The organism is Aggregatibacter segnis ATCC 33393 (assembly GCF_000185305.1).
Taxonomy (GTDB): Bacteria; Pseudomonadota; Gammaproteobacteria; order Enterobacterales; family Pasteurellaceae; genus Aggregatibacter; species Aggregatibacter segnis.
In genome coordinates, this window is the sequence record NZ_GL622200.1 from 1,478,587 (window position 1) to 1,593,929 (window position 115,343).

Annotated in this window: 113 protein-coding genes, 2 tRNA genes, 3 pseudogenes and 1 riboswitch (1 of these 119 running past the window's edge); of the genes and pseudogenes, 54 read left to right on the plus strand and 64 right to left on the minus strand. The window is 42.6% G+C overall.

The features are described 5' to 3' along the window. Positions 1-87: 87 nt before the first annotated feature. Positions 88-1,047 carry a 23S rRNA pseudouridine(955/2504/2580) synthase RluC gene (gene rluC / locus HMPREF9064_RS02545; protein ID WP_032998194.1) on the minus strand — a complete coding sequence of 320 codons (960 nt, stop codon included), beginning with the start codon at positions 1,045-1,047 and terminating at the stop codon, positions 88-90. Between the two features lie 333 nt (positions 1,048-1,380). Here rluC and HMPREF9064_RS09925 point away from each other — a divergent pair, with 333 nt between their 5' ends. The 3 genes from HMPREF9064_RS09925 (at position 1,381) to HMPREF9064_RS02535 (ending at position 4,554) form a co-directional block, all read left to right on the plus strand. Further along, positions 1,381-1,533 (plus strand): hypothetical protein, encoded by a 153-nt coding sequence (locus HMPREF9064_RS09925; protein ID WP_006719091.1) that lies wholly within the window; start codon positions 1,381-1,383, stop codon positions 1,531-1,533. Continuing rightward, on the plus strand, positions 1,514-4,372 hold the full coding sequence (gene rne, locus HMPREF9064_RS02540; protein ID WP_032997952.1) for a ribonuclease E: 2,859 nt from the start codon (positions 1,514-1,516) through the stop codon (positions 4,370-4,372). The genes HMPREF9064_RS09925 and rne overlap by 20 nt, the downstream gene beginning before the upstream one ends. 92 nt (positions 4,373-4,464) lie before the next feature. Beyond that, positions 4,465-4,554 (plus strand) — tRNA-Ser (locus tag HMPREF9064_RS02535). Positions 4,555-4,698: 144 nt separating this feature from the next. Here the strand turns inward: HMPREF9064_RS02535 and mfd are convergent. From mfd to gshAB, 6 genes are all read right to left on the minus strand, one after another. After that, a complete protein-coding gene (gene mfd, locus HMPREF9064_RS02530) occupies positions 4,699-8,148 on the minus strand; it encodes a transcription-repair coupling factor (protein ID WP_006719093.1) in 3,450 nt (1,149 codons plus the stop codon). Between the two features lie 123 nt (positions 8,149-8,271). Beyond that, on the minus strand, positions 8,272-8,448 hold the full coding sequence (locus HMPREF9064_RS09995) for a DUF5363 domain-containing protein (RefSeq protein ID WP_006719095.1): 177 nt from the start codon (positions 8,446-8,448) through the stop codon (positions 8,272-8,274). Positions 8,449-8,499: 51 nt separating this feature from the next. Next, entirely contained in the window at positions 8,500-10,437 is a 1,938-nt protein-coding gene (locus tag HMPREF9064_RS02525) for a tRNA(Met) cytidine acetyltransferase TmcA (RefSeq protein ID WP_006719097.1), read from the minus strand. After that, entirely contained in the window at positions 10,434-10,898 is a 465-nt protein-coding gene (gene ybeY / locus HMPREF9064_RS02520) for an rRNA maturation RNase YbeY (protein ID WP_006719099.1), read from the minus strand. Before ybeY ends, HMPREF9064_RS02525 begins: the two co-directional genes overlap by 4 nt. A gap of 55 nt (positions 10,899-10,953) precedes the next feature. Continuing rightward, complete coding sequence (locus HMPREF9064_RS02515) at positions 10,954-12,057, minus strand: PhoH family protein (protein ID WP_006719101.1); 1,104 nt, start codon at positions 12,055-12,057, stop codon at positions 10,954-10,956. A 177-nt stretch (positions 12,058-12,234) separates the two neighbouring features. After that, on the minus strand, positions 12,235-14,511 hold the full coding sequence (gene gshAB, locus HMPREF9064_RS02510) for a bifunctional glutamate--cysteine ligase GshA/glutathione synthetase GshB (protein ID WP_006719106.1): 2,277 nt from the start codon (positions 14,509-14,511) through the stop codon (positions 12,235-12,237). 238 nt (positions 14,512-14,749) lie between these two features. Between gshAB and HMPREF9064_RS02505 the strand changes: the two genes are divergently transcribed. The 3 genes from HMPREF9064_RS02505 (at position 14,750) to clpX (ending at position 18,424) form a co-directional block, all read left to right on the plus strand. Beyond that, on the plus strand, positions 14,750-16,357 hold the full coding sequence (locus HMPREF9064_RS02505; protein ID WP_006719107.1) for a phosphoethanolamine transferase: 1,608 nt from the start codon (positions 14,750-14,752) through the stop codon (positions 16,355-16,357). Between the two features lie 225 nt (positions 16,358-16,582). After that, complete coding sequence (gene clpP / locus HMPREF9064_RS02500; protein WP_006719109.1) at positions 16,583-17,164, plus strand: ATP-dependent Clp endopeptidase proteolytic subunit ClpP; 582 nt, start codon at positions 16,583-16,585, stop codon at positions 17,162-17,164. Between the two features lie 9 nt (positions 17,165-17,173). Further along, positions 17,174-18,424 (plus strand): ATP-dependent protease ATP-binding subunit ClpX, encoded by a 1,251-nt coding sequence (gene clpX, locus HMPREF9064_RS02495; protein ID WP_006719110.1) that lies wholly within the window; start codon positions 17,174-17,176, stop codon positions 18,422-18,424. Positions 18,425-18,467: 43 nt separating this feature from the next. Here clpX and HMPREF9064_RS02490 read toward each other — a convergent pair whose 3' ends face one another. Continuing rightward, the gene (locus HMPREF9064_RS02490) at positions 18,468-20,627 is read right to left on the minus strand and encodes a heavy metal translocating P-type ATPase (RefSeq protein ID WP_032997954.1); all 2,160 of its coding nucleotides are present in this window, start codon (positions 20,625-20,627) and stop codon (positions 18,468-18,470) included. Between the two features lie 231 nt (positions 20,628-20,858). Continuing rightward, on the minus strand, positions 20,859-21,071 hold the full coding sequence (locus tag HMPREF9064_RS02485) for a heavy-metal-associated domain-containing protein (RefSeq protein ID WP_032997956.1): 213 nt from the start codon (positions 21,069-21,071) through the stop codon (positions 20,859-20,861). 90 nt (positions 21,072-21,161) lie between these two features. On the opposite strand from HMPREF9064_RS02485, the gene HMPREF9064_RS02480 reads away from it, so the two are divergent. Next, positions 21,162-21,548 carry a MerR family transcriptional regulator gene (locus HMPREF9064_RS02480; protein ID WP_006719116.1) on the plus strand — a complete coding sequence of 129 codons (387 nt, stop codon included), beginning with the start codon at positions 21,162-21,164 and terminating at the stop codon, positions 21,546-21,548. Between the two features lie 71 nt (positions 21,549-21,619). Here HMPREF9064_RS02480 and tsaA read toward each other — a convergent pair whose 3' ends face one another. Next, entirely contained in the window at positions 21,620-22,357 is a 738-nt protein-coding gene (gene tsaA, locus HMPREF9064_RS02475; protein ID WP_006719117.1) for a tRNA (N6-threonylcarbamoyladenosine(37)-N6)-methyltransferase TrmO, read from the minus strand. 110 nt (positions 22,358-22,467) lie between these two features. On the opposite strand from tsaA, the gene HMPREF9064_RS02470 reads away from it, so the two are divergent. The 3 genes from HMPREF9064_RS02470 (at position 22,468) to HMPREF9064_RS02460 (ending at position 25,507) form a co-directional block, all read left to right on the plus strand. Then, positions 22,468-23,373, plus strand: a complete 906-nt coding sequence (locus HMPREF9064_RS02470; protein WP_006719119.1) for a 1,4-dihydroxy-2-naphthoate polyprenyltransferase — start codon at positions 22,468-22,470, stop codon at positions 23,371-23,373. Between the two features lie 50 nt (positions 23,374-23,423). After that, complete coding sequence (gene rraA, locus HMPREF9064_RS02465; RefSeq protein ID WP_006719122.1) at positions 23,424-23,924, plus strand: ribonuclease E activity regulator RraA; 501 nt, start codon at positions 23,424-23,426, stop codon at positions 23,922-23,924. A 191-nt stretch (positions 23,925-24,115) separates the two neighbouring features. Then, positions 24,116-25,507 carry a DASS family sodium-coupled anion symporter gene (locus HMPREF9064_RS02460; RefSeq protein WP_006719124.1) on the plus strand — a complete coding sequence of 464 codons (1,392 nt, stop codon included), beginning with the start codon at positions 24,116-24,118 and terminating at the stop codon, positions 25,505-25,507. A gap of 65 nt (positions 25,508-25,572) precedes the next feature. Here the strand turns inward: HMPREF9064_RS02460 and yjgA are convergent, their stop codons facing one another. Continuing rightward, on the minus strand, positions 25,573-26,106 hold the full coding sequence (yjgA, locus tag HMPREF9064_RS02455) for a ribosome biogenesis factor YjgA (RefSeq protein ID WP_032997958.1): 534 nt from the start codon (positions 26,104-26,106) through the stop codon (positions 25,573-25,575). Positions 26,107-26,222: 116 nt separating this feature from the next. Between yjgA and pmbA the strand changes: the two genes are divergently transcribed. Then, positions 26,223-27,584 (plus strand): metalloprotease PmbA, encoded by a 1,362-nt coding sequence (gene pmbA, locus HMPREF9064_RS02450; RefSeq protein ID WP_006719126.1) that lies wholly within the window; start codon positions 26,223-26,225, stop codon positions 27,582-27,584. A gap of 230 nt (positions 27,585-27,814) precedes the next feature. Continuing rightward, on the plus strand, positions 27,815-28,354 hold the full coding sequence (gene hpt, locus HMPREF9064_RS02445) for a hypoxanthine phosphoribosyltransferase (protein ID WP_006719127.1): 540 nt from the start codon (positions 27,815-27,817) through the stop codon (positions 28,352-28,354). 75 nt (positions 28,355-28,429) lie between these two features. On the opposite strand, the gene HMPREF9064_RS02440 is transcribed toward hpt, so the two are convergent. The 3 genes from HMPREF9064_RS02440 to pnp all read right to left on the minus strand — a co-directional run bounded on the left by HMPREF9064_RS02440 (position 28,430) and on the right by pnp (position 33,465). After that, on the minus strand, positions 28,430-30,232 hold the full coding sequence (locus HMPREF9064_RS02440) for a DEAD/DEAH box helicase (RefSeq protein ID WP_006719128.1): 1,803 nt from the start codon (positions 30,230-30,232) through the stop codon (positions 28,430-28,432). A 108-nt stretch (positions 30,233-30,340) separates the two neighbouring features. After that, on the minus strand, positions 30,341-31,246 hold the full coding sequence (nlpI, locus tag HMPREF9064_RS02435) for a lipoprotein NlpI (RefSeq protein ID WP_006719129.1): 906 nt from the start codon (positions 31,244-31,246) through the stop codon (positions 30,341-30,343). A gap of 89 nt (positions 31,247-31,335) precedes the next feature. Further along, on the minus strand, positions 31,336-33,465 hold the full coding sequence (pnp, locus tag HMPREF9064_RS02430; RefSeq protein ID WP_032997960.1) for a polyribonucleotide nucleotidyltransferase: 2,130 nt from the start codon (positions 33,463-33,465) through the stop codon (positions 31,336-31,338). Between the two features lie 271 nt (positions 33,466-33,736). Between pnp and nanQ the strand changes: the two genes are divergently transcribed. Next, positions 33,737-34,207, plus strand: a complete 471-nt coding sequence (gene nanQ, locus HMPREF9064_RS02425) for an N-acetylneuraminate anomerase (protein ID WP_006719132.1) — start codon at positions 33,737-33,739, stop codon at positions 34,205-34,207. Positions 34,208-34,303: 96 nt separating this feature from the next. Here nanQ and HMPREF9064_RS02420 read toward each other — a convergent pair whose 3' ends face one another. The 3 genes from HMPREF9064_RS02420 to ampD all read right to left on the minus strand — a co-directional run bounded on the left by HMPREF9064_RS02420 (position 34,304) and on the right by ampD (position 36,949). Beyond that, positions 34,304-35,098, minus strand: a complete 795-nt coding sequence (locus tag HMPREF9064_RS02420) for a formate/nitrite transporter family protein (protein WP_006719133.1) — start codon at positions 35,096-35,098, stop codon at positions 34,304-34,306. A gap of 163 nt (positions 35,099-35,261) precedes the next feature. Beyond that, a complete protein-coding gene (locus HMPREF9064_RS02415; RefSeq protein WP_006719135.1) occupies positions 35,262-35,807 on the minus strand; it encodes a carboxymuconolactone decarboxylase family protein in 546 nt (181 codons plus the stop codon). Between the two features lie 587 nt (positions 35,808-36,394). Next, a complete protein-coding gene (gene ampD / locus HMPREF9064_RS02410) occupies positions 36,395-36,949 on the minus strand; it encodes a 1,6-anhydro-N-acetylmuramyl-L-alanine amidase AmpD (protein ID WP_006719137.1) in 555 nt (184 codons plus the stop codon). 126 nt (positions 36,950-37,075) lie between these two features. Between ampD and HMPREF9064_RS02405 the strand changes: the two genes are divergently transcribed. From HMPREF9064_RS02405 to HMPREF9064_RS02355, 11 genes are all read left to right on the plus strand, one after another. Then, positions 37,076-37,528 (plus strand): pilin, encoded by a 453-nt coding sequence (locus HMPREF9064_RS02405; RefSeq protein ID WP_006719138.1) that lies wholly within the window; start codon positions 37,076-37,078, stop codon positions 37,526-37,528. 28 nt (positions 37,529-37,556) lie between these two features. Continuing rightward, positions 37,557-38,966: a GspE/PulE family protein gene (locus HMPREF9064_RS02400; protein WP_006719140.1), complete on the plus strand. Its 1,410-nt coding sequence runs from the start codon at positions 37,557-37,559 to the stop codon at positions 38,964-38,966. After that, a complete protein-coding gene (locus HMPREF9064_RS02395) occupies positions 38,959-40,182 on the plus strand; it encodes a type II secretion system F family protein (protein ID WP_006719142.1) in 1,224 nt (407 codons plus the stop codon). The genes HMPREF9064_RS02400 and HMPREF9064_RS02395 overlap by 8 nt, the downstream gene beginning before the upstream one ends. Then, a complete protein-coding gene (locus HMPREF9064_RS02390; protein WP_006719144.1) occupies positions 40,179-40,871 on the plus strand; it encodes a prepilin peptidase in 693 nt (230 codons plus the stop codon). Before HMPREF9064_RS02395 ends, HMPREF9064_RS02390 begins: the two co-directional genes overlap by 4 nt. A gap of 49 nt (positions 40,872-40,920) precedes the next feature. After that, positions 40,921-41,544 (plus strand): dephospho-CoA kinase, encoded by a 624-nt coding sequence (gene coaE, locus HMPREF9064_RS02385; protein WP_006719146.1) that lies wholly within the window; start codon positions 40,921-40,923, stop codon positions 41,542-41,544. Then, complete coding sequence (gene yacG / locus HMPREF9064_RS02380; protein ID WP_006719148.1) at positions 41,534-41,749, plus strand: DNA gyrase inhibitor YacG; 216 nt, start codon at positions 41,534-41,536, stop codon at positions 41,747-41,749. Before coaE ends, yacG begins: the two co-directional genes overlap by 11 nt. Then, entirely contained in the window at positions 41,746-42,018 is a 273-nt protein-coding gene (locus HMPREF9064_RS02375; protein ID WP_006719149.1) for a GNAT family N-acetyltransferase, read from the plus strand. The genes yacG and HMPREF9064_RS02375 overlap by 4 nt, the downstream gene beginning before the upstream one ends. Before the next feature lie 141 nt (positions 42,019-42,159). After that, a riboswitch (glycine riboswitch) is annotated at positions 42,160-42,290 on the plus strand. A gap of 106 nt (positions 42,291-42,396) precedes the next feature. Further along, entirely contained in the window at positions 42,397-43,773 is a 1,377-nt protein-coding gene (locus HMPREF9064_RS02370) for an alanine/glycine:cation symporter family protein (protein ID WP_006719150.1), read from the plus strand. A 233-nt stretch (positions 43,774-44,006) separates the two neighbouring features. Further along, entirely contained in the window at positions 44,007-44,330 is a 324-nt protein-coding gene (gene raiA, locus HMPREF9064_RS02365; RefSeq protein WP_006719151.1) for a ribosome-associated translation inhibitor RaiA, read from the plus strand. Between the two features lie 80 nt (positions 44,331-44,410). Next, positions 44,411-45,136, plus strand: a complete 726-nt coding sequence (locus HMPREF9064_RS02360) for a hypothetical protein (RefSeq protein ID WP_006719152.1) — start codon at positions 44,411-44,413, stop codon at positions 45,134-45,136. A gap of 161 nt (positions 45,137-45,297) precedes the next feature. Continuing rightward, positions 45,298-45,861: a DUF5358 domain-containing protein gene (locus HMPREF9064_RS02355; RefSeq protein WP_032998196.1), complete on the plus strand. Its 564-nt coding sequence runs from the start codon at positions 45,298-45,300 to the stop codon at positions 45,859-45,861. A gap of 83 nt (positions 45,862-45,944) precedes the next feature. Here the strand turns inward: HMPREF9064_RS02355 and mnmE are convergent, their stop codons facing one another. The 5 genes from mnmE to rpmH all read right to left on the minus strand — a co-directional run bounded on the left by mnmE (position 45,945) and on the right by rpmH (position 49,860). Beyond that, positions 45,945-47,300, minus strand: a complete 1,356-nt coding sequence (gene mnmE / locus HMPREF9064_RS02350) for a tRNA uridine-5-carboxymethylaminomethyl(34) synthesis GTPase MnmE (protein ID WP_006719154.1) — start codon at positions 47,298-47,300, stop codon at positions 45,945-45,947. Positions 47,301-47,498: 198 nt separating this feature from the next. Beyond that, positions 47,499-49,127: a membrane protein insertase YidC gene (gene yidC / locus HMPREF9064_RS02345; RefSeq protein ID WP_006719155.1), complete on the minus strand. Its 1,629-nt coding sequence runs from the start codon at positions 49,125-49,127 to the stop codon at positions 47,499-47,501. Further along, positions 49,127-49,390 carry a membrane protein insertion efficiency factor YidD gene (gene yidD, locus HMPREF9064_RS09825; RefSeq protein WP_006719157.1) on the minus strand — a complete coding sequence of 88 codons (264 nt, stop codon included), beginning with the start codon at positions 49,388-49,390 and terminating at the stop codon, positions 49,127-49,129. Before yidD ends, yidC begins: the two co-directional genes overlap by 1 nt. Beyond that, positions 49,345-49,713, minus strand: a complete 369-nt coding sequence (rnpA, locus tag HMPREF9064_RS02340) for a ribonuclease P protein component (RefSeq protein ID WP_032997962.1) — start codon at positions 49,711-49,713, stop codon at positions 49,345-49,347. Before rnpA ends, yidD begins: the two co-directional genes overlap by 46 nt. Before the next feature lie 12 nt (positions 49,714-49,725). Next, positions 49,726-49,860: a 50S ribosomal protein L34 gene (gene rpmH, locus HMPREF9064_RS02335; RefSeq protein ID WP_005539760.1), complete on the minus strand. Its 135-nt coding sequence runs from the start codon at positions 49,858-49,860 to the stop codon at positions 49,726-49,728. 422 nt (positions 49,861-50,282) lie between these two features. On the opposite strand from rpmH, the gene dnaA reads away from it, so the two are divergent. Genes dnaA through recF form a run of 3 tightly spaced genes read left to right on the plus strand, consistent with a single transcriptional unit; the run spans position 50,283 to position 53,835 of the window. Continuing rightward, positions 50,283-51,644, plus strand: a complete 1,362-nt coding sequence (gene dnaA, locus HMPREF9064_RS02330; RefSeq protein ID WP_006719175.1) for a chromosomal replication initiator protein DnaA — start codon at positions 50,283-50,285, stop codon at positions 51,642-51,644. A gap of 10 nt (positions 51,645-51,654) precedes the next feature. Continuing rightward, positions 51,655-52,755, plus strand: a complete 1,101-nt coding sequence (dnaN, locus tag HMPREF9064_RS02325; RefSeq protein ID WP_006719176.1) for a DNA polymerase III subunit beta — start codon at positions 51,655-51,657, stop codon at positions 52,753-52,755. A gap of 3 nt (positions 52,756-52,758) precedes the next feature. After that, on the plus strand, positions 52,759-53,835 hold the full coding sequence (recF, locus tag HMPREF9064_RS02320) for a DNA replication/repair protein RecF (RefSeq protein ID WP_006719177.1): 1,077 nt from the start codon (positions 52,759-52,761) through the stop codon (positions 53,833-53,835). Between the two features lie 45 nt (positions 53,836-53,880). Here recF and HMPREF9064_RS02315 read toward each other — a convergent pair whose 3' ends face one another. Next, entirely contained in the window at positions 53,881-54,636 is a 756-nt protein-coding gene (locus tag HMPREF9064_RS02315) for a class I SAM-dependent methyltransferase (protein WP_006719178.1), read from the minus strand. 178 nt (positions 54,637-54,814) lie between these two features. On the opposite strand from HMPREF9064_RS02315, the gene sodC reads away from it, so the two are divergent. Continuing rightward, the gene (gene sodC, locus HMPREF9064_RS02310; protein WP_006719179.1) at positions 54,815-55,384 is read left to right on the plus strand and encodes a superoxide dismutase family protein; all 570 of its coding nucleotides are present in this window, start codon (positions 54,815-54,817) and stop codon (positions 55,382-55,384) included. A gap of 165 nt (positions 55,385-55,549) precedes the next feature. Next, the gene (gene psiE, locus HMPREF9064_RS02305) at positions 55,550-55,969 is read left to right on the plus strand and encodes a phosphate-starvation-inducible protein PsiE (protein ID WP_006719180.1); all 420 of its coding nucleotides are present in this window, start codon (positions 55,550-55,552) and stop codon (positions 55,967-55,969) included. A gap of 83 nt (positions 55,970-56,052) precedes the next feature. On the opposite strand, the gene era is transcribed toward psiE, so the two are convergent. The 5 genes from era to HMPREF9064_RS09700 are packed head-to-tail and all read right to left on the minus strand — an operon-like array spanning position 56,053 to position 60,717. Continuing rightward, positions 56,053-56,958: a GTPase Era gene (gene era, locus HMPREF9064_RS02300; protein ID WP_006719181.1), complete on the minus strand. Its 906-nt coding sequence runs from the start codon at positions 56,956-56,958 to the stop codon at positions 56,053-56,055. Further along, positions 56,955-57,635 (minus strand): ribonuclease III, encoded by a 681-nt coding sequence (rnc, locus tag HMPREF9064_RS02295; RefSeq protein WP_006719182.1) that lies wholly within the window; start codon positions 57,633-57,635, stop codon positions 56,955-56,957. Before rnc ends, era begins: the two co-directional genes overlap by 4 nt. Position 57,636: 1 nt before the next feature. Beyond that, entirely contained in the window at positions 57,637-58,659 is a 1,023-nt protein-coding gene (gene lepB / locus HMPREF9064_RS02290; RefSeq protein ID WP_006719184.1) for a signal peptidase I, read from the minus strand. A gap of 10 nt (positions 58,660-58,669) precedes the next feature. Then, positions 58,670-60,466: a translation elongation factor 4 gene (gene lepA / locus HMPREF9064_RS02285; protein WP_006719185.1), complete on the minus strand. Its 1,797-nt coding sequence runs from the start codon at positions 60,464-60,466 to the stop codon at positions 58,670-58,672. Positions 60,467-60,486: 20 nt separating this feature from the next. Beyond that, positions 60,487-60,717, minus strand: a complete 231-nt coding sequence (locus tag HMPREF9064_RS09700; RefSeq protein WP_006719186.1) for a hypothetical protein — start codon at positions 60,715-60,717, stop codon at positions 60,487-60,489. A 244-nt stretch (positions 60,718-60,961) separates the two neighbouring features. Here HMPREF9064_RS09700 and HMPREF9064_RS09930 point away from each other — a divergent pair, with 244 nt between their 5' ends. Together HMPREF9064_RS09930 and HMPREF9064_RS02280 are read left to right on the plus strand one after the other, a co-directional pair. After that, positions 60,962-61,150 carry a zinc-binding dehydrogenase gene (locus tag HMPREF9064_RS09930; protein ID WP_255345154.1) on the plus strand — a complete coding sequence of 63 codons (189 nt, stop codon included), beginning with the start codon at positions 60,962-60,964 and terminating at the stop codon, positions 61,148-61,150. Between the two features lie 11 nt (positions 61,151-61,161). Then, entirely contained in the window at positions 61,162-62,202 is a 1,041-nt protein-coding gene (locus HMPREF9064_RS02280; RefSeq protein ID WP_006719187.1) for an LLM class flavin-dependent oxidoreductase, read from the plus strand. 31 nt (positions 62,203-62,233) lie between these two features. Here the strand turns inward: HMPREF9064_RS02280 and HMPREF9064_RS02275 are convergent, their stop codons facing one another. Continuing rightward, positions 62,234-63,136, minus strand: coding sequence for a LysR family transcriptional regulator (locus HMPREF9064_RS02275; RefSeq protein ID WP_050540572.1), 903 nt, complete (start codon positions 63,134-63,136; stop codon positions 62,234-62,236). A gap of 127 nt (positions 63,137-63,263) precedes the next feature. Between HMPREF9064_RS02275 and hchA the strand changes: the two genes are divergently transcribed. Beyond that, a complete protein-coding gene (gene hchA, locus HMPREF9064_RS02270) occupies positions 63,264-64,127 on the plus strand; it encodes a glyoxalase III HchA (protein WP_006719189.1) in 864 nt (287 codons plus the stop codon). A gap of 172 nt (positions 64,128-64,299) precedes the next feature. Here hchA and HMPREF9064_RS02265 read toward each other — a convergent pair whose 3' ends face one another. Both HMPREF9064_RS02265 and grcA read right to left on the minus strand, forming a co-directional pair. After that, a complete protein-coding gene (locus tag HMPREF9064_RS02265; RefSeq protein WP_006719190.1) occupies positions 64,300-64,521 on the minus strand; it encodes a putative quinol monooxygenase in 222 nt (73 codons plus the stop codon). A gap of 446 nt (positions 64,522-64,967) precedes the next feature. Next, positions 64,968-65,351, minus strand: coding sequence for an autonomous glycyl radical cofactor GrcA (gene grcA / locus HMPREF9064_RS02260; RefSeq protein ID WP_006719191.1), 384 nt, complete (start codon positions 65,349-65,351; stop codon positions 64,968-64,970). A gap of 297 nt (positions 65,352-65,648) precedes the next feature. On the opposite strand from grcA, the gene ung reads away from it, so the two are divergent. The 5 genes from ung (at position 65,649) to pfkA (ending at position 69,639) form a co-directional block, all read left to right on the plus strand. Further along, on the plus strand, positions 65,649-66,317 hold the full coding sequence (gene ung, locus HMPREF9064_RS02255; RefSeq protein WP_032997965.1) for a uracil-DNA glycosylase: 669 nt from the start codon (positions 65,649-65,651) through the stop codon (positions 66,315-66,317). A 31-nt stretch (positions 66,318-66,348) separates the two neighbouring features. Beyond that, on the plus strand, positions 66,349-67,125 hold the full coding sequence (gene yaaA, locus HMPREF9064_RS02250) for a peroxide stress protein YaaA (RefSeq protein WP_006719194.1): 777 nt from the start codon (positions 66,349-66,351) through the stop codon (positions 67,123-67,125). Positions 67,126-67,130: 5 nt separating this feature from the next. Next, positions 67,131-67,691: a hypothetical protein gene (locus HMPREF9064_RS02245; RefSeq protein ID WP_032998197.1), complete on the plus strand. Its 561-nt coding sequence runs from the start codon at positions 67,131-67,133 to the stop codon at positions 67,689-67,691. After that, the gene (locus tag HMPREF9064_RS02240; protein WP_006719196.1) at positions 67,691-68,611 is read left to right on the plus strand and encodes a cation diffusion facilitator family transporter; all 921 of its coding nucleotides are present in this window, start codon (positions 67,691-67,693) and stop codon (positions 68,609-68,611) included. Before HMPREF9064_RS02245 ends, HMPREF9064_RS02240 begins: the two co-directional genes overlap by 1 nt. Positions 68,612-68,673: 62 nt before the next feature. Next, positions 68,674-69,639 carry a 6-phosphofructokinase gene (gene pfkA, locus HMPREF9064_RS02235; RefSeq protein ID WP_006719197.1) on the plus strand — a complete coding sequence of 322 codons (966 nt, stop codon included), beginning with the start codon at positions 68,674-68,676 and terminating at the stop codon, positions 69,637-69,639. 77 nt (positions 69,640-69,716) lie between these two features. On the opposite strand, the gene HMPREF9064_RS02230 is transcribed toward pfkA, so the two are convergent. From HMPREF9064_RS02230 to hinT, 5 genes are all read right to left on the minus strand, one after another. After that, positions 69,717-72,731: a TonB-dependent siderophore receptor gene (locus HMPREF9064_RS02230; RefSeq protein WP_006719198.1), complete on the minus strand. Its 3,015-nt coding sequence runs from the start codon at positions 72,729-72,731 to the stop codon at positions 69,717-69,719. A 229-nt stretch (positions 72,732-72,960) separates the two neighbouring features. After that, positions 72,961-74,136, minus strand: a complete 1,176-nt coding sequence (gene rlmC, locus HMPREF9064_RS02225) for a 23S rRNA (uracil(747)-C(5))-methyltransferase RlmC (RefSeq protein WP_006719200.1) — start codon at positions 74,134-74,136, stop codon at positions 72,961-72,963. 1 nt (position 74,137) lies between these two features. Then, the gene (nagZ, locus tag HMPREF9064_RS02220) at positions 74,138-75,184 is read right to left on the minus strand and encodes a beta-N-acetylhexosaminidase (RefSeq protein ID WP_006719201.1); all 1,047 of its coding nucleotides are present in this window, start codon (positions 75,182-75,184) and stop codon (positions 74,138-74,140) included. 1 nt (position 75,185) lies between these two features. Continuing rightward, on the minus strand, positions 75,186-75,539 hold the full coding sequence (locus HMPREF9064_RS02215) for a YcfL family protein (RefSeq protein WP_006719203.1): 354 nt from the start codon (positions 75,537-75,539) through the stop codon (positions 75,186-75,188). Then, a complete protein-coding gene (gene hinT / locus HMPREF9064_RS02210) occupies positions 75,539-75,889 on the minus strand; it encodes a purine nucleoside phosphoramidase (protein WP_032997967.1) in 351 nt (116 codons plus the stop codon). The genes HMPREF9064_RS02215 and hinT overlap by 1 nt, the downstream gene beginning before the upstream one ends. A gap of 309 nt (positions 75,890-76,198) precedes the next feature. Here hinT and focA point away from each other — a divergent pair, with 309 nt between their 5' ends. From focA to HMPREF9064_RS02190, 4 genes are all read left to right on the plus strand, one after another. Beyond that, entirely contained in the window at positions 76,199-77,050 is an 852-nt protein-coding gene (gene focA / locus HMPREF9064_RS02205) for a formate transporter FocA (protein WP_006719205.1), read from the plus strand. Between the two features lie 86 nt (positions 77,051-77,136). Next, the gene (pflB, locus tag HMPREF9064_RS02200; RefSeq protein WP_006719206.1) at positions 77,137-79,449 is read left to right on the plus strand and encodes a formate C-acetyltransferase; all 2,313 of its coding nucleotides are present in this window, start codon (positions 77,137-77,139) and stop codon (positions 79,447-79,449) included. A gap of 163 nt (positions 79,450-79,612) precedes the next feature. Next, positions 79,613-80,353: a pyruvate formate lyase 1-activating protein gene (gene pflA / locus HMPREF9064_RS02195; protein ID WP_006719207.1), complete on the plus strand. Its 741-nt coding sequence runs from the start codon at positions 79,613-79,615 to the stop codon at positions 80,351-80,353. 142 nt (positions 80,354-80,495) lie between these two features. Further along, a complete protein-coding gene (locus tag HMPREF9064_RS02190) occupies positions 80,496-81,359 on the plus strand; it encodes a DMT family transporter (protein WP_006719208.1) in 864 nt (287 codons plus the stop codon). A 151-nt stretch (positions 81,360-81,510) separates the two neighbouring features. Here the strand turns inward: HMPREF9064_RS02190 and HMPREF9064_RS02185 are convergent, their stop codons facing one another. The 5 genes from HMPREF9064_RS02185 to HMPREF9064_RS02175 all read right to left on the minus strand — a co-directional run bounded on the left by HMPREF9064_RS02185 (position 81,511) and on the right by HMPREF9064_RS02175 (position 86,113). Continuing rightward, entirely contained in the window at positions 81,511-82,950 is a 1,440-nt protein-coding gene (locus tag HMPREF9064_RS02185) for a surface lipoprotein assembly modifier (RefSeq protein WP_006719209.1), read from the minus strand. A gap of 70 nt (positions 82,951-83,020) precedes the next feature. Beyond that, positions 83,021-83,611 (minus strand): Slam-dependent surface lipoprotein, encoded by a 591-nt coding sequence (locus HMPREF9064_RS09635; RefSeq protein WP_006719210.1) that lies wholly within the window; start codon positions 83,609-83,611, stop codon positions 83,021-83,023. Positions 83,612-83,651: 40 nt separating this feature from the next. Beyond that, the gene (locus HMPREF9064_RS09935) at positions 83,652-83,840 is read right to left on the minus strand and encodes a hypothetical protein (protein ID WP_006719211.1); all 189 of its coding nucleotides are present in this window, start codon (positions 83,838-83,840) and stop codon (positions 83,652-83,654) included. Between the two features lie 107 nt (positions 83,841-83,947). Beyond that, complete coding sequence (locus HMPREF9064_RS02180; protein WP_006719212.1) at positions 83,948-85,360, minus strand: multicopper oxidase domain-containing protein; 1,413 nt, start codon at positions 85,358-85,360, stop codon at positions 83,948-83,950. Beyond that, the gene (locus HMPREF9064_RS02175; RefSeq protein ID WP_032997968.1) at positions 85,361-86,113 is read right to left on the minus strand and encodes a 1-acylglycerol-3-phosphate O-acyltransferase; all 753 of its coding nucleotides are present in this window, start codon (positions 86,111-86,113) and stop codon (positions 85,361-85,363) included. Between the two features lie 108 nt (positions 86,114-86,221). Between HMPREF9064_RS02175 and lpxH the strand changes: the two genes are divergently transcribed. Together lpxH and HMPREF9064_RS02165 are read left to right on the plus strand one after the other, a co-directional pair. After that, complete coding sequence (gene lpxH / locus HMPREF9064_RS02170; protein WP_006719215.1) at positions 86,222-86,953, plus strand: UDP-2,3-diacylglucosamine diphosphatase; 732 nt, start codon at positions 86,222-86,224, stop codon at positions 86,951-86,953. After that, positions 86,946-87,452, plus strand: a complete 507-nt coding sequence (locus HMPREF9064_RS02165; RefSeq protein ID WP_006719216.1) for a DUF2301 domain-containing membrane protein — start codon at positions 86,946-86,948, stop codon at positions 87,450-87,452. Before lpxH ends, HMPREF9064_RS02165 begins: the two co-directional genes overlap by 8 nt. A gap of 58 nt (positions 87,453-87,510) precedes the next feature. On the opposite strand, the gene efp is transcribed toward HMPREF9064_RS02165, so the two are convergent. Next, positions 87,511-88,077, minus strand: a complete 567-nt coding sequence (gene efp, locus HMPREF9064_RS02160) for an elongation factor P (RefSeq protein ID WP_005544066.1) — start codon at positions 88,075-88,077, stop codon at positions 87,511-87,513. A 31-nt stretch (positions 88,078-88,108) separates the two neighbouring features. On the opposite strand from efp, the gene epmB reads away from it, so the two are divergent. From epmB to HMPREF9064_RS02140, 4 genes are all read left to right on the plus strand, one after another. Beyond that, on the plus strand, positions 88,109-89,128 hold the full coding sequence (epmB, locus tag HMPREF9064_RS02155; protein ID WP_006719219.1) for an EF-P beta-lysylation protein EpmB: 1,020 nt from the start codon (positions 88,109-88,111) through the stop codon (positions 89,126-89,128). Between the two features lie 169 nt (positions 89,129-89,297). Further along, positions 89,298-90,506: an opacity-associated protein OapA gene (gene oapA / locus HMPREF9064_RS02150; protein ID WP_032997970.1), complete on the plus strand. Its 1,209-nt coding sequence runs from the start codon at positions 89,298-89,300 to the stop codon at positions 90,504-90,506. 61 nt (positions 90,507-90,567) lie between these two features. Then, positions 90,568-90,945, plus strand: coding sequence for an MliC family protein (locus HMPREF9064_RS02145; protein WP_006719221.1), 378 nt, complete (start codon positions 90,568-90,570; stop codon positions 90,943-90,945). 107 nt (positions 90,946-91,052) lie between these two features. Then, positions 91,053-91,634, plus strand: coding sequence for a uracil-DNA glycosylase family protein (locus tag HMPREF9064_RS02140; RefSeq protein WP_006719222.1), 582 nt, complete (start codon positions 91,053-91,055; stop codon positions 91,632-91,634). A 75-nt stretch (positions 91,635-91,709) separates the two neighbouring features. Here HMPREF9064_RS02140 and cysK read toward each other — a convergent pair whose 3' ends face one another. Together cysK and cysZ are read right to left on the minus strand one after the other, a co-directional pair. After that, a complete protein-coding gene (gene cysK, locus HMPREF9064_RS02135) occupies positions 91,710-92,657 on the minus strand; it encodes a cysteine synthase A (protein WP_006719223.1) in 948 nt (315 codons plus the stop codon). A 98-nt stretch (positions 92,658-92,755) separates the two neighbouring features. Next, positions 92,756-93,580: a sulfate transporter CysZ gene (gene cysZ / locus HMPREF9064_RS02130; protein WP_032997972.1), complete on the minus strand. Its 825-nt coding sequence runs from the start codon at positions 93,578-93,580 to the stop codon at positions 92,756-92,758. A 140-nt stretch (positions 93,581-93,720) separates the two neighbouring features. Between cysZ and zipA the strand changes: the two genes are divergently transcribed. Together zipA and ligA are read left to right on the plus strand one after the other, a co-directional pair. Then, positions 93,721-94,749 carry a cell division protein ZipA gene (gene zipA / locus HMPREF9064_RS02125; protein ID WP_032997975.1) on the plus strand — a complete coding sequence of 343 codons (1,029 nt, stop codon included), beginning with the start codon at positions 93,721-93,723 and terminating at the stop codon, positions 94,747-94,749. Positions 94,750-94,852: 103 nt separating this feature from the next. Continuing rightward, positions 94,853-96,868 carry an NAD-dependent DNA ligase LigA gene (gene ligA / locus HMPREF9064_RS02120; protein WP_006719227.1) on the plus strand — a complete coding sequence of 672 codons (2,016 nt, stop codon included), beginning with the start codon at positions 94,853-94,855 and terminating at the stop codon, positions 96,866-96,868. Positions 96,869-96,938: 70 nt separating this feature from the next. Here the strand turns inward: ligA and HMPREF9064_RS02115 are convergent, their stop codons facing one another. The 3 genes from HMPREF9064_RS02115 to tsaD all read right to left on the minus strand — a co-directional run bounded on the left by HMPREF9064_RS02115 (position 96,939) and on the right by tsaD (position 98,849). Then, on the minus strand, positions 96,939-97,517 hold the full coding sequence (locus tag HMPREF9064_RS02115) for a thymidine kinase (protein ID WP_006719228.1): 579 nt from the start codon (positions 97,515-97,517) through the stop codon (positions 96,939-96,941). Next, complete coding sequence (locus tag HMPREF9064_RS02110) at positions 97,517-97,750, minus strand: hypothetical protein (protein ID WP_006719229.1); 234 nt, start codon at positions 97,748-97,750, stop codon at positions 97,517-97,519. The genes HMPREF9064_RS02115 and HMPREF9064_RS02110 overlap by 1 nt, the downstream gene beginning before the upstream one ends. A 70-nt stretch (positions 97,751-97,820) precedes the next feature. After that, a complete protein-coding gene (gene tsaD / locus HMPREF9064_RS02105; protein ID WP_006719230.1) occupies positions 97,821-98,849 on the minus strand; it encodes a tRNA (adenosine(37)-N6)-threonylcarbamoyltransferase complex transferase subunit TsaD in 1,029 nt (342 codons plus the stop codon). 224 nt (positions 98,850-99,073) lie between these two features. Here tsaD and rpsU point away from each other — a divergent pair, with 224 nt between their 5' ends. The 5 genes from rpsU to HMPREF9064_RS02080 all read left to right on the plus strand — a co-directional run bounded on the left by rpsU (position 99,074) and on the right by HMPREF9064_RS02080 (position 104,710). Continuing rightward, complete coding sequence (rpsU, locus tag HMPREF9064_RS02100) at positions 99,074-99,289, plus strand: 30S ribosomal protein S21 (RefSeq protein WP_005701713.1); 216 nt, start codon at positions 99,074-99,076, stop codon at positions 99,287-99,289. Positions 99,290-99,410: 121 nt separating this feature from the next. Beyond that, positions 99,411-101,171: a DNA primase gene (dnaG, locus tag HMPREF9064_RS02095; RefSeq protein ID WP_006719232.1), complete on the plus strand. Its 1,761-nt coding sequence runs from the start codon at positions 99,411-99,413 to the stop codon at positions 101,169-101,171. Positions 101,172-101,246: 75 nt separating this feature from the next. Beyond that, a complete protein-coding gene (gene rpoD, locus HMPREF9064_RS02090) occupies positions 101,247-103,112 on the plus strand; it encodes an RNA polymerase sigma factor RpoD (protein ID WP_006719233.1) in 1,866 nt (621 codons plus the stop codon). Positions 103,113-103,238: 126 nt separating this feature from the next. Next, positions 103,239-103,315: transfer RNA gene (locus HMPREF9064_RS02085), tRNA-Ile, on the plus strand. A gap of 198 nt (positions 103,316-103,513) precedes the next feature. Then, on the plus strand, positions 103,514-104,710 hold the full coding sequence (locus HMPREF9064_RS02080) for a tyrosine-type recombinase/integrase (RefSeq protein WP_006719234.1): 1,197 nt from the start codon (positions 103,514-103,516) through the stop codon (positions 104,708-104,710). A 164-nt stretch (positions 104,711-104,874) separates the two neighbouring features. Here the strand turns inward: HMPREF9064_RS02080 and HMPREF9064_RS10115 are convergent. The 17 genes and pseudogenes from HMPREF9064_RS10115 to HMPREF9064_RS01990 all read right to left on the minus strand — a co-directional run. Then, positions 104,875-106,661: pseudogene (locus tag HMPREF9064_RS10115) on the minus strand (DNA primase family protein). After that, a complete protein-coding gene (locus HMPREF9064_RS02070; protein WP_006719237.1) occupies positions 106,645-107,088 on the minus strand; it encodes a hypothetical protein in 444 nt (147 codons plus the stop codon). Before HMPREF9064_RS02070 ends, HMPREF9064_RS10115 begins: the two are co-directional and overlap by 17 nt. Beyond that, on the minus strand, positions 107,088-107,312 hold the full coding sequence (locus tag HMPREF9064_RS02065; RefSeq protein WP_006719238.1) for a hypothetical protein: 225 nt from the start codon (positions 107,310-107,312) through the stop codon (positions 107,088-107,090). The genes HMPREF9064_RS02070 and HMPREF9064_RS02065 overlap by 1 nt, the downstream gene beginning before the upstream one ends. Further along, positions 107,305-107,637: pseudogene (locus tag HMPREF9064_RS02060) on the minus strand (hypothetical protein); the annotation flags it as partial. The gene HMPREF9064_RS02065 and the pseudogene HMPREF9064_RS02060, both read right to left, overlap by 8 nt. Before the next feature lie 4 nt (positions 107,638-107,641). Beyond that, on the minus strand, positions 107,642-107,833 hold the full coding sequence (locus HMPREF9064_RS02055) for a hypothetical protein (RefSeq protein WP_006719240.1): 192 nt from the start codon (positions 107,831-107,833) through the stop codon (positions 107,642-107,644). Positions 107,834-107,848: 15 nt separating this feature from the next. Then, complete coding sequence (locus tag HMPREF9064_RS02050) at positions 107,849-108,031, minus strand: hypothetical protein (protein WP_006719242.1); 183 nt, start codon at positions 108,029-108,031, stop codon at positions 107,849-107,851. After that, complete coding sequence (locus HMPREF9064_RS02045) at positions 108,024-108,623, minus strand: host cell division inhibitor Icd-like protein (RefSeq protein ID WP_006719243.1); 600 nt, start codon at positions 108,621-108,623, stop codon at positions 108,024-108,026. Before HMPREF9064_RS02045 ends, HMPREF9064_RS02050 begins: the two co-directional genes overlap by 8 nt. A gap of 198 nt (positions 108,624-108,821) precedes the next feature. Continuing rightward, a complete protein-coding gene (locus HMPREF9064_RS02040; RefSeq protein ID WP_005633836.1) occupies positions 108,822-109,133 on the minus strand; it encodes a hypothetical protein in 312 nt (103 codons plus the stop codon). 11 nt (positions 109,134-109,144) lie between these two features. Continuing rightward, positions 109,145-109,348 (minus strand): helix-turn-helix transcriptional regulator, encoded by a 204-nt coding sequence (locus HMPREF9064_RS02035; RefSeq protein WP_006719245.1) that lies wholly within the window; start codon positions 109,346-109,348, stop codon positions 109,145-109,147. Between the two features lie 144 nt (positions 109,349-109,492). Then, positions 109,493-110,449 carry a hypothetical protein gene (locus HMPREF9064_RS02030; protein ID WP_006719246.1) on the minus strand — a complete coding sequence of 319 codons (957 nt, stop codon included), beginning with the start codon at positions 110,447-110,449 and terminating at the stop codon, positions 109,493-109,495. Between the two features lie 144 nt (positions 110,450-110,593). Further along, positions 110,594-111,154, minus strand: a complete 561-nt coding sequence (locus tag HMPREF9064_RS02025; RefSeq protein WP_006719247.1) for a hypothetical protein — start codon at positions 111,152-111,154, stop codon at positions 110,594-110,596. 546 nt (positions 111,155-111,700) lie between these two features. Beyond that, positions 111,701-113,369 (minus strand): annotated as a pseudogene (locus tag HMPREF9064_RS09640) (terminase large subunit). Positions 113,370-113,376: 7 nt separating this feature from the next. Further along, positions 113,377-113,745: a phage terminase small subunit P27 family gene (locus HMPREF9064_RS02010; RefSeq protein ID WP_005633848.1), complete on the minus strand. Its 369-nt coding sequence runs from the start codon at positions 113,743-113,745 to the stop codon at positions 113,377-113,379. A gap of 220 nt (positions 113,746-113,965) precedes the next feature. Further along, on the minus strand, positions 113,966-114,322 hold the full coding sequence (locus HMPREF9064_RS09830; protein WP_006719250.1) for an HNH endonuclease signature motif containing protein: 357 nt from the start codon (positions 114,320-114,322) through the stop codon (positions 113,966-113,968). 14 nt (positions 114,323-114,336) lie between these two features. Then, positions 114,337-114,651 carry a head-tail connector protein gene (locus tag HMPREF9064_RS02000; protein ID WP_006719251.1) on the minus strand — a complete coding sequence of 105 codons (315 nt, stop codon included), beginning with the start codon at positions 114,649-114,651 and terminating at the stop codon, positions 114,337-114,339. Next, entirely contained in the window at positions 114,638-114,982 is a 345-nt protein-coding gene (locus tag HMPREF9064_RS01995) for a phage head closure protein (RefSeq protein WP_006719252.1), read from the minus strand. Before HMPREF9064_RS01995 ends, HMPREF9064_RS02000 begins: the two co-directional genes overlap by 14 nt. After that, positions 114,966-115,343 carry the end of a phage portal protein gene (locus tag HMPREF9064_RS01990; RefSeq protein ID WP_006719253.1) on the minus strand. 855 nt of this gene lie beyond the right edge of the window, so the window shows 378 of its 1,233 coding nt (coding positions 856-1,233); its start codon lies off the right edge, out of view — the gene reads right to left on this strand; the stop codon is at positions 114,966-114,968. The genes HMPREF9064_RS01995 and HMPREF9064_RS01990 overlap by 17 nt, the downstream gene beginning before the upstream one ends.

Genomic DNA, 115,343 nt, shown 5'->3' on the forward strand with positions numbered 1-115,343 from the left:
CTTTTGCTTGGCGTTTTTGTTTTCTGTCGTACAAAGTGCGGTCGTTTTTTTCAGTATTTTCAAAATACACGGAAAATCCACCGTACTTTACTTCATCTCACGCAACCGTTTTAAGATCCCTTTCATTTTCTCATCCAACTGTGCCGTTAAACGTAAGGTTTCACCACTGTGCGGATGTTCAAAACGAATAGAATAAGCATGCAAGAATAAACGATTCAAACCCAATTCTGCCATTTGTTGATCGAATACTTTGTCGCCATATTTGCTATCTAAAGCAATAGGATGTCCGGCATATTGCGTATGCACGCGGATTTGATGGGTTCGCCCCGTGACTGGCGAAGCTTTCACCAACGTAGCATTTACGTAACGCTCTTCCACAGAAAAACGGGTTTCTGACGGTTTACCTTGTTCACTGACTTTCACAATGCGCTCGCCGCTCGACAACTCATTTTTCAACAGCGGTGCCTGCACCACTTTACAGTGTGATTGCCACTGCCCACGCACAAGCGCTAAATACTCTTTTTGAATCGTTTTTTCACGCAACTGTTCATGCAAATGACGCAATGCAGAGCGCTTTTTCGCTACCAATAAAATCCCCGAAGTATCGCGATCCAAACGATGAACCAATTCCAAGAAACGCGCCTCCGGACGAAGTGCGCGTAATGCCTCAATCACCCCAAAATCAAGTCCACTGCCCCCATGTACGGCAATGCCGGAAGGCTTATTAAGCACCAATAAGTAATTGTCTTCAAAAATAATGTGTTGTTCTAGTTGGGCAACTTTGGTGAGTTTATGAGAAACGGTTTCCTGTGCTTTTTCTGCCACACGCACCGGCGGAATTCGCACCACATCCTCGGCTTGTAATTTATACTCCGGCTTACTTCTGCCTTTATTCACCCGCACTTCGCCTTTGCGTACAATACGATAAATCAGACTTTTAGGCACGCCTTTTAAGCGCGCAAGGAGAAAATTATCCAATCGCTGACCGGCTTCATCATCGCTTATAGTGAGAAATTGCACGTTCGGGTTAACTATTTTTTCATTCATCTTGTGTTTATTACGATCTTTTACATAAAAATTGACGCGCATCATAGCATATTGCGTTATGAGTTTGAATGTCGCAAAGAATCTTCTCATAAGGGCGAAACGCCTTGCTAAAAATCCCTATTCAAGCGATAATAACGCGCCTTTTTGAGTGATAAAAAAGGCTTTAAAATAAACAGGTTATCATTGATAGAATACAATGCAGCATTCGGCATAAGACGTTGTTATTGCAATGATTTTTAACCATCAATATGAGCGACAGCTTGCAAGCCATTTTTTAACCGGTTTTGTTTTTATTCACATATCAAGATGATATGAGTGTGAATAAGGTTGCCAATGCACCCAGCAGATGACAGTCGGGAAGACGGACATTCTGCGACAGACACGAGGTCGGCGACTAAGCAAAGTGCGGTCATTTTTGATGACGTATTTTTAGGGCATAAACCCCTTTCGATAAAAGAGAAAACGAATGAAAAGAATGTTAATTAACGCAACTCAAAAAGAAGAGTTGCGCGTTGCGTTAGTCGATGGACAACGCTTATTCGACCTGGACATTGAAAGTCCTGGTCACGAACAGAAAAAAGCCAATATTTACAAAGGAAAAATCACTCGCGTTGAGCCGAGTTTAGAAGCCGCTTTTGTGGATTATGGCGCAGAACGTCACGGTTTTTTACCGTTAAAAGAAATTGCACGTGAATATTTCCCGGCGGATTATGTCTATCAAGGTCGCCCAAATATTCGTGATATTATTTCTGAAGGACAAGAAGTTATTGTTCAAGTGAACAAAGAAGAGCGCGGCAATAAAGGTGCTGCGTTGACAACCTTTGTTTCCTTAGCGGGAAGTTATTTGGTGATCATGCCAAACAACCCCCGTGCGGGGGGCATTTCTCGTCGCATTGAGGGTGATGAGCGTTTGGAATTAAAAGATGCCTTGAGTTCTTTGGATGTGCCTGAAGGTGTCGGTTTAATCGTGCGTACCGCCGGTGTAGGTAAATCACCGGAAGAATTGCAATGGGACTTAAAAGTGCTATTGCACCATTGGGAGGCGATCAAACAAGCCTCAGAAAGCCGCCCTGCGCCGTTCTTAATTCACCAAGAAAGTGATGTTATCGTGCGTGCGATTCGCGACTATTTGCGTCGTGATATCGGCGAAATTCTGATTGATAGCCCGAAAGTCTATGAAAAAGCGAAAGCACACATCAAATTAGTGCGTCCGGATTTCATTAATCGAGTGAAATTGTATCAAGGCGAAGTTCCGCTGTTCAGTCATTATCAAATCGAATCCCAAATTGAATCCGCTTTCCAACGTGAAGTGCGTTTACCTTCCGGTGGCTCTATCGTCATTGACGCCACTGAAGCCTTAACCGCCATTGATATTAACTCCGCACGTTCTACCCGTGGTGGCGATATCGAAGAAACCGCATTAAACACTAACCTTGAAGCCGCAGATGAAATTGCGCGTCAACTTCGTTTACGCGACTTGGGTGGTTTGATCGTTATCGACTTCATCGACATGACACCGGTTCGCCATCAACGTGAAGTGGAAAACCGCATTCGCGATGCCGTACGTCAAGATCGCGCGCGTATTCAAATTAGTCGTATTTCCCGCTTCGGTTTGTTGGAAATGTCACGCCAACGTTTGAGTCCGTCATTAGGTGAATCCTCTCATCACGTCTGCCCGCGTTGCCAAGGGACCGGTAAAATCCGTGATAACGAATCACTTTCACTGTCTATCTTGCGTTTATTGGAAGAAGAAGCATTAAAAGAAAATACCAAACAGGTTCACACCATCGTTCCGGTACAAATCGCTTCTTACTTATTAAACGAAAAACGTAAAGCCATTCATAGCATCGAAAAACGCCATGATGTCGATATTATCGTGGTACCAAACGAAGCGATGGAAACCCCGAATTTCAGCGTGTTCCGTGTTCGTGATGGCGAAGAAGTGAATGAGTTAAGCTACAATTTAGCAAAATTACATCAAGATCAAGATGAAACCTTTGCCGCTGAGGAATCGTTGGTTTCTCGTAATATTGAAGCGACACCGGCAGAAACACCGGCGGTGGAAAGTGCGGCGGTTTCTTTGGCCATTACAATGCCTGCACCGGAGCCGGTTGAACGTAAAGTGCCGAAAGCACCTTCTTTGTTAAGCCGTTTATTCGCCGCGTTAAAAGGTTTATTTGCTTCTGAGCCAAAACAGGAAGAGAAAAATAAAAAATCTCGTTCGAATAACAGAAACGGTAATAACCGTAATCGCCGCAATCAAGATCGTCGCAACAATCGTCGTGTTCGTAACGAAAACGTGGAAAACATTATTGAAGAACAAAGTGCGGATAAATCTGAAGTGAGAAATCGTCACCAAGATCGCAACGCTAAACGTAATCGTAAACCTGAGGTGATTGAAGAAATCATTAAACCTGAATCTTCTACCCCGGTTACCGAAGAAAAGGCTGAACCTGCACAACGTCGTCAACGTCGCGACTTACGCAAAAAAGTCCGTGTTTATGAGGAAACAAATGAGCTTCCGGTTTCTCAAACAGAAAACATTTCCTTTGCTGAAAATACACATGTTGTGCGCGATGCCGAAGAAGCTGTTACGTCAGCAGAAGTAGTTGAAATGCCAAACGAAACTGAACGCAGTCGTGATAATTCCCGTCAACGTCGTTTACCACGCCATTTACGCGTGAATAATCAACGCCGTCGTCGCAACCAACAGGAAAAATCACCAATGCCATTATTTGCTGCGGTCGCTTCTCCTGAGTTAGCCAGCGGTAAAGTTTGGATCGATATGATGCAAGTAAATCAACCAAAAGAAACACCGTTCTTATCTGTTGATGAATTGCTTGAACAACAAAATCAATCAACTGCAGAAACCGAGAAAAGCATTACGGTTCCGGCATTAGATATGATTGTTGAGAAATCAAAAAATGAAGTTCAGCCGTTAACTGAATTTATTACCCAACCGGCAAATGAGTCTGTTGAGAAAAAAATTCAGGCGTCTTTAGAACGTTTAAACAATAACGTGACGTCAGAACCAACTGCGGCAATCGCAGAACAGCTTGAACCGAAAGCCGAGCATGATGTGAAATTTATGGCCGAAATTGACCGCACTTATGTGTTCAATGGCCGTGTTGGAACTTTCTCTGCGGTAGCTCATACTAAAGCGGAAGCGACATTAGCGAAATCCTCGGATGAGCCAATCACAATATATCCGGTGCAAGAATGGCAAGAATCCCGCTATTATTTCTACGGGAAAGGCGCTGCAGGACATCATACGGCAATCAGCCATGTCTACGCAGAACCAACAAAAGCCGAGTCTGAAAACTAGTCGTTTGAAAATAAAGCAGTTAAATAGAATCTTTTATTTAACTGCTTGACTTGATATAGCAAAGTCCGTATTATTCACCTCGCTCAAAACACGGAGGAATGGTCGAGTGGTTGAAGGCACCGGTCTTGAAAACCGGCGAGGGTTTACGCCCTCCTAGGGTTCGAATCCCTATTCCTCCGCCATATTCAGAAAAGGCGCTAAGTGAAAACTTAGCGCCTTTTTACATGTCTTTTACTTAGCATTTATCTCGCGTTAGATTTACTTCTTAAATTGGCAAAACTCAACCTTCGCTTTGCCAATAATAAGAACTCATCGAGATGAATTTATCACCCTTCTTTCTTAATTAATTCTTTGACCAAATCCGTCACAAATTCTAACCGCACTTTGTAATCCGTTAAATCTTTGGTAAAGCGAAATTTATGTGGGCCGTCAAAACGATAAACCGCTGGATTGCTTTGAATTAGCTGTAAAAAGATCATCGGGTCTAAATCAGCACTTGGGGCAAATTCGATGAATCCGCCTTGCGCGTAGGCATCCAAGCGAATGACATTGAGCGGTTTTAAATCCAGTCGTAATTGGGCAATTTGTAACATATTCCGCGTGGCTTGTGGCAAGGTTCCGAAACGGTCGATAAGCTCCACTTTTAATTCATCCAATGCTTCGGTGTTTTCCGCACCGGCAATGCGTTTATAAAAAGACAAACGCATATTCACATCGCCCAAATAATCTTCCGGCAATAGCGATGGCATCCGTAAATCAATCTCAGTTTGTTGTTGCGTCAGTTCGTCCAATGACGGCTCGCGCCCTTCTTTTAAGGCTTTCACCGCACGTTCCAATAATTCCATGTAAAGAGAAAAACCGATACTTTCAATTTGTCCGCTCTGCTCGTTGCCTAGCAATTCCCCTGCGCCGCGAATTTCTAAATCGTGGGTGGCTAAAATAAAGCCGGCACCGAGGTTATCTAGGCTTTCCAGGGCTTCCAAGCGTTTTTTCGCATCCTTCGTCATCAGTTTTGGTGGCGGTGTGAGCAAATAAGCATAGGCTTGATGGTGAGAACGCCCAACCCGTCCGCGCAACTGATGCAACTGTGCCAGACCGAAATTGTCGGCACGCTCGATAATAATGGTATTGGCCGTCGGCACATCGATACCGGTTTCAATAATCGTAGAACACACCAACACGTTATAACGTTGATGATAAAAATCCGACATCACGCGTTCCAATTCACGTTCGCGCATTTGCCCATGTCCCACAATCACGCGCGCTTCCGGTACAAGTGCGGTCAGTTTTTCTGCTGTATTTTCAATGCTCGCTACATCGTTATGCAAATAATACACCTGCCCACCACGCAAAATTTCACGCAAAATGGCTTCACGAATCACCAACTCATCCGTTTGACGCACAAACGTTTTAATGGTTAAACGGCGTGCCGGTGGCGTAGAAATAATGGAAAGATCGCGAATGCCATTCATCGCCATATTTAACGTACGTGGAATCGGTGTTGCGGTCAGGGTGAGAATATCAATGTTCGCGCGCAGCTGTTTCATTTTTTCTTTTTGGCGCACGCCAAAACGGTGTTCTTCGTCAATAATCAACAAACCCAGATCATGGAATTGCACATCACCTTGAATAATTTTATGGGTGCCAATCAGAATATCCACTTTACCGTCGGCTAAATCCTGAATCACCTGTTTCTGCTCTTTCGCCGTTTTAAAGCGGGACAACATTTCCACGTTCACCGGCAAATTGGCGAAGCGGTCTTTGAAATTATCGAAATGTTGTTGCGCCAACAAGGTGGTCGGCACCAACACTGCAACCTGTTTGTGGTTCATCACCGCTAAAAAGGCGGCACGCATCGCCACTTCCGTTTTACCAAAACCCACATCTCCACATACCAAACGGTCCATGGCTTTCGGCAATGTCATGTCGGAAATCACAGCATTAATTGCCATAAGTTGGTCATGGGTTTCTTCAAATGGGAACGTGGCGGTGAATTGTTGGAATTCCTCACGATCATATTGGAACGCAAAGCCTTTTTGCGCTTCACGTTGCGCATACACATCCAATAACTCTGCTGCCACATCACGAATTTTCTCCGCCGCTTTACTGCGCGCTCTGCCCCAGGCTTCGGAGCCTAACTTGTGCAACGGCGCGGTCTCATCGGCACCGCCCACATAACGGCTGATTAAATGTAACGATGCCACCGGCACATACAATTTTGAGTCGTTGGCATAATTGAGCAACAAATATTCCGCTTTAATGCCACCGTTTTCTAAACTCACTAAACCGCCGTAGCGCCCCACGCCATGATCCAAATGCACGACCGGCTGACCGATTTGCAATTCGGCAAGGTTACGAATCAAGGTATCAGGGTTCACCGTGCGGGATTTATCCCACTGCCGTTGTTGCACGCGTTCGCCAAGCAATTCCGCTTCACAAATAATGGCAAGCGGCACATCCTGCTCAATAATAAAACCATGCTCCAACGGGCTAACCATTAAAGCAAATTTTTCTTCTGTCGCTTGTGCCAAGCTATGAATCTGTTTTGGTTTCAGTTTTAGCGGAGAAAGCAGGCTTAACAAGGTTTCACGGCGACCTTCCGTTTCCACCATAAATAAAATATTGCCTTTAAAATGCTCAATAAATTGGCGTAACTGATGTAACGGTTCTTTTTGTTGCGATTGAATGGTCAGTGGCGGTAAGGGCGTAATGGCCAAATTTTTCTGCCGTGCGGACGACCGCACTTTTTCCGTTTTTAACGCAATGGCAGGGTAATTTTTTAACTGACGATTCACTTCGTCAATGCGCAACCAAAGTTTATCGGGCGACAATAACGGACGCATCGGATCGACGCGGCGGCTCTCAAAACGCTGTTCTGCATCCGCGTAAAAACGTTCGCCCTGCGTTTGATTCTGCTCACCGGTAATAAACAACGTATTCGCCGGGAAATAATCAAATAAGGTCGCCATTTTTTCAAAGAATAAAGGCTGCCAATATTCAATCCCTGCCGCCAACGTGCCTTTGCTGATTTGTTGATAAATATGTTCCGGATCCCGTCGAATTTCACCAAACGCTGCGCGGAATTGGCTACGAAAAAATTCAATACCTTGGTTATCGGTTGGAAATTCGTGCGCTGGTAATAAATTGATTTGATCGATTTCCTGCAACGTGCGTTGTGTATCCACGTCAAAAATGCGAATGGAATCAATTTCATCATCAAAGAAATCTAAGCGAAAAGGCACCGCACTTCCCATTGGGAAAAGATCCAACAAGGCACCACGCACTGCATATTCACCATGCTCCAACACTTGCTCCACCGCGCGATAACCCGATTTTTCCAATTGCAAACGAAGTGTTTCAATGACAAAACGGTCTCCTTTGTTAATCAGTAACACCCGATGTTGTAAATAAGAGGGCGGGCAAACGCGTTGCATTAAGGTGGCAATCGGCAAAATGAAAATGCCTTGTTTGCGTTGTTGTAAGTGAAATAAAGCACTCAAGCGTGCTGAAATAATATCTTGATGAGGCGAAAAACTGTCGTAAGGCAAGGTTTCCCAATCGGGAAAAAAGGTGACATTAAGTGGGCTCAGTTGCGCTAATTCTTTTTCTAAACGCACCGCACTTCGGGTGTCGTTCGTCACCACGACGGTTAGCCCATTAAACTGCGCCGCAATTTCACTCACGGCAAGGCTATCCGCGCCGGGCAGAATATTGGCTAAAATTTTATGATCTTGTGCTTGGGTTGGAATTTCGATGTGAAAAAATGGAGTTTGCATAAAACGACAATATATTAAAAAAATTGTCGCTAGTTTAGCTCAAACAGGAGGGATTTCCAATAAAAGTCTGTATAAAAAAACAGTGTCATGCTTAGGGGAATTCCTCCCCCAGGCATGCAAATCTTAGTGAGCGCTTTCCTCTTTCTGTTCTTTTTTGTCTTTCGGTTCGGCATCTTCGTCAAACTTCACCACCGGCACGCAGCCACGGCAAGTGCCTTGATCGATACCGGCTTCTTTACAGAAATCAGAATAGGCTTCCCACGCGCGTTTCACCCAACTTTTTTTACCTTCTTCGCTCATTTTTGTCTCCTTGGTTTTGCGTTTTTCTTTTAAATTGTTAAGAGATTGTTATCATAAAAGGACGGCATTTTTTTGCAACCATTTCTTCACTTCCAAGCGACAATTTTCTAACCACGTTTTTTTATTTGGTCTTTTTTCCGGCTGTTTGCAATAATCCGCGAACAACGGGAAAGGCAATTCGCCTGCCGATTTCATTAAACGCCGAATGGACGGCAAGGCAGAAGATAACGGCAGGAAAAAATCGGCAAAATCGGTTAATAATTGCCAATCTGAGCTATCCAGCGTCCAATCTATTTCTGTTCGAGCAAACTGTGTCGCCAACGGATGTAAAGAAAGAGGCAAATTGCGTTGAAACTGTTTTTCCGCCCGTTGCACGAATACTCGCCCTTTCTCACTCAAGGGACACAACCCCACCACCGAATAACAGCCGCTGCTGGCTTCTTTGCTTTCGCTAAAATGCACCAAAACAAAACCGCACTTTTGCCAGAATGCGAGCAGTTCCGGCGTGTAACCAAAACTGACGGAAAGAAAATCCACTGCGCCCTGTTGTTTTATCTGTTGTTGTTTCACCTGCGCAATTAAACGTTGTCCAAGCCCCTGTTGTTGCCAGTTGGGTTGCACGGTGATACGGGAAATGCGCAGAGAGCGCAATTCACACGCCTCTTCCCACCCGGCTTGGAAACACAGCATTTGCGCCACTAAATTGCCACGCGGGCGACGTTCTCCACGTCGAATTTGGCGAATTAACGTGTTGTCCGCCAACCCGCCTTCCGGCACCGCCCATACGCAACCAAGCAAGGAATCCTGTACTTGCGCGAGGTAAAATTGCTGCTGTGGTGCATCCAATAAACGGCGTAAATCCAAAGGCGAGGTTCGATAATGCGCCAAGGTCAGTAAGCCGTAAACAGATTCAATTTGATCATGAGGAATTCGTTCACAATGAGAAATTTGGATCTGCTCCGCAAGCACAGAATCATAAGGCGGTTGTGGCAGACGATCTTCGCAATCGCACAGCAACAGGTCGTCAATAAACGCTTCCAGTTTGTCATCTGCCTGCCAACGTAACGGCGTAAACAGTTCCAAATGACGCAAAGTGCGGTCGGTTTTCGCCATGAATTTTAATAAGAAGCCTCTGCCCGTGCCTTCGTAGCTGTGAATGGTGGTCGTCAACACAACACGTTTAAAAGCCTTAGTTAGACGAAATAAGATGTCTAGCGGAATCATCGCTGCTTCGTCCACAAACAACCAATGATCGGCAAATTGCTGTGGCGTTTCGCTGAGGTTTTGACTGAGTTCATCTGGCGGCATAAAGATGATTTCCGCCCCGGCAAATTCATTGAAAATATTGACCGCACTTTTATTCGGTGCAGTGAGAATCACCGGCTGGTTTTGTGCCACTTGCTGTTTGGCAAAGAGCCCCGCCAACGCCGATTTTCCGCGCCCACGTTTTGCCGTGATGATCAGGATCTCCTCATCGGCTTCCGCCATTTGTTGCAATAAACGGGCTTGTTCTAAGGTTGGCTGACAATGTGTTGAACGATCTTTTTGAGGCGTCGGCAAGGCAAGCGTTAACGGCGTATTTTGATAAATAGGAAAACCGTATTTTGCGATTTTTTCCCGTAAAAAGGCGATAAAGTGCGGTGTGTTTATGGCATGTTTTTCGCCCGACCAACGCAGGCTGTCGCTGTCGGGTTGATTAGCTAAATGCGACCAATAATTTAACAAAAATAATAGCAGGCCGCCGTCCTGCAACGTACCTGCCGCAATGGCGAGGGCATCCAAGTGAATGCCTTGTCGTGCGTCGTAAATGATGGCAGGCAATTCACTGCCGAGCAGATTTTTCGTTTTATTAAAAGGGAAATAGGATGGGGTGGCAAAGTGCGGCGAAACATCGCCAATCCAGACCGCACTTTTAAGTAAAAGGTTGTGATTTAATTGGTAGGCAAGAAAATCATCCTCGCCCACTAAAATGAGGAGTTCTCGGCTCATTTCTCGCTCAAATACGGATCTGCAAAGCCCAGCCCCGTCATGATTTGGGCTTCCAGGCTTTCCATTTCTTCCGCTTCATCATCTTCAATGTGATCATAACCAAGCAAATGCAAACTGCCGTGCACCACCATGTGCGCCCAATGCGCCATGACGGGTTTGTCTTGTTCCTGCGCTTCACGCTCTACCACTTGGCGGCAAATCACCAAATCGCCGAGTAACGGCAGTTCCACTTCATCAGGGCATTCAAAAGGGAAAGACAACACATTGGTCGGGCGATCTTTGCCGCGATAATTCAGATTTAATTCATGGCTTTCCGCTTCATCCACAATGCGCACCGTCATTTCCACTTCGTCACTCTGCGGTTGTACCGCGGCTGTCGCCCATTGTTCGATTTGTTCTGCGGTTGGCAAGCCGCTTTCTTGTTCACAAGCAATTTGTAAATCAATGATCATCTTACCCATGTTGCTCTCCTAAATTCATTGTCATTTCTGGCCGCACTTTTTCTTCTCTCTCAGTTTATTCTTCGCGCTCGGCTTTTTCTTGGCGCTCCGTTTTTTCTTCACGTTCTGCTTTACGTTGCTCCGCCAATTCGCGGCGACGGATTTCTTCCTGCGCATCCCAAGCGTCATACGCTTGCACCACTTTCGCCACCACCGGATGGCGCACAATGTCTTTGCTGTCGAAGTAATTAAAACTTAATTCTTCCACGCCGGACAACACTTCAATGGCATGTCGCAAACCGGATTTTTGTGAACGAGGCAAGTCGATTTGCGTAATGTCGCCGGTAATCACCGCTTTCGAATTAAAGCCAATACGGGTCAAAAACATTTTCATTTGTTCCACGGTGGTATTTTGACTTTCGTCCAAAATAATAAAACTGTCGTTTAAAGTTCGGCCGCGCATATATGCCAACGGCGCAATCTCAATGACATTGCGCTCCATGAGTTTTTGCACGCGCTCAAAACCTAGCATTTCAAACAATGCATCATAGAGCGGTCGCAAATACGGCTCGATTTTTTGCCCTAAATCACCCGGTAAGAAACCCAGTTTTTCACCGGCTTCCACCGCAGGGCGGGTCAATAATATGCGACGAATTTCCTGCCGTTCTAAGGCTTCTACCGCGGCGGCGACCGCTAAAAAGGTTTTTCCCGTCCCGGCAGGCCCAACACCGAAACTGATGTCATAACGCAAAATATTGTGCAAATACTGAATTTGATTTGGCCCGCGCGGTTTAATTAAGCCTCGTTTGGTTTTAATCGTTGTGCTGTACACCTTGCTTTCGGAACGGGTTGGTTCGGCATCTTGTTCTAAAATACGGCTTTCCACCAACGCGATGTGCACATCTTCCAAATCTAACTCTTTTATCTGCCCACGGACCGGCGCGGTTTGCGCATATAAATCGCGAATTAAATCCACCGCACTTTGCAGAATATGCTGAACATGCGCCGATGGATTTTCCTCTTGCGGTTGTAATGTAAAAGTAAAACCTCGGCGGGCAATGGAAAGATTGAAATATTTTTCGACTAAAGAAAGGTGTTCGTCCCCTGCGCCACACAACGAACGCAAACGCTCGTTATCCTGCGGTTCCAACGTGAAGGTTTGAGTAACTTGTTCGGTCAAAATTCAGCCTCAATAAATGCACAAAAAGTGAGGTACAATATAGCATAAATTGCATTGAAACGTGTGTCTTTTGCCATAACCGAAAGTATCAAATGTGGCAAAAAACGGTTGTAAAACTAACCGCACTTCAAGCAAACAAAAAGGCGAATCCTCAGATTCGCCTTTTACGCTATAGGGCTATGATTTCAGCTCCGGGAAGAGCATGTTCAGTACGTTTTGTGTCACCCGACGGGATTGTCCTGCGTACGGGAAGATGTGCATCATCATCATTGGATTAAAGTTGGCTTCAATGACGCCCCAAGATTGCAGGTGCGGCTCAGCCGGTTTTGTTAAATCGGGAATAATTAAATCCACACCACACACCGCAGCGCCCATGGCTTTGGTGATACCAACCGCCAAGGCTTTGTAGCTTGGATGCATTTGGTCGGTCATATCAATGGAATCGCCACCGGTACTGATGTTGGAATTGGCACGTAACTGCACCAGCTGATCTTTCGTCGGCACGCTGTCCACGGTTAAGCCCTGCTCTTTTAACTGTAACTGTTCGATGTCGCCTAACGCAATTTTCTTCAATGGCGTACGGCTGCCATCGCCACGCAACGGATGATCATTTTTCTGTGCCACTAATTCCGCCACCGTATGCACGCCGTCGCCAATCACATTCGCCGGCACGCGTAACAACACAGCAAGCGTTTCATCACCTAGTACGAAGAAACGGTATTCCGTACCGGTGAGGTAATCTTCTACCATCACTTCTTTGTCTTCACGGAAAGCAATTTCAATGGCTTTGGCAAAATCTTCACGATCATGCACGCCCTGTTGGAAAATGCTGATACCCAAACCGTAATTGGTGGATTTCGGTTTAATCACCACGGCGCGCCCTGCAAATAAAGCGTAATTGTCCACGGCTTGTTCTACGCTGGTAAATTCCACACTTTGCGGCACATTAAAGCCAGCTTTCGCCAAGACTTTTTTGGTCACCACTTTATTTTCCATAATGAGCGGTGAAATGTAGCTGTCATGGGAAGTCATGTTGCCGTTTTTGACATATTCCAAGTGGTCGCCGAATTGCAGGCTTAAAAACTGATCGCGCTCGTCTAAAATCTCCATTTTTAAGCCTTTTTGAATGGCATCAAACATCAGCGCTTGGGTGGAAAGCTCCATGTTGTCGAAAGCTGACAACGCATAAAAACGTTCAAAGGCTTGTTTTTTGTAACGAATCGCCAGTTCTGCGCCCAGTTTTTGATAACCGCCATGTGCTTCGATGGCATTGACTAAGCGCGCACCAAGCGTTTGGCTTGGATCAGCAAACTGTGCCAGTTTCTCTTTGACGATCTCGCCCATCTCTGCGTCGGCGTGAATTTCCGCCAACATCGTCAATAATTGCTGTAAAACACGCTCCCCTTCCGCTTGGAAAGCCGTTGCCGAGAGCGGATTTTCCCATGCCACTTGGGCTAATTTTTCTTTACCTAATTCCACCGCACTTGCTAAGGATTCTTCATCTAGCCACGCCATCAACAAAATAAAATAATGCACAAATTTGGCATCATTTAAGGCGATACCATAAGCCTCAAACGGGTTTAAGTCGAACAGGCGGAATTCCAAATATTGAATGCCGTTTTGTAGCAATTCACGCGCCTGTTTCGCGCCACGCAAACGCACGTTGGAATAAAATTCTTTTTCGGCAATAAGCTGTCCGCTACTCACCGCATGTTCCAAGGTTGTCACATAATCGTTCAAGCTGTCATAAGACACTTTCACACTTGGGTCATTCACATAACCATATTGGCCAGAACGTAAACTACGGACATATTGCCCCGCTTTCAATGGCGTACCGTGGCGAAAATAATTGGCGTCAACCGTTGGCGTGGCCGCTAATAAATAGACGAGGATCCATTGATAACGCAAGAAATTTCGGGCAATTTTCAAATATAAATCGTTCTGAAAATCCACCGCACTTTGGTAGTCATTTTGTCGTGCAAACAGCTGTTGAATGAACGCCGGCTCAAGCTGGAAGTTGTAGTGAATACCACTCACCATTTGCTTGCTTTTACCGTAAGATTTCACTAAATGCTCGCGGTACGCCACATCGACCGGATTATCCAGTTGTGCCACTTTAATTTGATCCTCCGGTGGCAAGCCGGCCGGCATACTCAACGGAAAGACATATTCATCTTCCGGTAAAGAGCGTAACACCACTTCGTGAATGGCAGATAACCAACGCAACGTATCTTCAATTTTTTTATTAGGTGGGGTGATTAACTCAAGCTGACTTTCCGCAAAATCCGTTTGGATATAAGGATGATAAGAACGATTACCAAAGCATTTTGGGTGCTCCGTCACCACAACCGCCCCGTCCGCATGCACGCGTTGGCTTTCTTTTTCAATGCCAAATGACCCTTGCTGGAACAACAACTCCAAGTGATTTTCTTTTATAACCTGCTGAATATTCATAAAATTTCCTTTATTTGCGTAACGCCCAATTCTCTCGAGCCTTACTGCATCAATACCTTTTCAAAAATCGCCACATTATTAAAATTAATCCCCTTAAATGCAAATAAAAAAATCGCATCCCCCATAAGGAATGGTTATAACTTAATGTATTGAAACGAAAATACTTCATTTTAGGAAATAAAGGTTCTAAAATTTCCACCCTTAGAAAAGCACATGAAAAACACCTGAGGCACATAAAATGAGTCAATTCAAAAAACACAATCTCATCAATAATGACATCACTTTTGCGTTGTTATTATTGATTTTTTCCTTTCTTTCCCACATTGCTTTGGGCATTTTGGATAATTATCGGACTAATCTGGTGAGCATTTTTGCATTAGGTTTGCTGCTTTTCACCTTACGGAAACACAGCAAGATCTTATTTTTAATTGGCTTTCTTTTTATTTTCGCCCTCTCTCTCGGCTATCTTCCTTCCGGCTTATTATATGGTCCGGTGTCGATTGGGGTAATTGCCTCGGTTTATGAAACCAATTTCAGTGAAACTATCGGTTTTTTTAAAGCGATTCCGCTCTCTATTTATATTTTTACCTTTTTCTATCTTCTTTTATTTATCGTTATCTTATTGATTCAACGACATAAAACCTCAAATAAATCTCAGAAGAAAATCTATGCTACCGTTTACCTTGCTCTTCTCGCCTTTTCACTTTATAAGCCCATTGCAAAAGAAGTAAAAAATACGGATCCCGAGAAAGAATTCAAGCTCTCCGAATTTTTTAAAGCCTCAAAATTTTATCCGGTGAGTTTTCTTTCCAACGCTATCAAAGTGAATAACACCTATTTAACGCAACGGGCATTATTAAATGATGCCTTGACCAAAACACCGGAGTGGCAAATCCTTTCCGTGGAGCCAAAATATCAAAACTATGTCTTAGTGATCGGCGAAAGTATGCGACGGGATTACACCTCTTTATACGGCTACCCACAAAAAACCACGCCGTTTTTAGAACAAGTGAACGGCTTAATTTTCAATTTATATGTGGCTGCTGGCCCAAATACGCAACCGTCTTTACAGCGCACGCTGTATCGTTCCATTAATAACAATGAAGAAACGGTTTACACCGATAACATTATTTCACTCGCCAAACTTGCCCATTACAAAACTTATTGGTTGTCTAACCAAGGCAAAGTGGGCGAATGGGACACCATGGCATCACGTATCGGCATTCAAGCAGATGAATCGTTCTTTACCAAAAAAGGCGGGTATGATTCGGACAATATCTCGGACACGGCATTATTGGAGCCATTAAAACAACTTTTGGCGAAAGATAAAGATCAAACCAAATTAATCGTTTTACATTTAATTGGTTCGCACGCGACCTTTTGCGCCCATTTAAATGGCGAAGAACCGAAATTCCATTTAATTAGCCGAGAAATGTCTTGTTATTTAGATACGTTAAAACAAACGGACAGTTTATTGTCTGAAGTGAATCAAATTCTAAAAGACCAAGGACAAAGCTATTCCGTCATTTATTTCTCAGATCATGGCTTGGCGCATTTAGGCGCAGGAAAAAATCTGTCTATGCTAAATAACAAAGAATACAAACAAAGTTACGAAGTGCCGTTTATTCGTTTTTCCAGTGACGATACCAAAAGAACCCTCGTTAAAAACCCGCAAAGCGCCTTTAATTTTATTCACGGTTTTGCCCAATGGTTAGGCATTAAAGAAAGTCATTTAAGCCAAGAAGATTTTTTCAACCCGAAACCGCAAACAATCAAAGTCTTTAACTGGCGAGCCTTGGTGGACTATCAGTCGTTAAAAGAGGATCCGGCAAAACAAGAACCGTAATAACAGGTTCCAACGCCTAAAAGTGCGGTCATTTTTTCAAACGAATGACCGCATTTTTATTTTTGCCAGAATAGTCATTCAGCAAACCCAATTTTTCAGGTAAAATAGCCGCCGTTTTTTATGAAAGAATTTTGTTCTTGCGGCGCCATTGGCTCGTCCAATATCAAAAAACTCCGTTTTTTCTGACCGCACTTTTCACCCTATCCTGACTAAATTGAGGAACATATGAGTGTAATTCCTATGGTCGTTGACCAAACTTCCCGTGGCGAACGCGCCTATGACATTTATTCTCGCTTACTGAAAGATCGCGTGATTTTCCTAAGCGGTGAAGTGGAAGACAACATGGCCAATCTGATTGTGGCACAATTGCTTTTCCTAGAATCAGAAGATCCCGATAAAGACATCAATTTATATATCAATTCACCGGGCGGTTCCGTGACTGCCGGTATGGCAATTTACGACACCATGCAATTCATCAAGCCCGATGTGCGCACCTTGTGCGTTGGACAAGCCTGTTCCATGGGTGCCTTTTTATTAGCCGGTGGCGCACCGGGCAAACGTGGTGCCTTGCCACATGCTCGCGTGATGATCCACCAACCCTTAGGCGGTTTCCGCGGACAAGCATCGGATATTCAAATTCATGCGCAAGAAATCTTGAAAATCAAAGGTACGTTAAACGAACGCCTGGCATTCCACACCGGACAACCCATTGAAACCATCGAGAAAGACACTGATCGCGACAACTTTATGTCTGCAGAAGAAGCCAAAAACTACGGCTTAATCGATGAAGTGTTTACCAAACGTTAAGAGATAAACATGGCAAAAGATAAAGAATTACATTGTTCTTTCTGTGGCAAAGAACAAGACGAAGTCAATAAACTCATCGCTGGCACCTCCGGTTACATTTGTAATGAATGTATCGAATTGTGTCACGATATGTTGCTCAATGAAGAGCATGGCGAAGAAGCCGAAAGCGAAGAGGCAGAAGCGCAAAAAGAACAGGAATTACCCACACCGCACAAAATCCGCGCCCATTTAGACGATTATGTTATCGGCCAAGATTACGCGAAAAAAGTGTTGGCAGTGGCGGTGTATAACCACTACAAACGCCTGCGTACCAAACATCAAACCAATGATGTGGAATTAGGTAAAAGTAACATTTTGCTTATCGGCCCGACCGGTAGCGGTAAAACCCTGTTGGCAGAGACCATGGCGCGTATGTTAAACGTGCCTTTCGCCATGGCGGATGCCACCACCTTGACGGAAGCCGGTTACGTGGGCGAAGACGTAGAAAACGTGTTACAAAAATTACTACAAAACTGTGATTACGACATCGAACGTGCGGAACAAGGCATTATTTATATAGATGAAATCGACAAAATCACCCGCAAATCGGAGAATCCATCCATCACCCGCGATGTTTCCGGCGAGGGCGTACAACAAGCCTTGTTAAAACTCATTGAAGGCACGGTTGCGTCCATTCCACCACAAGGCGGGCGCAAGCACCCACAACAGGAAATGTTGCGTATCGATACCTCCAAAATTCTGTTTATTTGCGGCGGTGCTTTTGCCGGCTTAGATAAAGTCATTGAAAAACGCACCAGCGTTGCCACTGCGATTGGTTTCGGCGCCGAAATCAAGAGCGAAAAAGACAAAGCTACATTAACGGATTTGTTCAAACAGGTAGAACCGGACGATTTAATGAAATACGGCTTAATCCCGGAATTTATCGGACGTCTGCCAGTGGTTGCGCCGTTAAGCGAATTAGATGAAGAAGCCCTCGTGCGCATTCTGACCGAACCGAAAAACGCCTTGTGTAAACAATATCAAGCGTTATTTGGGTTAGAAGACGTGGAACTGGAATTTACCAAAGACGCCTTAATCGCCATGGCGAAAAAAGCCCTCGCCCGTAAAACCGGTGCCCGCGGCTTACGCTCCATCATCGAAGGCGTCTTGCTCGACACCATGTACGACTTACCTTCTTTAGAAGGGTTAGAAAAAGTGGTGGTCAACGAAAGCGTCATCAACGACAACCAATCTCCAGAATTGATTTATTCCAACAAATAAAAAAAAGTGCGGTTAATTTTAACCGCACTTTTCTTTGCCACGACTATTCAATTTTTACTTTCTTTAAGCGTAACGCATTGCTTAACACAGAAATCGAACTCATCGCCATCGCCGCCCCGGCAACCACCGGGCTGAGCAACCCCAAGGCGGCTAGCGGAATGCCTAACACATTATAAATAAACGCAAAAAACAAATTTTGTTTAATGTTTTTCAAGGTCGCGCGGGAAATCAATAAAGCATCCACCAACTGATTGACCGAATGCTGCATTAGGGTTGCCGACGCACTGTGTTGCGCCACATCCGCGCCATCGTGCATGGCGAAACTCACATTCGCCGCAGCCAATGCCGGCGCGTCATTCACCCCATCCCCCACCATGGCGACCACGTTGCCATTTTCTTGTAGAAGTTTAACCGCACTTGCTTTATCGCGTGGCGACATATTGCCCTGCGCATGTTGAATCCCAAGCTGATCGGCAATGTATTGCACCACGTTCGGATTATCGCCACTCATGATATACACATCGATATTATGCGCCTGCAAACGCTGAATTGCCTTTTGACTGTCCGCCTTTAAGGCGTCTGCTAAGGCAAATGCGGCGATAGGTTGGTCATTTACAGCGACCGCCACAATGCTGGCGATCTGCCACACCGGATCAAGATTGGTTGGTAACGTCAAACCGCAATAGGCAGGTTTCCCCACTTTCACTGTGCCGATATGTTCAATCTCCCCTTGAATCCCCTGCCCCACATCTACCTGAATATGTTGTACCGCAGGCAACGCCACATTTTTTGCCATCGCGGCTTGCACAAGGGCTTTTGCCAACGGATGCGTCGCGTTCTGTTCAATAGCGGCCGCCAACGCATAAATTTCATCTTCAGAATAGACCGCACCTTGCGCCTGCCAAAAAGCAACCACTTGCGGTTTGCCTTCTGTGAGCGTGCCGGTTTTATCCAACACCACCGCGTTCACATGGGCGGATTCTTCCATGGCGGCGGCATCTTTAAACCAAATGCCCTGTTTCACGGCTTTGCCCATGCCCACCATGATCGCCGCAGGCGTTGCTAAGCCCAAGGCACAAGGGCAGGCAATCACCAATACCGCAACCCCATGAATCAACGCCGTGACAACATCTTGTTGAAGCCACCAAGTAAGTAAAAACGTCAGCAAGGAAATGCCTATTACCGTTGGCACAAACACTGCCGCCACTTTGTCGGCAAAACGGGCAATGGGTGCTTTGCTACCTTGCGCTTCAGAAAGGGCATTCATCATATCGCCGAGCAACGTTTGGCTACCAAGCTGTTGCGAGCGATAAACCAAACTGCCGTCCGTCACCATCGCCCCTGCCAACACTTGGCTTCCCAATTTCTTCATTTCCGGCACGGATTCACCGGTTAAATGGCTTTCATCACACCAACCCGCCCCCTCTTCCACCACGCCATCGGCGGCAATGCGTTCGCCTTGGTTGGCGCGTAACCGTTCGCCCACTTGGATTTGATTTAACGGCACGGTTTGCCATTCGCCGTAGCGTTGCACGTGCACTTGTTTTGGTGTCAGCTGCAATAATAAACCTAGGCTATTTAGGCTGTGCTTTTTGGTACGATCTTCTAAGAATTTTCCCAAACTCACAAACCCCAACACCATGACGGAGGCTTCAAAATAAATATTCGCCGAGCCGTGTGCATGGCTCATATGCGGCAGATAAAACAGCATAAAGACGGAATAAAAATAAATGGTGAGCGTGCCAAGACTGACCAATACATCCATATTCGCCAAACCGCCTTTAATACTGCCCCAAGCACTTTTGTAGAAGGGAATCGCCAAGCCGAATTGCACAATCGTGGCTAATGCCATTTGCCACATCGGCGGTAACATCCAATCATGTCGCCCCAGCATCATGCCGAACATACCGATTAAAAACGGCACGTTAATTAGCCACAATAAAATCAACCGCCACGAAATGTTTCGCTCTTGCGGCAATTCTGCCTGTTCTTGCTTTAATTGTGCCGTGAAACCGGTCTTTTGAATAATTTGGATCAGCTGTTCAACGGAAGTTTGCTTTTCATCAAAAGTGATCTGCGCTTCTTCACTGGCGAAATTCACGCCCGCCTGCTGCACAAAATCCTTTTTATTCAATACCTTTTCAATCCGACTGGCGCACGACTGGCACGTCATACCCCCAATTTGAATGGAGACTTTTTGCATAACATCCTCTTTATTATGTCCTTTCACAGAAAAGTGCGGTGGGTTTTGGAAATATTTTTTATCATCGATCTTAAAGACGGCTAGCGCAAGCGTCCACGCTTGTGCTTATTCATAGCGCACGTCAGAAGACTTAGAGCGCGCGCGTCTCCCGACGCGTGCTTACAACAAAGCAATAATCAAAAGACGGTATCAGGAGACGCCGCCATCAATTAAATACGCAATAAACAAAACTTACACCACTTCCGCATCAAACCCGGCATATTCCACGGCTTCCACCAACGCGGCAGGCTGCACTTTATTTGCATCAAAACTCACGACCGCTTGCGCTTTTTCCAAACTGACGTCTGCTTGCGCCACACCGTCCAATTCGCTCAATACGCGAGTCACGCTTTTCACACAACCACCACAGGTCATGCCATCAATTTTTAAGGTTACGTTTTGCATCATTTGCTCCTTTGTTAAGTTAAACCTTGCCGATTTTTGTCGGTGAGATTACTATAAACCTTAACGTTAGGTTAAGGTCAAACACTTTTTATGAATATCAGTCAAGCAGCCAAACTCACCGGCTTATCTGCTAAACAAATCCGCGATTATGAAAAACGCGGCTTACTCAAAGCCGGCACACGCACCCTTTCAGGTTATCGCTACTATGAAGAAAACGATCTTGCCCGTTTACGCTTTATCCGCCACTCACGAGACGTGGGCTTTTCCCTGCAACAAATCGCTCAATTACTTGAATTACAAGATAACCCGCATCGCAACAGCCGTGAAGTGAAACAACTTACGGCAAAACATATCGAAACCCTCAATGCACAAATTCATGCACTACAAAAAATGGTGGCTGAACTTCAACTCTGGCATGACAACTGCCAAGGCAACGACTGCCCGGAATGTTCGATTTTGACGGGACTCAGTGAATAGACATGTGAAAAAAGTGCGGTGAAAATTTAAAATATTTTCGCATCAGAAATACACTTCAAAAAGTTCGCAGATTAATCTTCCTGATGATTTACTAAGGTTTCAATTTGCACGATTTCCGCCACATCTACTGTACCCGCTTTAATCCGCCATTTCACATTCAAGTCATACAACGAAATGCCGTAAAGGCGGTCAGTAGTTTTACCTTGTTGATAGGCGGGGCGGGGATCTTGTTGGATCACCTCAGTAATAAAACGTTGTAAGTGCGGTCGATTTTTGCTGTGTTTTTTGACCGCACTTTCCGCTTCTGCAGTAAATTCTACGTGCAGCAACGGTTTCGGTTCGCTTTGGGCAAAGCCGGAAATCGCGTCAGGTTCACTGTCAGCGTAGGCCAGATAAGGTTTGATGTCGAAAATAGGCGTGCCGTCCACTAAATCCACGGCGCCGAGATGTAACAACACCTTGCCGTTTTTACATTCTACTTGGCGCAATTCCACTTTGGATAAACCAATGGGATTTGGGCGATGTGTCGAGCGCGAGGCAAACACGCCAACCCGTTGATTGCCACCTAAACGGGGTGGGCGCACGGTAGGATGCCATTTGCCTTGCGGAATTTGATCAAATTGAAAAATTAGCCAAAGGTGGCTGAATTGTTCTAAACCGCGGACGCTTTCCGCTTGGTTATAGGGCGGCAACAATTCGACAATACCCGTGCCATCCTGCACCAAATTAGGTTGACGCGGTACGGAAAACTTTTCTTTGTAAGGCGTGTAAATCACAGCCACGGGCTGCAATGTGAGAGAATCGGACATATTTTCCTTAAAACAGTTAAAATCTGCAAAATAACCTTGTAGAATGACGCCTATTTTAGCTAAAAGTGCGGTAAAAAATCGCCTTATTTTTCGTTATTCGAGTAGCCATTATGACAAAAAATACAATAAAAATGTGGATTGAAACAGCGCGTCCCAAAACCCTACCGTTAGCCTTGGCAACCATTTTAACCGGTTCAGCGCTCGCCTATTGGGCAGGCAGCTTCCATTGGGGAATCACGGTGTTATGTTTACTCACCACGTTATTTCTGCAAATTCTTTCCAACTTCGCCAATGATTACGGTGATCACCAAAAAGGCTCCGACACGGCAGAACGTATCGGGCCATTACGCGGCATTCAACAAGGCGCGATTTCTGCGGCACAACTGAAAAAAGGGCTTTATGTGATGATCGCCTTGAGTTTCCTTTGTGGTGCTCTCTTAATCGGTATTGCTTACCAAAATGTCAGTGATTTAATTGCGTTTTCCATGCTCGGCGTCTTGGCCATTGTGGCAGCTATCACCTATACCGTGGGCAGCAAGCCTTACGGCTATTTGGGCTTAGGCGATATTTCCGTATTAATTTTCTTTGGGTTATTGGGCATCGGCGGCACCTATTATCTGCAAGTACATGATATCTCTGCCATTATTTTGCTTCCTGCCATTGCCAGCGGTTTACTTGCGACAGCGGTTTTAAATATCAATAACTTGCGTGATATTGAACAAGATCGCAAAGCAGGCAAAAACACCCTTGCCGTACGCTTAGGGCCACATAATGGGCGGATTTATCATTGCTTGCTGCTTTCTATCGCCGCCTTGTTTTATCTTTTGTTTGCCCTCATGAATTTGCGTAATCCGGTGAGTTTCGCCTTTTTACTCACTTATCCGCTCTTGTTCAAACATGCCCGTTTTGTTTTCTCTCATAAAGAGCCGGTGGCTTTACGCCCGATGCTGGCGCAAATGTCGCTGATTGCGTTACTTATCAATGGGCTATTTAGTTTTGGCTTGCTTCTAGGCTGAAACGGACTATACTAGCTCGCAGTATTCATCTTAAAAAAATAGGGTCTTTTATGTACATTGATACTTCTGAACTTTGCGATATTTATCTCGATCAAGTCGATGTTGTCGAACCTGTTTTCTCAAGTTTCGGCGGGCTAAGTTCTTTTTATGGCAAAGTCACCACCGTAAAATGTTTTGAAAATAACGGGTTAATAGCTGAAATTTTAGAAGAAAACGGTCAAGGACGCGTATTAGTCGTTGATGGCGGCGGCGCAGTACGCCGTGCATTAATTGATGCGGAACTCGCACAATTAGCCGCAGATAATCACTGGGAAGGCATCATCCTTTATGGTGCGGTTCGTCAAATTCAACAACTGGAAAATATCGACATCGGCATTCATGCGTTAGCCCCAATTCCGGTAGGCGCAGATGAAAACAACCACGGCGAAACCGATATTCCGGTCAACTTTGGTGGCGTAACTTTCTTCCCGGAAGACTTTGTGTATGCAGATCTCACCGGCATTATTCTGTCACAAGAAGCCTTAGACCTCGCAGATTTCGAGCAAGACTAATTCTAGCTGCGTCATTATTCTTCTAAAAGTGCGGTGAAAATATAGAAAATTTTCACCGCACTTTTTTTGCGCGATGTCACAAATCCATAAAAAACTAATTGCTTTTTGTTAACAAAGTGTTAGTTTCCTTAGCATATTGCCTATTTTTGGTAATATGTTGATCTTTGATTTTATTGACAGGAATTAAAATTATGAAAGACACAACTCAAAATCAAAGTAAGAATTATAGGAGTGCAATTATCTTTATCTTTGCCGTCGTTCTATTTTTTGTCTTACTCAATACACTACCTTTTGATAAAAACGCCAATAGTGGGTTGGCATTATTAGCTTTAGTGGCCATTTTATGGTTAACAGAAGCCTTACACGTCACCATCACAGCATTAATTGTTCCACTTCTCGCTATTTTCTTGGGATTAGTGAAAACAAGTACTGCGCTAGCTACCTTTGCCGATCCGAATATCTTCTTATTCTTTGGTGGCTTTGCTTTAGCGACAGCACTTCATATTCAACAGTTAGATAAAATGATCGCCAACAAAATTATGGCTTTGGCAAAAGGCAATTTATTTGTCGCGATCATGTATTTATTCTCCGTTACCGCATTTTTGTCCATGTGGGTAAGTAACACAGCGACAGCGGCCATGATGCTCCCCCTTGCCATGGGCGTACTAAGCCGGCTAGATCGTAATTCAGAACATAATACCTATGTGTTTGTGCTTTTAGGAATTGCGTATAGCGCCAGTATCGGTGGTATGGGAACCTTAGTGGGAAGCCCGCCAAACAACATCGTTGCAACGCAATTGCACCTCACCTTCGCTGATTGGTTATGGTATGGCTTGCCTATCATGATTATTTTAATGCCAATCATGATCGGAACACTTTATATTGTCTTCAAACCAAAACTCAATATTCGTTTTGACCAACAATTTGAAGCCATTCCAATGAATAAACAACGTTGGATTACCTTAGCGATTTTCGTCTTTATTGCATTGAGCTGGGTTTTCAGTAGCCAAATCAACCCGATTCTTGCAGGCGCATTAGGATTAGAGGGGAAAATTGCCAGTTTCGATAGCGTTATTGCTTTATCTGCCGCGGTTATCCTTTGTGTTGCTGGCGTAACAAACTGGAAGCAAATTCAAGACAACACCGATTGGGGCGTATTAATGCTCTTCGGTGGCGGCTTAACCTTAAGTGCGGTATTAAAAAATTCCGGTGCAAGCAAAATTTTGGCTGACGGCATCGTATTCCTGATTGAAGGTGGTCACTTCTATCTCATCGGTTTATTGGTTTCTGCGTTCATTATTTTCTTAACGGAATTCACCTCCAACACTGCCAGTGCGGCATTGTTAGTGCCGATTTTCATTTCTATCGCACAATCTCTTGGTATGCCGGAAATCGGTTTAGCCTTAATCATCGGTTTAGGTGCTTCCTGTGCCTTCATGTTGCCGGTGGCAACACCACCGAATGCCATTGTGTTCGGTACCGGCGAAGTGAAACAAAGTGAAATGGTAAGAGCCGGTATTCTGTTGAATATCGTGTGTATCTTTGTTATCGCGACCTTCGGTTACTTCTTCTGGCTAAATTAATTCACCCATAAAAAACAGCCCCTTAATAAATCGCTTATTAAGGGGCTGAATTATTTCACATCAGGTTAATCTTCCAACACAATTTCCTTCAAATACTGGAAAATTTCACGGTAAGCTTTTGCCGGTTTATTTTGTTCTTTTTCCTTACTCGCGGTACGAATCAAATTTCGCAGATGTTGTCGGTCAGCATGTGGATAATCCGTTAGAAAATCCGTTAATGCATCATCGCCTTTTGCCACTAACGCATCACGTAATAACTCCAATTTATGCAACATTGCTTGTTGTTTCTGATGTTTGTTTTCCAATTTTTCCAACGCAGCCTGAATGGGCTCAACATCCATCCCGCGCAATAATTTACCGATATATTGCAGTTGGCGGCGACGTGCTTCTTTTTGCAGACGTTGCGCTAAATTTACCGCTTCCAATAAAGCGTCTTCCAAAGGAATTTTATCTAATTTTGCCTTTGTCAGCTCAACCAGTTTTTCACCCAGTTTTTTTAATGCTTCCGCATCCCGTTTAATTTCACTTTTGCTGACCCAAATAATTTCTTCTTGCTCTTCGTCCTGCCAGTCAAAATCTTCTTTTTTACGTTTTGCCATCTTCTTTTCCATCGTTCTACTTAAAAGTGCGGTGCATTTTAGCACAGAATCCGTGGTTCGCCTTAAAAAGAAAAATACGCTAAAATTGGCGAAATTTCATTATTGAGAAAAGCACAATGCCACAAAAAACACTTGAAAATGCCACCGCACTTTTGCGTCAACAAGAACAACAACTGCGCGATGCGGTCAGCCTTGCCATTGAAATTGCCCAAAAAGCAGGTGCAACCGCCGAAGTGGGGGTGACCAAATCTAGCGGACTCTCCGTCTCCACCCGTTTACAGGAAATTGAAAACGTTGAATTTAACAACGATGGCGCACTAGGTATTTCCGTCTATGTAGGACAGCAAAAAGGCAATGCTTCCACCTCCGATTTAACACCGGAAGCCATTAAAAACACCGTAGAGGCGGCTCTTGCTATTGCCAAATACACTTCACCAGATGATTGTGCAGGCTTAGCCGATAAAGAATTGATGGCATTTGATGCGCCGGATTTGGATTTGTATCACGCTGCTGAAATTGATGTTGATAAAGCGGTGCAACTTGCTTTGGATACCGAAAAAGCCGCATTAGAACACGATGAACGCATCGTGAACAGTGAGGGCGCGTCTTTCAATGCCCATACCGGTGTGCGTGTTTATGGCAACAGCCACGGCATGTTGCAAAGTTATTTATCTAGCCGCTACTCGCTTTCCTGCTCCGTCATTGCCGAACATCAAGAGCAGTTAGAACGGGATTATGAATACACGGTAGCACGCAATATCAATCAATTAGCGCCACCTCATTGGGTCGGTGAAAATGCAGCGCAAAAAGCGATTGCTCGCTTACAACCCCAAAAACTTGCCACACAAGAAGCGCCCGTCATTTTCTTAAACGATGTCGCAACGGGCTTAATCAGCCATTTAGCAGCCGCCATCAGCGGTGGCAGCTTATACCGCAAAGCTAGTTTTTTGTTGGATCACTTAGGGAAACAAGTATTGCCTGACTGGTTTGAGATTGCCGAAAGACCGCATCTGATCGGTCAATTAGCGTCGACCCCATTTGATAGTGAAGGGGTTAGAACGCAGGACATGGAGATTATTCGCAGCGGGATTTTACAAACTTATTTGCTTACCAGTTACAGCGGACGCAAGCTCGACATGCAAAGCACAGGACACGCTGGCGGCATTCACAATTGGCTGATCAAACCAAATTCATCAGGAAAACTAACCGCACTTTTACGCCAAATGAATCGCGGTTTACTCGTAACAGAAGTGATGGGGCAAGGTGTGAATTTGGTTACTGGTGATTATTCACGAGGTGCAGCCGGTTTTTGGGTGGAAAACGGTGAAATTCAATATCCGGTTGCAGAAATCACCATCGCAGGACAATTACCGGACATATTACGTAATATTGTTGCCGTGGCCGATGATATTGAACATCGCTCCAATATCCAGACGGGTTCCATTTTATTAGAAAAAATGAAAATTTCCGGAAATTAAAATAAATGAGAATAATTCTTATTGACAATAATAAAAACTCTGCTAACATAAGCCGCATCTGTTAAGTATTGCAATGAAGATGAATGGTTGTTATTGGAAGTCTGCATAGCACGCCAAACAGGTAGAGTAGAAAGTAAATTCGTTAGGGTACTTAAAAAGACTGAAGTTTAAACTTCAGTCTTTTTTTTGTTAGAATAGCGCCCTCATCATCTGCCAAAGGTAACCTTAAAATGAAAAAACACCACGTCGATATTCTTATTTCCGAACAAGAAGTTCGTTCCCGTATTGCTGAACTCGGCAAAGAAATCACCGCATTCTATCAACAAAAAAAAGTTAATCGCCTCGTAGTAATAGGCTTGTTGCGTGGTTCCTTTATGTTTATGGCGGATTTAGTACGCGAATTACATTTGCCGGTAGAAATCGAATTTATGACCACATCAAGCTATGGTAGCAGCATGACAACGAACCACGATGTACGCATTACAAAAGATATTGAAAGCGATATCCGTGGTAAAGACGTGCTAATCGTAGAAGATATTATTGATACCGGCTACACACTAGAAAAAGTGCGTGAGATTCTTAATTTACGCGATCCTGCCTCGTTGACAATTTGTACTTTATTGGACAAACCATCCCGTCGTGAAGTGAATGTACCGGTAGACTGGGTTGGCTTCACCATCCCTGATGAATTCGTGGTGGGCTATGGCATTGACTACGCACAACAACATCGCAACCTTGGTTATATCGGCAAAGTCATTTTGGAAGAATAAGAAAAACGGCTTATCACATGATAAGCCGTCAATTTATCTCAAAAAACGACCGCACTTTATGTGCGGTCTTCTTTCTTATTTTCTAAACTCACGTTTCTCTTTAAAAGTGCGGTGAGATTTTTCTTTAAATTTACGATCGCCTTTGAAACCTTTGTCTTCAAAACGACCGCCACGGCGTTTTCCGCCAAAATTATCACCGCCACGCTCGCCTTTGGCTTCACCGATAAAAGACATACGCATTTGCTTATTCAACACTCGCGTTTTCGCAAATTGTTGTAACAATTCTTTCGGCATACCTTGTGGCAATTCAATGGTGGAATAATCATCATACAACTTGATGTGACCGATGTAGCGACTATTAATATCACCTTCATTCGCAATAGCGCCAACAATATGACGAACTTCCACACCGTCTCCGCGCCCCACTTCAATACGATATAAATCCATTGGTTGTGGACTGCCATAGCCTTTACGTTCACCACGACGTTCTGCTGAACGAGGATTCTCACGACGGTCACTGCGCTCATTACGATCACGACGTGCTTTTTTATCCACCACCGGATCTGGTGGAAGAATCAGTTTTTGCTTGCCTTGTAGCAACATCATCATAGCGGCGGCAATATCTTCTTGTGATTGGTCGGCAGTAAACATATCTTCCAACAATTCACGATAAAGCTCTAAATCATGGTGTTCCAACTGCGTGGTAATTTTATCTTTGAATTTTTTACGACGACAGGCTTGTAAGACTTCATGGTTCGGCAATTCCACCTCTTCAATATTTTTCTTGATAAGGTGTTCAACATTGCGCAACAAACGACGCTCACGCGGTTCCACGAATAATAACGCACGACCGGAACGTCCTGCACGACCGGTACGACCAATACGATGCACATAAGATTCTGCATCCAGTGGAATATCGTAGTTCACTACAAGACTGATACGCTCAATATCAATACCACGCGCCGCGACGTCTGTCGCCACTACGATATCTAAGCTACCACTACGCAAACGATCTAAGGTTTGTTCACGTAATTGTTGTGTCATATCGCCATTCAATGCTGCCGCACGGAAACCGTGTTTTTCCAACAATTCCGTTACGTCTAATGTGCCGGTTTTAGTGCGGGTGAAAATAATCGCCGCATCAAAATCTTCCACTTCCAAGAAACGCAACAAGGCATCATTTTTGCGGACGCCATGAACATACCAACAACTTTGCGCAATATCCGGTGCACTTTGTTGGGTCGCTTTAATTTTGACTTCTTGCGGATCTTTCATAAAGCGTTTGGTGATTCGGCGAATCGGCTCCGGCATAGTGGCAGAGAAAAGTGCGGTTTGGTGATGTTCCGGTAATTCGGCCATCACGGTTTCCACATCATCAATAAAGCCCATGCGCAACATTTCATCCGCTTCGTCTAACACAATGGCTTTAAGTTCAGCAAGGCTTAAGGTGCCACGACGTAGGTGGTCCAAAATACGTCCCGGTGTCCCCACCACAACTTGCGCTCCTTGTTTTAACGCACGTAATTGGATGTCATAACGTTGACCACCGTACAAAGTCACAATATTGATACCTTTGGCATATTTCACGAATTGCTCACATGCATCTGCAACTTGAATAGCTAATTCACGGGTCGGCGCCATCACTAATAATTGTGGGTGTTTTTCGGTCGGATCGATTTGCGCCAAAATAGGCAAAGAGAAAGCCGCTGTTTTCCCACTACCGGTTTGTGCCATGCCCAGTACATCACGGCCTTCTAATAAGTGCGGTATGCAAATTTGTTGAATTGGAGATGGTGTTTCAAAGCCAAGATCGGAAACCGCATTAAGGATGAATTCAGGCAAGCCTAAATCCTTGAAAGTCATTTTAGTTTCAGTCATTAAAAATACTCGAATGTATAAAAGGAAAGCTCAATAGACGCTTTCAGGTTAATCACAATGTGTCGTTTTACGTCTTACAACGCATCGCCGGTTGAGCCATGCTCACCGTTATTCTGCTTGAGTCTGTTGTCCTAATTTCGATAGCTCAAACACCGCAAAACGATACTCCACAAAGTTATACACCTGATTTGCAACAGCCAGTTTGAATAAGGTCTCTGCCTCATCAATCTGTCCCATATTGAGTTTTTGTTTTGCTAGATAAAAGTAGGTTTCAGTCAGAACTTCTGCGTATTGCGTAGCGGTTTTTGTTGCAAACTGCTGTGCTTTAGCCTGTAGATCCTGAACTGATAATTTGCCCAAATAATATTGGACAATGTAGGTACCCCAATAATCCTGAGAAAGCCCAACAGCACGTTGAGCCAGATTTTTTTGTGCCTCGGCCGGTTTGAATTTTAATTCATTCAAATACAGCCATAAAACACGGTAAGGATCTGATTTATTGCGTTGATAAAATGCCAAGAAATCCTGCTCGGCGAGGTTATACCGTCCCACATAATAGAAGTCTAATGCTCGATTAAGGAAGGTATATTCATAGTCAGGATCAAGGCTGAAAACAGTATTAAAGGCCTCTAATGCGCCGTCATAGTCTTCATCAAGTAATAAATAAAGCCCTAGATAGTTATACACTGCCGCCATTTTAGGTTGCAATGCAAGAGCTTGAGTAAAGTCATAACGCGCTAAAGCCCAAAGCCCCAAACTATCGTAAAGCACTCCCCGTTCAAAATGGAGAGAAGCACGTTCTTCATTACTCATTTTTCCAACGAGCAATACCTGACTAATCCGAACAATCATTACTTCCTGTTCAAAATGCTGGCTTGGATTTTGATCAGCTAGTACCACTTTATTTTTAGACACAAAACTATTGTTCAAGCCGACACAGCCCGACAATAAAAAAGTAAAAAATAAAATGGGTAAAAACACCGCGAAATTAAACAACCCATTACGTTGTGTCATTTCTTTGTAAGCCTTAAAGCAGAGGTATTGCTTATTGAAAAAGAAATGTTACGGGACATTCCGTCCCGTAACATTAATCCTAAATTTAATTATTCCTGTTCAATAACGTCATCAAAGGATTCTTGAACAGTGTCTTGTTTAGGCGCAAGTTCTTTCATGGTTAAACGGATACGACCTTGACGATCGATTTCCACTACTTTAACCATCACTTCTTGCCCTACTTGTAGATAATCACTGACTTTTTCCACACGTTCTTCGGCAATTTGAGAAATGTGAACCAAGCCTTCCTTATTACCTACGATAGAAACGAATGCACCGAAATCGGCTAAACGAGTCACTTTACCTTTGTAAATGGCACCCGCTTCTACTTCAGCAGTGATGTCTTCGATACGTGCCATCACATCTTGTACGGCATTCTTATCTACCGCAGCGATTTTCACTGTACCGTCATCATCAATATCAATTGAAGTACCGGTTTCTTCGGTCAATGCACGAATCACTGCACCACCCTTACCGATCACATCTTTGATTTTCTTCGGATCAATTTTCATGGTGTAGATACGTGGTGCAAAATCAGAAATATCGGCACGCGGCGCCGGAATAGCTTGCTCCATCACACCAAGAATATGCATACGTGCGCTTTTCGCTTGGTTTAATGCAATTTGCATGATTTCAGCAGTGATACCTTCAATTTTGATATCCATTTGAAGTGCGGTCACACCTTGACGAGTACCCGCCACTTTAAAGTCCATATCACCTAAGTGGTCTTCATCACCAAGAATATCGGAAAGCACAACAAATTTGTCATCTTCTTTCACCAAGCCCATCGCGATACCTGCGACAGCCGCTTTAATCGGCACACCGGCATCCATTAACGCAAGAGAAGCACCACACACGGAAGCCATGGAAGAAGAACCGTTGGATTCGGTGATTTCTGATACTACACGTACCACATACGGGAATTCGGCTAAGGTTGGCATCACTGCTGCCACACCACGTTTCGCCAAACGACCGTGACCAATTTCACGACGTTTTGGTGAACCAATCATACCGGTTTCACCCACGGAATACGGAGGGAAGTTATAGTGGAACAAGAAGTGATCTTGACGCTCACCGGTTAATTCATCAATGATTTGCGCATCGCGTTCAGTCCCTAAAGTAGCAACAGCCAACGCTTGAGTTTCACCACGAGTAAAGATTGCAGAACCGTGGGTACGCGGTAATACACCAGTGCAAATATCTAATGCGCGCACAGTATCAACGGTACGACCATCAATACGCGGTTCACCTGCGATAATACGTCCACGCACGATTTGGCTTTCAAGTGCGGTGAAAATATCAATAATTTTTCCTTCGCTGACTTCTTCATCTTCCGCGGTAATTTGTGCAACAACGTCAGCTTTAATCGCATCAATTTGCTCATAACGCGCTTGTTTTTCAGTGATACGATACGCATCGCCTAAACGCGCTTCAGCTAACGCTTTCACTTTATTGATTAAATCAGTGTTTGGTTCAGGTGCAACCCAATCCCAACGTGGTTTACCGGCTTCAACAACCAATTCTTTAATGGCTTCAATCACCACTTGTTGTTGCTGGTGACCATAAACCACCGCCGCCAACATTTGTTCTTCAGTGAGAATATCTGCTTCGGATTCCACCATTAATACGGCTTTGTCAGTACCTGCAACCACTAAATCCAAACGGCTTTGTTTTTGTTCGTTAATGGTTGGGTTTAATACGAATTGATCGTTGATGAAACCGACACGCGCCGCACCGATTGGGCCATTAAATGGCACACCGGATAAAGACAACGCAGCAGACGCACCGATCATGGCGACTAAATCCGGGCTGATTTGTGGGTTTACAGAAACAACCGTCGCAACCACTTGGATTTCATTAAAGAAACCTTCTGGGAATAACGGACGAATCGGACGGTCGATTAAACGGGCAATTAAGGTTTCACCTTCAGATGGACGACCCTCGCGTTTGAAGAAACCGCCCGGAATACGACCAGCGGCATAAGTACGCTCTTGATAGTTAACGGTTAATGGGAAGAAATCTTGCCCTTCTTTCACATCTTTTTTGGCAACTACGGCAACGAATACGGTTGTATCGTCCATGCTTGCCATGACGGCAGCGGTGGCTTGACGTGCAATAGCGCCGGTTTCTAAAGTTACGGTATGTTGACCGTATTTAAACTGCTTAACAATTGGATCCACAATGTTTTCCTTCTTAAATAAATATTCACAATGTTTTATTTTCCAATTTGCGACTAGCAAAAATAATCTTAAAACCGACCGCACTTTTTTGACGTCCACGCGGAAAATCACTTTTGTTAGCCGCACGCTAATTCAGAAAATAAAACGCGGGCATTATACAGGGCTTTTGCCTTGATGGGTAACTTTTTTGCGCAATTGCGATTTATGACTACCTGAAAAATAAGGTTAATGATAAAATCACTCCAGTTTCTAAAACAAAAAAGGAGAAAATATGTTAATTGGAGATTTAACCCGCGCGGATTTTAAACTTGGCTTACCGAAAGTCATTGCCGAAACCTGTGAGTATTTAAAAGGTTTAGACTTAGAAAAATTAGAGGTTGGTCGTCATGACATCACTGACCAAATTTATATGAACGTGATGGAACCTGAACTGGCAGAAGCCGCAAGTAAAAAAGCAGAACTGCACCACAAATATTTAGACGTTCAAGTATTAATTCGTGGCGTAGAAAACATCGAAGTCGGCGCAACCTATCCTGACTTAAACAAATACGAAGCTTATCACGAAGATGACGACTACCAACTTACCCAAGAAATCGACAACAAAAGCACGATTACATTAGTGCCAAATATGTTTGCCGTGTTCTATCCTTATGAACCGCATAAACCTTGTTGTAACGTGAATGGTCAATCCGCCAAAATCAAAAAACTCGTGGTAAAAGTACCGGTAGAGTTAATTAAATAAACCTCGCTGAATCACACTCAAGACTGAAATAGGGAATCGACATGATTCCCTATTTTTCATTCAAAACGCAGAAAAACGCCACCACACTTTTATGCGCTAAATTTGATAATCCTCTTTGAGCAAATGACGATAAGCGTAAAGATAAGAAGCCCCGACAAATGCCGCCCCACCTGTCACATTACCCAAGAAGACAGGAAGCATATTTAAGAAAAATTCTCCCCATGTTACATTTGCTCCGGCAAAAATCCCTGCCGGAATAATAAACATATTTGCCACAAAATGCTGTAGCCCAATCAACACAAAAATCATCACAGGGAACCACATGGCAAGAATACGTCCAGATGTTTGCTTTGCACCAAAATAAAACCAAATCCCCATACACACCATCCAGTTACAGGCAATCGCTGAAACAAAGGCGCGCAAGAAATCCATATTCACTTTCGCTTCTGCAATAGCAATGGTTTTACTCGCTGCCGCACCTTCAGCTAACCCGACATAATGTCCAAGAAAAAACGCCATAAATAATGCGCCGGCAAGGTTACCTAAACTCACAATTACCCAGTTACGTAATAATTTCTTAAAGCTTACCTGTTTGCTCAATCGCCCCAAAGCCATCATCATCATGTTCCCTGTGGCCAATTCGCCGCCTCCGATAAGAATACAAATTAAGCAAATAGGAAAGACAGCCGCCCCCAATAAGGTTGCCAAGCCTGCCCATTCCGCCGGTATGCCACTGACGACTTTTAAATATGCCATATAACCGAAACTCACATAACCGCCCCCTAGAAAGCTAAGAATGGCCAAGGTTTTTACGCTGCCAAGTGATTTTGCATAACTTTTGTCGATGACATCTTGCAAGATTTCATGGGGATAAAGATCACGCTGTTGCATATTTTTCTCCTTGTTTATTAATACGTTGCTAATGCTTAAAATCTAACAAAGGGAGTTTTAAAAAGAAAAGAATTAGTGACTATATTTAAAAATCATCAGTTATAACAAAAGTAAGGCATAAAAAAGGCAGCCCACAAGAGCTGCCTTACATATAAAAAGAACCTTAAGCAAAAGGCTGCAATTCCGGATTAATCGGTGTATCTGCAAGATTATTTGCATAATTACATAACGTCGCTAAACTTACCCCTAACACCACATCAAGGGCATTCTCCTTTGTGTAACCTGCATCATAAAAGGCTTGCTGTTGCGCTTGGGTCAATTTTGCTTTTTGCAAGATGACTGTCAGTGTAAAACGGGCAAGAGCATCCAGTTTAGCATCTTGTTGAATGCGCGCAGTCGAACGAATTTGGTTAACCAGGGCCTCTTCAAGTTTCAATAGTTTTAAGGCAATTTTAGTATGCCCTGCCACACAGAAACCGCAACCATTGACCACTGCTGCCGTAATTTGAACCACTTCTCTCTCTACTGCAGTTAAACTGTTCCGTCCATTAATTCCACCCACCGTACGGTAGGTTTCTAGCGCTGTCGGTGCATTCGCAAGAACGCCGATTAAATTTGGAATAAATCCGTTAACATTTTGTACAGCTTTTAGGGCTTCTTTTGCGGCTTCCGGTGCGGTTTCGATGGTATGAATGGGAAATTGTGACATATAAAACTCCTATAAATAAAACGGGTGACTAATTGGTCATCAATATTACGTAGAATTCTGGATATTGAAAAAGAAATAAAGGTTATGCTGTAGATTAAAAAGTTATAAAGTGCGGTCAAAAAATGCGTCAAATTTTCATGTTGTTCTTGAGCGGATTTTTTGATGATGTGGATAACCCTGTGAATAGTGGGCTGAAAACAGGAAATAAACTGTCATTTATTTTCCTGCCAAACCAATTCCTACTCAATTTTTTGCTGGCTTGTTTAAATTTTTCTCATAAATTTTCACCGATTTATACCTCATCCGTTTTTTGCGATTTTTTCAACAAGTTATGTAGAACAAATGCGCACGTTTTCTTTTTTCTATTTCGGGTTTTACGATTTTTCCTCCTCCTGTGAGTTATTCAGTATTTCTGTGGATAAAATTGTGTTTCAACCACAGAATAACTAAAAATAACCTTGAGAAATTCAATTCACTAAATAACCATAAATAAATTTATCCTTATTTATCAATAAAATAATAAAAAACAAACGGCATTTCCCTGTTAATGAAAAATGCCGTCTTATGCTGTCTATTTATTGTTCAATTCAAATTTTCTGCAAATACCGTTGCCAATCGAAATATTGTCCCGGATCGATTTTCCGTCCCGGTGACACATCACAATGCCCCACAATACGCTCTTTGGTAATATGCGGATATGTCCGCATAATTTCCTGCGTAAGTGCTTGTAATGCCAAATATTGTGCATCAGTAAACGGCTGTTCATTACTACCTTCCAACTCGATACCAATGGCAAAATCATTGCATTTATCCCGCCCTTCAAAACAAGATAAACCGGCATGCCAAGCACGATCAGCAAAATTCACATATTGAGTAATTCGTCCTGTACGCTCAATTAAACAATGCGCTGACACCCGCAATGGACTGATTTCTTGAAAATAAGGATGTGCCTGCGGATCTAGTTTTCCTTGAAAAAAATCATCAATATACCCGCCGCCAAATTGCTCCGGTGGCAAACTGATATAATGGATAATCAGCAAGGAAATATCTTGTGGCTCAGGGCGTTGATCAAAATGCGGTGACAACACTCTCCTTTCGTTGACTAACCATCCGTCTTTAATGTGTAACTGTTTTTCCATCATAAGATTTTTATTTTGCGATCAAGATCCCGGAAAAGTGCGGTGTCATTTCACGCAGTTTTTCCGCTAAGCCAAAATACCTCCGCTTCAAATCAATCATATTATTTTTCATTGAACAAGGTATTTTTTATGACAATTCAATCCGTTTTTATCTCTCTGAAATCCGTTAAAAAAGGGTTTACATTAATCGAATTGATGATTGTGATTGCGATCGTCGCAATTCTCGCAACCGTCGCCGTGCCATCTTACCAAAATTACACGAAAAAAGCGGCTATTTCTGAGTTGTTACAGGCTTCTGCGCCGCTTCGTGCCGAAGTGGAACTGTGTATTTATAACACCGGCAAAACCGACAACTGCAGCGGAGGACAAAATGGCATTCAAGCCGATGTTACCGATGCCACAAAACAAAAATACGTAAAATCCACGGCGGTAAAAAGTGGCGCTATCACTGTAACCGGGAAAAGCAGTCTCGAAAATATTAGCTACACCCTCAGCGCCTCCGGCACCGCTGCCACGGGGGTAAGCTGGACGGCTTCCTGCGGTAATAATGCAGAGATTTTCCCAGCTGGCTTTTGCTCTTAAGTGCTAATCCAATAGGGCAATAAAGGGGATGCAACATCTGATGGAACGGCATTATTCGGTCATCAATCAACAGGGCGAAGAATTTTGTATTACGCCTGAGCTTTGGCTTAGAAATCAGCAACAACAAACCGCCCTCTTACGTTATTTGGCGTTACCGTTAAAAGAAGATGTCCAAACGCTGTGGCTAGGATTGGATTCGTTAACCAATCTTGCCGCTTGTGAAACCTTTTCCTTTCTCAGTGGAAAGCACATTGAGCCTGTGTTATTGCCTAGCCATGTACTCAAAAGCGCACTACAGGATTTAACAAAATCTGAAAAAGTCGAGGAAAATCAACCGCTCTTTTATTCAACTGAACTACAAGAACAGCCTGATACCCAGCAAATTGATGAGCCGATCATTCAACAACTCAATCAGATTTTTGAAAACGCTACACAGAAAAAAGCATCCGATATTCATTTGGAACCGCAAGCCGACGGATTACAAGTGCGTTTTCGTATTGATGGCGTATTGCAAGTACAAGAACAAATCTCACGTTCTTTGGCAAACCGCTTAATTTCCCGTCTGAAATTATTGGCGAAATTGGATATTAGCGAGACACGTTTACCACAAGATGGCCGCTTTCAGTTTAAAACCACCTTTTCTGATATTTTAGATTTTCGCCTTTCGACCCTTGCGACCCAATTTGGCGAAAAAGCCGTGTTGCGTTTACAGCAAAATCGCCCCGTTCAGTTGGAATTCAGTGAATTGGGCATGACCGAATCGCAGCAACAACTTTTCCGTCATGCATTAAGCCAACCCCAAGGATTGATTTTAGTAACCGGACCGACCGGTAGCGGCAAAAGTATTTCTTTGTATACGGCATTACAGTATTTAAATACACCGGAAAAACACATCATGACGGCAGAGGATCCCATTGAAATTCAGTTGCCAGGCATTATTCAAACTCAAGTAAATAATCCTATTGGCTTGGATTTCAGCCGTCTCCTTCGCACCTTCTTACGCCAAGATCCCGACATCATTATGCTAGGTGAAATTCGTGATGAAGAAAGTGCTGCCATGGCACTACGCGCCGCACAAACAGGACACTTAGTCCTTTCTACCTTACACACCAATGATGCTCCTTCCGCCATTTCCCGCTTGCAACAGTTGGGTATTCAGCGCCATGAAATCGACAGCAGTTTGCTGCTCGTTATTGCGCAACGATTGGTGCGTAAACGTTGTCTAAAGTGCGGTGGAAATCCCAACCATTTTTGCGACTGTCATCAAGGTTACAAAGGGCGTGTCGGGGTATATCAATTCCTACAACCTCAACTACACCATCCGCAAGGCTATGAAATGGATTTCGATGATTTACGTCAAAGCGCCTTAGAAAAAATCAAAAACGGCATAACTGATTTGGCTGAAATTCAGCGAGTATTAGGGCAGCCCCATGACTAAATTAAAATTATTTCGCTGGCGAGCCATCAATCGGTTACAACAAAAACAAAAAGGACTCATCGTAGCAGAAAGCGAAGCAAAGGCACGGCAGCAGTTAATGGCGCGAGGTTTGCAAAGCATTGCCTTGCAACAAAACTGGCAACTGAGCAATAAGCCGAAAAATGCCGAGATCTGTGCCTTACTTTCACAGCTCGCGACATTATTACAAGCCTCGGTCCCCTTAAAACATAGTCTGCAAATTCTGTTGCAAAACTGCACCAATATCGCACTGAATCAATGGCTCCGTCTCTTATTACGAGACATTGAAAGGGGTTTAGCCTTTTCTCAAGCCTTAGAGCAGCAAGGGTTATACCTTACCTATCAAGAACGCCAACTTATTCAAGTAGGTGAAATGACCGGCAAACTTGCTGCAGTTTGTCATGAAATAGCCCAACATAAACAACAAGCACTGGCGTTGCAGCGTAAAATGCAAAAGATCTTGCTTTACCCTGTGTTGGTACTGGGTATTTCATTAACATTGACCGTCCTGCTATTGTTATTCATCGTGCCACAGTTTGCCGCAATGTATGACAACAACAGCGCCCAACTCCCCGCCTTTACACAACTTCTGCTTACACTCTCTCAAGGGTTACAAAATTATTGGTTGGCTCTACTCATCGTTGTTGTACTCACCGTCATACTCATTCGCTTTCAGCTGAAACACTCGCCCTGGCTTCATCGACAAAAAACGCGCCTAATCAATAGTATTCCGTTTCTTAATCACATCATTCAGCTTTCCCGTTTAGTGAGTTTCAGCCGTAGTTTATTTCTGATGTTACAGGCTGGCATTCCACTTAATCAGGCGCTTCAATCTTTCTTGCCGAAACAACAAAGTTGGCAAACTAAACCTCAATTACAAGGTGATTTAGTATTAATTGCAGAGGTGCAATCGACACTCCATTGGATTCAACAAGGCTACCCGTTTTCCGCCAGCGTGAGTGGACAAATTTTTCCCCCTGCAGCGCAACAAATGCTACAAGTAGGAGAACAAAGCGGACAATTACCCAAGATGCTGCAATTTATCGCCAACGATCATCAACAACAGCTAGATCACCAAATCGATCTGTTGTCACAAATGCTTGAACCTTTATTAATGGTGATTATCGGCGGACTTATCGGTTTAATTATGCTCGGCATGTACCTACCGATTTTCAACATAGGTTCGCTAGTACAATGATGTGGCTATTCTTTCTGCTTGCTGGTGTTGCCTGTGGCGGGTTGGTACATAATTATGTAGTGCACTTTGCCCGCAAATTAAGTCATGAGGTTTACATCGCATACATTGAAATTTACCCGGAAAATCCACCGCACTTTATGCCGGAAAAATCCGTTCTCAAGCCACTCCAAAGACAAGCTTCCGCACTGATTTACGGCATTCTGTTCGCACTGTTGTTTTTACTTTGCTATGCCACCAATGACGAGCCGTCAAAGGGACTTTGCCTTGCGCTTTATATCACCATTTTGAGCGCAATTTCTTTGGTGGATTGGCACTATCGTCTGATCTCGCCCACATTGTGCCAAGCCTTACTTGCCCTCGGCTTAGGAGCGGCATATTGGCAAATCGGAGCATTATCCCTTGAACAAAGCCTACAAAGTGCGGTCCTCTTTGGAGGCGTTTTTTATGCTATCTATCATGCTGCCAAAGGGTACTACCGACAAGAAGCATTAGGACGAGGCGACTACTGGCTGGCTCTCGGGTTAGGGGCTTTTATGCCGGCACAGCAACTCCCCGCCTTTTTATTCCTCGCCTGCCTTTTCGGCTTAATCTACACGACCTACGCCAAGTATCGAAACCGTACACTCAACGCGGTTCCATTCGGCCCGTTTCTCTCCCTTTCGGGGATCGTCTGTTTATTGCTTAATTGAACACATGAACGTATGATCGCGCCATTGTTGATAATACAAAGGACATAACATGACATATGTGGTTGGGCTAACCGGCGGAATCGGTAGCGGCAAAAGCACCATCGCCGAATTATTCGCTGAACTTGGTGTACCGGTCATTGATGCCGATCTCGTTGCTCGCCAAGTGGTAGAAAAAGGCTCGCCGTTATTGGCAGAAATCGCGGCCCATTTCGGGCCGGAGATTTTACTTGAAGACGGCGCGCTCAATCGTGCCGCCTTGCGAGAAAAGATCTTTGCCAATGAAACGCAGAAACACTGGTTGAATCAATTATTACACCCCGCCATCCGTCATGAAATGTTGCGACAACTCGCCGCACAACAGGCGCCTTATTGCATTTTCATGGTGCCGTTATTAATTGAGAATAATTTGACCGCACTTTGCCAACGGGTGTTGGTAGTGGATGTGAGCGAACAAACCCAAATGACGCGTGCAAGTAAACGCGATAACAATCAATTAGCGTTAATCAAAAATATCATGCAATCGCAAGTCAGCCGATCGGAACGCCTACAACACGCCGATGATGTCATCAATAACGATGTGGATTTAAGCGAAAGCCTGCCGCAGTTAAAACAAAAAGTGCTAGACTTGCACCACCTTTATTTACAACTCGCGGAGAAATTCAATGAGCAATGATATCTTTACTGTTCCTTGCCCTATTTGCCATAAACAGGTTGAATGGTCGGAACAAAGCCCTTACCGCCCTTTTTGTAGCAAGCGTTGCCAGCTTATTGATTTAGGTGAATGGGCGGCAGAAGAAAAAGCAATTCCATGCGAAACGGCCGATTTTGCAGCTAGCGGACTATTAAATGAAGACAATGACTGGGTAAACCACTCATGAAAATTCAGCACGAGAAAAACGCCGAGCAAGGAACATTTTTTGTGTTAGACGAAAAACAACAACCTGTTGCCAAACTCACTTATTTTTTCATTGACGACCACACCATCAATGCCAATCACACTTATGTGTCGGAAACATTACGTGGGCAAGGCGTTGCAGATAAGTTATATCAAGCCTTAATCACCTTTATTCAAGAAAATCAGCTCAAACTGGTGCCTACCTGCAGTTATATTGCAAAAAAATGGCAACGCCACCAACAACATGATTGAGATCCTAAAATTATATTGCTAGAATTTATCGCACTTTATGTGCAAACATAAATTGTTCGGATGAAGGTAGCTGGAGAGCGGGGAATCGACCCCACGCCGACGAGGTAAAATCTTTCAGGCGCGATGGCAGGGACTGTTACTGGACGAACCCTTGGAGAGATCCAAGGTACTTTTCAAGTTCGACTTGAAAGTACTCATGGACGCCGAAGGCGCAAAAAAGCGGAATGTTCACTGCTTTTCAAACGCTCAGGCAAAAGGACAGGGGCAGAAGATTTCGGTTAATATAACGTACTCAATTTATTGAGTTATTTCCTATTTTATCTATCCGTAAAATTCTTTCCGCCTCCTTGTAATCAGGTTATTTACGAGGAACTATCAATGACATTCGAAAATATTTTATCTGCAATAGACTCTTTTATATGGGGTCCACCTCTACTCATTTTATTATCCGGTACCGGATTATATTTAACCCTTCGCTTAGGCTTTATTCAAATCGTTCAATTGCCTCGTGCCTTGCGCTATTTGTTTAAACGCGATTCGGGTTTACAACAAAAAGGGGATGTTTCTTCTTTTGCCGCCTTGTGTACCGCACTTGCTGCCACCATCGGTACAGGGAACATTGTGGGCGTTGCAACAGCAGTACAAGCAGGCGGCCCGGGTGCCATCTTCTGGATGTGGTTAGTTGCATTGCTTGGCATGGCAACCAAATACGCAGAATGTTTGTTAGCCGTTAAATATCGTGTACGTGACAAAAACGGTTTTATGGCTGGTGGTCCGATGTATTACATCGAACGTGGTCTTGGTTTGGGGTGGTTAGCAAAACTCTTTGCCCTATTTGGCGTACTGGTTGCGTTCTTTGGTATCGGCACGTTCCCACAAATCAATGCCATCACCCATGCGATGCAAGATACTTTTAGCATTCCCGTCAGTATCACCGCCGCAATCATCACCCTGTTAGTAGGCTTAATTATTCTTGGTGGAGTAAAACGTATCGCGTTGGTGTCATCCTACATCGTGCCATTTATGGCTGTCTTTTATGTTGCGACATCCATCATTATCATTCTGTTAAATTTAGACAAAATTCCGACCGCACTTCAGTTAATCATTCACAGTGCATTTAATCCGGAAGCCGCATTGGGCGGTGCATTAGGTTTTACCGTGATGAAAGCCATCCAATCCGGTGTAGCTCGCGGGATTTTCTCCAACGAATCCGGTTTAGGGAGTGCTCCGATTGCTGCGGCTGCCGCACAAACCAAAGAGCCTGTACGCCAAGGCCTGATTTCCATGACGGGTACATTCTTAGATACGATTATCGTCTGTACTATGACGGGGATTGTTTTAGTCCTAACCGGTGCGTGGCAAACGCCAGGCATGGAAGGTGCTGTCGTGACCAACTATGCATTCTCTCAAGGTTTAGGCTCTTCTATTGGCGCAACGATTGTCACCATTGGACTCCTCTTTTTCGCCTTTACGACTATTCTTGGCTGGTGCTATTACGGTGAACGTTGCTTTGTTTATTTGGTGGGAATCCGAGGTATTAAACTCTACCGTATCGCATTTATCGCATTAGTCGGCTGTGGTGCATTTATTCATTTAAATCTCATTTGGATTTTAGCGGATATCGTCAACGGCTTAATGGCGATTCCAAACTTAATTGCCTTAATCGGCTTGCGCAAAGTGGTTATTGAAGAAACGAAAGACTATTTTTCACGCCTCAATGCCAATCAGTTTGATCAAGACGAAATGACCCAATAATAAAAAAGAAAGCGGATATTAAATATAATATCCGCTTTCTTTAACTTGCCCATCATAGCAACTTATCTCCGCAAAAAAAGCATCTTTTCCCAATTTTCAGACCTGGATCATATTTTTAAACTTTTCTTTTTAAACAACCTAAAAAGCGCTTGAAAATTAAAGGCAAGGTTACTATGTTGTAACTAAGGATTTCAACTGGGTCTCAGACCCCATTCACATAAGAGGTAAATGCTATGACATTAAATATTACCAGTAAACAAATGGATATCACCCCTGCAATCCGTGCTCACGTTGAAGAACGACTTGTCAAACTGAATAAATGGCATACCCAACTGATCAATCCTCACTTTATTTTAAACAAAACGCCTAAAGGCTTTTCCGTTGATGCCTCTATCGGTACCCCATTTGGTAACCTCATTGCCAGCGCTGAGGCAGAAGATATGTATAAAGCGATCAACGACGTTGAAGAAAAACTTGAGAAACAGCTCAATAAATTACAACACAAAGGCGAAGCCCGTCGGGCTGATGAACGTTTGAAAGATTCGTTTAACGAATAAAAAAACACCTGTAAAAATGACCGCACTTTTAAAAGAGTGCGGTTTTTTTGATTATCAATAATCAAATTTTAGGAGAAAGAATGAAAATCTTAAAATTCAGTACGCTCGCCTGCTCGATCATGACATTAATCGCCTGCGCTCACGCCAATACCCCAGGAAAAAATAGCGATGGCTGGAATGCGTTTGAAGATATTTCTACCGGTGTATATGAACGTCACTACGTTGATTTAGACAGTCAAATCAAATCGATTTCTTTTGAGAAAATTGCCGGCGCATCCGATAGCGATATGAAAAAGCCCGTCTTAAAAGCACGGCGAGGAAGCAAAATTCTTGGTGAAATTTATCAACAAGAATTCAGTGGCAACAGGCTGATTCCGGTGATGTATTTACACAATGGAAAATCAATGAATCCAAGTAACGAACAAGATCTGAAGAAATTAGCCAATGCTAAAAAATTTGAATATTATGAATTTGGTCAAGGACGTTTAAGCCATGCTGTTTTTACAGCGAAGAACGGTATTTGTCAGGATTTCAAAACACAACAAGGCGTGCATTTCAACATGTCTAGCAATTATTATGATCTAGAGAAAAACACCTCCTCTGTTGATAATTACCTCACGTATCAACTCAACGGAATGTATGCAAAAGGCACGTTTAGCATTGATGAATACTCTGCGGGTGTCATCAGTGAAGACAAGGCCTTTGTGGAAAAATACACCGACTCCATCAAACAAAATGGCGATAAATTGCCTAACGCTAACGCTGCTGAAAAAGGTCGTATGATTGAACAGGTGATTTGCCGCTAGTTTTTCCTCTTATAAAAGTGCGGAGGATCATCCAACATAATTTATGCTGAAAATCCACCGCACTTTTTACTTTCCACTAAACAAATCATTTCTAAATGACACGCTTATTGCTAGAATACGCAGCGTTTTTTCGTAATGTATCAAGCTATAAAGGTTTAACCATGTTAAAGAAATTTATTTTTTCGGGTGTCATTTTATTCCTTACCGGTTGCTCATTATTTGGCACCAAGCAGGATCCAATTCCCGGTGAATATGCCGGTGCAGATTATTTGTTATCCGATGAGAATGCACAACGTTGGGTATTTGCCAGCAAACAAGCGGAACAATGTATCTATCCAAATTTAACCCGTATTTTGCAACAGCACTTTCCAAAAGAAGATGCTTACATTCATTCACAATATATTTTCTTCTACCCATTAGAAAGCGTCATTGGCGAGAAGTATGTAAAAATTATTCAAGACGATGAAAAATCCATGAATTACGCCACTTACCAATATAAGAAATTTAGACAGGATAAAGTGGAAGACATGGATAAAGCACAATGTGAGCTGTTAAGAAAAAATGCAGCCGATGATTTAGAAGTGGTAAAAGGCCAATATAAAAACGGCATGATCGAAGTTCAGAAAAATCCTGATGGGACGACAAAATCCGCTGATGGCGTGGCAACTAACCAAAATAAATTCTTCTTCGATATCATTAAATGGGGCTCAGCTCTGTTGCTCTAATCAACATAAACAAAAATACCGATGGAAAACCATCGGTATTTTTATACCTGAAAAATGCAGTCAAAACCGACCGCACTTTGTCTCTATTTCCCGATACAAAACGAACTAAAAATATTCGTGAGCAAATCATCAGAGGTAAACTGGCCGGTAATTTCACTTAAGGCATCTTGCACCATACGCAACTCTTCCGCCAACAATTCACCGGCATGGAATTGGGTTAATTGAATGTGTCCTGTCTGTAAGTGTTGTGCTGCCTGTTCTAAGGCTTCCAAGTGGCGACGGCGTGCTAAGAAGCCCCCTTCGATACCCGTTTGATACCCCATCGCTTGTTTTAAATGCTCACGCAATAAATCCACGCCTTGCTGAGTTTTTGCGGACAAATTGACGACCGTATAACCGTCTTGCTCATATAAACGTTCCGTTTCACCGGTTAAATCCGCTTTGTTGCGAATAATGGTAACCGGAATATTGTTCGGTAATTTTGCCAGAAATTCCGACCGCACTTTAGCTAAATCTTGCTCGCTATCACTGCTGTCTAACATCAATAAAATCCGATCTGCCTGTTCAATTTCATTCCACGCACGAGAAATACCAATGCGCTCCACCTCATCTGTCGCATCACGTAACCCGGCAGTATCAATAATATGTAATGGCATGCCATCTAAGTGGATATGCTCGCGCAACACATCCCGCGTAGTACCGGCAATATCAGTGACTATGGCCGCTTCACGTCCGGCAAGGGCATTCAATAAACTGGATTTCCCGGCATTAGGGCGACCGGCAATGACCACTTTCATCCCTTCACGCAAAATAGAACCTTGTTTCGCTTCGGCACGCACCTGATCCAACTGCGCAATAATGCCATTCAAATGTCCTTCAATTTTGCCATCGGCAAGAAAATCGATTTCTTCATCAGGAAAATCAATCGCCGCCTCGACATAAGTACGTAAATAAATAACCGAATCCACAAGCTGATTCACTTTATTGGAAAACTCGCCTTGCAGCGATTTTAGGGCTGAACGTGCGGCCTGTTCGGAGCTGGCATCAATTAAATCGGCAATCGCTTCCGCTTGGGCTAAATCCAATTTATCGTTCAAAAATGCCTGCTCAGAAAACTCGCCCGGACGCGCGAGTCGAATGCCATCAATAAGCAAAATCCGTTTTAGCAATAAATCTAATACGACCTGTCCGCCATGCCCTTGAAGTTCAAGCACGTCTTCACCGGTAAAGGAATTTGGCCCTTTAAAATACAATGTAATCCCTTGATCTAACACGGTGCCATCAGCATCTTTAAAGGGCAAATAATCTGCCATACGTGGTTTGGGGCATTTTCCTAATACCGCATGTGCCACATCAGCGGCCTTGGGGCCTGATACACGTAAAATTCCAATACCACCTCGCCCCGGGGCTGTGGCTTGAGCTACGATTGTTTCTTTCATAAGTCTGCTCTCAAAACGTTTAATTCTTTCTTTATAAGGTCGCTTGTTTCCCCTAATTGGAGCGTTGACAGAACCAACAGTCAAAAAGCGTTGCGTTTTGTAACCGTACTTTATGACGCAAAAGTGCGGTCATTTTTTTGTGCATTTTTTAATTAAAATAAAAGGCACAATACGTGCCTTTTAATTCTCTAGATTTCACTATTTTTTATGACGGGTATGTAACCCTTTTTTCTCTAAACCACGATAAATCAGTTGTTGTTGGATAATCGTGATTAAGTTAGACACTAACCAGTAAAGCACTAGACCTGCCGGGAACCAAAGGAAGAACACCATGAAGATTAACGGCATGAAGTTCATGATCTTTTGTTGCATCGGATCGGCAACCGGTGTCGGAGACATTTTTTGCAACAGGAACATGGAAGCGCCCATTAAAATTGGCAGGATGTAATACGGATCTTGCGCAGACAAGTCTTGAATCCAACCAAAGAACGGTGCGTGACGTAATTCAACGGCTTCCATAAACGTCCAATACAAAGCAATGAAAATTGGCATTTGTAACAAGAGCGGTAAACAACCACCTAATGGGTTTACTTTCTCATCTTTGTAGAGTTTCATCATTTCTTGGCTCATACGCTGACGATCTTCACCGAAACGTTCGCGCATTTCTTGCAATTTTGGTTGCAACATACGCATTTTAGCCATTGAGGTATATTGTGCTTTTGTGAGCGGATATAAAATCGCTTTAACCACTAAGGTAACACAGATGATCGCCACACCCCAGTTGTGAACTAATTGTTGAATGAATGTCAGCAACCAGAATAATGGTTTTGCAATAAACCACGCCCAACCGTAGTCCACAGTGAGATCTAAATGATCTGCCACTTGCGCCATTTCATTTTGTAATTTCGGGCCGGTCCATAATTTGCTGGTTAATTTCTCGGTTGTATTCGGCTGAATCGCAACAACCGGACCACGATACCCAATTGAACCGATGTTGTTGGCTTTATCTGTCAAAGTATAAAGTTGGTTATCGGCATCTTGGTTAGGAATCCAAGCAGAAACGAAATAATGTTGTAACACCGCAACCCAACCGGCTTTAGTATTCACTGATAAATTGGCATTTTCCATATCACTGAAACTGTATTTTTTATAATTAGTTTCGGAAGAAGAATAAGCACCACCGGTATAAGTTGGCATCGCCACACTACCGGAGCTATCAACTAAAGTATGTCTTAACTGACCATAAGGCTCAACCTCAATCGTTTTATCGCTTTGGTTACTAATTTCGTAATTGACCGCAATGTCATATTCACCGCGTTTCAAGACAAAAATTTTACGATAAGTCACACCCTCTTTTTGATAAACCAAAGGAACAATTAATTCGTTTTGGCCATCGGCTAATTTGAAGTTTTCACCCTCTACTTGATAATCAGCACGACCTGCTTTCGTATCAATACCATCTTTACCGATTAAACCGCTTTGAGCGATATACACATGTTCCGGTGTATTTTGTAACAATACAAATGGCATGTTGGAATCTAGTTCAGCATCATATTTCAACAATTCAGAACTAATAACATCACCACCTAAGGTATTAATTTTCAAACGGAATACATCATTTTCTAAGGTAATCACTTTACCTTTTACTTGGGTATCCGTTGCGATGACCGTATTGTTCCCAGAAGAAGCAGGAACATCTGATGTGGATGTTACAGTTTGCTCAGTTGCCACAGGTTTTGGCGTGTGATAATCAAGTTGCCATTGCTGATAAACAATAAAAGACATAAAGAGTAGTGCAATGACCAATAGGCCGCGTCTTGAATCCATTATTTATTCTCTGTTTTGTTATTATTGATCTTGGGTGGAACGGGATCGTACCCACCCGCGTTTAAAGGATGACATTTTAATATACGTTTAACCGTAAGCCAACCACCTTTTACCACTCCATGCGTTTTTACAGCATCAATACCATAGCAAGAACAAGTTGGTGTGAAACGACAGCGGGGGCCAATTAATGGACTGATAACGATTTGATAAAAACGAATTAATCCAATAAGGATTTTTGCGCCAAACGAATGTGTCTTTGCCATAATTTATCCAGCGTTTGCCATAAAGTGCGGTTATCTAAGCGGCCGATTCCCTGTTTTGCTACAACAACAAAATCATAATTCGGTAAGTCATGCTGTGCTAAACGAAAAGATTCACGGCATAACCGTTTAATACGATTACGATCATGGGCTCGTTTGAGATGTTTTTTCGCCACAGTTAAACCTAAGCGGGGATGCTCAAGGTGATTTTTACGGGCAAGAATAGTGATTTCAGGTGAACTGGCGCGGGACGGCTGTTGGAAGACGTATTTAAAATGTTCGGGAGTTAACAAACGTAACTCCCTAGGAAAGTTTAGCTTAACCACATTAATATGCGATTAGGCAGATAAACTTTTACGACCTTTAGCACGACGACGAGCTAAAACTTGACGGCCATTTTTAGTTGCCATACGAGCACGGAAACCGTGAGTACGGCTACGTTTTAATACAGAAGGTTGAAATGTGCGTTTCATTATAATGTACCTAAGTCAAATAGTTTCAGTAACTGTTTCTACTTTAAACGTTGGGAAACGTTTAAATAAACAAAGATTATCAAAAAATAAGGAACGGAATTGTAATCATAAATTCGGCGTTCGTCAAATGAGATTAGGGAAAAAACACGGCAACTCGTTCATTTTTCCATCACTCACAGCATTTAAAAGCGAGGCGATTATACGGTTTTAGGCAAAAATGGCAAGCAACCTTTTTTGCTTTTTTTAGAGCCAGATAGCAGATCTTTTTCCTCCGTTATTGTAAAATAGTCACCTATCCAACCACACTTTATTGCCGAAAATTCGGCCATTCAATAAGTAATACCTATATAAAACAATAAGATAAAAGGTTGGCAAGGTAATCGAAGGAAAACTATAAACCAATTAACAAGGGATATATTCACGTGGAAAACCAGCCGAATTCTCTGTGGCAAAATTGCCTGTTGCAACTACAAGATAAAATTCCTACGGACGATTTCAAAATCTGGCTCTATCCGTTGCAAGCTGAGACTAGCGCAAGCAATATCTTACTTTATGCATCAAATGCTTTTGTGCAAAAATGGGTGATTGATAACTATCTTCCTTTAATTACTGACATTGCTCGTCAAACCAGTGCAAATCCTAATCTTAGCGTATCAGTTATTGAAGGCATTAAACCCACCGCACCAAAAGTAGAGAAACCTACGAAAAAACAAAGTGCGGTCGGTTTTTCGGAAGAAAAAAGCACAAATAAAACACCTTACCATTCCAATCTAAATACCAAATTAGTTTTCGAAAATTTCGTTGAGGGTAAATCCAACCAACTGGCGCGCGCTGTAGCGCAAAAGGTCGCAGATAATCCTGGTGAACAAACCGCTAATCCGCTCTTTTTATATGGCGGTACAGGCTTAGGTAAAACCCACTTATTGCATGCTATCGGCAACGGTATTATTGCCAACAATCCGGAGGCGCGCGTGGTGTATATTCATTCTGAGCGCTTCGTTCAACAGGTTGTGGCTTATATTCGCGATAACAAAATGGAAGAATTTAAAAAGTTCTACCGCTCTTTAGATGCATTGTTAGTGGATGATATTCAATTTTTCAGCGACAAAGAAAAAACTCAAGAGGAATTTTTCCATATTTTCAATACTTTATTTGAACGTGGACGCCAAATCATTCTCACGTCCGACCGCTATCCACGCGAAATTGAAAAAATTGAAGAACGTCTAAAATCGCGCTTTGGTTGGGGGCTCACGACAGCTATTGAGCCGCCGGATCTTGAAACCCGTGTCGCCATTTTAATGAAAAAAGCGGAAGAAAATAACGTGGATTTACCTCATGATGTGGCGTTTTTCATCGGTCAAAAATTACGCACCAATGTACGTGAATTAGAAGGCGCCTTAAACCGAGTGAAAGCCATGCAGGAGTTTAAAGGCGAACCGATCACCATTGATTTTGTGCGTGAAACGTTAAAAGACATGTTGGCATTACAAGATAAACTGGTGACCGTAGACAATATTCAAAAAGTAGTCGCTGAATATTACCGCATTAAAGTATCCGATTTAAAATCCAAAAATCGCTCTCGCTCAGTGGCTCGCCCACGCCAAGTGGCAATGGCGCTGGCAAAAGAATTAACCAACCGCAGCCTACCGGAAATTGGCAAATCCTTCGGCGACCGCGATCACACCACTGTTTTACACGCCTGTCGTACGATTGCCGGTTTCCGCGACACCGATCCGAATATTCAAGAAGATTGGGCTAACTTAATCCGAACTTTATCCGTATAGGAGTCACCAGATGCAATTTATTATTTCCCGAGAAAATTTATTGAAGCCGTTGCAACAAGTGTGTGGCGTATTAAATAGCCGTCCGAATATTCCGGTGTTAAATAACGTTTTATTGCAAATTGAGAATAATCAATTAAGCATTACCGGTACGGATTTAGAAGTGGAACTTTCAACCCAAACGCCATTACTTCATGCGGAACAAGACGGCAAATTTACAATTCCGGCAAAAAAATTCTTAGATATTTGCCGTAGTTTGCCAGACAATGCGGAAATTACCGTTACATTTGAGGAAGATCGCGCTATTGTCCGCTCTGATCGCAGTAAATTTAATTTATCCACCTTACCGGCAGAAGACTATCCAAATCTCACAGATTGGCAATCAGAAGTGGATTTCACCCTTGAGCAAGCGACACTACGCCGTTTAATTGAAGCCACTCAATTCTCCATGGCAAATCAAGACGCGCGCTATTTCTTAAATGGTATGAAATTTGAAACGGAAGGTAATTTATTACGCACCGTCGCAACCGATGGCCACCGTTTAGCGGTTTGTACTATTCCATTAGAACAAGATTTACAGACTCATTCAGTGATTTTACCGCGTAAAGGTGTGTTAGAACTGGCACGTTTGTTGGAGCCAAGCGAGCAACCGGCGCGTTTGCAAATCGGCACAAATAACCTACGTATTCAATTAAACAATATTACATTCACATCAAAACTCATTGACGGTCGTTTCCCTGATTATCGTCGTGTGTTGCCACGCAACGCGACCCGCATCGTTGAGGCCGGTTGGGAAACCTTAAAACAAGCCTTTGTACGCGCAGCGATTTTATCTAACGAACGTTTCCGTAGCGTACGCTTACAACTCAGTGAAAACCAACTTAAAATCACCGCAACCAACCCGGAACAAGAGGTGGCCGAGGAAATCATTGATGTGTCTTACAGCGGAGAAGAAATGGAAGTGGGCTTTAACGTCAGCTATATTCTCGACGTTTTGAATGCATTGAAATGCAACCAAGTGCGTATGCGCTTAACCGATGCCTCTTCCAGCTGCTTAATTGAAGATTGTGAAGACGCCAGCGCAGAATATGTGATTATGCCGATGCGCTTATAATGTATGGCGATTTCACGTTTAACCGTTGAAAATTTTCGTAATTTACAAGCCGTGGATCTGGAATTGGATCACGGCTTTAACTTTTTGGTCGGCAACAACGGCAGTGGCAAAACCAGCTTACTGGAAGCCATTTTCTATTTAGGCCACGGGCGCTCTTTTAAAAGTGCGGTCAGTAATCGGATTATTTCTTACGATCAACCGCACTTTACCCTCTTCGGGCAAATTCAAGAACAGCAACATCAATGGTCGGTAGGTTTACAAAAGCTACGTCAAGGCAACACGCTCGTGAAAATCAACGGCGAAGACGGCAATAAAATTTCCGACCTCGCACACCTGTTACCCATGCAAATTATTACGCCGGAAGGTTTAAATTTACTCAATGGCGGCCCAAGCTATCGTCGCGCCTTTCTGGATTGGGGCTTATTCCATCATCACGTGAGTTTTTATACTCTGTGGGCGAGTTTAAGTCGTTTACTCAAACAACGAAATGCCGCCTTACAGCAAGTTTCCAGTTATCAACAAATGAAAATTTGGGATGTGGAATTGGTAAAACTTGCCGAGCAGGTAAGTCTGCTCAGAGCCGAATATGCGCAAGCCCTACAACCTGAAATTGAACAAACCTGCCGTTTATTCCTACCGGAACTAGACATTAGTGTGAGCTTTCATCAAGGCTGGGAAAAAGAACAAAACTATGCCGAATTATTGGCGCGTAATTTTGAACGAGATCGTGCATTAGGCTATACGGTTTCCGGTCCGCAAAAAGCTGATTTTCGCTTTAAAGCCAATGGATTGCCGGTGGAAGATATTTTATCGCGCGGTCAGTTGAAATTATTAATGTGCGCATTACGTTTGGCTCAAGGTGAACATTTGATGCAACAAAAACAGCGCCATTGTATTTTCCTTATTGACGACTTTGCCTCTGAGCTAGATCAAACTAAGCGTAGTCTTCTTGCCCAACGCTTACAAAACAGTGGCTCCCAAGTTTTTGTCACCGCCATTACACAAAACCAGCTCAAAGAAATGCAACCGAAAAAGCACCGCACTTTTAAGATCGAGTCAGGCAAAATTGAATTGTTATAAAAGAAATTAGCCTCCAGTTTGGGAGGCTAATCTCAAGAGAGTAGATCACTTCTGACTACAAACTGCAATAAAATGCAATTTACGTTCAGGGTCATTAAAAGTGCTAAACATTTTCTTAAACTGCTCACGATTTTCTGCTTTAAAAGCATTTTTTATGATTTTTAATGTACCTAACACGCCTTCGTCATAAATCATGCCTCTTGGCGACAACAGTGTCATCTCACCGGAAAAAGTTTCGATATTACGAAAACCACTGTCTAAAAACACTTGTTTCCAACCGTCTTTGGTTAATGGCGTGACCGTCACATTGATGGCATTACGCATATTTTCCAAAATGGTTTTATGGTCATCCCCCACTAACATCACATCATGAGTCAGCAAAAAGCCACCCGGTTTCAATACGCGAAAATATTCAGCAACCGCCTTCATTTTAGCCTCAACAGGCAGCATGGTGAGCATGGCCTCATTAATCACAATATCAAACGTATTGTCTTCAAAAGGTAATTTCATCGCATTGGCGCGTTGCACATGAATTTTGTCCTGCAAGTTATTCGCTGCAATATTGGCCTTGGCTTTTTCCAATGCATTCTCATCTAAATCAACACCTTCAATCCGGCAGCCATATTGCTTCACCAATCCAATGGCGGTGGTACACATATTACAGGCCACTTCGAGGACTTTTTTATCTTTATTAAAATCACCGCTTGCAATCAACCAATCGGTGGCTTTACGACCGCCCGGGCGCAAACGGGTTTTACCTAAACGTGCCAAAAAATTATGACCGACTTCTTCTTTAGCCATCTGATTTCTCCCAAATAAAATAGCAATGATGCCTATTATAAATAAATCTCATTTCGATTAAAGAAAAAAGATAAAAAATTCAAATGTCGTTGATAGTCAATAACATTCTAAAAATGCTCGATTTATGCCTTATTTTAGTTAGAATATAAAAGATTTTTAACATAAAAGGAGTAAACCAATGAAATTTAAAACTCTCTTAGCCGTAAGTATCAGCACAATCTGTGCTGCAAGCATGGCGAACGCCCATGAACACAAACACGATCATATGGCGCCTGCCGGTGCTTCTATTGAAGTAAAAGTACAACAACTTGACCCGGTTAACGGTAATAAAGATGTGGGTACTGTTACCATTACCGAATCCAACTACGGTTTGGTCTTTACACCAAACTTAAACGGATTAGAAGCAGGCTTACATGGCTTCCATATTCACCAAAACCCAAGCTGTGACCCGAAAGAAAAAGACGGTAAATTAACTGCCGGGCTTGCCGCTGGCGGTCACTGGGATCCGAAAGACACTAAAAAACACGGTTTCCCATGGCAAGATGATGCGCACTTAGGCGATTTACCGGCATTAACCGTATTACATGATGGCACAGCGACTAACCCTGTTCTTGCACCACGTATCAAACACCTTGATGACGTTCGTGGTCATTCTATCATGATCCACGTGGGTGGCGACAACCACTCTGACCACCCTGCTCCACTTGGTGGTGGCGGTGCACGTATGGCCTGCGGTGTAATCAAATAATTAATAATGAAAACAAAAAGGCTGACAAATGTCAGCCTTTCTTTTTATAAAAGTGCGGTTAAAAAATCCGATATTTCTCGCTAATCAAATCTATTTACCCTTATCCTCTCTTGTTTTAGAATAAGCACCCTTTGAATCTCGTTATAAAATGAAGGAAAGTAAACTATGGAAGAATCTCAACAACTAGAAAAACTCCCCCAAGTGGTCACCGGAATATTAAAAATCGTTTTAAGCTCTGCGTTAATTGCGTTAGCCTTTGTACTTATTATCGCCCTCGTCAAAATTACGTATTCTTTGGCAATGATGGTCTTAAATACCTCAACCATTGTGCCTTATAACGTTGCTGAACAAGCGGTCATGTTTTTCCTCTATTTCGGTTTTATCGGTCTTATCGTGCAATATTTCAAAAGCGGTTACCATTTCCCTCTGCGTTATTTTATTTACGCCGGTATCACTGCCATGTTGCGTTTAATCATCGTAAATCACGAAAGTTCGGTAGATACCCTTCTCTTCGCCTGCGCCATTTTAATTATGGTAATCGCGTTATGCTTAGTCCTCTATTCCAATAAATTAAGAAATATCTAAAATAAAAGTGCGGTCAAAAAACAATTTAATTTTCTACCGCACTTTAAAGATAAAAAGGTGAGCCCGTTGCTCACCTTTTTTCATTATTCTTCCATATAACCCAAACTTCGCAAGGCGCGTTCATCATCCGCCCAGCCGGATTTCACTTTCACCCAAAGTTCCAAATGGACTTTATTATCAAATAAACGCTCCATGTCTAAACGGGCTTCGGTACCGATTTTTTTCAATTTTTCGCCTTTGTGACCGATAACGATTTTTTTCTGTCCGTCACGCTCAACCAAAATTAAGGCATTGATTTCATAAGTTCCGCGCTCATTCACCTTAAATTGCTCAATTTCTACGGTGACGGAATAAGGTAATTCTTCTCCCATAAAGCGCATTAATTTTTCACGAATAATTTCCGATGCCATGAAACGTTGAGAACGATCGGTCACATAATCTTCCGGGAAATGATGCCCCCCCGGGCGTAAAGACTTACGCACGATGTTCTCAATCACCTCTAAATTATTCCCTTTTTCAGCAGAAATCGGCACGATATCGGTAAACGTAAATTTACTGCTGATTTCCGTAATAAACGGCAATAAATCGTCTTTATTTTTAATGTTATCGATTTTATTAATCGCAAGCACAACCGGCACTTTCGTTTTACGCAGTTTATTCAGCACCATTTCATCGTCATCATTCCAATGAGTGCCATCCACCACAAAAATGACTAAATCCACATCGGTGATCGCACTGCTGGCTGCACGGTTCATTAAGCGGTTGATGGCCCGTTTTTCCTCAATGTGTAGCCCCGGGGTATCTACGTAAATTTCTTGATACGGGCCTTCGGTTTTAATGCCCACAATACGATGACGGGTCGTTTGCGCTTTGCGCGACGTGATAGAAATTTTTTGTCCGAGAATTTTATTCAGTAAGGTGGATTTCCCTACGTTCGGACGACCTACAATGGCAATAAAGCCACAATACGTTTCAAGTTGTTCTGTCATTTGATATTTAACTCTTGAAGAATTTGTTCTGCCGCAGCTTGTTCCGCTTTACGACGGCTGGAACCTTTACCGATAAAAGTGCGGTCGTTATCTGAAATGGAACATTCCACGATAAATAATTGGTTATGGGCTTCCCCTTGAATACTCACCACATTGTAAGTGGGTAATGGCTGGCGATTACCCTGTAAATATTCCTGTAAACGGGTTTTGGCATCTTTTTGATTGTCGCCCGGTTTAATATTTTCGAGGAGGGTTTGATACCAACGATTCACGATCTGTGTCGCATGAGTTAGGCTACTATCCAGTGAAATAGCCCCGATAATCGCTTCAACACAATCCGCCAAAATAGATTCACGGCGAAAACCACCACTTTTTAATTCGCCTTGCCCAAGGGATAAATAATCCCCCAGTTGAAAATCGCGGGCAAGAATGGCTAAGGTCGGCTCACGCACCAAGGTCGCACGCATACGGCTCAACTCGCCCTCATTGCATTTGGGGAACAGGTGAAACAAGGCTTCCGCGATGGTTAAATTCAAAATGGCATCGCCTAGAAACTCTAAGCGTTCATTGTGATTATGTCCCGCACTACGATGAGTCAGTGCTTGCTTAAGCAAGGCGACATCTTGGAAATGATAGTCAATCTTTCGTTGTAAACGATCTAAGTTATCTTCTCGCATATTATTGAATTTTCTGGAACAAGCGCTCGGTGCGAACGCCGGTTGGCCATTCATCCTGTTCTTTCTTTAAACTCAGCCAAATATAGGTTGCTTTACCCACAATATTTTGTGATGGCACAAATCCCCAGAAACGGCTGTCTTCGCTGTTGTTACGATTGTCACCCATAACAAAATAGTGGTCTTCCGGCACAACCCATTCCGTCACATAATTTTCTTGTTTACTAAAGGCTTTATAACGATACCCTTCGTTAATCGGCTGTGGATACCAGTGAATGGCGTGCGCCACATCGCCCGTTTCAACGGTTTCTAACGGCGCCGGGCCATATTGTACTTTGCCACTGTGATCTCGCCCTAAAATGAAACGGAAATTCTCATTAGGTTCAGGTTGGGTATAGCTGAATTCTTTGATATCGCAATCTGCCAAACACTCTTTACCGTCTTTAGCGTAAACCAGGGTTAAATGACGATTGGCTTCATTATAAATCACACGATCGCCCGGCTTGCCGACAATGCGTTTTATATAGTCTGTGCTTGGTGATTCCGGTGCTTTGAACACAATCACATCACCACGTTGCGGCTCGCCCATTTTCACAAGGGTATTTTGGAAAATCGGATCTTTAATACCGTAATCAAATTTGTTCACCACGATGAAGTCGCCAATGCGTAACGTTGGCTCCATGGAAGAAGACGGAATTTGGAACGGCTCAAAAATAAACGAACGCACAATTAACACAAAAGCCAACACAGGAAACAGAGAAGCAACAAATTCGGAACTTTCGGAAATCGGTTCAATGTTGTTTTTTTCTTCATCACTGAGGCTTTTGCCACTGCGTTGCTCTAAGCGAGAGATTTGTCTGGCGCGCTTCGGCAACACCCCAAAACGTAAATAACACCAGACGGCACCTGAAAGTGCGGTGAAAATAATCAGTAAAATAGAAAACGTATTCGGCAACTGAAAATGATCCAACACTTTCCATAAACCGTATCCAATCGCGATTAAAATAATCGTAAATAAGTTCGACATTGCTACTTCCTTATTTATCTTTTCCTACATGTAAGATGGCTAAGAACGCTTCCTGCGGCACTTCCACGTTACCGAGCTGTTTCATCCGTTTCTTACCTTCTTTTTGTTTTTGCAATAATTTCTTCTTACGGCTGACGTCACCACCATAGCATTTTGCCAACACGTTTTTACGCAATTGTTTCACGGTGGAGCGGGCAATAATGTGGTTACCAATCGCAGCTTGAATCGCGATATCAAATTGTTGACGTGGAATGAGTTCACGCATTTTTTCTACCAATTCACGACCGCGATACGGTGCATTGTCTTTATGTACAATTAACGCTAACGCATCTACACGATCACCGTTAATCATAATATCCACGCGAACCATATCCGCTGCTTGGAAACGTTTGAAACCGTAATCTAAAGAAGCATAACCACGAGAAGTGGATTTGAGGCGGTCAAAGAAATCCAACACCACTTCGCCCATCGGAATTTCGTAAGTCAACGCCACTTGATTACCGTGGTACACCATGTGCGTTTGCACCCCACGTTTTTCCACACACAATGTAATCACGTTACCCAAATAGGCTTGTGGCAACAACATGTTACATTCCGCAATGGGTTCACGAATTTCAGCAATATTGTTTAACGGCGGCAGTTTTGACGGACTGTCCACATAGACTACCTCACCATTGGTTAATTCCACTTCATAGACCACGGTTGGTGCCGTCGTGATTAAATCTAAATCGTACTCACGCTCTAAACGTTCTTGAATAATCTCCATGTGCAACAGCCCAAGGAAACCACAGCGGAAACCGAAGCCAAGTGCGGTGGAATTTTCCGGTTCATAGAACAAGGAGGCGTCATTTAAACTTAATTTACCAAGCGCATCACGGAATGCTTCATAATCATCAGAGCTGACCGGGAATAAGCCGGCGTAAACCTGCGGTTTAACTTTCTTAAAGCCCGGTAAAACGGAACTTGCCGGATTATTGTGTAGCGTTAAGGTATCTCCTACCGGTGCGCCTAAAATATCTTTAATGGCACAAACGACCCAACCAACTTCACCGCAATTTAATACAGTGGTATCCACTTGTTTCGGCGTAAAAATCCCCAAACGATCGACGTTATATGATTGGCCGGTGGACATCACTTTGATTTTGTCGCCTTTGCGTAACGTGCCGTTTTTAATACGAACCAAAGACACCACGCCCAAATAATTATCAAACCACGAGTCAATAATCAATGCCTGTAATGGCGCATTTGGGTCACCTTCCGGTGCCGGAATTTTGGCAACAATTTCTTCTAATACGTCTTCAATGCCCACGCCCGTTTTAGCCGAACAACGCACGGCTTCCATGGCATCAATTCCCACAATATCTTCAATTTCTTCCGCAACACGTTCAGGATCGGCCGCCGGCAAGTCAATTTTGTTTAAAATCGGCACCACTTCCAAGTTCATTTCGATAGCGGTGTAACAGTTTGCCAACGTTTGTGCTTCTACACCTTGTCCGGCATCGACTACCAATAATGCCCCTTCACAAGCCGCAAGAGAGCGAGATACTTCATAAGAAAAGTCAACGTGTCCCGGTGTGTCGATAAAATTCAGTTGATAGGTTTCGCCATCTTTGGCTTTGTAGTTCAGCGTTACGCTTTGTGCCTTGATGGTAATCCCGCGTTCGCGCTCCAAATCCATAGAATCGAGCACTTGCTCTTCCATTTCACGATCTGAAAGTCCCCCACAGGTTTGAATTAAACGATCAGATAAGGTGGATTTACCGTGGTCAATATGGGCAATAATAGAAAAGTTGCGAATATTCTTCATAAATCAGTCAGTTTTCTCATTCAAAAGTCATTAAATTTAACTGGCGGATTGTACCCGAAAAGCGTGGAAATCGCTAGAAAAGAAAAGGGAAGTGCGGTCAGTAATTCAAACAACATTTGATCGTTATGCGGTATTGGCGGCAAGATGATATACACCACACCATACATCGCTTTCTCGCTTAATTTTGGGGAAGCAAATAAACGCTTGCTTTCCGCCGGAAATTGCGTGATTTTCGGAAAAAATTTTGCCAAATTCGGGGGGATATTCCGTGAGCTGCGTTAAAACCGTCTTTCGTCCAGCAATTCTTCCAACTCGGTGATCGTGCGAGTTACCACTTGCAAAGACGTCGCCAAACGCTGCACAGTCTCACGAAAATTGAAGGTTTCGCAGGCGACGCAAAAAGAGCGCAGAGTATCCGGTTCATTTATATTATTCCTTTTTTCAGAATAGTTTATTCGCATTTTATGCATTTTAACTCATGATAGTCAGCGTATAATACAAGTAAATCATCAAAGAGCGGTTAGAATTAACGAGCTCTGGGAAAAACTCGGCAACGGTGAAATCGGCAAACCGATTATTCATCAAGTATTTGATTTTAAAGACGTAGCAAAAGCCCATATAGAAATGGACAAAGGCACGCATATTGGGAAAGTGATGTTGGATTTCACTTTGCTCAATCAATAAGGAGAAACACCATGAAACTTTCTATTCTCAATCTTGCCCCTGTTCGTGAAGGACAAACTTATTTGCAAGCGGTCGATTCGATGGTGAATCTTGCAAAACACGCGGAGCGCATTGGCATTGAACGCTATTGGATTGCTGAGCATCATAATATGAAAAATTTGGTGAGTTCAGCGACCGCACTTTTAATTCAGCATACGCTAGCCAATACGAAGACCTTGCGCGTGGGCTCAGGTGGCGTGATGTTACCGAATCATTCGCCTTATGTGGTGGCTGAGCAATATGGCACACTGGAGACGCTTTATCCAAACCGTGTTGAACTCGGTTTAGGCCGTGCACCAGGAACGGATATGCAAACGGCTGCAGCACTTCGTCGTGGACGAAACAGTCTGGATTTCCCTGCGGAAATCGCGGAACTTCGAGGTTACTTTAAAGATAGCAATCCTGTTTCAGCTTACCCTTCCGCAGGCTTGGATATACCGTTTTATATTTTAGGATCCAGCACCGAAAGTGCCTATCTTGCGGCAGAGCTTGGCTTGCCTTATGCCTTTGCTTCACACTTTGCACCACGCATGATGGAAATGGCTGTGGAGATTTATCGCAAAAACTTCAAACCCTCTACCTATCTTACTGAGCCTTATGTCATCTTAGGTGTGAACGCGATTGTTGCCGAAACCGATAATGAAGCGAGACAACTGGCGACAACACAAACACTATTTTTCTTAAATGTGGTCACTAACGTGCAACAAAATTTACAACCGCCTTTGGCATCAGAGGAAGATGTTTGGAAAGCTCAAATGCACGCTCAAAAGAAACCGCACTTTGGTCCAGTCGATTTCGAGGAAATCCCGATTTACAACCAAGAACGTGCCGTAGTAGAACAAATGACCGCTTGTTCGCTTATTGGTAGTCCTGAAAGCGTAGAATTTCAACTCAAGCAATTACGCGAACGGGTGCATTTTGATGAAATTATGGCAGTGAGCTATATTTTTGATGAGCAAAAACAAGCCCAATCTTACACGATGTTGAAAGCGATTGTGGATAAGCAATCGTGAAACAAAAATGGCGAGATTATCTCGCCATTTTTTATGTCTGAACTATTTTTGCTAACAAGATCTCTTTCAGCCTGTTATACACCCATATCACCCGCTCGGCAACAATCGTTTGATATGGTCGGTATAAATAAAGCTGCCATTTTTGCTTTTCAATTTCGGGGAAGAGTTCCACCAATCGACCATTTTCTAAATAGGGATCACAAACACTGTTGATAAGATAAGAACAAGTGCGACCAGCGAGAGCTGATTGCAATTCGCTTTGCACGTCAGAGGCGAAGAATATCGCTCTGTTGGGCATAAAACGTTGTTCAGCGTTGATTTGCCATTGCCAAATACGTTTCAGTTTGGGGTCAATCAAACCACTCAGTGGATAATTTTGGGCTAAATCTTGTAAATCTTTAGGGAAATCCAATCGCTTGAGTAAGGCGGGCGAGGCGACAATTTTTTCCGAAAAAGTGCAGATATGCTGCGCCACCCAATCCAACTCAGGTTCTTGGCAAATTCGCAAGCCAATGTCAATTTGGTCATCTACACTTTTGAGCTTATCAATGCCCACCCGCCAATCAATCGCAATGTCGGGGTAGGGCTCAAGTGCGGTCAATAATTCAAACAGAATTTCATCGTTGTAAGGCATCGGCGGCAGGGTAATCCGAACTACACCTTGCATTGCTTTTTCTTTTACATTGTTTTTAGCAAATAGCTGTTCGCCTTTCGCCAAATATTGCGTCGCTTTCGGTAAAAATTGCTCGCCAAATTCGGTGAGTTTGATGTTTCGAGTGTTACGCTTGAACAGGCTTTCGCCTAATAACGTTTCGAGATCGGCAATCATTCTCGTGACTACTTGGGGCGAAACGGCAAGGCGTTGAGCGGTTTCACGGAAATTAAGGGTTTCCGCAGCGGAGCAAAAATAACGAAGAGCTTCTAATTTATTCATCATTATTCCTTTTTTCAGAATAGTTTATTCTTATTCTATTAATTTTCAAATTGAAAGACTAGGATATAATGCCTCCATTACAACAAACAATCTTTTTTAAACATTCTTTTAACATTAGTAGAAAAAAATGGCAGATTTAAAAAGCCCAGTAGCAGACCGTGCAGAACATAACGCATTTTTCCCATCAGAATACTCATTAAGCCAATATGTGGCGAAAAAAACGGATTTCGACGGTTTTAAATTCGACAAACCTTACACAGGTGGCAAATACAAAATTTTAATGGTGGCTTCTGACGAACGCTATTTAGAAATGAAAAACGGCAAATTATTTTCAACGGGTAACCACCCTGTGGAAACGATGTTGCCAATGTTGCATATTCACCACGCTGGTTTTGAAATTGAAGTGGCAACCCTTTCAGGTAACTCGGTAAAATTTGAAATGTGGGCGATGCCAACCGAAGATGAAGCGGTGATGGGCTTATACGAAACTTACTTGCCGAAATTCAAAAATCCACATAAATTAGCGGATATTTTGGCGGAAGTCACAGCGGAAGATTCACCATATTTAGGTGTGTTGATCCCGGGTGGTCACGCAGCATTACACGGTCTTCCGTTCAGTAACGATGTGAAAGCGGTGTTAAATTGGGCGTTTGCAAATGATAAATATATCATCAGCTTATGTCATGGTCCTGCGGCATTCTTAGCAGCAAGCGTAGGCGAAAAACCTGAAGATTTCCCATTCAAAGGTTATGAAATCTGTGTGTTCCCAGATGCATTAGACGAAGGCTCAAACGTGGATATCGGCTACATTCCGGGTAAATTACAATGGTTATTGGCTGAACGCTTAGAATCTTTAGGCGTGAAAGTATTGAACGAAGGCATTACAGGTCAAGTGAACAAAGACCGCAACGTGCTCACCGGCGACAGCCCACTTGCGTCTAACAATTTAGGCATTTTAGCTGCCGAGGAGTTGTTAAAAGCCGTCGCTTAATCGCCCTTCTCCTTCTTGAAATAACATAAAGTGCGGTCGAAAAACACCATGAATTTCGACCGCACTTTTTACGTTTGTGCAAGCTTATCTGCCACTTACATTAAAAACCAAGCTGCCTTTGTAGTCCAAATAGGTCGGACGGATTTCGATACTTTGCTTATCCTGCAACATCTCATCGGTGTGCCGTATAAGTCTCATCGTTGGCGTAGATTTCAAAGAACACCCAACGACTCGGTTGTTCTTTCACCGTAGCGACATGCATCGCCGACACACCCGGCTCCACTTTCAGGGATTGCGTCATTTCCGGCAACACCATGGCTTTAAATTTCTCATTTTCCGACGGCTTCACGTTCACAATGACCAAATTGGGACGGGTTTCATTCGTTTGTTGCACTTGGATTGTAAATTCAAGGGTTAAAAAGAGCTGTGGAAAAAAACAACATTTTTTACTTTAACACGTTCACACCTGTTTTGCGTCTTTGGTTTGTGGGGGGGGGCGGCATAACTATGGCATACTAGCCAACAGGTGCGCCAGTAACTAATAGATCATCTTCAGGAATAGAAAATGTATCATGGTTTAATGCTATTGATTTTTTCTTAAACATAAGGTTTCATATCCATAATTATTTTACAAACTGCAAGTTCCCCAAAAGTGAGCAACTATGCCTAACCATGGGTAATTTATTACCCACGGATTAAACGTAAGTTTCGTTTCTGACAGTACCCTATACTTTCCGTTTATTTTCACTGCCCAAGTGGTCATATTGAATGATCGGAAAACATGGGGGAAAAAAGCAAAACCCCCGAATTTATCGGGGGTTCTTTTTACTTAATATGAAATTACAAACTTTCAGTGAAAGTACGGGTAATAACATCGCGTTGTTGTTCAGGGGTTAACGAGTTAAAGCGCACGGCATAACCGGAAACACGGATAGTTAATTGCGGATATTTTTCAGGGTGTTTTACCGCATCTTCTAATGTTTCACGACGTAATACGTTCACGTTTAAGTGTTGACCGCCTTCTACTTTAACAGTTGGTGCAACATTTACCGGTAATTCACGGTATTCGATTTGACCTAATTCACTTACTGCTACGATTTGATCTTCTGCGTAATCACCTTTTGCACATAAACAACGTGCTTCACCTTTTTCGCTATCTAACAACCAGAAAGAGTTTAAAAGATTGTCATTAGCCGCTTGGGTAATTTGGATACCTTTAATCATAAAATGCCTCCTAAATTTGGCTTTTCTGTATATTAATTGAACTGCGCGGATTTTATCAAAAATTTTGAAGTTTTCAAATTAATTTGACTTTAATTTGATATAGAACCGAAGTCTTTTTTTAATTCATTTTCAATATTTGACACATATCAAAGATAATCCATTCTAGGTATACGTAATTTAACAAAACAAGCCCTATATAATTACATCTTGATAACAAACAAATCACGCTTATTGCTATGAATTTCACGATGGCTTCATTATAATTCCCGCTACGCAAAATTAGATGGGAACCCCATGATGAAAACCTGGACAGATGTCATTGGGCAGGAAAAACAACAGCCTTATTTTCAACAAGTGTTGCAACGTGTACATGCAGAACGGGAACTGGGGAAAATTATTTACCCGCCGGCACCGGACGTGTTCAATGCCTTTAAATTAACAGAATTCGAACAGGTCAAAGTGGTGATTTTAGGGCAAGATCCTTACCACGGGCCAAATCAAGCGCACGGCTTATCCTTTTCCGTTAAACCCGGTGTCAAACCACCACCGTCCTTGTTAAATATGTATAAAGAATTGTCCAATGACATCGAAGGCTTTCAGATGCCAAATCATGGCTATTTAGTGGAATGGGCGCAACAAGGCGTGTTGTTGCTTAACTCGGTATTAACCGTAGAACAAGGTTTGGCCCATTCCCACGCGAATTGGGGTTGGGAAATCTTTACGGATAAAGTCATTGAAGCCTTAAATCAACATCGCGAAAATCTGGTCTTTCTATTATGGGGTAGCCCGGCACAGAAAAAAGGGCAATTTATTGATCGCCAAAAACATTGTGTTTTAACCAGCGTGCATCCATCACCGCTGTCTGCTCATCGCGGATTTTTCGGTTGCCACCATTTTTCAAAAGCCAACGCCTATTTACAACAACATGGTATTGCCCCGATTAATTGGCAATTAAGCGCGCTTTAGCGTTGTTATCAGAACCATTACAGGAATTTTTATGTTAGCGATTATTTCTCCCGCAAAAACATTAGATTTTGAGAATGCAGTGCCCAAAAAACTTCCGCATTTTCAACCGAACTTTTTAGCGCAAAGCCAGCAGCTGATCGATATTTGTCGTGAACTGACACCGGCAGACATCGGTTCATTAATGTTAATCAGCGATAAACTCGCCGGACTCAATGCCGCCCGTTTTGCCGAATGGCAACAAAACCATAACGAACACAATGCCAAAGCAGCGGTTTATGCGTTCAAAGGCGATGTTTACACGGGATTAGACATTGAATCTCTCAACGAAGAAGATGTGTTATTTGCCCAGCAACACTTGCGTATTTTATCCGGCTTATATGGCTTATTAACGCCACTCGATTTAATCCAGCCATACCGTTTGGAAATGGGGACAAAACTCGCTAACCCGAAAGGCAAGGATTTATATGCGTTCTGGCATAATGTCATTACGCCTGTATTGCAACAAGCGATCGATCAGCAAAACGGTACACTCATTAACTTGGCATCTGATGAATATTACAAATCGGTGCAAGAACACAAGCTCAAAGCTAACATCATTAAACCGGTATTTTTAGATAACAAAAATGGGAAGTATAAAGTGATTAGCTTCTATGCTAAAAAAGCACGCGGCTTAATGTGTCGTTACCTCATTCAAAATCGCATTAGCGACGTAGAACAGCTCAAGGAATTCGACCTTGGCGGCTACTGGTTTGACAGCGCGGCATCGACTAAAACGGAATTTGTCTTTAAACGGGATTTGGCGGAATAAACATGATGAAAAAAACACTTGTTATTTTGACCGCACTTTTCCTAACAGCATGCGTTTCCAACTCACAATTAGACGTGCCACAAAGAATTCAACACAACGATAAAACCTATCAACTGGCTACCCAACAGGATTTGGGCAGTGTTGCTCGTTATGTTTATCTATTGCCGGGCGAAACACCGAAAGAATGGCAAAGTGCGGTGGAGATTTTGCTCGATCGCAACTTTCAAAACCGTACCTTGCAACAACGGATTGATTTGCGCAAGCGGGTTTATACCAACACCGGCGTGAAAAATTTTCAGCTTTATAGTCAAGACGAAACGTTATACGCCTATGTGATTTATGAGCCATCCGAACAAAACAAAGATTGGCAAATCGACATGGCGAAAGGCAAGGAATTGCCATTTTGTGGTTTTGTGCAATATCAGTATTCCTTAAAAATTCCGAAAAATTACAAACTCGGCAACATGAACAGCAAACGTGTAGTCAACCATTTGAAAAAATATTTGGTTGAAAAAGAAATGAAACAACTGAGCAAAGCAAATTGGCTGTTGGGGTGTAAAGCGTAATGCCTGCCTCTGAATATTCCGCTCAAGTCAAAAAGGCGGCGCATTTTTCCATTATCACCGCCTTAGTGTTGATTATCGTGAAAGGCATCGCTTGGTGGCAAACAGGCTCGGTGAGTATGCTCGCCTCTATCACCGATTCCATGTTGGATTTATTGGCTTCGTTCATGAGCATGCTGATTTTGCGTTTCGCTTTAATGCCTGCGGATCACAATCACTCTTTTGGACACGGTAAGGCAGAATCCCTAGCGTCTTTGGTGCAAAGCGCGTTTATCTCCGGTTCGGCGATTTTCCTGTTACTGCAAGGCATACACCGTTTTAATTCCCCGCAAGCCTTGAACAATACAATACTTGGTATGTTGGTCACTGTATTTTCCATTTTTGCGACACTATTATTAGTGTGGTACCAAGGACGCGTAATTGAACAAACAGATAGCCCGGCAATTAAAGCGGATCGACTGCATTATCAAACAGATTTGCTCATGAACTTTGCCATTTTGATTTCCTTAGGCTTGAGTGTACACGGTATGTTATGGGCAGATGCGGTTTTTGCGATTTTAATCTCCCTTTATATTTTATTAAATGCGGCCAAAATGCTGTTTAGTTCAACGCAGTTATTGCTTGATCAAATGTTACCGCCAGAGGAAATTGAACAAATTAACGCGGTACTTAACCAAGAAATCGCCCAAGATCCGCGCATTCTCGGATTTCATGCGTTACGCACCCGTCGTTCCGGCGCGATTCGTTTTATTCAATTTCATCTTGAATTGGCGGATGAACTGTCTTTTATCGAAGCGCATGACATCACCGAACATTTGGAAACACGGTTAAAAATAACGTTCCCGCACAGCGATATTGTGATCCATCCGGAACCCACATTTGTTGTACAACAAGAAATGCAGCACATAAAAAAAATGCTATAATTCGAGCACGTTTAACCTAAACAACCGATTTTTAAATTAAAACTTTATGTAAGGGATAACTTATGATTAAAAAAATTGCAGTACTAACAAGTGGTGGTGACGCACCGGGCATGAACGCGGCAATTCGCGCAGTGGTTCGCGCAGGGTTGTCTGAAGGGTTGGAAGTTTATGGTATCTATGACGGCTATTATGGCTTATACCACAACAACATTAAGCAATTAACCCGCTACAGTGTATCCGACATCATCAACCGTGGTGGTACCTGTTTAGGTTCCGCTCGCTTCCCGGAATTTAAAGATCCTGAAGTGCGGGCAAAATGTGCCGACATTTTACGTTCTCACGGCATTGATGCTCTCGTCGTTATCGGCGGGGATGGTTCCTACATGGGGGCGAAATTATTGACCGAAGAACACGGTTTCCCATGCGTTGGTATTCCTGGCACAATCGATAACGACGTTGCCGGCACCGACTATACCATCGGCTACCAAACCGCATTACAAACTGCGGTTGAAGCTATAGACCGTTTACGTGACACCTCCAGTTCCCACCAACGTATTTCAATCGTAGAAATCATGGGCCGCCACTGCAGCGATCTCACTATTTCTGCAGGGATTGCCGGCGGATGCGAATACATTGTGGCCTCTGAAGTGGAATTTAACCGCGAAGAACTGATTCGCCAAATTGAACGTAGCATCATCAAAGGCAAACGTCATGCAATTATTGCGATCACCGAATTAATCTGCGACGTAAACGAATTAGCGAAAGAAATCGAAGATCGCGTTCATCATGAAACCCGCGCTACCATTTTAGGCCATATCCAACGTGGTGGTACACCATGTGCATTTGACCGTATCCTCGGTTCCCGCATGGGGGTCTATGCTATCGACTTATTGCTTCAAGGCAAAGGCGGTTATTGTGTAGGGATTCAAAATGAACAGCTGGTTCACCACGATATTATCGATGCTATCAATAATATGCGCCGTGAATTCAAGGCAGATTGGTTAAAGATGTTTAAACGTTTAGACTAAATACTATTATTTTTAGCCAAAACAAAAGTGCGGTTAAAAAACACAATGGATTTTGACCGCACTTTTTGTTTATTTCGTTAGAACTGCCAATCAAATTTCATCATGACAGTACGCGGGCGTCCGTAGAAATTATTCATCCCGCGGGTACGATTATAGTTATTTTCAAAGTAAGTTTTATCCGCTAAATTCGTTCCAATCAAACTGAGTTTGGCGTGGTGATTAAACTCGTACTGAATATTGGCATCAAACAGAGTATAACCTGCTTGTTTAATGCCATATAAGCTACTCGTCGGGCTCTGTGCAGAGATACCGGCCCCAATCGTCCATTTGCTACTTGGAATTCGATAACTGGTGGCAAGTCGAAACATCTGAACAGGTGTAAAATTACTAAAGTTGTAAGGATCTTTAGCGCCTTTTGCCCGTTCATTATTAATCTCTTCCGCATTTTTATATTTACTTTTATTGTAAGTGTAGCCTGCAAAAAGTTGCCAATTTTCTGTTATATTCCCAGCCAACTCTAATTCAAACCCCTTGCTAACAACGCGTCCGATTGGTTTTGCGATGGTCTGGAATGACCCGACAGCGCCATTTTTTCCCGGTATATATCCAAAATCAACAACAGTACGATTTTTTTGCTCAACAGAAAATAAAGCCAAAGAGCTATTTAACTGATTATCAAAGAAGGAACCTTTCCAACCGATTTCATAGTTTGTGCCAATTAACGGAGGTAAAACCGTTTTACTGGTAATATCTACGTTGTCTTGTTGTTTAAAAATCTTAGTATAACTTGCATAAAGGCTCTGCTCATTCGTCAAATCATAAGTAATACCAACATACGGTGTAAAATGATGCCCCTTCATTTTGGCAGTATAGTGCTCATTATCCTTATCAATATTTGATTGCGATTGATAGCGCGTCGCTGGCTCACCATTATAAACCGGCGTTTCTTTGCGTTGTGAGGTCTCAAAATGGGTAAACTGCACACCACCTAATAAATGGAAGCGTTCCGTTGCATTAAAACGAGTGCTCAAAATAACTGCATGTGTTTCATTTTTATTGAAATATTTAGCATAGTTATAGCGAGCTAAAACATGGTCATCCGGCTCCTTTAACATCTTATAAACAATTTCATTTGGATTTCCGTAAGCACCATTTTTATACTTAATGTTACCGTTACTATCACGTTCCGGAATTTTTTGCCCATTTTTATCTAATTCATACAAAATATTACCGTCTTTATCGACTTTAATTTTATAAGCATGTTGGCAATCTGGTGTATAAAGCATATGGTCACCTTTTTCATCATGCTTGTCCCAATCCGGTTCAGGAAGATTTTTATCGGTTGGAGAATAATAATTTCCTTGCTCATTAGGAACACAACGACCGGCTAAATGCTGATGCACTTGACCAACCTCATCAATAGTACTTATACGATAACGTTTCTGAAAAATTTCAACAAAATCTGATTGAATATTTTCATGGTTATAAGCATAACCTACATAAAAATCATGGTCTCGTTCAAAAAGATTATAGTGCCCGGTTAAATTCAATTTAATCCCGTATTGTTCGTCCTTTTTAATATGTCGAATTGGTGCGAATGTAAATTTTCGGTTAGTTGTACCCTTATTGTTATAAGCTCTATTGTAGAGATAGTTTGAAAAACGATTTTCTGCATCGTTAGTAATACCTGCTTCTTGTAATTTTTTATCAATATATTCTTGTTTATCTTTATCAATACCAGGATCAGCCCAATCATTACATAAAAAATCAAGACCTATATCATTCATGCATTGATCAAACCCTTTCTTACGAGCTGCAAGCCGATCGTTTCTATATTGATTAAAGTCGCCTTGGTTAAATTGATTTTGAGCATAATCTGCCTTACGTTGCTCATATTCTTTCTTTGCTTGGTCACGATATTCTTTTAATTTTTTAAGTGCTTGGTCTTTTGGCTCAAAAGGAATAATTTCACCTTTCTCGGTTAGAAATCCTTGCGCGTCAGAACCGGACAAACCGGCAGCATGTTCATCTTTGATAAAAAATTGCCCAACTTTTGCATCTGAATTATTTTTTGTATAGGACGCCTCAATACTAAACTCCCAATCGTTATCAAAAACAAATTTGGTATTAGCAAATAAGTTATATTTATCACCCTTCAAACGAGACCAACTCTGTCCTAAATAGGTATTTCGAGGAAGTTTTACTGGATTATTACATGCCGGGCGGGAGGCAAAAGGAGCAACTTGGGGATTTTCACAAGGTAATATCACGCCAGAAAAATCCGGCACTTCATTAATTTTCTGATACATACCGCCTAAGGTTAACACGCCAACATTGCCTAAATCCACGTCAGCGACACCATAAATTAGCCCTTTTTTACCATGCACATTATCTTTAAAAGACTTTGCTTTTTCCCCTACACCAACTAAACGGGCACGAATACTATTATCTTGATTTACACCTCCGGAAACGTCCAGTACCGTACGGGTACTACCTCGGTGATCGACCGTTATTTCGCCTAGGTGTTGGAATTTGTCTGTAGGCCGTTTTCGAATCAAATTAATTGTGCCGCCAGGCTCAGAGTTAGACTGGGTCAATCCTGTCGCGCCACGCACAACTTCAATATGATCATAAATCGCTAGATCCGTGCTAGGAGAAACGTCTATTTTGGCGGTATAACCTGAACGCCCACCTACATTAGTCGTAATACCATCTTCACCAATTTGATCTACATAAAAACCACGGGAAAGAAAACGAGTTTGTAACCCTGAATCACGTACAACATTAACACCAGTGGTATTCTTCATTGCTTCTTCAAGAGTATGAATAGCTTTGTCATCTAATTGCTTTTTGGTAATCACACTAACAGATTGTGGCGTATCCTTACCGGAAACTTTTAGTCCAGTAGCTGTTTTCATCGACTTAATTGTATAGCCACGACTACCCTCAGTGGTATTAGTATCAGTTTCTTCAATAACATTAATCTGCTCTAAACTGTCCTCCGTATACGCGGTTTGGCAAGTACAAAATAAAGAAATAGAAAGTAGGCTAAGGCGGAAATAAGATGGGGGTGAAAGACGAGATTGATGCATTTTTGGCTCCTAAATAAGAATTGTTTTTATTTAATGATAACAATTATTATTCTTATAGAAAAGAAAAAAGATAACCAAATGACTATTCATAAAATATCTTTTTATACAAAAGGACAGTATGGCCTATAGAGCAAAAATATAGCTAAAAGCACCTGCAAGCTTCACTTGTGAGCCTAAAAACGGTTTATTTTTTCAGTAACACTAATAGCTAAATCAACAAAACATTACGTTAAGGCGTCAATCTCAACAACACTAACACCTCATAATGCGACGTATGTGGGAACATATCGAACAGTTGGATTTTTTCCATTTGATAATGGGTAAGGGATTGCAAGTCTTTGCCCATGGTTTCGGCATTGCAACTGGAATACAAAATAAAGTGCGGTCGCATTTCATTGAGAAATTCAGCAAGCGATTGACCAATGCCGCGACGAGGGGGATTGACGATAACCAGATCGGGTTTGTCTGCTTGAGCCAAGGCAAAATTTGCCGCATCTAAAGATTGAAAATGAACTTGCTTCTCCAATCCGAGTTGCTGTGCCGATAGTTTCGCGGCGGCAATGGCAGAAGCGGAGATTTCAATGCCGGTGAGGTGAATTTGTTGCTCCGTGTTCTGCATTTGCAAGGCTTTCAAGCAATGTAACCCGAAACCGCCCACACCACAGAACAAATCCCAAAGTTGACGAATGGGCAGGTCTTTTATCCATTGTTGTGCCGTGCCGTATAACCCTTCAGCAACCTGCGGGTTAGTTTGAAAGAACCCCTGCGGACGAATAAAAAGCGGAATCTGATTAAACCTTTCGGGTAAGGTGTGTTGTTCCGTCAGGAAAATCTCTTTTTCACCCTCGAGAATTGCGGCATTTTGCGGCTGGATATTCACGCTAATGACGGCAAGTTGCGGCAATTTTTGACGCAATCCCGCCAGTTCACGTTGAATCAACGGCAATTTGGCTTCCGAACGTAACACAAAGCGCAACATGAGTTGGTGGCTGTGTTGGCTTTCTGTCAATAAAAGATGTTTCAATTCGCCTTTTTGCTTTGCCACGTTATACGGCACAAGGCCTGCGCGTGCGATGAAATCTTTAAGAAGAGGAAAGATAGCTTGAAAACGTTGTGGATAAAGTGGGCAATCGCATAAATCCACCGCACTTTGTGGCGCCAACGGGTTCGGCAAGATCCCGAGGATTGGGCGTTCAACTGCGCCACTGACGACCATTTTGGCTTTGTTGCGAAACCCTTCTTGGGCAGATTGAAAAGGGGCAAACCAAATCAAATGAGACGTTTCTAAACCCTGCAACTGCTGTTGCAAATGTGCCGTTTTCTGTTCCAGTTGAACGGCATAGGGCAATTCCAACCATTGACAAGAACGACAATCGCCTCGTTGATAATGTTCACATTGCATCATATTAATTTTTCGCTGCCAGCCATTGCTGTTGAAGTGCAGTTAGTTTTTGACGATTTTCCAACCAACGGGGGGCACATTCCAGTTCCGGCCAAGTCAGTTTTTTGCGTTTGAATAGGCTTTGTAGGCGCTTTTGGCGCAACAAAAAGTGCGGTTGTTTTTCTGAGAGTTTTAAATTGTCTAAAACTTGGATAACACCGTCCCGTTCATTACAAAGGAGCAACAAATCGCAACCTGCGTTAAGCGCCTGTTCGCTACGCGCCACAAAATCGCCCATGAATCCTGCCCCTTTCATGCCAAGATCGTCAGAGAAAATGGCTCCGTTGAAATTCAGTTGAGCACGCAAGATGTCTTGTAACCAATATTTAGAGCCACTCGCCGGTTGGTTGTCACATTGCGAATAAATCACATGGGCCGGCATAATGGCTTGTAGCAGATTTTGTTCGATAAGTTGCTGGAACGGCTGAATATCGTGACTGAAAATAGTTTCCTGACTGCGATCATCATAAGGCGTCTCTAAATGAGAATCAGCAATCACATGACCATGTCCCGGAAAGTGTTTTCCCGTTGCAGCCATGCCAGCTTGATGCATACCGCGAATAAAATTGCTGGCTAAATTCACCGCACTTTTTATTTCACAACCAAAACTGCGATCGCCGATGGCTTTACATTGATGTCCAAGATCCAACACCGGCGCAAAGCTCAAATCGATATCAAGTGCGGTCATCTCTGCCGCCATTTGCCAGCCGGCTTCAAATGCCATCTTCCGTTGTTCAATAGGATCTTCAATCAGTGCGGAAAACGCCTGCATTGCAGGAAGTTGGGTGAAGCCGTCACGAAAACGCTGTACTCGCCCACCTTCTTGATCCACTGTAATCAACAAGGGCTTTTTCACCTTTTGTCGCACAGATTGAATCAACGCTTGTAATTGCGCACGGTCGTGAAAATTACGAGTAAAAAGAATCAATCCCGCCACGAGAGGGTGTTCCAATAATTCGATTTCTTCTTTTTCCAGCTCGTAACCGGCTAAGTCAATGAGTAGTGTAGACATTTTAGTTTAAGCGGAGATATAAGCGGTAATTGACGCTATTCGCCGTTGGTCGAGCCAATGTGAGCGGTTGTTTTTGCAGCGGTTGCAATGCCAACCTATGCCAAATAGCAGGCTCTTCAGCCGTCACGGTCACCCCGTGTTTGTCATACCAAAACAGACGGTAAGCCAAGTTGACCGGCTGTTCGGTTTTATTTTTGACCCAAGCACTGTCACGATCAACACTCGCTTCCAGCCTTTCTGCTGCTGGGGCTTCAATGTTTAAAATCGGGCTTTGCGTATTTAATAACGTCGGTGCCTTTGCGCTACATCCCGCTAAAAGTGCGGTCACAAAAAAAAGGGAAATAGACTTTTTCATTATTTATCCAACATTTTACCTAAAGGCTCACCGCCAACGAGATGCATATGTAAATGGAACACTTCTTGTCCGCCGTGTTTGTTACAGTTGACAATCAAACGATAACCGTCTTGCGCAATGCCTTCTTGTGCAGCAAGTTTAGCCGCAACCGTGAACAGACGACCTAAGGTCACTTCATCTTGTTCGGTCACATCGTTTACAGTTGGAATGAGCTTGTTTGGAATGATTAAAATATGGGTTTTGGCTTGTGGTGCAATATCGCGAAATGCGGTGACAAGTTCATCTTGATAAACGATATTCGCAGGAATTTCTTTGCGGATAATTTTGCTGAAAATAGTTTCTGCTGCCATGATTTTCTCCTTAAAAAATATTGCGTTTTGTGACCGCACTTTTTAACAGAAAACCACTAAAATAGCAATTTATCAGACCATCTTTGATGTCATCGAGAAAGGCTGTTTACTACACCGATCTAATTATTGACAAAGAACAAAATTCTCGCATTAAAAAGGAGAAATATTTTTACTTTGCGGGGGAAAGAAAATATAATTAACAAAGCTTATAAATTTTCAAATTTTTTTAAGTTTCTAGGTCTTTTTTTGTAATACAACGTTGCGAACGGCGGTATTTACTGGGTCAAATTATAAAAAAGGAATTCTGAAATGAATACCGAAACGTCCAAAACAACGTGTATGGTCTCTCCGGCAGAAATAAGCCAAATTGGCGAAGACGTCGGCGTTTATAAGGCCACTAAGAAACAGATTTTATCCTTTTTCTCTGCAATTCCGGCGGGCGCGTTTATCGCTTTAGCATTTGTTTTCTACACCACAACACAAACAGGAAATGTCGGTGCTTCGTGGGGATTAACCAAGTTGGTTGGCGGAATTGTATTCTCTCTTGGCGTGATTATGGTCGTGGTTTGCGGCTCTGAATTATTCACCTCATCAACCATGACAACTGTCGCCCGTGTAAGCGGACGAATTAGTAGTTTTCAAATGCTGCGAAATTGGATAGTGGTTTATTTCGGCAATTTCGTTGGCGCACTTTTTATTGTCTTTCTTATTTGGTTTGCAGGTCAAACAATGGCAGCCAATGGGCAGTGGGGACTCACTATTTTAACGACTGCTCAACATAAAATTCACCACACATGGTTTGAAGCTTTTTGTTTGGGGATCTTGTGTAATGTGATGGTGTGTATTGCCATTTGGATGACCTACGCAGGAAAAACATTAACAGATAAAGCATTTATTATGATTTTACCTATTGCTTTGTTTGTTGCCTCAGGATTCGAGCACAGTGTAGCGAATATGTTTATGATCCCAATGGGAATTATGACCGCACACTTTAGCGCCCCGGAATTTTGGCAAGCAATTAATATCGATCCTCAACAGTTCGCGGATTTAGATCTTTATCATTTTGTGGTGAAGAATTTAATTCCGGTGACATTGGGGAACATTGTTGGCGGTGGTTGTTGTATTGGATTGGCCTTATGGTCAATCAACCGACCTCATTAATCGGTTCACAAAAGGAAGGAAACCTAAGTCGTTCGTTTCCTTCCTAAACAGGTTTATTTTTATCAATAATCTAAAAGAGGAATGTTATGACTCAATTAACAGAAGCTCAACAAAAGGCTTGGGAAGGTTTTGTCGGTGGTGATTGGCAAAATGAAGTCAACGTGCGTGACTTTATCCAAAAAAACTATACACCGTATGAAGGAGATGAATCTTTCTTAGCCGATGCAACCCCTGCAACAACTGCGTTGTGGGATAAAGTCATGGAAGGAATCAAAATCGAAAACAAAACGCACGAGCCGTTAGATTTTGACACAGACAACCCATCAACCATCACTTCTCACAAACCTGGCTATATCAACAAAGAATTAGAAAAAATCGTTGGTCTTCAAACTGATGCCCCGTTAAAACGGGCCATTATGCCATACGGTGGTATCAAAATGGTTAAAGGCTCTTGTGAAGTTTATGGTCGTCAATTAGATCCTGAAGTAGAACATATTTTCACTGAATATCGTAAAACCCATAACCAAGGTGTGTTCGATGTATATACACCGGATATCCTTCGTTGCCGTAAATCAGGCGTGTTAACCGGTTTACCGGATGCTTACGGTCGTGGTCGTATTATCGGTGACTATCGTCGTTTAGCCGTTTACGGTATCGACTATTTAATGGCCGATAAGAAAAAACAATTCGACTCACTCCAAGCAAGACTAGAACGTGGTGAAGACATTCAAGCGACTATTCAGTTACGTGAAGAAATTGCTGAACAACATCGCGCATTAGGCAAAATGAAAGAAATGGCAGCCTCTTATGGTTTCGATATTTCTAACCCGGCGACTAACGCACAAGAAGCTGTTCAATGGACTTACTTTGCTTACTTAGCAGCGGTGAAATCACAAAACGGTGCGGCAATGTCTTTCGGTCGTATTTCTTCCTTCTTAGATATTTATATCGAACGTGATTTGAAAAACGGCAAAATCACCGAACAAGAAGCACAAGAATTAATCGACCACTTAGTCATGAAACTTCGTATGGTACGTTTCTTACGTACTCCTGAATACGATCAATTGTTCTCCGGTGACCCAATGTGGGCAACCGAAACCCTTGGTGGTATGGGCTTAGACGGTCGTACATTAGTGACCAAAAATAGCTTCCGTATTTTACATACCCTTTACACTATGGGCCCATCTCCGGAACCAAACTTAACTATCCTTTGGTCTGAAAAATTACCTGAAGCATTCAAACGTTACTGTGCCAAAGTGTCTATTGATACTTCCTCAGTACAGTATGAAAACGATGACTTAATGCGTCCGGATTTCAACAGTGATGACTATGCGATTGCTTGTTGTGTATCACCAATGGTAGTGGGTAAACAAATGCAATTCTTCGGTGCCCGTGCGAACTTGGCAAAAACCTTGCTATACGCAATCAACGGCGGTATCGATGAGAAAAACGGTATGCAAGTCGGTCCGAAAACCGAACCAATCAAAGATGAAGTGCTTGATTTCGACACCGTAATGACCCGCATGGACAGTTTCATGGATTGGTTGGCAACACAATATGTGACCGCCTTGAACATCATCCACTTCATGCATGACAAATATGCTTATGAAGCCGCATTAATGGCATTCCATGATCGTGATGTCTATCGCACTATGGCTTGCGGTATCGCAGGACTTTCCGTTGCAGCCGACTCTTTAGCTGCAATCAAATACGCGAAAGTCAAACCAATTCGTGGCGATATCAAAGATAAAGAGGGCAAGGTTGTGGCATCTAATGTCGCTATTGACTTTGAAATCGAAGGTGAATATCCGCAATTTGGTAACAACGACCCTCGCGTAGATGACATCGCCTGTGACTTAGTTGAACGTTTCATGAAGAAAATTCAAACCCACAAAACTTATCGCAACGCAACTCCGACACAGTCTGTACTTACTATCACTTCTAACGTGGTATATGGTAAGAAAACCGGTAATACACCGGACGGTCGTCGTTCTGGCGCACCATTCGGACCGGGTGCAAACCCAATGCACGGTCGTGACCAAAAAGGTGCGGTAGCGTCTTTAACTTCTGTGGCTAAATTACCATTTGCTTACGCGAAAGACGGTATTTCTTATACCTTCTCTATCGTACCAAATGCCTTAGGTAAAGAATACGAAGCACAAAAACGCAATCTTGCCGGTTTAATGGACGGTTACTTCCACCACGAAGCGGAAGTGGAAGGCGGTCAACACTTGAACGTTAACGTGATGAACCGTGAAATGTTGTTAGATGCGATGGAAAATCCGGAAAAATATCCGCAATTAACCATTCGTGTTTCCGGTTATGCCGTACGTTTCAACTCGTTAACCAAAGAGCAACAACAGGACGTTATCACCCGTACATTTACACAATCAATGTAATTTCGTGATAAAAGTGTGTTAATATTTCAGCCGCTTACCGCAAGGTAAGCGGTCTGATTTTTTTGGGGACATCCCAATTTTGTAAACATAGCTAGGTCATTAAAAACATTTACAAAAACGACCGCACTTTTAACGAATAACGTGACGATTTATTGAGGAATACATGTCAGTTGTAGGAAGAATCCACTCTTATGAATCCTGTGGCACCGTTGACGGCCCGGGCATTCGTTTTATTCTGTTTTTGCAAGGCTGCTTAATGCGCTGTAAGTATTGTCATAACCGCGATACTTGGGATTTGCATGGTGGCAAAGAAGTTACTGTGGAAGAACTGATGAAAGAAGTGGTCAGCTATCGTCATTTTATGAATGCGTCAGGCGGTGGTGTGACAGCTTCCGGTGGTGAGGCAATTTTACAGGCGGAATTCGTGCGTGATTGGTTCCAAGCCTGTAAAAAAGAAGGTATCAGCACCTGCTTAGACACTAACGGTTTTGTACGTCATTACGATCATGTGATTGATGAACTCATTGATGCAACAGATCTCGTTTTACTTGATTTAAAAGAGCTCAACGATCAAGTACATCAAAACCTTATTGGCGTTTCCAATAAGCGTACGCTCGAATTTGCCAAATATTTACAAAAACGTAACCAACCGGTTTGGATTCGTTATGTTGTCGTGCCGGGCTATACAGATTCTGACCATGACGTACATTTACTCGGTCAATTTATCGAAGGTATGACAAACATTGAAAAAGTAGAACTCCTTCCTTATCACCGTCTTGGCGCACATAAATGGGCAGCCATGGGGGAAAAATATGAATTGGAAGAGGTAAACCCGCCAACGAAAGAATCTCTAGAGCACATCAAAAACATCCTCGAAGGCTACGGTCATATCGTCAAATATTAAGTTGGATCGGGGCAACCCGATCTTCAAAAAACATTCCTTTTTATGACCGCACTTTTAAACCATAAATAAAACGCCTTTCACATTTACGCTACGTTAAAAGCGCACTACAATAATCTCTAATCTACTTCCTCAAGGATTTCTTATGCGCTACATTCTCATTGCGCTGTTTTTATGGAGCAGCTCTTTTGTTGCCGGCAAATACACCTATTCGATGCTAGATCCGGTGTTAATGGTACAAATGCGTCTGATCATCGCCAGCTTTATTGTTTTCCCGATGTTTGTACGAGTTTGGAAGCGTGTTCCCAAAACAGTTCGCCCACAAGTGTGGTGGCTTGGGTTTCTCAATTATCCGGCTATTTTCCTTTTACAATTCATCGGATTAAGCCATACATCTGCGTCCAGTGCCTCTACAATGCTCGGTTTAGAACCTTTCCTCGTGGTACTTATCGGACACTTTTTCTTCGGCGACAAAGCCAAAACACATCATTGGATCTTCGGACTCGTTGCATTTTTAGGCGTTGTATTATTAATTTATGGGGGAGAAGAAACCGGCAATATTAGCCTTTTCGGTTGCAGTTTAGTGTTACTCGCCGGCATCGTATTTGCAGCTTGTCTGCGCTGGACACAAAGAATTATTGTGCAACTGACCGCGCAAGTTTACACCACCAGTAGCATCGTGCTCGGCACCATTACTTGCCTCCCATTCACCCTATGGCTGACGCAAAGCTGGGAAATTCATTGGAACTGGCTGGGGCTCGCTGGGTTGCTGTATATCGGGATCGGTTGTAGTTGGCTTGCTTATTATCTATGGAATAAAGGCATTAACAGTGTTGATTCCAATCTCGCCGGCATTTTAGTTTCCCTAGAACCGGTATTTGCCATTATATTGGCCGTGTTATTACTCGGTGAAAACATCAGCCCGCTTTCTTGGTTAGGCATTTTAGCCGTCGTCAGTACTACCCTAATTTCCAGCATTTATCCGCGTTTGCTACGCCGTGCAAGTTAATCTGTAGGTTTATTAGCAACTCTCGGCTATTGTATTTCAAGAGGTATATAATGAATGGAATGAATATAGTAAATAAATAGCTAAACTAATTTAGTTAAATTCAGTACCAATAAATTTTTTACAATATATTCATCCGTTTTATTAAAACGCCTTAAAACGTTTTACTCATTTCTAAATAAATCCGATTTTTATCATAGCGATAAAATGGATGATTGCTGTCATTTTTTTGGTAAGACCAGGTAATTTTCGGCGTAATGCCCCAAAAATACACGTTACGATGCCATAAAGTGACATTAGTTTGATATTCGTTGTTTTTTTGACGAATGCCAAGTAAATCTTCACCTTTATAAGCCCGTCTTGCATAAGCGACAGAAAGACGACTGGAAATGCCCAACGGCCATTCTTGCACCCAACCTAAACGTACATTTTTACGTTGATAGGCGTTATCGAGATCACGCGTATTTTCGCGATTATAATCCGCACCAATATACCAATATTGTCCGCTGTAAGGCAAAAATAAGAGCGTATTCGACCACAAATAATTATTGCCATTTAAATGTTTACGCGAGGCATAACGTTGCTCACCATATTCAAGTGCGGTCGAAATTTGCCATGATTTATTGAGCCAATGAATCACATCAACACGCACACCGGAATTTTTAGAATATTGTTTCATGGCATCACTGCCGGAAGAACCGCCGGAATACCAACGTCGCTCAGTGAAAGACAGGAAAGAGAGTTCGGTATTTGCCGTGTGATAACCCAAACCGGCACCGATTCGAGCATTAAATTCGTTATATTTTTTGTTATCCCAATAATATTTGCCTTGCCCATCTAACACCAGTTTTGCAAAAAACTGATGAGGCAACGACCATTTTTTTTCGGCACCAACATAATAAGACAACCCATGCGCCTGTTCTCTCTCCCAAGCTTTCCACGCCCCAATACGGGTGCCCGCTTTGGGCGCATTATTAATATTGGATTCGTTTAAAAAACTGATACCACCGTTAATTTTCCACTGATCTCGTTGGTTAATCGCAATCAAATACTGGTCGATCATCTGCTGTGATGAAGTATCATTCACCTCCGCACGGAGTTTTTGGAACTGATCTTTCGCCGCTTCATTATCGTTATTCAAAAACAACGCATGGGCTAATTGATAACGCAACTGCAAAATTTCAGGACGTTTCGCAAATAATTCACGGTATTGTTGCACCGCCGATGCATAATCCCCTTGATGCGTTGCCATCATAGCTTCCCCCCAAGCCAGCAAAAACGGATCTTGTTGCGCCGGTTGTTGCTGCTGATATAACGGAAACAGCAATGCCACCACGTCCACATTATTTTGCAACAATGCAGGGATCAATCCGCGGATAATTAAATCAGGTCGTTTAGCAAGTTCTTCTTTCGTAATAGAAAGCGTATTTTCTTTTGAAGTAGATTCTTCCACTGTTTCATGTTGAGGCAATCGAGGGGTAGCAAGCTTTAATCGTTCTTCGGGTGAGGCGCTCTTCGGTGTAGCAACTTCTGCAGCCACCGAAATTGACACCAATGCACCAATCACACTAAAGAATAAGGGTAATTTCATCATATCGTTTTAACCGTATACTCAAAATAAATAAAGCAAGCACATGGCTTGCTTTATTGTTCATTATGGGAGATTACTGTTTCTTACCAGCAAAAGCAGCTCCCCAGGAATTGTCATTCCCTTTAGCTAAACCACCTAATTCAGCCGCGTTATTTCCATAAAACTTACCTTCAACTTTACCTTCTGAAGTAAATTGGGAAGATTTAGCCGTACCTTTAAAACTATTGCCTGAAATATCAGCATTTACGTTAATTGCAGACATTGAATTTGCGGTAATAGAACCACTAAGTTTTTTGCTATCAAAGTTCACAGTAAAGTTAGATTTTCCAGATACATAATCTTCATCATTAATATCAGCCCCAGAAATGATGCTATCTCCTTTGTAGGACACAGAACCGCTCTGAGGCATATTTTTTGTTGGAATGCCATTGTAGAAGATAATATCAGATTCTCCAGGGCCTTGGCTCATAACAGCACCAATACGAACATTTTCATATTTTCCACAGCAAACGTTTGTACCATTTACAATTTGCCAACCATCTGCATAAATTCCAGGATAAGCTAGTTTAATTCTACGCCCATCAATGCTTAATTCCTTTATATTTGAATCAGTAAGCACAACATTTTTAACTTGAACTTTGTCATCCTGACCTGAAATGACCAAAGCACCTCCTGTAGATTTTTCATCTGTACTTTGATTTTCTTTAGTCGTTTTTTTTCTCTGGTGTCGTCGGCTGTGACGGTACTGTAGGTTTAACAGATTCCGCTTGTTGTTTTTGAGTATTATTCACAGAAGAAGATGATGGTGAGCTATCACCACCGCCACTTCCACAAGCAGCCAAAGTTAACACGGCTAGTGTAGTTAAAGTGAATTTAACAATTGAGTTTTTCATAAATGATACCTTTAAGTTATAAGTAAATACCATGCTCAGAAGATTGAAAGAATAATCCTCAGGCCAAAGGGCGGCGAATCTTACCACATTGCCTAAAAGAAATACAGCTACTGCACCAACATTAATCCCATACAGCCTTTATCCGCCAACATTAGATCAGAAGCACCAAAAGTAAAAGGATAGTTATTAGAGGAGGTGTTATCGAATTTCACCAAAATAGTCACTGTGCCATTAATCAACACGCTGTCTTTCCAGCTGATTTCGCTTTCTTCCAACGCTTTACCGTTAATGGATTCCACAATAAATTTTACCCCTCGCAACGCAAATCCTACCGCGGCGGAAGCGGTTAACGTCCAACGTTCAACACTGCCTAGTTTTGCCGAAACATCTAAACGACGCGGGTCAAAACGGTTCCGGTTAATGGTGGCATTAGTGACATCCACATGAAATGCCCGTTCCTGTTGCACTTTAGCAGATAACAGACTTGGCGCATCGGTGGCAAATTGCCATGTTTGTTCTTTTTGTGCGAATGCACCGGCTAAGCTGTCCGGACGTAGTTCCAAAACCGTATTGTCAATTAACTCCCCTTCTGAACCGAAGAAATAACGAATGTTATCAATAAAATCACGTTTTTTCCCCACGATGAGAGAAACATTGTCGCCGTCATTCAAATCAACTAAAAGCTCAACACGCTCACTCGGTGCGACTTTGAGCACATTTAAGGTTTTGCCTTGTGGTAAAAAACCAAGATCTTGTGCAATCAATGTAAACGCCCGCTCATCCTCAAAACGAAGCTCATAAGTGCGGGAAAGAGACGCATTTAAAATGCGTAAACGCACCAAACCACGCGGTACATTGAAATAAGGAGCTTCCTGCCCATTGACTAACAATCGTTCACCAAGAAAAGTGCCTTGATTCTGCTGAAAAAGTTGTGCACCATCACTATTGAGTTGCATATCTTGCAAAATTAACGGGATGTCATCCACGCCATATTTCTGCGGCAATCCCAATTTAGTACTCTCTTTGTCCTCAATCAGCCACAAGCCGACCAAGCCACGATAAGTTTGATACGCTGAATTGGCAAGGGTGCAAGCATGATACCAACAGGTTGCCGGTGCCTGATTGATCGGAATAATCGGTGCCCAAGTTTCACCTTTTTGTAAATTTTTACCCACACCACCAATAAGTTCGCCCGATGCCTGTAAGCCTTGGATATTCATCGCAACAAATTGCGGTAAATTGTTTTTCCAATTCAGTTTGGCAAAATCATCTTTCTTAATTTTAATGGTTGGCCCTAAATAACTACCGTTAAAACCCCACACTTCGGTACGTTTTCCTGGCAATAACGGTGCTTGGGTATTTTGCATATTCAGAAAAATCGGCTTACCCCGTCGAACTTCAAAGAGTGGCGGAATTTTCAAAGCTGGGCGTGTTGCCGCCAATAACGGAGACGGCACAGCAAAAAGTGCGGTAGAAAATAACGTTGTTTTGAGTAGCTGACGACGGGAGCAATGTTTCATTTATGCCTGCTTATTCTCGTTTTTCTGTTCAATTGCTTTTTGTGCGATTTCATGGTCCAATTCAGCAATGCGATTTTGCATTACATCATGGCAATATTCCGCTAATTCACGCACATTTTCACGGCTGTAGCCGGACACATCAATAGGTTCCAGCATTTCACAAATCACCGTGCCATTATCCCAACGGTTTAAATCGATTTTATTGTGTGTTGTAGAGCAAACGACAGGCACAATGGGTACACCGGCGGCAATGGCGGCGTGGAATGCCCCAGTTTTGAACGGCAATAACCCGCGTCCGCGACTACGCGTTCCTTCCGGGAACATCCAAATGGACAGATTATCTTCATTAATACGACGAGCCAATTCCGACATGGTGTTATGCGCTTTAGAGCGGTTATCACGATCGAGAAAAATATTGCCCGTTGCCCAATATAAAATACCGAAAAACGGCACCCAAATCAGACTCTTCTTACCGACGCTAACTGTACGAGGCATGACCATGTAAGAAATGGTCACCATATCGTAGTTATTTTGATGGTTGCCGATATAAATGCAACGACCCACTTTATCGGCATTCGCCGGGAAACGATGTTCCACTTTCAAACCAAACAGTGGATGTAACCGACCAAACCAACGGGCAAAAATGCCCACATTACTCGGATTACGGAAACGAATGAAAGAATAAAGCGTGCCGAGGATACAAATAAGAATACAACAAATAACAATGATGAAAATTCTGGCGATTTTTAGCATGATAAAGCCCCTTAAAAATTTGCGTAAGTATAACGAAATTAGCTCGTTAAGTGTATTCATAACGATGAAATGTGCTAATCTAATCAAAAATTTTTTAATTGACTTTCTATGCAAAAAACCTATTTTATTGCGGATTTACATCTCTCCGAAAATCGACCGCACTTATTAGCCCTGTTTCGTCAATTTATGCAAGAACAAGCGCCAGAAGCAGAAAAACTCTATATTTTGGGCGATTTATTTGATTTTTGGATTGGCGATGATGAACAATCCGATCTCATCAGCGAAGTGCAACAGCTCATCAGACATCTGACAGAAAAAGGCGTGCCATGCTATTTTCAGCACGGTAACCGGGATTTTTTGATTGGCAAAAAATTTGCTAATGCGTGCGGACTGACGTTACTGCCAACGTATCAAGTCATTGATTTATATGGCACGCCCACCCTTTTATGTCACGGCGACACCCTTTGCGTGGACGATGTGAAATATCAACACTATCGCAAAAAAGTTCATCAAAATTGGCGCCAGTGGCTGTTCTTGCATTTACCGTTAAAAGTGCGGTTAAAAATCGCAGAGAAAATTCGCGCGAAAAGCCGCCAAGATAAACAATTAAAATCGACGGAAATCATGGATGTGAATGCCGCTTTTGTGCAGCAAATTTTTACACAATTTCATGTGACACAAATGATTCATGGGCATACGCATCGCCAAAAACACCATGAAATTCCACCGCACTTTCATCGTATCGTGCTGGGTGATTGGGGAGAAACATCTTCCCTTTTAGAAGTCACGCCCCATTCAATCGAATTTATTAATGATACATTAAGGAGAAAAAATGGCTGATCCGCATATTAAATCGCCGATGGATCGTTGGGATTACACAACAGTCATCATTTATCGTTTAGGCTTTGTCTTTGCCGTTCCAATGTTGTTTATGCTGCCTTGGTATCCCACAACAGCACACTTTGGTTTGCTTATCGCAGCGACCTTATGTGCCGCTTGCGTCCATTTATATATGAAAAACTTCCGTTATATTTTTCAATTTGCCATGTGGGTAGGGTTGCTATGCCAAGTTTTAGGTTTTCCGCAACTGGCGCTCGGTGCGGCATTTTTGGTCCTCGGCGGATTAAGTTATAAAGAATATTTTTGTTTCCGTGTCTTTGCACTAAATCTGCAACCAGTATTTTTTGCGCTTTTATGGTTTGCCTTATTATTCAATGCCACCTGGTTAAGCACTTTATTATGCTTTGTGACCGGTATTCTCATTTTGCTATTAAGCATTCAAAAATGGCGCATGCCGTTGCATTTTGATATTGGCGATAAAAGCAAATATCAGGTTTGATAAATTTCAGATAAAAAAATAGCCTACATCATGTAGGCTATTTTTATGCAAGAAAAAATTATTTCACGCGAGAAACGTATTCACCGGAACGGGTATCAACGCGAATCACTTCACCGATTTGTACGAACAATGGCACTTTCACCACAGCACCGGTGCTTAATGTTGCCGGTTTACCGCCGGTACCTGCGGTGTCGCCTTTAAGACCTGGGTCGGTGTCAACGATTTCTAATTCAACGAAGTTTGGCGGAGTTACCGTAATTGGCGCACCGTTCCATAATGTCACGATACAATCGGCTTGGTCTAATAACCATTTTTCTGCATCGCCTACCGCTTTTGCATCTGCAGAATATTGTTCAAATGTTTCTGGGTGCATAAAATACCAGAACGCATCGTCTTTATAAGAATAAGTTAAGTTTAAATCCATTACATCAGCAGCTTCAACAGAAGTACCGGATTTGAAGTTTACGTCCAATACTTTGCCGGAAATTAATTTACGAATACGGGTGCGGGTGAAAGCTTGACCTTTGCCGGGTTTAACGAACTCATTTTCAACGATCACGCAAGGCTCGCCGTCTTGCATAAATTTTAGACCTGGTTTGAAATCACTGGTAGTATATGTAGCCATATTATCCTCAAAAAAAGATTGTTTTTTAAAAGTGGCTATTCTACATCAAAACATCCCGATTAGAGAAGAACAAAGTTGGCTAACACATTTGGCAAACGGGATTTCCGATCCGAAAATTTTATTACAACACCTCGAACTCCCTCTTGAATCCTTCAAACAAGACATAGAAGCGCGCAAATTATTTGCCATGCGCGTGCCGCTGCCTTTTGTAGAAAAGATGGAAAAGGGCAATCCAAAGGATCCTTTGTTTTTACAAGTCATGTCTTCTGCGGATGAGTTTTTACAAGCCGAAGGATTTAGCAAAGATCCGTTGGAAGAACAAGAAGATAAAAACGTCGTCTCCAACATTTTGCACAAATACCATAATCGCTTGTTATTTATGGTAAAAGGGGGTTGCGCGGTGAATTGTCGCTATTGTTTCCGCCGTCATTTTCCTTATCAAGACAACAAAGGCACCAAACAAAATTGGCAAAAAGCGTTACAATATATTGCAGAACGCCCTGAAATTGAGGAAGTAATTTTTTCCGGCGGCGATCCGCTGATGGCAAAAGATCATGAGCTCGAGTGGCTGATAAAACACTTAGAAAACATACCGCACTTAAAGCGTCTCCGTATTCATTCCCGTTTGCCGGTCGTCATTCCACAACGGATAACCGATACATTTTGTCGGCTTTTAGCGCAAACCCGGTTGCAAAAAATTTTGGTCACCCATGTCAATCATGCCAATGAAATTGATGCGGATTTTGCCCATGCCATGGCAAAATTAAAGGATTGCGGCGTCGTTTTATTAAACCAATCGGTTTTACTCAAAAATGTGAATGATGACGCACTAATTCTGAAAACATTAAGTGACCGCTTATTTTCAGTGGGTATTTTGCCTTATTATTTGCATTTGTTGGATAAAGTCGAAGGCGCAACGCATTTTTATCTAGATGACGCCCGAGCCCTGAAAATTTATAAAGAATTACAACGCATTAGCTCCGGTTATTTAGTACCGAAACTTGCCCGAGAAATCGGTGGAGAACCGAATAAAACCTTATATTCGTCTTGATAAGACGGTATCAAAAAAGCAAAAGATGTTTTAGAATAGGCGCGATTTTTTACTTATCAATTTCTGTCGTAATAAATTCGATTTCTCACTTCGTTCATCACCGAAAAAAACGTTGAGAAAAACGACCGCACTTTACGGCAGATTATCATTCGTTAATCAGAGGTATATTGTGGATTCTGAAAAAATAACCCCGGAAAATGAAAATAATCCGGCGCAAAATGAATTGGATTTAGGTTTTAATCAAATGGAACCAATCACCCCGAAAAAACCGACAAAACCGGAACCATCCTTCTTTGAAAAAGCCAAAGGCATGTTCGCTAAAAAAGAACAAAAAAATACAGAAAATCAATTCGCTACTCGTAAAGAGCCGGTATTTGGTGATTCAGCCCCAGCAGATGTAGCTGTGGCAAGTGCAACGTCATCTGAAGAAACCATTATTGCAGAAGAAGCATCCCTCGAAACCACGAATGTGGTTGTCGACTCCGCAGCAACAAATGAAACAAAACCACAAACAGAAAGCGTAGAAAAACCGGTCGTCAGCCTTAAAAACCCTGAAACCTGGCCAATGTTAGCGATGCTACCGCAAAAACATCGTCGTCTTTTTGTCACCATTTTGGCCCTTGTGCTACTACTTATGTTCATTTTATGGATGAAACCAAGTTCAGATACAGTGCAATCTTATGAGCAACAAAGCAACAATGACGTACCGATTCAATTCCAACAATTAGATCAATCACAAGTGAATGAGCCAACGGTATTGGATAACCCAACGAATGCCGTTTCACAGCCAAATACCGCTGAAAATATTGTTCCTGCACAAAGCAATGAACCGATGGCAAATACCCCGGCAGCAGAACCTCAAGCAATGAATTCGGTTTCCGAAAATAAACCGGCGGAACAACCAAAAACCGTGGAACAGGCAAAACCACAAGAGATGGTCAAACCTCAAAGCACACCACATGAAACAGTGAAAAAACCGGAACCGGTGAAAACAAAAACGGCTGAAAAACCACAAAAAGTTGAGCCTAAAAATCAACCGGCAAAAGCTCAAAGTGCGAAAACCGAGAAACAAGTTGTTGAAATTTTAGAAGCGAAACCGGCAACGACTAAAACAGTTAATGCGAGTGCAGGAAGCAAAACTTTAGTCGTTCCACAAGGTGTCTCGTTAATGCAGGTATTTCGTAATAACAACTTGCCAATTGCTGATGTGAATGCCATGATAAAAGCCAATGGTGCCGGCAACGCGCTAAGTAGCTTCAAACCGGGCGATAAAGTTCAGGTAACTATCAATGCACAAGGTCGTGTTAACGAGCTTCGCCTTTCCAATGGCGCACGCTTTGTTCGCCAAGCTGACGGTAGCTACCAATTTAAAAAATAATCCGTAAAATTCAATAAGCGTAGTCAAAACTACGCTTATTCCATTTAGAAGGGTACACATTATGTTAAGAGCGAGCTTTATATTACTGATGTTACTGGGTATTGCTGCTTGCACCTCCAAGCCAATAGAACCTAAAGCCTCCGAAAAACCGCCACAGCCGGTTTTACAAAAAGCCACTCAAAAAGGGGAGATGAAGGAATACCTTTGCAAGGACGACAAAATCGTTCGTATCGTGTTTCACACTACCAAGCACAAAAAAAACAAAACGCGTTCCATCAGTTTAACGTTTAACAATGTAACCCATAAACTAAGCCCGACAATTGCGGAAAATGGGCGAAATTATGCAAACATTCATTGGGTGTGGTTAGAACGCAAAGATGTTTCCACCTTAAAAACCAGTGTTGGGGAAGTTCTCGCAGAACAATGTGTGCCACATTAATAGCGTGAAAACACCGTAAAAAACCACCGCACTTTTTCTTCAATAAGCCGGATAACCCGGTTTATTGAGTTTTAATCCCACACAAAAACTTTATTAAAAACGCCATTATGTCAACGCTGCCCCAAATCAAAAACGCCATTATGTGCGATCCGCAAAATCGCTCCTTCACCGAACGTGGTATTGAGCCGCTATTCTCCGCCCCGACAACTGCCCGCATAAACATTGTCGGACAAGCACCTGGCACCAAAGCAGAACAAACGCGTTTGTATTGGAATGACCAAAGCGGTGATCGCCTACGTGAATGGTTGGGTGTCGATCGTGAAGTGTTTTATCACTCCGGCTTGTTTGCGGTGATTCCGATGGATTTTTACTATCCGGGGAAAGGCAAATCAGGCGATCTGCCACCTCGCAAAGGCTTTGCAGAAAAATGGCATTCACAGATTCTGGCGGATTTACCTCATATTGAACTGACCATCTTGATCGGACAATACGCACAAAAATATTATCTGCCGCAGAACAAACTTAATGTGACAGAAACCGTAAAAAATTACCGAATATTTCTACCGCACTTTTTGCCGCTCGTGCATCCTTCCCCTCGCAATCAGTTGTGGTTGGCTAAAAATCCTTGGTTTGTGCAAGAAGTCATCCCGGCATTGCAACAACGGGTTAAACAAATCCTCGCCCCTTAAGTGATGTAAATAAGGCATACAAAAAAGCCTGTCAAATGACAGGCTTTTTACCAAACATTATTTTGCTTTCCTTTATTACACTTCAATGCCGTCAAAAAGTGCGGTACTTAAATAACGCTCTGCCGCAGACGGTAAAATCACCACAATCAGTTTATCTTTAAATTCAGGCTGTTTCGCCAAGCGATCAGCCGCAGCGACAGCCGCACCGGAAGAAATACCGGCAAGAATCCCTTCTTCTGCCATCAAACGACGGGCAGTCACGATCGCCGTTTCACTATCAATCGTTTCCACTCGATCAATTAAGGAAAGATCGAGGTTTTTCGGAATAAAGCCTGCGCCGATCCCTTGAATCTTGTGTGGACCCGGTTTAACTTCTTCACCGGCAAGAGTTTGAGTAATCACCGGTGATTCAGCCGGTTCTACGGCAACAGAGATAATTTGTTTACCATGATCTAATTTAATGGCACGGGAAATCCCGGTGATGGTACCACCAGTACCCACGCCGGCAACCAATACATCAATTTTGCCTTCAGTGTCTTTCCAGATTTCTGGACCGGTGGTTTTACGGTGAATTTCCGGGTTTGCCGGATTTTCAAACTGTTTTAACATCACATAACGACTTGGATCAGATGCCACAATTTCTTCTGCTTTGGCAATCGCGCCTTTCATGCCTTTAGCACCTTCGGTAAGGACTAAATTCACGCCCAAACCGCGCAATAAACGCTTACGCTCATTGCTCATAGTTTCCGGCATGGTGAGCGTAATTTTATAACCGCGTGCCGCTGCTACATAGGCCAAAGCAATACCGGTATTCCCGCTGGTCGCATCCACGATTTCTTTATCTTTCGTCAAAGAACCGTCTTTTTCTGCCTGCCAAACCATGTTCGCGCCGATACGGCATTTCACGCTAAAACTTGGGTTACGTCCCTCAATTTTTACCACGATATTGCCGTTGCCAAAATGTTTTAGACGCACCAACGGCGTATTGCCAATAGAATAAGAATTGTCGTTATAAATAGTCATACTGTTCTCCAAACCATAAGGAATATTTTATGGCGCTAGTTTTAACACGAGAATTCACAATAAAAAAATAGCTATTTTTTATAAATAATAACTAAAAGCTATTTAGTCACGATTTGTCCACCAACGGAATGAGCATGATGCAAGCTCATCTCCGTGCCGGTTTTGTCTTGCGAAGAGCGCTTAAATAAACGGCGATATTCATTCACCCACATTGCCGTTGCACCACACACCGCGACAGGAATAATCACTAAATTCACGATCGGTACAAACGTGCATAATGAAACCAAACCACCGAAAGTAACGGTTACATTACGCTTAATGGCTAATTCATTTTTCATTACGTCAAAAGGAATCTTGTGATTATCAAAAGGATAGTCACAATATTGAATTGCAAACATCCAAGCCGTAAATACAAAAGTGGCAATCGGAACCACGGTTTGCCCGAGTAACGGCACAAAACCTAATAAAAACAAGGCGATAATTTTAGGCAAACTATAAACCAACTTTTGCCATTCACGCCCTAACATACGAGGCACATCTTTCAGAAAATCCCATAAAGACATTTCCTGCAAATCTTCCCCTGTCAGCATTTTTTCGACTTTTTCTGCCAATAAGCCATTAAACGGTGCTGCGATAAAACCCGACAACGTCGTAAAAATAAAGTAAAACAGGATTAAAATCATCAAAATGGAAGCCAGCAATAAAATGCCGCTCAGCCACGCAAGCCAATCAGGAACATAGGACATAATGCCGTCAATATAACCGCCTATTTGACTCACAAACATCCAAAATAAGCCACCTAACAACAGTACGTTTAATAAAATAGGCAGGATCACAAAACGGCGTAACCCCTTTTGTAAAATTAAGTGCCAGCCCATCACAAAATATTCAAAACCGGCTTTTATTTCTTGCTCTTTCAACATCACGTTCTCCCCCAAGGAAAAGAGGCCCAGAATACAAAGTGCGGCGAAAAAAATCAAACGTTGTCTCTCATCAATTTTATAAAAATATGATAAGCTTACGCCCACTTATACATGAGTTTTACATGATGGGAGAGTCGGCAATGGATTTAAATACTATTTTGATTATCTTGGGGGTTATCGCCCTATTGGCATTGATTGCGCACGGCATTTGGTCAAACCGTCGCGAGAAATCCCAATATTTCAAAAACGCCAATACTTTTTCACAAAATCATCAACCCAATCGTTTTAATGCGCCGCAATCGGCACAACCGACAACAGAAACACCGATTGCCGACAAACCGGTGCATTCTTTTGTCGAAGAAACGCCTCCACAACAACAGGCATTGGATTTTGAAGCTACTGCCACATCAACCATAAGCGAGTCACACTCCATTGAACGTGCTGTGGATGAAATTAAAATTACCTTACCGAATGGCACCTCCAACACAACATTGAATAACGTTGAATCAACTGCGTCCTATTCCTTTCATGAACAACCGACACAACCTGTTCAACCCGTAATGACACAAGCTAATACGTCATTTCAATCTTATGATGAACAGTCTTCTTACGCTGAACCAAACACGGCTTCTCTGGCTGAAAGCAACTCACGTCAAACAGAAAACGAATATGTGACTCCAACCGTTTCATTAAACCAGGCAAATAAACAACACACGGCGACTAGCCAATCAATAACCTCTGCGGGGGAAATGATCTCAGACAATCAACGTACGCCTGACTTCATTATGTTATATGTAGTTGCGCCGGAAAATCGTGAATTTAACGGTGGACGCTTAGCACAAGCACTCGATGGCCTAGGTTTTATTTTTGGCGATCAGCATATTTATCATCGCCATTTGGATTTAACCGCTGCCAGCCCAGTATTGTTCAGCGTGGCGAATTTACAACAGCCCGGCACCTTTAATCCTTACGACATGGACAACCTGGTTACCGTCGGCATTGCCATTTTTATGCAATTACCTTCACCGGGCAATGACATCGTCAATCTGAAAACCATGATTCGCGCCGCCCGTAGTTTGGCGGATGAACTTGGAGGTTTTGTCCTCACGGATAAACAAGAAATTTTCAACGACCACGCCGAACAGGAATATTTGGCCAAAGTGGCTTAATTCATCACGCGGCTTAAAAACGTTTTTAAAAACGACCGTGCTTTTGGCTCGCTGAGCACCTGAAAAGTGCGGTCGTTTTTTCGATTATTTTTATGGAATAACAATGACAACTTCAATCCAACAACAAATTGACGACCTTAGAAAAACTCTGCGTTATCACGAATATCAATATCATGTGTTAGACGATCCGCAGATTCCCGACAGTGAATACGATCGCTTGTTTCATCAGCTCAAAGCCTTAGAACAACAACATCCCGAACTGATCACCGCCGATTCGCCGACCCAACGCGTGGGCGCGCGGCCGTTGTCAGAATTTGCGCAAATTAAACATGAACTTCCGATGCTCTCGTTAGATAACGCCTTTTCGGATGAGGAATTTCTGGCGTTCGTGAAACGCATTCAGGATCGTTTAGTCCTCGTGCCCGAGCCATTAACATTTTGTTGCGAACCTAAATTGGACGGATTGGCGGTCAGTATTTTGTATGTGAATGGTGTGCTGACCCAAGCGGCCACCCGCGGCGATGGAACAACAGGCGAAGACATTACACAAAACATTCGTACCATTCGCAACATTCCTTTGCAGCTATTAACGGACAATCCGCCAGCACGCTTGGAAGTGCGTGGCGAAGTGTTTATGCCGCACGACGGTTTCGAGCGTTTAAACGAACGCGCCTTGGAACAAGGCGAAAAAACCTTTGCTAACCCGCGTAATGCGGCGGCAGGTTCCTTACGCCAATTGGATCCGAAAATCACCAGTCAGCGCCCGCTCGTGTTCAATGCTTACAGCATCGGCGTCGCCCAAGGGATAGACTTACCGCCGACTCATTTTGAACGCCTGCAATGGTTGAAATCCATCGGCGTGCCGGTAAATAGCGAAATCCGTTTATGTGATGGCGTTGAAAACGTTTTAAATTTCTACCGCACTATGATGGAAAAACGCAGTTCCTTGGGTTATGACATTGACGGTACGGTATTAAAAGTCAATGACATCGAATTGCAACAAAGACTGGGCTTTATTTCCAAAGCACCGCGTTGGGCAATCGCTTACAAGTTTCCTGCACAAGAGGAACTGACAGTATTAAATGACGTGGAATTCCAAGTCGGTCGGACCGGTGCCATCACGCCTGTGGCTAAACTACAACCGGTATTCGTTGCCGGCGTAACGGTAAGTAACGCGACCTTACATAACGGCGACGAGATCGAGCGCCTCAACATTGCTATCGGCGACACGGTGATTATTCGTCGCGCCGGCGATGTGATTCCACAAATTATTGGCGTCGTACATGATCGCCGCCCGGCCAATGCGCGCCAAATTGTCTTTCCAACGCGCTGTCCGGTGTGCGATTCCTTAATTGTACGTATTGAAGGCGAAGCGGTGGCACGTTGCACCGGCGGGTTATTCTGTGCGGCACAACGCAAAGAAGCGCTAAAACATTTTGTCTCACGCAAAGCCATGGACATTGACGGCGTAGGTGCCAAACTGATTGAGCAGCTGGTAGATCGCGAATTGGTTCATACCCCCGCAGATTTGTTCAAGTTAGATTTAACCACACTCACCCGCTTAGAACGTATGGGGCCGAAGTCTGCTGAAAATGCGTTAGCCAGCTTAGAAAAAGCCAAGCACACGACCCTCGCCCGTTTTATCTTTGCATTGGGTATTCGTGATGTGGGTGAAGCCACCGCATTAAATCTGGCAAACCATTTCAAAACCTTAGAAGCGTTGCAAAATGCCGATTTAGAACAGTTGCAACAAGTGCCTGATGTGGGCGAGGTAGTAGCAAATCGCATTTTTGTGTTCTGGCGTGAAGAACACAATGTTGCGGTGGTGAATGATCTCATCGCTCAAGGCGTGCATTGGGAAACTGTTGAAGTGCAGGACGTGAAAGAAAATCCGTTCAAAGGCAAAACTGTGGTGCTCACCGGCACCCTTTCCCAAATGGGACGCAACGACGCCAAAGCACTACTACAACAACTCGGTGCCAAAGTCAGTGGCAGTGTTTCAGCCAAAACCGACTATGTTATCGCCGGTGAAGCGGCAGGCTCCAAACTCAGCAAAGCAGCAGAATTAGGCGTGCAGGTGTTAAGTGAGGAGGAGTTTTTGGCGTGGGTTAATGGATAAAGTGTAAAGACAAAAAATAAGGACAGGCATAAAGCCTGTCCCTAAAAAAACAACCGCACTTTGAAACCATCTATTCAGCCATGCGTTCTTTATAATGCAATCGGCAGACCGATAAATAACTGTCGTTGCCACCAATTTGAATTTGATCCCCTTGTTTGACGACCTCGCCTTGTTCATTTAAACGCAATACGAAATTGGCTTTACGTCCGCAATAGCAAATGGTTTTAAGCTCTTCCAACTGATCCGCCCATGCCAACAAATAGCGACTCCCTTCAAAAAGTTCTGCTTGGAAGTCGGTGCGCAAACCATAACATAAAACAGGAATTTTCAGTTTATCCACCACATCGCTCAGTTGATACACTTGTGCTTTGGTTAAAAACTGTGCTTCATCCACCAAAATACAATGCAACGGCTCTTTCGTTACGTGTTGTTGAATTTCTGCAAATAAATCCGTGTCACGTGCGAAGGTGTTCGCCTGTTCACTGATCCCAATACGCGAAGTCACGCGCCCAGCGCCGAAACGATCATCAATCGCCGCCGTATAAACCAGCGTGTTCATATTGCGTTCACGGTAGTTATAGGAAGATTGCAGCAAAGTTGTCGATTTTCCCGCATTCATGGTGGAATAATAAAAATACAACTTAGCCATTATTTAAGCACCCATTTCCAAAAGTAATAGCAGATAAAACCGGTTAACGGCGGTAACGAGGCGAGAATAAAAACACCGATAGTGGTTCGCCCGCCTGCCATTTGGCCAATCTCTGTTAAGAAATCGATAAGCTCATTTGTCGGCGTGGTAAATACAAAAAAGCCAATAATTGCCAACATAACGAAGCAGCCGATGCCGGCGGCTCGCATTGCTCTAAATTTAATGTTGTCCATAATGTTTCCTTAACTGAAGCGCGGTCAAAAAACGTTTAAATTTTTGACCGCACTTTGATTTAATATCGAATTAAACGGCAGTTAATTCGGTCATTGCCCAGCGCGGACGCACTTCGATGGCAAGATCTTGTTGCTGCCCTTGTTTTAAACGTAGAAAACCGGCATAGGCAATCATGGCGCCGTTATCGGTACAAAATTGCGGTTGCGGATAATACACTTTGCCGCCCAATTGTTGCATCAGCTCCGCCAAGGTTTGGCGCAACTGTTTATTGGCACTGACGCCGCCGGCAATCACCAAACGCTTTAAGCCCGTTTGTTTTAACGCACGCTTACATTTAATGGCTAACGTGTCCACCACCGCCTCTTGGAATGCATAGGCAATATCTGCTTTGCTTTGCTCGGTTAACTCCCCTTCTTCTTGCATCACTTGATGAAACGTATTGGCGGCAAAGGTTTTTAAACCGGAAAAACTAAAATCCAATCCGGGACGATCGGTCATTGGGCGTGGAAAGGCAAAACGATTCGGCGTACCATTTGAAGCTAAACGAGCTAATGCCGCCCCGCCGGGATAATCTAATCCGAGTAATTTTGCCGTTTTGTCAAACGCTTCCCCGGCGGCATCATCAATAGATTCGCCTAATAATTCGTAGCGTCCAACGCCGTCCACACGCACCAATTGAGTATGCCCGCCGGACACCAACAACGCCACAAAAGGAAAGTGCGGTGGATTTTCTTCCAGCATGGGTGCCAGTAAATGCCCTTCCATATGATGTACACCAATAGCAGGGATATTCCATGCGTACGCCAAAGATCGCGCTACGGTTGATCCCACTAACAACGCGCCAACCAAGCCGGGACCGCTTGTATAGGCCACGCCGTCAATGTCTTTTGCAGTAAGATTGGCTTCTTGTAAGGCGGCTTGTAATAATGGCGCTAATTTCCGAATATGATCGCGTGAGGCCAGTTCCGGCACAACGCCGCCGTAATCGGCATGTAGCGCAATTTGCGTATGAAGTTGATTAGCAATCAAGCCTTTCTCTTCGTCATAAATGGCAACGCCCGTTTCATCACAAGACGTTTCAATGCCTAAAATTCGCATTTGTGTTCTCTTTATATGGGATTTAATTGGGGCGAATTTTACCCTTTTTACAAGGGTTTAACCAGTTTATCAAAACGGATTTCAGGAAAAGGTGAATCTTCCCTTTACTTTTCCTGTGAAGTTGGATTAAAATTGCGATCTTTATTGAATCTGCCACGACTTGTGGCAACAAGTAAAATTTAAATTGCAATTAAATTAATTAAACTCATTGAGGTGATTGGCTTATGCCTGTAATTAAAGTTCGTGAAAATGAATCCTTTGACGTAGCATTACGTCGTTTCAAACGCTCTTGCGAAAAAGCTGGTATCTTAGCAGAAGTTCGTGCTCGTGAATTCTACGAAAAACCAACGACAATTCGTAAACGTGAAAATGCAACTCGCGCAAAACGTCATGCAAAACGCGTTGCTCGTGAAAACGCTCGTAATACACGTTTATACTAATTAGCAGTATTTTTAACTCGAGTTATAAAAACCGTGAATCTTCCTAGGCTCACGGTTTTATTTTCTCTCAATCTCATCAGTTAGGCTCATATTTCGTTCACAATAAGAGGCAGAATACTCGATGAAAGGTTCCATTCCCCGCACATTTATAGACGATATTTTAACCAAAATTAACATCGTCGATTTAATTAATTCCCGCGTAAAACTGAAAAAAGCCGGCCGTGATTATCAAGCCTGCTGCCCGTTTCACCATGAAAAAACGCCTTCTTTTACCGTCAGCGATAAAAAGCAGTTTTATCATTGTTTCGGTTGTGGTGCGCATGGCAATGCGATTTCCTTTTTAATGGAATACGACAAGCTGGAATTTGTGGAAGCGGTGGAAGAACTCGCAGGCTTTCTCGGGTTGGAAATTCCCTACGAAAAACGACCGCACTTTAACGATAACGGCAAGCAAGTTGGCTATCAAACCAAGCGTAATCTGTATGAACTCATGCAGGAGATTGCTAAGTTTTATCAGCAACAATTGCCGTTAAATATTCCTGCACAAAGTTATCTGCAACAGCGTGGTTTATCAGCGGAAATCATTGAACGTTTTCAAATCGGTTATGTGCCGAATGCCATGGATACCGTTTATCGTCAATTTGGTAAAACGCGTGAAGAGCAACAAAAACTGTTCGATTTAGGCATGTTGTCGCGCAATGATCGTGGCAATGTGTACGACAAATTCCGTAATCGGATTATGTTCCCGATTCGCGATCGTCGCGGACGCACCGTGGCTTTCGGCGGACGCGTGTTAACCGATGAAAAACCCAAATACTTAAACTCGCCGGAAACCATCACCTATCACAAAGGCAGTGAACTTTACGGTTTATTTGAAGCCTTACAGGCGGATGATTCACCACAAAAATTACTGGTTGTTGAAGGTTATATGGATGTGGTGGCATTAGCCCAATTCGGTGTCAATTATGCCGTGGCGTCTCTCGGTACGTCCACCACCTCGGAACAAATTCAATTACTCTTTCGCTCCACGGAACAAGTGATTTGTTGTTATGACGGCGATCGCGCCGGACGCGATGCCGCATGGCGAGCGCTGGAAAATGCGTTGCCTTATATGGAAGATGGCCGCCAGCTGAAATTTATCTTTTTACCTGATGACGAAGACCCGGATAGTTTCATTCGTCAATACGGTAAGCAAGGCTTCGAAGAATACATTGAGAAGGCGCAATCCTTGAGTGAATTTTTGTTCGCCCATTTAACCCCGAAAGTGGATTTCTCCTCAAAAGAAGGCAAAGCAAAACTTGCTGCACTGGCAATTCCGCTGATTAAACAAATTCCGGGTGATGTATTACGTTTGGATTTACGCAATATGCTTGCCAAAAAGCTAGGCATTTTAGATCCCACTCAACTTGAAAGTTTAATGCCCAATCAGGCAAAACAAGAAAATGAACCTGTCGCACAAGGGATCCAATTTAAGCCGACACCAATGCGTATTTTGGTCGCGTTATTGCTACAAAACCCGGAGCTGGTGAAATTCGTACCGGATTTGGAGCCGCTCAAAAATTTGGACGAGCCGGGCTACGATTTATTCGTAGAATTGACCGCACTTTGCCGCGAAAAAGTGGGCATCAGTGCAGGGCAGTTACTAGAGCACTGGCGTGATACAAAACAACAAAAAACACTTGAAAAACTGCTGGCGTGGAACCACTTGATTGAAGACGATAAGATCGAGGACACGTTCCGCGAAACATTACGTTACTTTTACCTGCAACTGGTTGATAAACGCATCCATTGGCTCATCGCTAAAGATCGTGCGGAAGGATTGGATCTCAACGAGAAAAAAGAGCTTTCACATTTGTTGGTAAAAAAACAAGAAAAGAAATAGTTAAACCTGAGTAAGAATGTTAGAATTCCTAGCATTTTATCTTCTCCAAATAAGTAAGCAAGGCGGATATCAAATATGGATCAAAATCCACAATCTCAATTGAAACTACTCATCGCTCAAGGGAAAGAGCAAGGTTATTTAACCTATGCTGAGGTGAATGACAGTCTCCCTGAAGAATTAGTCGATGCGGATCAAATTGAAGATATTATTCAGATGATCAACGACATGGGGATTCAAGTGTTGGAAACCGCACCGGATGCGGATGATCTGATGCTCAATGAAAATATCACCGATGAAGATGTCGTTGAAGAAGCAACCCAAGTACTATCCAGCGTAGAAGCAGAACTCGGTCGCACGACTGACCCGGTACGTATGTATATGCGCGAAATGGGTAGCGTAGAATTGCTCACCCGTGAAGGTGAAATTGATATCGCTAAACGAATTGAAGAAGGCATCAACGAAGTTCAAAGCGCAATTGCCGCTTACCCTGAAGCCATTACCTATCTCATTGAACAATATGATTTGGTAGAAAGTGGTGGCGTTCGTTTAGCTGACCTAATTACCGGTTTCGTGGATCCAAACGTATTAAGCGAATCAGAAACGGCCGAATTAGATGAATTCCATTCAGAAGAAGGCGAAGAAAACGTTGCTGCAGCTGAAATTGATGATGAAAGCGAAGACGAAGAAGATAGCGAAGAAAGCGCCAGTGACGACAGCGATAGCGATAACAGCATTGATCCTGAAGTAGCACGTGAAAAATTCACCGCACTTAGACAACAACATCAAAAAACGCTAGAAATCATTGCAAAACACGGTCGAACCGGCAAAAAAGCGAAAGATGAAATTCAGGCATTATCAGATATTTTCACTCAGTTCCGTTTAGTGCCAAAGCAATTTGATACCCTTGTTTTATCTACGCGAGATATGATGAAACGTGTTCGCCATCAAGAGCGTCTGATTCAACGTCTTGTCGTAGATAACGCTAAAATGCCAAAATCCAGTTTCCAAAAAAGCTTTATTGGCCATGAAACCAGCGATGTATGGTTGGTAAAAGCGCTTGCCGCCGGTAAGTCTTGGTCTGAAAAACTCGCACAGTATGAAGATGAATTGCGCCAAGCAATTGCTCATTTAGTTCAAATTGAGCAAGACACCAATTTAACCATTGGACAAATTCGAGAAATTGGTGAACGTATCTCACAAGGTGAACTCAAAGCCCGCCGTGCAAAAAAAGAAATGGTGGAAGCAAACCTTCGTTTGGTGATTTCCATTGCCAAAAAATACACCAACCGTGGCTTACAATTCCTTGATTTAATTCAAGAAGGTAACATTGGTTTGATGAAAGCCGTAGATAAATTTGAATACCGTCGCGGTTACAAATTCTCTACTTATGCCACCTGGTGGATTCGTCAGGCAATTACCCGTTCTATCGCAGACCAGGCACGTACCATTCGTATTCCGGTGCATATGATTGAGACCATCAATAAACTCAATCGTATTTCTCGTCAAATGTTGCAAGAGATGGGTCGTGAAGCAACACCGGAAGAATTAGCGGAACGTATGGGTATGCCGGAAGATAAAATCCGTAAAGTGCTGAAAATTGCTAAAGAGCCGATTTCCATGGAAACCCCAATCGGTGATGACGATGATTCCCATTTAGGTGATTTCATCGAAGACTCTACCTTAGAGCTTCCTCTGGATTCTGCCACCGCACAAAGTTTAAAAGCAGCGACACACGAAGTGTTGGAGGGCTTAACGCCGCGTGAAGCGAAAGTGCTTCGTATGCGTTTCGGTATCGACATGAACACCGATCACACATTAGAAGAAGTCGGCAAACAATTTGACGTGACCCGTGAACGTATTCGTCAAATCGAAGCCAAAGCACTACGCAAATTACGCCACCCAAGTCGTTCAGAAACTTTACGCAGTTTCTTGGACGAGTAATTTTTAATACAAGAAAAAAGGATAAGTCAAAAGGCTTATCCTTTTTTGTTTAAATTAAACACACACAAGATGGCGAGGCTAGACTTTAACCCGATATTTCCCTATAATCCCACCGCAACTCTTACCGCCCCCATAGCTCAGTCGGTTAGAGCAGTCGACTCATAATCGATTGGTCACAGGTTCAAGTCCTGTTGGGGGCACCAAAAAACTTATCACGCCCCCTCGCAACTCATCAAAAACACCAGTTAAAGCTAGTAATTATAAGACTTTATAGCGTTTTACCCTATCGTACCCCCTCGTAAACAATCGCCCTTAACCGCTCTTTTTTGTAACCACGATTGTAACCATGTGCTAATATCCCTTTTCCGTGGTTACATAAAATTGCTAAATGGTTACCAAATATGCCTAAAATTACTAAGCCTCTAACCAATACCGAAGTAGAAAGATCTAAGCCAAAAGCCAAAGAATACACCCTTACTGATGGCTATGGATTATTTCTATTAGTCTTGCCTACCGGCGTTAAATCATGGCGTTTTAACTATATCCGCCCACTTACTAAAAAACGTACTAAAGTTTCTTTAGGAACTTATCCCGCTTTATCTTTGGCTCAAGCCCGTTCTATTCGTGAAGAATATCGCTCTTTGTTGGCCCAAGGCATAGATCCACAAGAACACAAAGAACAAGAACAGAAAGCCGCTATTGAGCATATAGAAAATAGCTTGCTATCTGTTGCTAATCGTTGGAAGGCCAAGAAGGTTCAAAAAGTAGAAGCTGAGACATTAAAAAAAGATTGGCGCCGCATGGAAATCTATTTGTTTCCTTTTATTGGTGATATGCCAATAAATGAAATTCTGCCAAAGGTTGTTATTGAAGCATTAGAATCACTCTATAACCAAGGCAAGGGCGATACATTAAAGCGCACTATTCGGCTATTGAATGAAGTACTTAATTTCGCTGTAAACTACGGCCTAATTGCCTTTAATCCTTGCTTACGAATCAATGAAGTATTTAACTTTGGAAAATCCACCAACAACCCGGCAATAACACCAAAAGAACTACCGGAATTAATAAAAGCCGTGATGTATTCCAGTGCGGCCATTCAAACAAAGTTATTATTCAAATTTCAGTTATTAACCATGGTACGACCTGCTGAAGCAAGTAACGCCACATGGTCTGAAATTGATTTTAAAAAATCTTTATGGACTATCCCGGCTAACAGAATGAAGAAAAGGCATCCTTTTGTAATTCCCCTTTCTTCCCAAGCTATGGCAATTCTAAACAAAATGAAAAGTATATCCGTGAAAAGCGAATATGTTTTTCAAAGTTGGATTAAGTCTAACCAACCAATGAGCAGTCAAACAATCAATAAAATGTTAGTCGATTTGGGCTACAAGAATAAACAAACTGCTCATGGATTAAGAACAATCGGGCACACTTATTTAGCCGATCTGCGTATTGATTATGAAGTGGCTGAAATGTGTATTTCTCATAAAACGGGCACGCAAACAGGCAAGATTTATGATAGGGCTGATTTCCTTGAACAACGCAAGCCGGTGATGCAACTTTGGGGCGATTATGTAGAACAATGTGAACGTTAAAAGTGATGTACGTGGAAAATATTTAAAAAGTGCGTTCACTCGTTCACTTGTTTACTTTCTTTTATTTTTCAAATGCTTATAAGTTGAAGACGAAATCGAAGTTATTCACCTAGGTATTCACCTTTTTAGATGAAAAAAGCGCGGTTTTTATGCCGCGCCTTTCACTATCTATTTGATTTTATGTACTCATTATAAAACTCATCAAAGTTTTTAAAGTGTACGTTAGTGATATATCTTCCTTTTTCCGCACCGGAAGTAATTCGTCTGCGGGTGTATGGATATTTATTTTTATGTTGCGCCAATCCTTGTCTCAATGATTCGGTAAAGTTATTCAGTGTTAAAGCATTTTGAATATTATTGGCTTCGATAAATACCAAGTAAGCCGGGTAAAGGTGCGTTCTTGGAAGTCCGGTTTTTGCGTTGCCAATTCCTAGCCCGTTACTTTCTTGAGAGGTTAGGAAATAACTACAAAACACCGTTAAATGATCTGAGTTCATTTTGATTTCTAACGCTTCGGCGCTTTCCTTTTGTTTGGTTAGCGCTTTTTTCGCATCTAACGGATTTTTAAAAGCCTGAATCAGTTTATAAATAATTCCTCCCGCTTCAGCTTCTATCTTATCCATTAAGTGCGGATCGCGTTTACTTTCCGGCACCACCTTATCAAAGTGAAAAATCACTCGGCGGCGTTCAATACCTCCGTTTCTTTCTGTGAAGCGTGTTGGCTCATTGTTGACGATTAGCACTATCGCGGGAATGTCCGCTTTAAACTTGCTTTTGTGCTTCGGATCGATATTGACTAAATCCCCCGCACTAATGCTTTTTAGTCCACCACCATCACCGCCATAGCGGGATTGTTCCAGGCATAGAATGAGCGTTTTATTCACAAAGTTTTCACGGCCGCGCGGTTCGTCTAAATCGACTAATCGACCTCTTTCCGTGTTTTGTTCGCCGGCTAACATTGTGGCAATTTGCGCAAATACCGATTTTCCGCTACCACCATCGCCGGTTACTTCAAAGAATAATTGCCAGTTATGGCGATTCGTTAAAATCGCGTAAAGTGCGCCCAAGATTGCTTGCTTTTTATCTTCCTTGCCATCAGCAACAAAATTCAACCAATTATCAAAGTGCGGTGTATTTTCTTCCTGATTCGTGTAATCGTACGGAATAAAGGAAGTGAGCCAATTTTCCCGACAATGTGGACTAAATTCCAAGGTAGAACGATTTAATACGCCATTTTTTCTAATAACTCCTTGGACTGTTCCCCCATTTTGGCCGCTTGAATCTTCGCTGTATCAATCATTGAATCAATAGAACGGGCACTATAAGTAAATTCTTGTTCATCGTAAAACTGAACGGCTTTAACCTCCAATTCCGATCTAGGTAGAATCTCCCAATTTGCGCCAGTGTAATGATAAAGCTCCTTATCTAAGCTGTGTTGAGCAATATCTAGATTCAGCCATTTTACGAATGCTCGGGCTTTTACATTAGTTCCGTCCTTTTCTTTCAATTTCGGCGGCTGAGCAATTTTATCCGCAATTTCTACCGCACTTTTATCCGTGCGTAGTCGTTGAATGTAACCACTTAGATTTTCCTTCATCTGCGCAGCGCCATCATATAAAACAACATGATCAGCTTTTGTATGCTTTGCTAGATTGTGACAAATACCGGTGATTTCTGTTTGCTCCAATTCACCACATTGGAAAATCATGATTGAGCGTTGTTCCGGGTCGGCTAGTCTGATTCCTGAAATATCTTCAAGCTGCTGTTCGGCAAGAATCACCGGCTTTTGTCTAGCGTCCATACCTTCCACCAATGAACACAATAACAACCATTCTTCGTCTTTTCCTTTGTTCCATGCTTGCCAAGCTTTACGCCCGGCAAGAATGATTAACGCTGAATAAGGTTCTTTCGGCTGATCTGCTAAATGTGGTGCATTAATTAAGCGGGCCATGATTTACCCCCTCAACTGCGCCGTTCTCAATCATATTGATACGCATGGCAACGATTTCCTGAAAATATGAAAATGTGCTTACCAAGGAAATCACTAAGCTATGCTTCAATAAGCCATCTATAAGTTCATCATTGGATAGCATTGCTGCGGTTTCCTCCGGCGCTAAAGAAGGCGGTTTTGGCGCCATCTGTAGTAAATGCTTATTGATCGTGATTAATTCATCACGAAGAATTTTTAGCCCACCGAGATATTCAGCGGGATAATCAATAAACTGTTCAGCTAATGCCAAAATTGATTCGGTGGTATAAGGGAAAGACGAATTAAAGGCTTCATCTTTAGGTTTTCCCATGTTCTGATGACTGATTGAAATCGCGTTCAATTCAATGGCATTTAGTTTGGAATAATCCATTTTTTGATTGAGATCCATTATTTCACCCCCGTGATTTTCAATCCTGCTGTAGTTGCTCGTTTAATTGATTTCAGCGCGTCTGTTGCGCCTTTTAAATGTCCGTTGTGAATGTAGTCTTTGGCAAAGCTAAGATAAAATTCAGTCTGTTTAATGGCTTTTACCAACTGTTCCCAATCCGGCAAGCGTTCTTCCTCAAATAGGCTAGGGCGCTTCTTGCTTACTTTGGTTTTTAACTTACGCATTTGCCACCACCTGTAATCGTTCAATTTGTGTTACTACTTCGGCAAATTTAGAAATTAAATAGCCGTTTGCCTGATTGAAGTCCTTTAAAAGTGCGGTCTGTTCTTTTGTTAAATCGGCAGCTTTCGCCAATTCGTTAAATAACTTTCCACCACCTTTTAACCGTTCCACTAAATCCGCACATTCGCCGCGCATTTTTAGTTTGTGATGGAAGTCGTCCGGGTAAACCTCTAAGCAACGTTGATTGCTGTCATGGATTAACTTAAATTGGCGACTGATTTGCGCATATTCCGCGTGTAAAGGATTGAATGAGAGTTTCCCCTTATACTGGTTACTTACTTTCATTATTGCCACCCTCCCAAAGTACATTCACTGCATCTTTAGTCCGCACAATCAGATCACGCACGGCCCAAAGTGAATCGCTTAATGCTTTCTCCCTTGTGTTGTTATCCACCATCAGAAGAATAGCTTCCGCTTGAGCAAGATTTTTTGTGATTTCGTCCATTGCGTCTAATTTCTTCATGATTTTGTCCTCTCCCTAAAGCTCTTCTTCTAACGACATTACAGAAGTGAGGATTAATTTTGATACGGCACGGAAGGCGGCTTCATAGGTGGTGCGATCAACCTTATCAATCGTTCCATTGCCTTTGCTAATTAGTTCTGAAATCGCTTGAGCTTCCCACAATCCTTCAAGTGCTTTGGTAATTTCTTCATTACGCATGAGCCACCTCCATAGAATCACGAGAGATTGCCGAAAAAGCGCGGTCGTTTTTCACGGTGTTTTGAAGATTGATTTTGCCGGTAAGCACAAGAACAAAATCACGGGCGAATTTGGCGCGCGCGGCTTGTTCTGTATCGGCAGTGATACGGATTTTTTGAATGTGATTGGTTAGATCGGTACGGCGAATAGCCGCAAAAATGAATTGATACATTTGCGTAGATTCCAATAACTGATTTTTAGAATCTACCGCTAGACTTCTCACGGTCGGGCGGTAGAACGTAACAGGGTGAGAAACTGTCGTTATTGGAAAACAGCCCGTCAAAGACGGCCTATTACGCTCTACCATTGAATGAATTTTTAGATTAGATAAAACAAAATCCGCAAATTCTTTAGGTGTGCGAATGTCACGAACAAAAAAAGCACGGTTAAAAGGCGTGCTATCGTTCGCCAATAACTTAATATTCAGCTTCTCACGGCTGACCTTAGATTTTGCTAAGGTGTGGATATACTCGCAAATTTGACCGCACTTTGTAAAGTGAAAGCTGTTGTAATTATTTTCATATTGTTTATAATTAACGTGATTTAAATTCATATTCGTTCCTTTTATGGATTTAGATCGGGAAACGTGGCGTGTGCTTTGTGTTTGGCTCATGGTCGCTAAAATCATTCATTAGCGTTCAAAGTGTGTTCCGCTGTTTCCGCTCTCATGTAATTTAGGTTATCTACCTTCTGAGTGATTCTTAAGGTAGGGAAATGCGCCGCTTGGGTTGAGCCTTGCGGCGTTTTTCTTTTAACGGAATCGAAAGTAGGCTTGCTGTTCTTCATGCGCAGTAAGCTCACCTCCCTTAGCCTTATAAATGGCAATCACCTGTTTTAACTGTTCGGCATCTGCGATTTCATAGCGGTAATATTGTCCCATTCCATCTGCAGTCTTTTCCGTTGTACGTTTCACTTTGCCGGTTAAATGATTGCGTTCAAGTTCACTGATATAGTTACGCGCTGACGTCATGCCCATTGAGTAACCATCAATGCCGCTAATACTAGAAAGAATTAAGCGGTGTAACACTTTTAAGAATTGTGTTGGTTTTCTTGCTTCGTTCATCTTCCACCACCTTAAGCGCGTGCTGCTTTTTGTTCTTCAATCCACGCATTTACTTCTTCTAAATCCCAACGGACAAAGTTTTGTGAAAAGCGGATCGGTTGTGGGAATTGTTTAGCTTTTACAAGCTCATTGAGTTTGGTGCGGCCAAAGCTTACGCGTCGGCAAACATCGGCACCGGTGATGAGTTTTTTAGATTGGGTTTGAGATTGGCTCATAAAAAATACCTTTCGTTAGTTTAACCATGTGGAATAGCGTTCTATTCCGTTGAGTTGTTCGAACGGGAGGTATTAGAAAGGATTTTTTAGGGTGGCAAAATCTATATAGATCCAAAACGAATCTATATAGATCTCTTGAAGGGGTTATTTGATTTTATTTGCTTTGCTGAATTTATCTCGTAAATTAGCTTCACTTAATCCAGTATAACCTTGATATTGTTCACTAATATAAACTATTAATTCTTCTTGGTTGCCAAAGCTATTTTCAGACAAACAAAGTTCTTTTAAGGCTTGTATAAGATTTAAGTAAGAAGTTTCAGATTTTCCAGAAATTTCTCTACTACTTTCCCCTATCTCTTTTTGGAATTCTTCAATTTGTTTATTTTTATCACTAATTTGATTTTTAAGTTTCTGAATTTCTTCTTGCTGTTCATAACTTTCATCAATTACGGAAAATAATTTCAAAAATGAGATCATATCCTCGTGAATAATATAAATATCATCTAAATAAAGCTCTGTTCTGTTTTCGTAAATAGGCAAATGAAGATAAAGCCCAGAAAAGGTGTTTACATAAATATCAGGGAATTCCTCTATATAACCACGCTCTATTAGCTCTAGGGTATTGTATGGTTCGAATACTTCCTTAGAGAGAGGAAAATAACCATTAAAAACAAGATTTCTAAAACGGTCTAATTCTCCGGTATAAAGCTTTATTTCATCATTTTTAGAAAAGTAGTCAGGGAGGTAGTAGGCATCATTTAATATAACATCAATACTAAAATAAATGTTATTTAGTTTTATTCTGTAAATTTCAAAGTTTTCGTTGTGTTCTATTTCTGACTTTGTTTCCCCTTGGCTAAATTGTAAAAATATTTCTTCATTTCTAATATTTAGCGTTTTATTATGTGGAATTTCCCGTTTATTTACGCTATCTATCTTATTAATTCGCCCTTCAAGATGAATTGAAGCTTGTAAATCACCTGATTGAATATATTCTAATAAATCGTATTCTGAAATATTAATATTGTAGTTCAATGAGATATATTTTACCGCATCAGTGATTGAATATGCCTTTTTAGGCAAGAACTTTTGATTCGACATAAATGCCCCTTTCGCATTTGTCCTTATGATAGGAACGCACCAACAAGATAAGGCTTCTTACTTTCGGGGATCAGCCTAGGTGCGTTGAATTATTTCTGAAAAAAAACACGCCAATATCAAACAATATAGGCGTGTTTTGATTGATTAAGCACGTTTAGAATCTATAGTAGATAAATCCGGCTTATTTATATTAAATAAAGGTTTAAATATTTTAGGGACTTTTCCTAATAATCCAAGAGCCAATAAAATTGGAATAGTAAAAATAAGAAAGAACACCATTATAATAATATCTAGTAGACTATTAAATATAAAAGCTGCGTGAACAATATTTGCTGACGAATCAAAAATATTATGAAACTCATTTAAGGTTGCATTTTCAAGAATATTCTGGTTTTCATCAATATTTTTTCTATAAGCAAATCTAGCTTCTTCATTGGAATTGATATATCGTATAAATTTCCAACGAATTTTTATATTATCAAGAGCTATTCTACTAAAATGAGATCTTAGTAGTTTTTCCAATACCTCTTTAGCTTTAACATCAACATCTTTTTCAACTAAAATAGCTGATAACTGTTTCTGTATAGCTGAATGTTTTTTCTGATACTTATAGATTATGAGAGGTAAGATAATTTTTTTATATACCCATTCAATAAGGAAAACAACGCATAGTATAGATAAAAATGTTAGTAGTAGATTATCCATCTTTGTCCTCCGTTATCTTTAGTTTGATGTATAAACGAACATTACAAGCTACGCTGGCAAGCAATAACCCAACTAATATAATATATGCCATGTAACTTTTTGTGGGTTCTTGTATATACTCCAATATCACCTGTAGAATCTGATCTTTTTGCTCTTGGCTAGATTGAGCAAAAATTAAAAGTAAAATTAAAGAAAACATTGACTGTAACGGTTTTTCAGCTAACTTAGTAAAAACGCTACTAATACAATTATAAAAGTGTTCCATAATGTTTATGGTTAGAATTTGTATATATGAATAGAGTTGTGCTGATTCTAGCATTAGATTTGGGAATAGGCAAACAATCGTTAAGCCCCGTTAAGCTACGGCTGTTTTAGGATTATTTATTCTGCGTTATAATTAATGCGCTACATATTGGAAACGGTTTGTAGTAGGTGCTTCCGCAGTTCGGGGGCTTATATTTAAATACTGTCAATGATGGCTTGGGCTGTATTTTCCTTATTAAATAAAAATCCCCACGTTGTGAAGCGTAGGGATTTTTTTACATCTCATAAATCAATACCATTAAATTGTTCTAGTGCCTGTTTGTGTTCTTCCGATAACTCAAAAATCAGATCGCCATATTCAAGTTGATAAGTACCGAATGACATCAAGAAAGCTACTGCCGGATCGATTTTGTTTGCGGCCTTTTTCTTGTTCGGTTTTATGTTGGCGTTCGCATCGGTTTCCATCACAACATTGGATAATGCCCACGAAAGTACCGGATCGCCGTGGTGTTCTATCACTTGGCGATTTATCAACACTTCCGCACTTTTGGCCACCGGGCTAAATCGTTGATAGGTTTGTGGGAACGGTTCTACCTCTAAGCCTGCTGCCTGTAATTGCGTTCTTAAATGCGTGGCGTTCCAAACATCAAAGCCGATCATTTTGATATTGAAGTTTTCCGCATCTTTCAAAATATCATCGCGGATTTTGTCATAGTCGATACAGTCGCCCTCTGTGGCAATTAGCCACCCTTGGCGCACCCAGTTTCGATAGATTGCCCGGTTCTTGTTAGCCACATTATTAAGCTGAAATTCAGGAATATAATGCCGGGTAATCAACCGCACTTTTTTCCCTTGAGGGAAGGTGTAACAAAGGCTTGTTAGGTCGTTGGTGCTAGATAAATCCAAGCCTAAATAGCAATCTTGGTGAAGTAAGTCGCTTTCCGTGTAATCTCGTGCGCACTGCGCCCAATTGCCTTCACCTAGCCATGGCGTTGTTCCTTGGCACCAAACATTAAAACGCTTGGTAAGCATTTCCACCCACTCGGAAGGAATCCCTCGGGCTTTCTTGATCGTGTTTTCAAAATCAAGGTAAGGAATGGATTTACCGATATTCGGATTGGCTTTTACCCAGTTTTCCGGATTATCAATTTCGCTTTCTTCGTCCAATTCAAAAATCAGCACAAATAAGCTGTCGTTTTGTTCGTTGCCTTCCAGTATTTGCGCGCAGTAATCATAGTGCTGCTTACAAGCGGAAATAACGTTACTTCCCGCTGTAGTAATGGCAAACAGTAAACCTTCCGGGCGTGCGCCTTGCCCTAGTTCTAATGCGCTGTAAACGCTGTTATCAGTGTGTAGGTGGTATTCGTCCACAATGGCGAGACTTGGGTTAGTTCCCTCAATGGTTGAGGATTTAGCCGCTAATGGGCGCATTAAGCTATTTGATTTCGGATTAATCAGTTTATGCTGCTGAATATTGAGCCGTTTGCGCAAAGGCGGGGAAAGCAAGCACATTTGGCGCGCATCATCAAACACAATGCGGGCTTGGTCTCGGCTTACTGCTGCAGTGTAAATATCTTGTTGGCCTGATTCCATCAGTAGGAACCAATTAGCCAACACGGCGGCCACGGTGGACTTGGCATTTTTTCGCGCCACTTGGATATAAGCGGAACGATATTTTCTCAAGCCGGTATTGGTGCGCTTAAAGCCTAACAGATTGGCGAATAGAAACGTCTGCCAGTCTGAAAGCTCGATTGGTTGCCCGCGTAAATGCCCTTTAACGTGTGGGCATAGGCGGGAGAAAGCCAAGAATTTATTTACCGCACTTTCATCAAAGAAATAAGCGGGGTTCGCTAAATCGTCAAAATAACGCGCTACGGCTTGTTTTATCTTACGACAAGCCACTAATTTCACCTGATTGAACTTTCTTCGCGTATTCGTGCCAGGTTTCCATTTTTCGCCTACATTGTGAGGATTTCATCCAACATATCAGTAACGTCCGTTTCTACTGGATTTTTACGGCGACTTACTGGATCGAAGCCTAACAGGGAAGACATCTTGATCATGACTTTTTCGGCATCTGCTTTCGCGGATAATGCCGGGTTTCTTGATTGTGTGCCTTGGCTATTTACGATAATGAAGCCATTTTTGGCTAAATCTGCCACGGAATGCCGCCAAATTGCGTAGTTTTCGCAATAAATTTCAAGGTTTGTTAAATCTTCCGGCTTAATATCGCCACGTTCTGAAAGTTGTTTAATACGCGCTTTCCATTGGCTTTTAGCAATATCATCCAAGAAATCAGGCGTTTTATAACTTTTTCGCTTGCTCATTCACTTTCCTTATTTTCTAAAAAATCACTTTGCTTAAAAATTTGAGTGGGCGGGCGGTTCCGTAGGGTTGCCACTTTCTTTCAAAAACTCCCCCACCTCTTCAAATTGTCTTTTTGTAATCGTTTAATTTAAAGCAAAGTCCAAAGTTGGATTTTGTTCAAAATTTCGACTAATCCAAAATTGGATTGGTTAGCTCAGGTATGGTCATAATGACCACGGCTTACTTCTTCGCACCAAATCCGCGTTGGTCTATCACTCGTGTTTTATAGCTGTGACAATCACGACATAAAGGCTGATGATTGCTTGCTACCCAAAACAACGGATCGGCTTGCCCGTTCTCTACCGGCTTGATATGGTCTATCACTGTTGCCGGAGTATATTTGCCTTGCTCTAAGCACATCACACAAAGGGGATGATGCTTTAAGTATTGTGCGCGGTATTTGCTCCACTTGTGGTCGTAACCGCGTGCGCTACTGTTTGGGCGGTTGTCCTTGGGTTTATGCTCCTCACATCTACCGGACTTTACTTTGTTTCTACATCCGGGATAGCTACAACGTCTTAATGATTGGTATGGCATCGGTTACTAAATCCTTAGTAAGCGCATGGTTCTCTATACACTTCCCACAATGCGGAAATCGTCATAGGTGCCGGTTTAAGGTTGGCTAAGTCTGTGACGGCTTCGCGGTTAGTGTAGAGATAGGCAATATACATTAAACAACCAATCTTAATCGCCGGGGTAAAAGGTATGGTCTTTTCCGTTTCTTCTTCCCCAAAGGTTTTGCCAATATGTTTTTGGCATACTTCCAATGTGGCCACCTTATAGGCTTCCAGTAACTCATCATCTAAATCATGATCGAGATTTAAGTGCGCTTTGATTTCATCAATCGTTAAATTAATTTCCACCATTGCCGGTCAACTCCTTACAGATAAGCTGTAGTTCTTTGTGTGCTTCTTTACTATCAATAATGTTGATTATCTCTAGCGAACGGTTCCCATATTTCACGCGCATAGTGTTATCAACATTAGTTCCGTAACGTATGCGAATGCGCACCGTATTTTCATTTAATGGCACCGCACCGGAGAAGAACTCTCTACCTTGTAATGGTTCAACCGCCGCCCGGATATTGGCAACGGTTTTCCATTTACTCACAATACCGCCGTAGTCGTTCTGTTCGTTCACTTGCTTTTGTAGGCTAATCACCTTGTTATACTTTCCGGCCTTAATCATGATTGCCATTGCTTACCCCCGGTTCTTGTTCATCACCGCGTTTTACTTCTACGGTTTGTTTCCATGCTTGGCTAAATTCTTCTCCACCCTCATAAGGCGGTAAACCTTCACGGCGGCGGACTTCATTCGGGCACATTACACCGGCTTTAATTGCCACATCGTAACTCTTGAAACGCTCGCTTTGACTTGTGCGCAATAAGTCGCTTGTATCAAATTCAATTAAGTAACGTTTCTTGCTGTTGCTACCTAAATCAATCATCAAGGCATCTTTTAGCTGCTGTTCAAAATTAGTTAGCCAAGGGCGCAAGGTTTGCGATAAAAAGGCTCGACTGGCTTCACTAAAGTTTGAATAACTGCTATTGGAATAGTC

Excerpts from the sequence above, each read along its gene's own strand:
- rluC (WP_032998194.1), bottom strand. The coding sequence starts at position 1,047 with ATGAATGAAAAAATAGTTAACCCGAACGTGCAATTTCTCACTATAAGC.
- HMPREF9064_RS09925 (WP_006719091.1), top strand. The coding sequence starts at position 1,381 with ATGCACCCAGCAGATGACAGTCGGGAAGACGGACATTCTGCGACAGAC.
- rne (WP_032997952.1), top strand. The coding sequence starts at position 1,514 with ATGAAAAGAATGTTAATTAACGCAACTCAAAAAGAAGAGTTGCGCGTT.
- mfd (WP_006719093.1), bottom strand. The coding sequence starts at position 8,148 with ATGCAAACTCCATTTTTTCACATCGAAATTCCAACCCAAGCACAAGAT.
- HMPREF9064_RS09995 (WP_006719095.1), bottom strand. The coding sequence starts at position 8,448 with ATGAGCGAAGAAGGTAAAAAAAGTTGGGTGAAACGCGCGTGGGAAGCC.
- HMPREF9064_RS02525 (WP_006719097.1), bottom strand. The coding sequence starts at position 10,437 with ATGAGCCGAGAACTCCTCATTTTAGTGGGCGAGGATGATTTTCTTGCC.
- ybeY (WP_006719099.1), bottom strand. The coding sequence starts at position 10,898 with ATGGGTAAGATGATCATTGATTTACAAATTGCTTGTGAACAAGAAAGC.
- gshAB (WP_006719106.1), bottom strand. The coding sequence starts at position 14,511 with ATGAATATTCAGCAGGTTATAAAAGAAAATCACTTGGAGTTGTTGTTC.
- HMPREF9064_RS02505 (WP_006719107.1), top strand. The coding sequence starts at position 14,750 with ATGAGTCAATTCAAAAAACACAATCTCATCAATAATGACATCACTTTT.
- clpP (WP_006719109.1), top strand. The coding sequence starts at position 16,583 with ATGAGTGTAATTCCTATGGTCGTTGACCAAACTTCCCGTGGCGAACGC.
- clpX (WP_006719110.1), top strand. The coding sequence starts at position 17,174 with ATGGCAAAAGATAAAGAATTACATTGTTCTTTCTGTGGCAAAGAACAA.
- HMPREF9064_RS02490 (WP_032997954.1), bottom strand. The coding sequence starts at position 20,627 with ATGCAAAAAGTCTCCATTCAAATTGGGGGTATGACGTGCCAGTCGTGC.
- HMPREF9064_RS02485 (WP_032997956.1), bottom strand. The coding sequence starts at position 21,071 with ATGCAAAACGTAACCTTAAAAATTGATGGCATGACCTGTGGTGGTTGT.
- HMPREF9064_RS02480 (WP_006719116.1), top strand. The coding sequence starts at position 21,162 with ATGAATATCAGTCAAGCAGCCAAACTCACCGGCTTATCTGCTAAACAA.
- tsaA (WP_006719117.1), bottom strand. The coding sequence starts at position 22,357 with ATGTCCGATTCTCTCACATTGCAGCCCGTGGCTGTGATTTACACGCCT.
- HMPREF9064_RS02470 (WP_006719119.1), top strand. The coding sequence starts at position 22,468 with ATGACAAAAAATACAATAAAAATGTGGATTGAAACAGCGCGTCCCAAA.
- rraA (WP_006719122.1), top strand. The coding sequence starts at position 23,424 with ATGTACATTGATACTTCTGAACTTTGCGATATTTATCTCGATCAAGTC.
- HMPREF9064_RS02460 (WP_006719124.1), top strand. The coding sequence starts at position 24,116 with ATGAAAGACACAACTCAAAATCAAAGTAAGAATTATAGGAGTGCAATT.
- yjgA (WP_032997958.1), bottom strand. The coding sequence starts at position 26,106 with ATGGCAAAACGTAAAAAAGAAGATTTTGACTGGCAGGACGAAGAGCAA.
- pmbA (WP_006719126.1), top strand. The coding sequence starts at position 26,223 with ATGCCACAAAAAACACTTGAAAATGCCACCGCACTTTTGCGTCAACAA.
- hpt (WP_006719127.1), top strand. The coding sequence starts at position 27,815 with ATGAAAAAACACCACGTCGATATTCTTATTTCCGAACAAGAAGTTCGT.
- HMPREF9064_RS02440 (WP_006719128.1), bottom strand. The coding sequence starts at position 30,232 with ATGACTGAAACTAAAATGACTTTCAAGGATTTAGGCTTGCCTGAATTC.
- nlpI (WP_006719129.1), bottom strand. The coding sequence starts at position 31,246 with ATGACACAACGTAATGGGTTGTTTAATTTCGCGGTGTTTTTACCCATT.
- nanQ (WP_006719132.1), top strand. The coding sequence starts at position 33,737 with ATGTTAATTGGAGATTTAACCCGCGCGGATTTTAAACTTGGCTTACCG.
- HMPREF9064_RS02420 (WP_006719133.1), bottom strand. The coding sequence starts at position 35,098 with ATGCAACAGCGTGATCTTTATCCCCATGAAATCTTGCAAGATGTCATC.
- HMPREF9064_RS02415 (WP_006719135.1), bottom strand. The coding sequence starts at position 35,807 with ATGTCACAATTTCCCATTCATACCATCGAAACCGCACCGGAAGCCGCA.
- ampD (WP_006719137.1), bottom strand. The coding sequence starts at position 36,949 with ATGATGGAAAAACAGTTACACATTAAAGACGGATGGTTAGTCAACGAA.
- HMPREF9064_RS02405 (WP_006719138.1), top strand. The coding sequence starts at position 37,076 with ATGACAATTCAATCCGTTTTTATCTCTCTGAAATCCGTTAAAAAAGGG.
- HMPREF9064_RS02400 (WP_006719140.1), top strand. The coding sequence starts at position 37,557 with ATGCAACATCTGATGGAACGGCATTATTCGGTCATCAATCAACAGGGC.
- HMPREF9064_RS02395 (WP_006719142.1), top strand. The coding sequence starts at position 38,959 with ATGACTAAATTAAAATTATTTCGCTGGCGAGCCATCAATCGGTTACAA.
- HMPREF9064_RS02390 (WP_006719144.1), top strand. The coding sequence starts at position 40,179 with ATGATGTGGCTATTCTTTCTGCTTGCTGGTGTTGCCTGTGGCGGGTTG.
- coaE (WP_006719146.1), top strand. The coding sequence starts at position 40,921 with ATGACATATGTGGTTGGGCTAACCGGCGGAATCGGTAGCGGCAAAAGC.
- yacG (WP_006719148.1), top strand. The coding sequence starts at position 41,534 with ATGAGCAATGATATCTTTACTGTTCCTTGCCCTATTTGCCATAAACAG.
- HMPREF9064_RS02375 (WP_006719149.1), top strand. The coding sequence starts at position 41,746 with ATGAAAATTCAGCACGAGAAAAACGCCGAGCAAGGAACATTTTTTGTG.
- HMPREF9064_RS02370 (WP_006719150.1), top strand. The coding sequence starts at position 42,397 with ATGACATTCGAAAATATTTTATCTGCAATAGACTCTTTTATATGGGGT.
- raiA (WP_006719151.1), top strand. The coding sequence starts at position 44,007 with ATGACATTAAATATTACCAGTAAACAAATGGATATCACCCCTGCAATC.
- HMPREF9064_RS02360 (WP_006719152.1), top strand. The coding sequence starts at position 44,411 with ATGAAAATCTTAAAATTCAGTACGCTCGCCTGCTCGATCATGACATTA.
- HMPREF9064_RS02355 (WP_032998196.1), top strand. The coding sequence starts at position 45,298 with ATGTTAAAGAAATTTATTTTTTCGGGTGTCATTTTATTCCTTACCGGT.
- mnmE (WP_006719154.1), bottom strand. The coding sequence starts at position 47,300 with ATGAAAGAAACAATCGTAGCTCAAGCCACAGCCCCGGGGCGAGGTGGT.
- yidC (WP_006719155.1), bottom strand. The coding sequence starts at position 49,127 with ATGGATTCAAGACGCGGCCTATTGGTCATTGCACTACTCTTTATGTCT.
- yidD (WP_006719157.1), bottom strand. The coding sequence starts at position 49,390 with ATGGCAAAGACACATTCGTTTGGCGCAAAAATCCTTATTGGATTAATT.
- rpmH (WP_005539760.1), bottom strand. The coding sequence starts at position 49,860 with ATGAAACGCACATTTCAACCTTCTGTATTAAAACGTAGCCGTACTCAC.
- dnaN (WP_006719176.1), top strand. The coding sequence starts at position 51,655 with ATGCAATTTATTATTTCCCGAGAAAATTTATTGAAGCCGTTGCAACAA.
- recF (WP_006719177.1), top strand. The coding sequence starts at position 52,759 with ATGGCGATTTCACGTTTAACCGTTGAAAATTTTCGTAATTTACAAGCC.
- HMPREF9064_RS02315 (WP_006719178.1), bottom strand. The coding sequence starts at position 54,636 with ATGGCTAAAGAAGAAGTCGGTCATAATTTTTTGGCACGTTTAGGTAAA.
- sodC (WP_006719179.1), top strand. The coding sequence starts at position 54,815 with ATGAAATTTAAAACTCTCTTAGCCGTAAGTATCAGCACAATCTGTGCT.
- psiE (WP_006719180.1), top strand. The coding sequence starts at position 55,550 with ATGGAAGAATCTCAACAACTAGAAAAACTCCCCCAAGTGGTCACCGGA.
- era (WP_006719181.1), bottom strand. The coding sequence starts at position 56,958 with ATGACAGAACAACTTGAAACGTATTGTGGCTTTATTGCCATTGTAGGT.
- rnc (WP_006719182.1), bottom strand. The coding sequence starts at position 57,635 with ATGCGAGAAGATAACTTAGATCGTTTACAACGAAAGATTGACTATCAT.
- lepB (WP_006719184.1), bottom strand. The coding sequence starts at position 58,659 with ATGTCGAACTTATTTACGATTATTTTAATCGCGATTGGATACGGTTTA.
- lepA (WP_006719185.1), bottom strand. The coding sequence starts at position 60,466 with ATGAAGAATATTCGCAACTTTTCTATTATTGCCCATATTGACCACGGT.
- HMPREF9064_RS02280 (WP_006719187.1), top strand. The coding sequence starts at position 61,162 with ATGAAACTTTCTATTCTCAATCTTGCCCCTGTTCGTGAAGGACAAACT.
- HMPREF9064_RS02275 (WP_050540572.1), bottom strand. The coding sequence starts at position 63,136 with ATGAATAAATTAGAAGCTCTTCGTTATTTTTGCTCCGCTGCGGAAACC.
- hchA (WP_006719189.1), top strand. The coding sequence starts at position 63,264 with ATGGCAGATTTAAAAAGCCCAGTAGCAGACCGTGCAGAACATAACGCA.
- grcA (WP_006719191.1), bottom strand. The coding sequence starts at position 65,351 with ATGATTAAAGGTATCCAAATTACCCAAGCGGCTAATGACAATCTTTTA.
- ung (WP_032997965.1), top strand. The coding sequence starts at position 65,649 with ATGAAAACCTGGACAGATGTCATTGGGCAGGAAAAACAACAGCCTTAT.
- yaaA (WP_006719194.1), top strand. The coding sequence starts at position 66,349 with ATGTTAGCGATTATTTCTCCCGCAAAAACATTAGATTTTGAGAATGCA.
- HMPREF9064_RS02245 (WP_032998197.1), top strand. The coding sequence starts at position 67,131 with ATGAAAAAAACACTTGTTATTTTGACCGCACTTTTCCTAACAGCATGC.
- HMPREF9064_RS02240 (WP_006719196.1), top strand. The coding sequence starts at position 67,691 with ATGCCTGCCTCTGAATATTCCGCTCAAGTCAAAAAGGCGGCGCATTTT.
- pfkA (WP_006719197.1), top strand. The coding sequence starts at position 68,674 with ATGATTAAAAAAATTGCAGTACTAACAAGTGGTGGTGACGCACCGGGC.
- HMPREF9064_RS02230 (WP_006719198.1), bottom strand. The coding sequence starts at position 72,731 with ATGCATCAATCTCGTCTTTCACCCCCATCTTATTTCCGCCTTAGCCTA.
- rlmC (WP_006719200.1), bottom strand. The coding sequence starts at position 74,136 with ATGATGCAATGTGAACATTATCAACGAGGCGATTGTCGTTCTTGTCAA.
- nagZ (WP_006719201.1), bottom strand. The coding sequence starts at position 75,184 with ATGTCTACACTACTCATTGACTTAGCCGGTTACGAGCTGGAAAAAGAA.
- HMPREF9064_RS02215 (WP_006719203.1), bottom strand. The coding sequence starts at position 75,539 with ATGAAAAAGTCTATTTCCCTTTTTTTTGTGACCGCACTTTTAGCGGGA.
- hinT (WP_032997967.1), bottom strand. The coding sequence starts at position 75,889 with ATGGCAGCAGAAACTATTTTCAGCAAAATTATCCGCAAAGAAATTCCT.
- focA (WP_006719205.1), top strand. The coding sequence starts at position 76,199 with ATGAATACCGAAACGTCCAAAACAACGTGTATGGTCTCTCCGGCAGAA.
- pflB (WP_006719206.1), top strand. The coding sequence starts at position 77,137 with ATGACTCAATTAACAGAAGCTCAACAAAAGGCTTGGGAAGGTTTTGTC.
- pflA (WP_006719207.1), top strand. The coding sequence starts at position 79,613 with ATGTCAGTTGTAGGAAGAATCCACTCTTATGAATCCTGTGGCACCGTT.
- HMPREF9064_RS02190 (WP_006719208.1), top strand. The coding sequence starts at position 80,496 with ATGCGCTACATTCTCATTGCGCTGTTTTTATGGAGCAGCTCTTTTGTT.
- HMPREF9064_RS02185 (WP_006719209.1), bottom strand. The coding sequence starts at position 82,950 with ATGATGAAATTACCCTTATTCTTTAGTGTGATTGGTGCATTGGTGTCA.
- HMPREF9064_RS09935 (WP_006719211.1), bottom strand. The coding sequence starts at position 83,840 with ATGAAAAACTCAATTGTTAAATTCACTTTAACTACACTAGCCGTGTTA.
- HMPREF9064_RS02180 (WP_006719212.1), bottom strand. The coding sequence starts at position 85,360 with ATGAAACATTGCTCCCGTCGTCAGCTACTCAAAACAACGTTATTTTCT.
- HMPREF9064_RS02175 (WP_032997968.1), bottom strand. The coding sequence starts at position 86,113 with ATGCTAAAAATCGCCAGAATTTTCATCATTGTTATTTGTTGTATTCTT.
- lpxH (WP_006719215.1), top strand. The coding sequence starts at position 86,222 with ATGCAAAAAACCTATTTTATTGCGGATTTACATCTCTCCGAAAATCGA.
- HMPREF9064_RS02165 (WP_006719216.1), top strand. The coding sequence starts at position 86,946 with ATGGCTGATCCGCATATTAAATCGCCGATGGATCGTTGGGATTACACA.
- efp (WP_005544066.1), bottom strand. The coding sequence starts at position 88,077 with ATGGCTACATATACTACCAGTGATTTCAAACCAGGTCTAAAATTTATG.
- HMPREF9064_RS02145 (WP_006719221.1), top strand. The coding sequence starts at position 90,568 with ATGTTAAGAGCGAGCTTTATATTACTGATGTTACTGGGTATTGCTGCT.
- HMPREF9064_RS02140 (WP_006719222.1), top strand. The coding sequence starts at position 91,053 with ATGTCAACGCTGCCCCAAATCAAAAACGCCATTATGTGCGATCCGCAA.
- cysK (WP_006719223.1), bottom strand. The coding sequence starts at position 92,657 with ATGACTATTTATAACGACAATTCTTATTCTATTGGCAATACGCCGTTG.
- cysZ (WP_032997972.1), bottom strand. The coding sequence starts at position 93,580 with ATGTTGAAAGAGCAAGAAATAAAAGCCGGTTTTGAATATTTTGTGATG.
- zipA (WP_032997975.1), top strand. The coding sequence starts at position 93,721 with ATGGATTTAAATACTATTTTGATTATCTTGGGGGTTATCGCCCTATTG.
- ligA (WP_006719227.1), top strand. The coding sequence starts at position 94,853 with ATGACAACTTCAATCCAACAACAAATTGACGACCTTAGAAAAACTCTG.
- HMPREF9064_RS02115 (WP_006719228.1), bottom strand. The coding sequence starts at position 97,517 with ATGGCTAAGTTGTATTTTTATTATTCCACCATGAATGCGGGAAAATCG.
- HMPREF9064_RS02110 (WP_006719229.1), bottom strand. The coding sequence starts at position 97,750 with ATGGACAACATTAAATTTAGAGCAATGCGAGCCGCCGGCATCGGCTGC.
- tsaD (WP_006719230.1), bottom strand. The coding sequence starts at position 98,849 with ATGCGAATTTTAGGCATTGAAACGTCTTGTGATGAAACGGGCGTTGCC.
- rpsU (WP_005701713.1), top strand. The coding sequence starts at position 99,074 with ATGCCTGTAATTAAAGTTCGTGAAAATGAATCCTTTGACGTAGCATTA.
- dnaG (WP_006719232.1), top strand. The coding sequence starts at position 99,411 with ATGAAAGGTTCCATTCCCCGCACATTTATAGACGATATTTTAACCAAA.
- rpoD (WP_006719233.1), top strand. The coding sequence starts at position 101,247 with ATGGATCAAAATCCACAATCTCAATTGAAACTACTCATCGCTCAAGGG.
- HMPREF9064_RS02080 (WP_006719234.1), top strand. The coding sequence starts at position 103,514 with ATGCCTAAAATTACTAAGCCTCTAACCAATACCGAAGTAGAAAGATCT.
- HMPREF9064_RS02070 (WP_006719237.1), bottom strand. The coding sequence starts at position 107,088 with ATGGATCTCAATCAAAAAATGGATTATTCCAAACTAAATGCCATTGAA.
- HMPREF9064_RS02065 (WP_006719238.1), bottom strand. The coding sequence starts at position 107,312 with ATGCGTAAGTTAAAAACCAAAGTAAGCAAGAAGCGCCCTAGCCTATTT.
- HMPREF9064_RS02055 (WP_006719240.1), bottom strand. The coding sequence starts at position 107,833 with ATGAAGAAATTAGACGCAATGGACGAAATCACAAAAAATCTTGCTCAA.
- HMPREF9064_RS02050 (WP_006719242.1), bottom strand. The coding sequence starts at position 108,031 with ATGCGTAATGAAGAAATTACCAAAGCACTTGAAGGATTGTGGGAAGCT.
- HMPREF9064_RS02045 (WP_006719243.1), bottom strand. The coding sequence starts at position 108,623 with ATGAATTTAAATCACGTTAATTATAAACAATATGAAAATAATTACAAC.
- HMPREF9064_RS02040 (WP_005633836.1), bottom strand. The coding sequence starts at position 109,133 with ATGAACGAAGCAAGAAAACCAACACAATTCTTAAAAGTGTTACACCGC.
- HMPREF9064_RS02035 (WP_006719245.1), bottom strand. The coding sequence starts at position 109,348 with ATGAGCCAATCTCAAACCCAATCTAAAAAACTCATCACCGGTGCCGAT.
- HMPREF9064_RS02030 (WP_006719246.1), bottom strand. The coding sequence starts at position 110,449 with ATGTCGAATCAAAAGTTCTTGCCTAAAAAGGCATATTCAATCACTGAT.
- HMPREF9064_RS02025 (WP_006719247.1), bottom strand. The coding sequence starts at position 111,154 with ATGGATAATCTACTACTAACATTTTTATCTATACTATGCGTTGTTTTC.
- HMPREF9064_RS02010 (WP_005633848.1), bottom strand. The coding sequence starts at position 113,745 with ATGAGCAAGCGAAAAAGTTATAAAACGCCTGATTTCTTGGATGATATT.
- HMPREF9064_RS09830 (WP_006719250.1), bottom strand. The coding sequence starts at position 114,322 with ATGCCATACCAATCATTAAGACGTTGTAGCTATCCCGGATGTAGAAAC.
- HMPREF9064_RS02000 (WP_006719251.1), bottom strand. The coding sequence starts at position 114,651 with ATGGTGGAAATTAATTTAACGATTGATGAAATCAAAGCGCACTTAAAT.
- HMPREF9064_RS01995 (WP_006719252.1), bottom strand. The coding sequence starts at position 114,982 with ATGGCAATCATGATTAAGGCCGGAAAGTATAACAAGGTGATTAGCCTA.